Annotated in this window: 101 protein-coding genes, 2 tRNA genes, 1 pseudogene and 1 riboswitch (2 of these 105 running past the window's edge); of the genes and pseudogenes, 46 read left to right on the top strand and 58 right to left on the bottom strand. The window is 64.7% G+C overall.

From position 1 onward, the window contains the following. The 3 genes from serC to mtnA all read right to left on the bottom strand — a co-directional run. Positions 1 to 718 carry the 5' portion of a 3-phosphoserine/phosphohydroxythreonine transaminase gene (serC, locus tag PSEMO_RS15105; protein WP_075803986.1) on the bottom strand. 368 nt of this gene lie to the left of the window's left edge, so 718 of the gene's 1,086 nt are visible here — the first part of the coding sequence; it begins with the start codon at positions 716 to 718; the stop codon falls past the left edge of the window. 76 nt (positions 719 to 794) lie between these two features. Continuing rightward, positions 795 to 3,431 (bottom strand): DNA gyrase subunit A, encoded by a 2,637-nt coding sequence (gene gyrA / locus PSEMO_RS15100; protein ID WP_075803796.1) that lies wholly within the window; start codon positions 3,429 to 3,431, stop codon positions 795 to 797. Positions 3,432 to 3,759: 328 nt separating this feature from the next. Continuing rightward, a complete protein-coding gene (mtnA, locus tag PSEMO_RS15095) occupies positions 3,760 to 4,836 on the bottom strand; it encodes an S-methyl-5-thioribose-1-phosphate isomerase (RefSeq protein ID WP_075803795.1) in 1,077 nt (358 codons plus the stop codon). A gap of 109 nt (positions 4,837 to 4,945) precedes the next feature. Here mtnA and PSEMO_RS15090 point away from each other — a divergent pair, with 109 nt between their 5' ends. The 4 genes from PSEMO_RS15090 (at position 4,946) to PSEMO_RS15075 (ending at position 8,717) form a co-directional block, all read left to right on the top strand. Next, positions 4,946 to 6,277, top strand: a complete 1,332-nt coding sequence (locus tag PSEMO_RS15090; protein WP_075803794.1) for a TRZ/ATZ family hydrolase — start codon at positions 4,946 to 4,948, stop codon at positions 6,275 to 6,277. Positions 6,278 to 6,332: 55 nt separating this feature from the next. Continuing rightward, entirely contained in the window at positions 6,333 to 7,031 is a 699-nt protein-coding gene (ubiG, locus tag PSEMO_RS15085; protein ID WP_075803793.1) for a bifunctional 2-polyprenyl-6-hydroxyphenol methylase/3-demethylubiquinol 3-O-methyltransferase UbiG, read from the top strand. Positions 7,032 to 7,033: 2 nt separating this feature from the next. Continuing rightward, on the top strand, positions 7,034 to 7,705 hold the full coding sequence (gene mupP / locus PSEMO_RS15080) for an N-acetylmuramic acid 6-phosphate phosphatase MupP (protein WP_075803792.1): 672 nt from the start codon (positions 7,034 to 7,036) through the stop codon (positions 7,703 to 7,705). Positions 7,706 to 7,976: 271 nt separating this feature from the next. Beyond that, positions 7,977 to 8,717, top strand: coding sequence for a YciK family oxidoreductase (locus PSEMO_RS15075; RefSeq protein WP_075803791.1), 741 nt, complete (start codon positions 7,977 to 7,979; stop codon positions 8,715 to 8,717). A 3-nt stretch (positions 8,718 to 8,720) separates the two neighbouring features. Here the strand turns inward: PSEMO_RS15075 and PSEMO_RS15070 are convergent, their stop codons facing one another. The 7 genes from PSEMO_RS15070 to PSEMO_RS15040 form a co-directional block, all read right to left on the bottom strand. Further along, a complete protein-coding gene (locus PSEMO_RS15070; RefSeq protein WP_075803790.1) occupies positions 8,721 to 9,509 on the bottom strand; it encodes a TenA family transcriptional regulator in 789 nt (262 codons plus the stop codon). A gap of 36 nt (positions 9,510 to 9,545) precedes the next feature. Beyond that, a complete protein-coding gene (locus PSEMO_RS15065; protein ID WP_075803789.1) occupies positions 9,546 to 12,005 on the bottom strand; it encodes an EAL domain-containing protein in 2,460 nt (819 codons plus the stop codon). Between the two features lie 100 nt (positions 12,006 to 12,105). Next, positions 12,106 to 13,938 carry an ABC transporter ATP-binding protein gene (locus tag PSEMO_RS15060; RefSeq protein ID WP_075803788.1) on the bottom strand — a complete coding sequence of 611 codons (1,833 nt, stop codon included), beginning with the start codon at positions 13,936 to 13,938 and terminating at the stop codon, positions 12,106 to 12,108. Next, entirely contained in the window at positions 13,931 to 14,563 is a 633-nt protein-coding gene (locus tag PSEMO_RS15055; protein ID WP_075803787.1) for a DsbA family protein, read from the bottom strand. Before PSEMO_RS15055 ends, PSEMO_RS15060 begins: the two co-directional genes overlap by 8 nt. A gap of 3 nt (positions 14,564 to 14,566) precedes the next feature. Next, positions 14,567 to 15,502, bottom strand: a complete 936-nt coding sequence (gene trhO / locus PSEMO_RS15050; RefSeq protein ID WP_075803786.1) for an oxygen-dependent tRNA uridine(34) hydroxylase TrhO — start codon at positions 15,500 to 15,502, stop codon at positions 14,567 to 14,569. 124 nt (positions 15,503 to 15,626) lie between these two features. After that, complete coding sequence (locus PSEMO_RS15045) at positions 15,627 to 15,926, bottom strand: BolA family protein (RefSeq protein ID WP_075803785.1); 300 nt, start codon at positions 15,924 to 15,926, stop codon at positions 15,627 to 15,629. A 12-nt stretch (positions 15,927 to 15,938) separates the two neighbouring features. After that, complete coding sequence (locus tag PSEMO_RS15040) at positions 15,939 to 16,466, bottom strand: DUF2059 domain-containing protein (RefSeq protein WP_075803784.1); 528 nt, start codon at positions 16,464 to 16,466, stop codon at positions 15,939 to 15,941. Positions 16,467 to 16,626: 160 nt separating this feature from the next. Here PSEMO_RS15040 and PSEMO_RS15035 point away from each other — a divergent pair, with 160 nt between their 5' ends. Beyond that, complete coding sequence (locus tag PSEMO_RS15035) at positions 16,627 to 18,021, top strand: class II fumarate hydratase (protein ID WP_075803783.1); 1,395 nt, start codon at positions 16,627 to 16,629, stop codon at positions 18,019 to 18,021. 1 nt (position 18,022) lies between these two features. Here the strand turns inward: PSEMO_RS15035 and PSEMO_RS15030 are convergent, their stop codons facing one another. Continuing rightward, entirely contained in the window at positions 18,023 to 18,979 is a 957-nt protein-coding gene (locus tag PSEMO_RS15030) for a DMT family transporter (RefSeq protein WP_075803782.1), read from the bottom strand. Between the two features lie 199 nt (positions 18,980 to 19,178). Then, entirely contained in the window at positions 19,179 to 20,669 is a 1,491-nt protein-coding gene (gene pap, locus PSEMO_RS15025) for a polyphosphate:AMP phosphotransferase (protein ID WP_075803781.1), read from the bottom strand. Between the two features lie 115 nt (positions 20,670 to 20,784). Between pap and mnmC the strand changes: the two genes are divergently transcribed. The 5 genes from mnmC to PSEMO_RS15000 all read left to right on the top strand — a co-directional run bounded on the left by mnmC (position 20,785) and on the right by PSEMO_RS15000 (position 28,118). Then, complete coding sequence (mnmC, locus tag PSEMO_RS15020) at positions 20,785 to 22,773, top strand: bifunctional tRNA (5-methylaminomethyl-2-thiouridine)(34)-methyltransferase MnmD/FAD-dependent 5-carboxymethylaminomethyl-2-thiouridine(34) oxidoreductase MnmC (RefSeq protein WP_075803780.1); 1,989 nt, start codon at positions 20,785 to 20,787, stop codon at positions 22,771 to 22,773. Between the two features lie 235 nt (positions 22,774 to 23,008). Next, positions 23,009 to 24,796, top strand: a complete 1,788-nt coding sequence (locus tag PSEMO_RS15015) for an N-acetylglutaminylglutamine amidotransferase (protein WP_075803779.1) — start codon at positions 23,009 to 23,011, stop codon at positions 24,794 to 24,796. Between the two features lie 3 nt (positions 24,797 to 24,799). Beyond that, the gene (ngg, locus tag PSEMO_RS15010) at positions 24,800 to 26,545 is read left to right on the top strand and encodes an N-acetylglutaminylglutamine synthetase (RefSeq protein WP_075803778.1); all 1,746 of its coding nucleotides are present in this window, start codon (positions 24,800 to 24,802) and stop codon (positions 26,543 to 26,545) included. 13 nt (positions 26,546 to 26,558) lie between these two features. Then, on the top strand, positions 26,559 to 27,743 hold the full coding sequence (locus PSEMO_RS15005) for an osmoprotectant NAGGN system M42 family peptidase (RefSeq protein ID WP_075803777.1): 1,185 nt from the start codon (positions 26,559 to 26,561) through the stop codon (positions 27,741 to 27,743). A 147-nt stretch (positions 27,744 to 27,890) separates the two neighbouring features. Next, on the top strand, positions 27,891 to 28,118 hold the full coding sequence (locus PSEMO_RS15000; RefSeq protein ID WP_075803776.1) for a YheU family protein: 228 nt from the start codon (positions 27,891 to 27,893) through the stop codon (positions 28,116 to 28,118). On the opposite strand, the gene csrA is transcribed toward PSEMO_RS15000, so the two are convergent. The 3 genes from csrA to PSEMO_RS14985 all read right to left on the bottom strand — a co-directional run bounded on the left by csrA (position 28,119) and on the right by PSEMO_RS14985 (position 29,633). After that, positions 28,119 to 28,304, bottom strand: coding sequence for a carbon storage regulator CsrA (gene csrA / locus PSEMO_RS14995; protein ID WP_075803775.1), 186 nt, complete (start codon positions 28,302 to 28,304; stop codon positions 28,119 to 28,121). Positions 28,305 to 28,433: 129 nt separating this feature from the next. Next, the gene (locus PSEMO_RS14990; protein ID WP_075803774.1) at positions 28,434 to 28,769 is read right to left on the bottom strand and encodes a YnfA family protein; all 336 of its coding nucleotides are present in this window, start codon (positions 28,767 to 28,769) and stop codon (positions 28,434 to 28,436) included. Between the two features lie 48 nt (positions 28,770 to 28,817). Next, on the bottom strand, positions 28,818 to 29,633 hold the full coding sequence (locus tag PSEMO_RS14985; RefSeq protein ID WP_075803773.1) for an SDR family oxidoreductase: 816 nt from the start codon (positions 29,631 to 29,633) through the stop codon (positions 28,818 to 28,820). A 399-nt stretch (positions 29,634 to 30,032) separates the two neighbouring features. On the opposite strand from PSEMO_RS14985, the gene PSEMO_RS14980 reads away from it, so the two are divergent. After that, on the top strand, positions 30,033 to 30,185 hold the full coding sequence (locus PSEMO_RS14980; protein ID WP_009407510.1) for a DUF3309 family protein: 153 nt from the start codon (positions 30,033 to 30,035) through the stop codon (positions 30,183 to 30,185). Between the two features lie 71 nt (positions 30,186 to 30,256). On the opposite strand, the gene PSEMO_RS14975 is transcribed toward PSEMO_RS14980, so the two are convergent. The 3 genes from PSEMO_RS14975 to PSEMO_RS14965 form a co-directional block, all read right to left on the bottom strand. Then, a complete protein-coding gene (locus PSEMO_RS14975; RefSeq protein ID WP_075803772.1) occupies positions 30,257 to 31,915 on the bottom strand; it encodes a cation acetate symporter in 1,659 nt (552 codons plus the stop codon). Further along, complete coding sequence (locus tag PSEMO_RS14970) at positions 31,912 to 32,223, bottom strand: DUF485 domain-containing protein (protein WP_075803771.1); 312 nt, start codon at positions 32,221 to 32,223, stop codon at positions 31,912 to 31,914. The genes PSEMO_RS14975 and PSEMO_RS14970 overlap by 4 nt, the downstream gene beginning before the upstream one ends. A gap of 204 nt (positions 32,224 to 32,427) precedes the next feature. Continuing rightward, positions 32,428 to 33,276, bottom strand: a complete 849-nt coding sequence (locus PSEMO_RS14965; protein WP_075803770.1) for a glycine betaine ABC transporter substrate-binding protein — start codon at positions 33,274 to 33,276, stop codon at positions 32,428 to 32,430. 344 nt (positions 33,277 to 33,620) lie between these two features. Between PSEMO_RS14965 and PSEMO_RS14960 the strand changes: the two genes are divergently transcribed. Beyond that, positions 33,621 to 35,168: a glycoside hydrolase family 17 protein gene (locus tag PSEMO_RS14960; RefSeq protein ID WP_075803769.1), complete on the top strand. Its 1,548-nt coding sequence runs from the start codon at positions 33,621 to 33,623 to the stop codon at positions 35,166 to 35,168. Positions 35,169 to 35,266: 98 nt separating this feature from the next. Here PSEMO_RS14960 and PSEMO_RS14955 read toward each other — a convergent pair whose 3' ends face one another. Continuing rightward, positions 35,267 to 35,632 carry a hypothetical protein gene (locus tag PSEMO_RS14955; protein WP_075803768.1) on the bottom strand — a complete coding sequence of 122 codons (366 nt, stop codon included), beginning with the start codon at positions 35,630 to 35,632 and terminating at the stop codon, positions 35,267 to 35,269. 240 nt (positions 35,633 to 35,872) lie between these two features. Between PSEMO_RS14955 and PSEMO_RS14950 the strand changes: the two genes are divergently transcribed. Together PSEMO_RS14950 and PSEMO_RS14945 are read left to right on the top strand one after the other, a co-directional pair. Next, positions 35,873 to 37,171: a serine/threonine protein kinase gene (locus tag PSEMO_RS14950; RefSeq protein ID WP_075803767.1), complete on the top strand. Its 1,299-nt coding sequence runs from the start codon at positions 35,873 to 35,875 to the stop codon at positions 37,169 to 37,171. Further along, positions 37,164 to 37,949 carry an MlaA family lipoprotein gene (locus tag PSEMO_RS14945; RefSeq protein WP_075803766.1) on the top strand — a complete coding sequence of 262 codons (786 nt, stop codon included), beginning with the start codon at positions 37,164 to 37,166 and terminating at the stop codon, positions 37,947 to 37,949. The genes PSEMO_RS14950 and PSEMO_RS14945 overlap by 8 nt, the downstream gene beginning before the upstream one ends. Positions 37,950 to 38,002: 53 nt before the next feature. Here PSEMO_RS14945 and PSEMO_RS14940 read toward each other — a convergent pair whose 3' ends face one another. Continuing rightward, a complete protein-coding gene (locus tag PSEMO_RS14940; protein ID WP_075803765.1) occupies positions 38,003 to 39,205 on the bottom strand; it encodes a patatin-like phospholipase family protein in 1,203 nt (400 codons plus the stop codon). A 34-nt stretch (positions 39,206 to 39,239) separates the two neighbouring features. Next, positions 39,240 to 40,166 carry a lipid A biosynthesis lauroyl acyltransferase gene (locus PSEMO_RS14935; protein ID WP_075803764.1) on the bottom strand — a complete coding sequence of 309 codons (927 nt, stop codon included), beginning with the start codon at positions 40,164 to 40,166 and terminating at the stop codon, positions 39,240 to 39,242. 121 nt (positions 40,167 to 40,287) lie between these two features. On the opposite strand from PSEMO_RS14935, the gene minC reads away from it, so the two are divergent. From minC to PSEMO_RS14900, 7 genes are all read left to right on the top strand, one after another. Beyond that, positions 40,288 to 41,046, top strand: coding sequence for a septum site-determining protein MinC (minC, locus tag PSEMO_RS14930; RefSeq protein ID WP_075803763.1), 759 nt, complete (start codon positions 40,288 to 40,290; stop codon positions 41,044 to 41,046). Positions 41,047 to 41,148: 102 nt separating this feature from the next. Continuing rightward, the gene (minD, locus tag PSEMO_RS14925; RefSeq protein ID WP_075803762.1) at positions 41,149 to 41,961 is read left to right on the top strand and encodes a septum site-determining protein MinD; all 813 of its coding nucleotides are present in this window, start codon (positions 41,149 to 41,151) and stop codon (positions 41,959 to 41,961) included. 3 nt (positions 41,962 to 41,964) lie between these two features. Beyond that, positions 41,965 to 42,222, top strand: coding sequence for a cell division topological specificity factor MinE (gene minE, locus PSEMO_RS14920; RefSeq protein WP_075803761.1), 258 nt, complete (start codon positions 41,965 to 41,967; stop codon positions 42,220 to 42,222). Positions 42,223 to 42,315: 93 nt separating this feature from the next. Next, positions 42,316 to 42,951 (top strand): RluA family pseudouridine synthase, encoded by a 636-nt coding sequence (locus PSEMO_RS14915; RefSeq protein WP_075803760.1) that lies wholly within the window; start codon positions 42,316 to 42,318, stop codon positions 42,949 to 42,951. A gap of 105 nt (positions 42,952 to 43,056) precedes the next feature. After that, positions 43,057 to 44,346, top strand: a complete 1,290-nt coding sequence (locus PSEMO_RS14910; RefSeq protein ID WP_075803759.1) for a M18 family aminopeptidase — start codon at positions 43,057 to 43,059, stop codon at positions 44,344 to 44,346. 118 nt (positions 44,347 to 44,464) lie between these two features. Further along, on the top strand, positions 44,465 to 44,635 hold the full coding sequence (locus PSEMO_RS14905; RefSeq protein ID WP_178392000.1) for a hypothetical protein: 171 nt from the start codon (positions 44,465 to 44,467) through the stop codon (positions 44,633 to 44,635). A gap of 49 nt (positions 44,636 to 44,684) precedes the next feature. Beyond that, entirely contained in the window at positions 44,685 to 46,841 is a 2,157-nt protein-coding gene (locus tag PSEMO_RS14900) for a mechanosensitive ion channel family protein (protein WP_075803757.1), read from the top strand. On the opposite strand, the gene PSEMO_RS14895 is transcribed toward PSEMO_RS14900, so the two are convergent. After that, on the bottom strand, positions 46,838 to 47,551 hold the full coding sequence (locus PSEMO_RS14895; protein ID WP_075803756.1) for a UTRA domain-containing protein: 714 nt from the start codon (positions 47,549 to 47,551) through the stop codon (positions 46,838 to 46,840). The genes PSEMO_RS14900 and PSEMO_RS14895 overlap by 4 nt on opposite strands. Before the next feature lie 345 nt (positions 47,552 to 47,896). Between PSEMO_RS14895 and PSEMO_RS14890 the strand changes: the two genes are divergently transcribed. The 6 genes from PSEMO_RS14890 to PSEMO_RS14865 all read left to right on the top strand — a co-directional run bounded on the left by PSEMO_RS14890 (position 47,897) and on the right by PSEMO_RS14865 (position 53,178). Further along, a complete protein-coding gene (locus PSEMO_RS14890; protein WP_075803755.1) occupies positions 47,897 to 48,961 on the top strand; it encodes an ABC transporter substrate-binding protein in 1,065 nt (354 codons plus the stop codon). Positions 48,962 to 49,081: 120 nt separating this feature from the next. Continuing rightward, the gene (locus tag PSEMO_RS14885) at positions 49,082 to 49,888 is read left to right on the top strand and encodes an alkaline phosphatase family protein (protein ID WP_075803754.1); all 807 of its coding nucleotides are present in this window, start codon (positions 49,082 to 49,084) and stop codon (positions 49,886 to 49,888) included. After that, complete coding sequence (locus PSEMO_RS14880) at positions 49,885 to 50,727, top strand: ABC transporter permease (RefSeq protein ID WP_075803753.1); 843 nt, start codon at positions 49,885 to 49,887, stop codon at positions 50,725 to 50,727. The genes PSEMO_RS14885 and PSEMO_RS14880 overlap by 4 nt, the downstream gene beginning before the upstream one ends. Then, entirely contained in the window at positions 50,714 to 51,511 is a 798-nt protein-coding gene (locus PSEMO_RS14875; RefSeq protein WP_075803752.1) for an ABC transporter permease, read from the top strand. Before PSEMO_RS14880 ends, PSEMO_RS14875 begins: the two co-directional genes overlap by 14 nt. A 1-nt stretch (position 51,512) precedes the next feature. Continuing rightward, positions 51,513 to 52,502 carry an ABC transporter ATP-binding protein gene (locus PSEMO_RS14870; RefSeq protein WP_075803751.1) on the top strand — a complete coding sequence of 330 codons (990 nt, stop codon included), beginning with the start codon at positions 51,513 to 51,515 and terminating at the stop codon, positions 52,500 to 52,502. 22 nt (positions 52,503 to 52,524) lie between these two features. Continuing rightward, entirely contained in the window at positions 52,525 to 53,178 is a 654-nt protein-coding gene (locus PSEMO_RS14865) for an HAD family hydrolase (RefSeq protein WP_075803750.1), read from the top strand. Between the two features lie 106 nt (positions 53,179 to 53,284). On the opposite strand, the gene PSEMO_RS14860 is transcribed toward PSEMO_RS14865, so the two are convergent. After that, positions 53,285 to 54,247: an NAD(P)H-quinone oxidoreductase gene (locus PSEMO_RS14860; RefSeq protein ID WP_075803749.1), complete on the bottom strand. Its 963-nt coding sequence runs from the start codon at positions 54,245 to 54,247 to the stop codon at positions 53,285 to 53,287. 138 nt (positions 54,248 to 54,385) lie between these two features. On the opposite strand from PSEMO_RS14860, the gene PSEMO_RS14855 reads away from it, so the two are divergent. Together PSEMO_RS14855 and PSEMO_RS14850 are read left to right on the top strand one after the other, a co-directional pair. Then, a complete protein-coding gene (locus tag PSEMO_RS14855; RefSeq protein ID WP_372239121.1) occupies positions 54,386 to 56,488 on the top strand; it encodes a carboxy terminal-processing peptidase in 2,103 nt (700 codons plus the stop codon). 144 nt (positions 56,489 to 56,632) lie between these two features. After that, positions 56,633 to 58,390 carry a bifunctional diguanylate cyclase/phosphodiesterase gene (locus PSEMO_RS14850; RefSeq protein ID WP_075803747.1) on the top strand — a complete coding sequence of 586 codons (1,758 nt, stop codon included), beginning with the start codon at positions 56,633 to 56,635 and terminating at the stop codon, positions 58,388 to 58,390. A gap of 85 nt (positions 58,391 to 58,475) precedes the next feature. Here PSEMO_RS14850 and PSEMO_RS14845 read toward each other — a convergent pair whose 3' ends face one another. The 7 genes from PSEMO_RS14845 to nirB form a co-directional block, all read right to left on the bottom strand. Beyond that, complete coding sequence (locus PSEMO_RS14845) at positions 58,476 to 58,844, bottom strand: hypothetical protein (RefSeq protein WP_075803746.1); 369 nt, start codon at positions 58,842 to 58,844, stop codon at positions 58,476 to 58,478. Continuing rightward, positions 58,841 to 59,185: a helix-turn-helix domain-containing protein gene (locus PSEMO_RS14840; protein WP_075803745.1), complete on the bottom strand. Its 345-nt coding sequence runs from the start codon at positions 59,183 to 59,185 to the stop codon at positions 58,841 to 58,843. The genes PSEMO_RS14845 and PSEMO_RS14840 overlap by 4 nt, the downstream gene beginning before the upstream one ends. A gap of 100 nt (positions 59,186 to 59,285) precedes the next feature. Next, entirely contained in the window at positions 59,286 to 59,726 is a 441-nt protein-coding gene (locus PSEMO_RS14835) for a YkvA family protein (protein ID WP_075803744.1), read from the bottom strand. A 275-nt stretch (positions 59,727 to 60,001) separates the two neighbouring features. Continuing rightward, positions 60,002 to 60,760 carry an FKBP-type peptidyl-prolyl cis-trans isomerase gene (locus tag PSEMO_RS14830; protein WP_075803743.1) on the bottom strand — a complete coding sequence of 253 codons (759 nt, stop codon included), beginning with the start codon at positions 60,758 to 60,760 and terminating at the stop codon, positions 60,002 to 60,004. 177 nt (positions 60,761 to 60,937) lie between these two features. Further along, positions 60,938 to 61,870 carry a pca operon transcription factor PcaQ gene (gene pcaQ, locus PSEMO_RS14825; RefSeq protein WP_075803742.1) on the bottom strand — a complete coding sequence of 311 codons (933 nt, stop codon included), beginning with the start codon at positions 61,868 to 61,870 and terminating at the stop codon, positions 60,938 to 60,940. A gap of 144 nt (positions 61,871 to 62,014) precedes the next feature. Continuing rightward, complete coding sequence (nirD, locus tag PSEMO_RS14820; protein ID WP_075803741.1) at positions 62,015 to 62,374, bottom strand: nitrite reductase small subunit NirD; 360 nt, start codon at positions 62,372 to 62,374, stop codon at positions 62,015 to 62,017. Next, positions 62,374 to 64,932: a nitrite reductase large subunit NirB gene (gene nirB, locus PSEMO_RS14815; RefSeq protein ID WP_075803740.1), complete on the bottom strand. Its 2,559-nt coding sequence runs from the start codon at positions 64,930 to 64,932 to the stop codon at positions 62,374 to 62,376. Before nirB ends, nirD begins: the two co-directional genes overlap by 1 nt. 421 nt (positions 64,933 to 65,353) lie before the next feature. Between nirB and PSEMO_RS14810 the strand changes: the two genes are divergently transcribed. Beyond that, complete coding sequence (locus tag PSEMO_RS14810; protein WP_075803739.1) at positions 65,354 to 65,773, top strand: DUF6088 family protein; 420 nt, start codon at positions 65,354 to 65,356, stop codon at positions 65,771 to 65,773. Then, on the top strand, positions 65,742 to 66,794 hold the full coding sequence (locus tag PSEMO_RS14805; RefSeq protein ID WP_075803738.1) for a nucleotidyl transferase AbiEii/AbiGii toxin family protein: 1,053 nt from the start codon (positions 65,742 to 65,744) through the stop codon (positions 66,792 to 66,794). Before PSEMO_RS14810 ends, PSEMO_RS14805 begins: the two co-directional genes overlap by 32 nt. A gap of 77 nt (positions 66,795 to 66,871) precedes the next feature. On the opposite strand, the gene PSEMO_RS14800 is transcribed toward PSEMO_RS14805, so the two are convergent. Next, positions 66,872 to 70,861 carry a bifunctional nitrate reductase/sulfite reductase flavoprotein subunit alpha gene (locus PSEMO_RS14800; protein ID WP_075803737.1) on the bottom strand — a complete coding sequence of 1,330 codons (3,990 nt, stop codon included), beginning with the start codon at positions 70,859 to 70,861 and terminating at the stop codon, positions 66,872 to 66,874. A gap of 428 nt (positions 70,862 to 71,289) precedes the next feature. Between PSEMO_RS14800 and PSEMO_RS14795 the strand changes: the two genes are divergently transcribed. Continuing rightward, complete coding sequence (locus PSEMO_RS14795) at positions 71,290 to 71,985, top strand: DUF1266 domain-containing protein (RefSeq protein WP_075803736.1); 696 nt, start codon at positions 71,290 to 71,292, stop codon at positions 71,983 to 71,985. Continuing rightward, complete coding sequence (locus PSEMO_RS14790; RefSeq protein ID WP_075803735.1) at positions 71,982 to 74,693, top strand: DUF805 domain-containing protein; 2,712 nt, start codon at positions 71,982 to 71,984, stop codon at positions 74,691 to 74,693. The genes PSEMO_RS14795 and PSEMO_RS14790 overlap by 4 nt, the downstream gene beginning before the upstream one ends. Here the strand turns inward: PSEMO_RS14790 and PSEMO_RS14785 are convergent. The 3 genes from PSEMO_RS14785 to PSEMO_RS14775 form a co-directional block, all read right to left on the bottom strand. After that, positions 74,641 to 76,332, bottom strand: a complete 1,692-nt coding sequence (locus PSEMO_RS14785) for a molecular chaperone HscC (RefSeq protein WP_075803734.1) — start codon at positions 76,330 to 76,332, stop codon at positions 74,641 to 74,643. The genes PSEMO_RS14790 and PSEMO_RS14785 overlap by 53 nt on opposite strands. A gap of 243 nt (positions 76,333 to 76,575) precedes the next feature. Next, positions 76,576 to 76,652, bottom strand: a tRNA-Asp gene (locus tag PSEMO_RS14780). Positions 76,653 to 76,667: 15 nt separating this feature from the next. Then, a tRNA-Val gene (locus tag PSEMO_RS14775) sits at positions 76,668 to 76,743 on the bottom strand. 159 nt (positions 76,744 to 76,902) lie between these two features. Here PSEMO_RS14775 and rdgC point away from each other — a divergent pair. Together rdgC and sugE are read left to right on the top strand one after the other, a co-directional pair. Then, the gene (gene rdgC, locus PSEMO_RS14770; protein ID WP_075803733.1) at positions 76,903 to 77,823 is read left to right on the top strand and encodes a recombination-associated protein RdgC; all 921 of its coding nucleotides are present in this window, start codon (positions 76,903 to 76,905) and stop codon (positions 77,821 to 77,823) included. Positions 77,824 to 78,052: 229 nt separating this feature from the next. After that, complete coding sequence (sugE, locus tag PSEMO_RS14765; RefSeq protein WP_009407432.1) at positions 78,053 to 78,370, top strand: quaternary ammonium compound efflux SMR transporter SugE; 318 nt, start codon at positions 78,053 to 78,055, stop codon at positions 78,368 to 78,370. A gap of 2 nt (positions 78,371 to 78,372) precedes the next feature. Here the strand turns inward: sugE and PSEMO_RS14760 are convergent, their stop codons facing one another. After that, positions 78,373 to 80,247, bottom strand: a complete 1,875-nt coding sequence (locus tag PSEMO_RS14760) for an MFS transporter (protein ID WP_075803732.1) — start codon at positions 80,245 to 80,247, stop codon at positions 78,373 to 78,375. A 199-nt stretch (positions 80,248 to 80,446) separates the two neighbouring features. Beyond that, entirely contained in the window at positions 80,447 to 81,580 is a 1,134-nt protein-coding gene (locus PSEMO_RS14755) for a TDT family transporter (protein ID WP_075803731.1), read from the bottom strand. 248 nt (positions 81,581 to 81,828) lie between these two features. Here PSEMO_RS14755 and PSEMO_RS14750 point away from each other — a divergent pair, with 248 nt between their 5' ends. After that, entirely contained in the window at positions 81,829 to 85,305 is a 3,477-nt protein-coding gene (locus PSEMO_RS14750; protein WP_075803730.1) for a PAS domain-containing hybrid sensor histidine kinase/response regulator, read from the top strand. Here the strand turns inward: PSEMO_RS14750 and rmuC are convergent. Further along, positions 85,277 to 86,782, bottom strand: coding sequence for a DNA recombination protein RmuC (gene rmuC, locus PSEMO_RS14745; protein ID WP_075803985.1), 1,506 nt, complete (start codon positions 86,780 to 86,782; stop codon positions 85,277 to 85,279). The two genes, PSEMO_RS14750 and rmuC, sit on opposite strands and share 29 nt — an antisense overlap. A 67-nt stretch (positions 86,783 to 86,849) precedes the next feature. Continuing rightward, positions 86,850 to 87,173 (bottom strand): annotated as a pseudogene (locus tag PSEMO_RS14740) (sel1 repeat family protein); the annotation flags it as partial. 972 nt (positions 87,174 to 88,145) lie between these two features. On the opposite strand from PSEMO_RS14740, the gene PSEMO_RS14735 reads away from it, so the two are divergent. The 3 genes from PSEMO_RS14735 to PSEMO_RS14725 all read left to right on the top strand — a co-directional run bounded on the left by PSEMO_RS14735 (position 88,146) and on the right by PSEMO_RS14725 (position 90,543). After that, complete coding sequence (locus PSEMO_RS14735; RefSeq protein ID WP_075803984.1) at positions 88,146 to 88,370, top strand: hypothetical protein; 225 nt, start codon at positions 88,146 to 88,148, stop codon at positions 88,368 to 88,370. Between the two features lie 273 nt (positions 88,371 to 88,643). Beyond that, entirely contained in the window at positions 88,644 to 89,126 is a 483-nt protein-coding gene (locus tag PSEMO_RS14730; protein ID WP_178392001.1) for a hypothetical protein, read from the top strand. 148 nt (positions 89,127 to 89,274) lie between these two features. Continuing rightward, a complete protein-coding gene (locus PSEMO_RS14725; protein WP_075803727.1) occupies positions 89,275 to 90,543 on the top strand; it encodes an OmpP1/FadL family transporter in 1,269 nt (422 codons plus the stop codon). A 51-nt stretch (positions 90,544 to 90,594) separates the two neighbouring features. On the opposite strand, the gene PSEMO_RS14720 is transcribed toward PSEMO_RS14725, so the two are convergent. Continuing rightward, a complete protein-coding gene (locus PSEMO_RS14720) occupies positions 90,595 to 91,530 on the bottom strand; it encodes a LysR family transcriptional regulator (protein WP_075803983.1) in 936 nt (311 codons plus the stop codon). A 122-nt stretch (positions 91,531 to 91,652) separates the two neighbouring features. Between PSEMO_RS14720 and PSEMO_RS14715 the strand changes: the two genes are divergently transcribed. Further along, complete coding sequence (locus tag PSEMO_RS14715) at positions 91,653 to 91,919, top strand: DUF2798 domain-containing protein (protein ID WP_075803726.1); 267 nt, start codon at positions 91,653 to 91,655, stop codon at positions 91,917 to 91,919. Between the two features lie 4 nt (positions 91,920 to 91,923). On the opposite strand, the gene PSEMO_RS14710 is transcribed toward PSEMO_RS14715, so the two are convergent. The 14 genes from PSEMO_RS14710 to cobO form a co-directional block, all read right to left on the bottom strand. Next, on the bottom strand, positions 91,924 to 92,472 hold the full coding sequence (locus PSEMO_RS14710) for a glutathione peroxidase (RefSeq protein WP_075803725.1): 549 nt from the start codon (positions 92,470 to 92,472) through the stop codon (positions 91,924 to 91,926). 39 nt (positions 92,473 to 92,511) lie between these two features. Next, the gene (locus PSEMO_RS33820; protein ID WP_256721142.1) at positions 92,512 to 92,634 is read right to left on the bottom strand and encodes a hypothetical protein; all 123 of its coding nucleotides are present in this window, start codon (positions 92,632 to 92,634) and stop codon (positions 92,512 to 92,514) included. Next, positions 92,631 to 93,833, bottom strand: a complete 1,203-nt coding sequence (locus tag PSEMO_RS14705) for an MFS transporter (protein WP_075803724.1) — start codon at positions 93,831 to 93,833, stop codon at positions 92,631 to 92,633. Before PSEMO_RS14705 ends, PSEMO_RS33820 begins: the two co-directional genes overlap by 4 nt. Positions 93,834 to 93,870: 37 nt before the next feature. Then, positions 93,871 to 94,275: a MarR family winged helix-turn-helix transcriptional regulator gene (locus PSEMO_RS14700; protein WP_075803723.1), complete on the bottom strand. Its 405-nt coding sequence runs from the start codon at positions 94,273 to 94,275 to the stop codon at positions 93,871 to 93,873. 44 nt (positions 94,276 to 94,319) lie between these two features. Further along, the gene (locus tag PSEMO_RS14695) at positions 94,320 to 95,048 is read right to left on the bottom strand and encodes an adenosylcobinamide-GDP ribazoletransferase (protein WP_075803722.1); all 729 of its coding nucleotides are present in this window, start codon (positions 95,046 to 95,048) and stop codon (positions 94,320 to 94,322) included. 311 nt (positions 95,049 to 95,359) lie between these two features. Beyond that, complete coding sequence (gene cobC, locus PSEMO_RS14690) at positions 95,360 to 95,929, bottom strand: alpha-ribazole phosphatase family protein (RefSeq protein ID WP_075803721.1); 570 nt, start codon at positions 95,927 to 95,929, stop codon at positions 95,360 to 95,362. Beyond that, positions 95,926 to 96,981, bottom strand: a complete 1,056-nt coding sequence (gene cobT, locus PSEMO_RS14685) for a nicotinate-nucleotide--dimethylbenzimidazole phosphoribosyltransferase (RefSeq protein WP_075803720.1) — start codon at positions 96,979 to 96,981, stop codon at positions 95,926 to 95,928. Before cobT ends, cobC begins: the two co-directional genes overlap by 4 nt. Further along, positions 96,978 to 97,499: a bifunctional adenosylcobinamide kinase/adenosylcobinamide-phosphate guanylyltransferase gene (cobU, locus tag PSEMO_RS14680; RefSeq protein ID WP_075803719.1), complete on the bottom strand. Its 522-nt coding sequence runs from the start codon at positions 97,497 to 97,499 to the stop codon at positions 96,978 to 96,980. Before cobU ends, cobT begins: the two co-directional genes overlap by 4 nt. 1 nt (position 97,500) lies before the next feature. Next, positions 97,501 to 98,955, bottom strand: a complete 1,455-nt coding sequence (locus tag PSEMO_RS14675; protein ID WP_075803718.1) for a cobyric acid synthase — start codon at positions 98,953 to 98,955, stop codon at positions 97,501 to 97,503. Beyond that, the gene (gene cobD, locus PSEMO_RS14670; protein WP_075803717.1) at positions 98,952 to 99,944 is read right to left on the bottom strand and encodes a threonine-phosphate decarboxylase CobD; all 993 of its coding nucleotides are present in this window, start codon (positions 99,942 to 99,944) and stop codon (positions 98,952 to 98,954) included. The genes PSEMO_RS14675 and cobD overlap by 4 nt, the downstream gene beginning before the upstream one ends. Continuing rightward, positions 99,937 to 100,845 (bottom strand): adenosylcobinamide-phosphate synthase CbiB, encoded by a 909-nt coding sequence (gene cbiB / locus PSEMO_RS14665; protein WP_075803716.1) that lies wholly within the window; start codon positions 100,843 to 100,845, stop codon positions 99,937 to 99,939. The genes cobD and cbiB overlap by 8 nt, the downstream gene beginning before the upstream one ends. After that, positions 100,842 to 101,492 (bottom strand): 5,6-dimethylbenzimidazole synthase, encoded by a 651-nt coding sequence (gene bluB / locus PSEMO_RS14660; protein ID WP_075803715.1) that lies wholly within the window; start codon positions 101,490 to 101,492, stop codon positions 100,842 to 100,844. Before bluB ends, cbiB begins: the two co-directional genes overlap by 4 nt. Continuing rightward, a complete protein-coding gene (locus tag PSEMO_RS14655; RefSeq protein WP_075803714.1) occupies positions 101,489 to 102,784 on the bottom strand; it encodes a cobyrinate a,c-diamide synthase in 1,296 nt (431 codons plus the stop codon). The genes bluB and PSEMO_RS14655 overlap by 4 nt, the downstream gene beginning before the upstream one ends. Then, positions 102,781 to 103,392, bottom strand: a complete 612-nt coding sequence (gene cobO / locus PSEMO_RS14650) for a cob(I)yrinic acid a,c-diamide adenosyltransferase (protein ID WP_075803713.1) — start codon at positions 103,390 to 103,392, stop codon at positions 102,781 to 102,783. The genes PSEMO_RS14655 and cobO overlap by 4 nt, the downstream gene beginning before the upstream one ends. Before the next feature lie 116 nt (positions 103,393 to 103,508). Beyond that, a riboswitch (cobalamin riboswitch) is annotated at positions 103,509 to 103,719 on the bottom strand. 157 nt (positions 103,720 to 103,876) lie between these two features. Here cobO and PSEMO_RS14645 point away from each other — a divergent pair. Then, entirely contained in the window at positions 103,877 to 104,455 is a 579-nt protein-coding gene (locus tag PSEMO_RS14645; protein WP_075803712.1) for a hypothetical protein, read from the top strand. 147 nt (positions 104,456 to 104,602) lie between these two features. Next, on the top strand, positions 104,603 to 105,919 hold the full coding sequence (locus tag PSEMO_RS14640; protein WP_075803711.1) for a PQQ-dependent sugar dehydrogenase: 1,317 nt from the start codon (positions 104,603 to 104,605) through the stop codon (positions 105,917 to 105,919). Between the two features lie 133 nt (positions 105,920 to 106,052). Here the strand turns inward: PSEMO_RS14640 and PSEMO_RS14635 are convergent, their stop codons facing one another. From PSEMO_RS14635 to PSEMO_RS14615, 5 genes are all read right to left on the bottom strand, one after another. Further along, on the bottom strand, positions 106,053 to 106,592 hold the full coding sequence (locus PSEMO_RS14635; protein WP_081430262.1) for a C40 family peptidase: 540 nt from the start codon (positions 106,590 to 106,592) through the stop codon (positions 106,053 to 106,055). A 135-nt stretch (positions 106,593 to 106,727) separates the two neighbouring features. Then, a complete protein-coding gene (locus tag PSEMO_RS14630; protein WP_075803710.1) occupies positions 106,728 to 107,369 on the bottom strand; it encodes a C40 family peptidase in 642 nt (213 codons plus the stop codon). 115 nt (positions 107,370 to 107,484) lie between these two features. Continuing rightward, positions 107,485 to 108,189, bottom strand: a complete 705-nt coding sequence (gene hda / locus PSEMO_RS14625) for a DnaA regulatory inactivator Hda (RefSeq protein WP_075803709.1) — start codon at positions 108,187 to 108,189, stop codon at positions 107,485 to 107,487. A gap of 198 nt (positions 108,190 to 108,387) precedes the next feature. Further along, positions 108,388 to 109,461 carry an AI-2E family transporter gene (locus tag PSEMO_RS14620; RefSeq protein ID WP_075803708.1) on the bottom strand — a complete coding sequence of 358 codons (1,074 nt, stop codon included), beginning with the start codon at positions 109,459 to 109,461 and terminating at the stop codon, positions 108,388 to 108,390. Between the two features lie 9 nt (positions 109,462 to 109,470). Then, complete coding sequence (locus PSEMO_RS14615; protein WP_075803707.1) at positions 109,471 to 110,532, bottom strand: DUF2066 domain-containing protein; 1,062 nt, start codon at positions 110,530 to 110,532, stop codon at positions 109,471 to 109,473. 322 nt (positions 110,533 to 110,854) lie between these two features. Between PSEMO_RS14615 and purM the strand changes: the two genes are divergently transcribed. The 4 genes from purM to PSEMO_RS14595 form a co-directional block, all read left to right on the top strand. Beyond that, entirely contained in the window at positions 110,855 to 111,913 is a 1,059-nt protein-coding gene (gene purM / locus PSEMO_RS14610) for a phosphoribosylformylglycinamidine cyclo-ligase (RefSeq protein ID WP_075803706.1), read from the top strand. Next, positions 111,913 to 112,566: a phosphoribosylglycinamide formyltransferase gene (purN, locus tag PSEMO_RS14605; protein WP_075803705.1), complete on the top strand. Its 654-nt coding sequence runs from the start codon at positions 111,913 to 111,915 to the stop codon at positions 112,564 to 112,566. The genes purM and purN overlap by 1 nt, the downstream gene beginning before the upstream one ends. Before the next feature lie 8 nt (positions 112,567 to 112,574). Next, positions 112,575 to 113,285 (top strand): DUF3108 domain-containing protein, encoded by a 711-nt coding sequence (locus PSEMO_RS14600; RefSeq protein WP_075803704.1) that lies wholly within the window; start codon positions 112,575 to 112,577, stop codon positions 113,283 to 113,285. A 265-nt stretch (positions 113,286 to 113,550) separates the two neighbouring features. Next, positions 113,551 to 113,598: the 5' portion of a hypothetical protein gene (locus PSEMO_RS14595; protein ID WP_075803703.1), read on the top strand. It continues 135 nt past the right edge of the window; only the first 48 of its 183 coding nucleotides appear in the window; the start codon lies at positions 113,551 to 113,553; its stop codon lies beyond the right edge, outside the window.

Genomic DNA, 113,598 nt, shown 5'->3' with positions numbered 1-113,598 from the left:
GGGTGTTGTACATCGAGCCGTTGTCGGCGGCGATCTTGTAGTCGAGCATGGTCGGACAGGCGCTGCGGGCACGACCCAGCAGGTCTTCACGGACGATCACCACCACCAGGCCGCTCGGGCCGATGTTCTTCTGCGCACCGGCGTAGATCAGGCCGAACTGCGAGATATCGACCGAACGGGAGAGGATGTCCGAGGACATGTCGACCACCAGCGGAACATCACCGGCTTCCGGTACCCAGTCGAACTGCAGGCCACCGATGGTTTCGTTGGAGGCGTAGTGCAGGTAGGCGGCACCCGGGGTCAGCTTCCACTCGTTCTGACCGGGAATGGCCAGGAAGTCATAGGGCTTGGCCGAGGCGGCGACATTGACGTTGCCGAAGCGACGCGCTTCCTCGATGGCCTTCTTCGACCAGATGCCGGTCTCGATGTAGTCGGCAGTGCCGTTCTCGGGCAGCAGGTTCAGCGGAATCTCGGCGAACTGCTGGCTGGCGCCGCCCTGGAGGAACAGCACCTTGTAGTTCGAGGGGATGGACAGCAGGTCGCGCAGGTCCTGTTCGGCCTGCTCGGCGATGGCCACGTAGTCGTCGCTACGGTGACTCATCTCCATGACGGACAGGCCTTTGCCGTTCCAGTCCAGCATTTCGGCCTGGGCGCGCTGCAGAACAGCGTCCGGGAGCGCGGCAGGGCCTGCGCAGAAGTTAAAGGCTCGTTTGCTCACATCCACTCTCGCTCTGCTCAAGATAACGGCGGAAGCGGGGACCAGCCCCGCTTCCGTATTTCACGCGTTCTACAACTCAGTCCTGTACGGCTTCTTCCTCGCCGGCAGCATCCGCCTGCGGCGCCTCGAGGTTGTCGCCGTCTGCCTCGGCATCCAGCAGCTCGTCGTCTTCACCTTCGTCGGAAGGCTCCTGGACCCGCTCCAGGCCGACCAGGGTTTCATCGCTGGCCAGCTTGATCAGGGTCACGCCCTGGGTGTTGCGACCCAGACTGGAGACTTCGCCAACACGGGTACGCACCAGGGTGCCCTGGTCGGAAATCAGCATGATCTCCTCGCCTTCCTGCACCTGTACCGCACCGACCAGACGGCCGTTGCGCTCGTTGCTGACCATGGCGATCACGCCCTGGCCGCCACGCTTGTACTCGGGGAACTCGGCGATCGCGGTGCGCTTGCCGTAGCCACGCTCGGAGGCGGTGAGGATCTGGCTGCCCTCCTCCGGGATGATCATCGAGATCAGCTTCTGCCCTTCGGCCAGGCGCATGCCGCGGACACCGCGGGCGGTACGGCCCATGGCGCGGACATCGGATTCCTTGAAGCGGGTCACCTTGCCGGCGTCGGAGAACAGCATGACCTCACGCTCGCCATCGGTGATGGAGGCGGAAATCAGGATGTCACCTTCGTCCAGCTCCAGGGCGATCAGGCCGACGCTGCGCTGGCGGCTGAACTGCTCCAGCGGGGTCTTCTTCACGGTACCGTTGGCGGTGGCCATGAAGATGTAGTGACCCTCGGTGTATTCCTCGACCGGCAGCATGGTGGTGATGTGCTCGCCTTCGTCCAGCGGCAGCAGGTTCACCAGCGGACGGCCGCGGGCAGCACGGGATGCTTCGGGGATTTCGTAGGTCTTCAGCCAGTACACCTTGCCCTTGCTGGAGAACAGCAGCAGCGTGGTGTGACTGTTGGCGACCAGCAGGTGCGAGATGTAGTCCTCGTCCTTGACGCCGGTCGCCGACTTGCCTTTGCCGCCGCGACGCTGGGCCTGGTAGGCGGCCAGCGGCTGGGTCTTGGCATAACCGCCGTGGGAAATGGTCACCACGCGGTCTTCTTCCGGAATCATGTCGCCCAGGGTCAGATCCAGGCGCGCATCGATGATCTCGGTGCGGCGCACGTCGCCGTATTCGGCGCGAATCAGCTCCAGCTCTTCGCGGATCACTTCCATCAGGCGCTCGGCGCTGCTGAGGATGCGGATCAGTTCGCCGATCTGGTTGAGGATCTCCTGGTACTCGGCCAGCAGCTTCTCGTGCTCCAGGCCGGTCAGGCGGTGCAGGCGCAGGTCGAGGATCGCCTGGGCCTGTTCCGGCGACAGGTAATACTTGCCGTCGCGCAGGCCGTACTGCTCGTCGAGGTTCTCCGGACGGCAGGAGTCGGCACCGGCGCGTTCGACCATCACCTGCACGGCGCTGGATTCCCACGGCGTGCTGGTCAGCGCTTCTTTGGCCTCGGACGGGGTCGGCGAGGCCTTGATCAGGGCGATGACCGGATCGATGTTGGACAGCGCGACCGCCTGGCCTTCAAGGATGTGCCCGCGCTCACGCGCCTTGCGCAGTTCGAACACGGTCCGCCGGGTCACCACTTCGCGGCGGTGACGGACGAAGGCTTCGAGCAGGTCCTTGAGGTTGAGCAGGCGCGGACGACCGTCGATCAGGGCGACGATGTTGATGCCGAACACGCTTTGCAGTTGGGTCTGGGCGTAGAGGTTGTTGAGCACCACCTCCGGCACCTCGCCGCGGCGCAGCTCGATGACCACGCGCATGCCGTCCTTGTCGGACTCGTCGCGCAGCTCGGTGATGCCTTCGAGCTTCTTCTCCTTGACCAGCTCGGCGATCTTCTCGATCAGACGCGCCTTGTTCAACTGGTACGGCAGCTCGGTGATGACGATCTGCTGGCGGCCACCGGCCTTGTCGATGTCCTCGATGGTCGAACGGGCACGCATGTAGATGCGACCACGGCCGGTGCGATAGGCCTCGATGATGCCCTGGCGGCCGTTGATCAGGCCGGCGGTCGGGAAGTCCGGGCCCGGGATGAACTGCATCAGTTCGTCGACCGTGATCTCGGAGTTGTCGATCAGCGCCAGGCAACCGTCGATGACTTCACCGAGGTTGTGCGGCGGGATGTTGGTCGCCATGCCCACGGCAATACCGCTGGAGCCGTTGACCAGCAGGTTGGGGATTCGGGTCGGCATGACCGCCGGGATCTGCTCGGTGCCGTCGTAGTTGGGCACCCAGTCCACGGTTTCCTTGTGCAGGTCTGCCAGCAGCTCGTGGGCCAGCTTGGTCATGCGCACTTCGGTGTAACGCATCGCCGCGGCGTTGTCGCCGTCGACCGAACCGAAGTTGCCCTGGCCGTCGACCAGCAGGTAGCGCAGGGAGAAAGGCTGGGCCATACGCACGATGGTGTCGTAGACCGCAGTGTCGCCGTGGGGGTGGTACTTACCGATAACGTCACCGACCACACGGGCGGATTTCTTGTACGGTTTGTTCCAGTCGTTCCCCAGTTCACTCATCGCATACAGAACGCGGCGATGCACGGGCTTCAAGCCATCACGCGCATCGGGCAGTGCACGCCCGACAATGACGCTCATCGCGTAGTCGAGGTAGGACTGTCTCAGTTCGTCTTCGATATTGACCGGGAGGATTTCTTTGGCCAGTTCGCCCATGAGAAGCCTGATTCCTTTTTCGGGTGAAACTTCGTCACATCCATATGGGACGAACGAAGCTCGCCGCCGCGAAGGGCCTCCTGCGCGGCGACTTACGACAAATCAACGAGTTATGCCATGGATCTGCGTAGTGAAGAACGCCCCGCTGGGCGCTCTTGGAAACCGCCGGATGTTACCACAGTCGCCGGGGGCATGGGAGTATGGCAAAGCGCCGCTTGGCGTGAGGAAAAATGCTCCTTGCAGGACCTGATTCTGCGCCTGTTCCGGCCTCATCGCTGGCAAGCCAGCTCCCACAGGGTTCGCGGCGCACGTACAGACAACAAAGGAATCAGTGCAGGCGCTTGCGGCACATCAGCTGCGCCAGCTTGGCGGTATCCGGGCGCTCCACGATGCCTTTCTCGGTCACGATCACATCGATCAGGTCCGCCGGGGTCACGTCGAACACCGGATTGCAGGCCTCGACCTCGGGTGCGATACGGGTGCCGGCAATCTCCAGCAACTCATTGCCATCGCGCTCCTCCAGGACGATTTCGTCGCCGCTGGGCACGTCCAGGTCGATGGTCGAACTCGGTGCCACCACCATGAAGCGCACACCGTGGTGCATGGCGTTGACCGCTAGCTGGTAGGTACCGATCTTGTTGGCCACGTCGCCATTGGCGGCGATGCGGTCCGCCCCGACCACGACCCAGGTGATGCCCTTGGTCTTCATCAGGTGCGCGGCGGCCGAATCGGCGTTGACCATCACCGGAATGCCCTCGTTGGCCAGTTCCCAGGCGGTCAGCCGGGTGCCTTGCAGCCAGGGCCGGGTCTCGTCGACGTAGACGTGCTCGATCATGCCTTCCAGCCAGGCCGCGCGGATCACCCCGAGCGCCGTGCCGAAGCCACCGGTGGCCAGGGCCCCGGTGTTGCAGTGGGTCAGCACGGTCTGCTCGCTGCCCTGGTACTTGCGGATCAGCTCCATGCCGAGCTGGGCCATGGTCAGGTTGGCTTCACGATCGCTTTCATGAATTGCCAGGGCTTCGGCCTCCAGCAACTGCGACGGATCGTCGCCCTCCTTCACCCGCTGCAGGCGTTCGCGCATGCGGTTCAGGGCCCAGGACAGATTCACCCCGGTCGGCCGGGCCTCGCTCAGCACGGTGAAATCCGCCTCCAGCGCCTCGCGCCAGTCACCCCCGTCGGCAAGGCGCCGACGCAAGCCCAGCAACAGGCCAAAAGCAGCGCTGATGCCGATGGCAGGGGCCCCGCGCACCACCATCGAGCGAATCGCTTCAGCCACTGCGGCGGCATCCCTGTACGCCAGCCAGGTCTCCTCGAAAGGCAACGCGCGCTGATCGAGCAAGTAGAGGGTGCCATCACGCCAATCGATACCCCTTACTTTCTCTGCAGCCAGAAGTCGATCGCGCATGCCTCACCCCGTCATTCGGACATCAAAAACCGGCGATTATAACGAGCCCCAAGCGCGGACGCTCGGGTATACTTCGCCACCACCCCATGATCCAGGGAAATCCGCCCCGATGCCCAAGTCCAGCGCCCCTCTCGACCTGCTGCTCCTGCCGACCTGGCTGGTGCCCGTCGAACCGGCCGGGGTGGTCCTGGAAGAGCATGCCCTGGGCGTGCGCGACGGCCAGATCGTGTTTATCGGCCCGCGCAGCGAGACCGGGCGCTTCAGCCCCACCGAGGTCCGCGAACTGCCCGGCTGCCTGCTCGCCCCCGGCCTGATCAACGCCCACGGCCACGCGGCCATGACCCTGTTCCGCGGCATGGCCGACGACCTGCCGCTGATGACCTGGCTGCAGGAACATATCTGGCCGGCCGAAGGCCGCTGGGTCGACGAGGAGTTCGTCCGCGACGGCACCAACCTGGCCATCGCCGAGCAGCTCAAGGGCGGCATCACCTGCTTCAGCGACATGTATTTCTATCCGAAGATCGCCAGCCAGTGCGTGCACGACAGCGGTATGCGCGCGCAGATCTGCGTCCCACTGCTGGACTTTCCGATCCCCGGCGCGCGCAATTTCGACGAAGCCCTGCACCTGGGCGTCGAGCTGTTCGGCGACCTGCGCCATCATCCGCGTATCCGCATCGCACTCGGCCCCCACGCGCCGTACACGGTCAACGACGAGAACCTGGAAAAAGTCCGGGTGCTGGCCGACGAGCTGGACGCGCCGATCCAGATGCATATCCACGAGACCGCCAGCGAAGTCCACGATTCCGTGGAGCAGCGCGGCGAGCGCCCGTTGCAGCGCCTGGCGCGCATTGGCCTGCTCGGGCCGAACCTGCAGGCCGTGCATGTGACCCAGGTCAGCGATGAGGACCTGGCATTGCTGGTAGAAAGCAACACCAGTGTGGTGCACTGCCCCGAATCCAATCTCAAGCTGGCCAGCGGCTTCTGCCCGGTGGAGCGCCTGTGGCAGGCCGGGGTGAACGTCGCCGTCGGTACCGATGGCGCCGCCAGCAACAACGACCTCGACCTGCTGGGCGAGACCCGCACCGCCGCCCTGCTGGCGAAGGCCGTGGCTGGCTCGGCCAGCGCCCTGGATGCCCATCGCGCCCTGCGCATGGCCACCCTCAATGGCGCCCGCGCCCTGGGCATGGAAGACGTCACCGGCTCCCTGGAAATCGGCAAGGCTGCCGACCTGGTCGCCTTCGACCTCAGCGGCCTGGCCCAGCAACCGGTCTACGACCCGGTGTCGCAACTGATCTACGCCAGCGGCCGCGACTGCGTGAAGCATGTCTGGGTCGCCGGCAAGGCGCTGCTCGACGAGCGTCGCCTGACCCGCCTGGACGAACAGGCCTTGCATGCCAGCGCCGTGGCCTGGGGCAAGCGTATCGCCGGCCGTACCGAATGACCTGCCGGCAGCCGCGCTGCCGCACCGAATTTTCACCGTTTCAGAGGACTGTTCCATGAGCAACGTCGACCACGCCGAAATCGCCAAGTTCGAGGCCCTGGCCCATCGCTGGTGGGACCGCGAGAGCGAGTTCAAGCCGCTGCACGACATCAACCCGCTGCGGGTCAACTGGATCGACGAGCGGGTCAGGCTGGCCGGCAAGAAGGTCCTCGACGTCGGTTGCGGCGGCGGCATCCTCAGCGAGGCCATGGCCCTGCGTGGCGCCACCGTGACCGGTATCGACATGGGCGAGGCGCCGCTGGCGGTGGCCCAGTTGCACCAACTGGAATCCGGAGTGAACGTCGAATACCGGCAGATCACCGCCGAAGCCCTGGCCGAAGAGATGCCCGAGCAGTTCGACGTGGTCACCTGCCTGGAAATGCTCGAGCACGTCCCGGACCCGTCCTCGGTGATCCGCGCCTGCTTCAAGATGGTCAAGCCCGGCGGCCAGGTGTTCTTCTCCACCATCAACCGCAACCCCAAGGCCTACCTGTTCGCCATTATCGGCGCCGAATACATCATGAAGCTGCTGCCCCGCGGCACCCATGATTTCAAGAAATTCATCCGCCCTTCCGAACTCGGCGCCTGGAGCCGTGCGGCAGGCCTGAGCGTCAAGGACATCATCGGTCTGACCTACAACCCGCTGACCAAGCACTACAAGCTGGCCGCCGACGTTGACGTCAACTACATGATCCAGACCCTTCGCGAGGAATGAACATGCGTTTGCGAGCAGTACTTTTCGACATGGACGGCACCCTGCTCGACACGGCGCCGGATTTCATCGCCATCTGCCAGGCCATGCTCGCCGAGCGCGGCCTGCCACCGGTGGCCGACAAGCTGATCCGCGACGTGATCTCCGGCGGTGCCCGGGCGATGGTCGCGGCGACCTTCGGCATGGACCCGGAGGCCCCTGAATTCGAGCCCCTGCGCCTGGAATTCCTCGAGCGCTACCAGCGCGACTGCGCCGTGCACAGCAAGCTGTTCGACGGCATGGAAGAGCTGCTGCAGGACATCGAGCGCGGCAAGCTGCTGTGGGGCGTGGTGACCAACAAGCCGGTGCGCTTCGCCGAACCGATCATGCAGCGCCTGGGCCTGGCCGAGCGTTCGTCGCTGCTGATCTGCCCGGATCACGTGAAGAACAGCAAGCCCGACCCGGAGCCGATGATCCTCGCCTGCAAGACCCTCGGCCTGGACCCGGCCAGCGTCCTGTTCGTCGGCGACGACCTGCGCGACATCGAGTCCGGCCGCGACGCCGGCACCCGCACCGCCGCCGTGCGCTATGGCTATATTCATCCCGAGGACAACCCCAACAACTGGGGCGCGGACGTGGTGGTCGATCACCCCCTGGAACTGCGCAAGGTGCTCGACGGCGCCCTCTGCGGCTGCTGATCACCCGCCCATAGGCACAGGTGTACGCAACCAAGGTAGGAGCTGGCTTGCCTGCGATGGACCGCAAAGCGGTCCCAAAACCTGCCACCCCATACATCAGGGTCACCGAATCCAGATAAGCGCCGTGACAGACGCTCGTGCTGGATGGTTTTGGGACCGCTGGCGCGCTCCATCGCAGGCAAGCCAGCTCCTACAGTGACAGGCGGCACCTGTGCGCCATAGGCCACGCAGCGGCGTGGCCTGAAGCCATTTCCTTTTCGAGGCAATTCCCATGTTCGACTATTCCGCCCGTCCAGAACTGCTCAAAGGCCGGGTCATCATGGTCACCGGCGCCGGTCGCGGGATCGGTGCCGCGGCAGCCAAGGCCTTTGCCGCCCATGGCGCCACCGTGCTGTTGCTGGGCAAGACCGAAGCCAACCTGGCAGCGGTCTACGACGAGATCGAGGCCGACGGCCATCCGCAACCCGTGGTCATCCCGTTCAACCTGGAAACCGCCCTGCCCCACCAGTACGACGAGCTGGCGGTGATGGTGGAAAACGCCTTCGGCCGCCTCGACGGCCTGCTGCACAACGCCTCGATCATCGGCCCGCGCACGCCGATCGAGCAACTGAGCGGCGATAATTTCATGCGCGTCATGCACATCAACGTTAACGCCATGTTCATGCTGACCCAGACCCTGCTGCCACTGCTCAAGCTGTCGGAAGATGCCTCGGTGGTGTTCACCTCCAGCAGCGTCGGACGCAAGGGCCGGGCCTACTGGGGTGCCTACGGGGTATCGAAGTTCGCCACCGAGGGCCTGATGCAGACCCTGGCGGACGAACTGGAAGGCGTGGCGCCGGTGCGGGCCAACAGCGTCAACCCGGGTGCGACCCGCACCAGCATGCGGGCCCAGGCGTATCCGGCGGAAAATCCGCAGGACAACCCGCTGCCCGAGGCCATCATGCCGGTCTACCTCTACCTGATGGGCCCGGACAGCACCGGGGTCAACGGTCAGGCGTTCAACGCCCAGTAACGATCAGGCCAGGGCGCCCCGACGACGGACGTCCTGGCCTGCTTCACCGTGTTCCAGCTGCATGCAGCGTTCGAGGAACAGGAACATATAGTCGTAGCTCTTGCAGATCGCCCGCTTCAGCTCGTTCTGCAGGGCCTTGCCCGGGCTGTTGCCGGCCAGGGTGCAGATGATTTCCAGCGCTTCCCACGGGTGGGCATCGTCGTACTGGGCGTGCATCTTCAGCCACTTCATCGCGCGCTTGCGGCCTTCCTCGGGGAAGCCCTGGGCGTAGGTGTCGGTCGAACAGACCACTGCCGACCACTCGCCCACCGCCCCTTCGATCGCATAGTTGGTCGCCGCCATGGCCACCACCAGCGAATCCGCCGTGCAGGTATGCACGCACCAGTCGCTCAGGGCCTGGAGCTCTGCCGGCACGTCCTGCGCCTGCAGGTCCTCCAGGCTCACGCCATGGGCCTCGCACCAGTGCACCCAGTAGTCGGCATGGTTGAGTTCGACACGGATATTGCGCATCAGCCAGCGCCGCGCCATGTCCTCGCCGGGATGGCGGCCATAGACGGTCTTGGTCAGGTTGCGGGCCATGTACACCGAGAATTGCTCGACCACCGGCCAGCCACCCACCAGGTACTGGTGCATGGTCCGGCTGGAAACCTGGCCGTCGCGCAGGCGCTGGTAGAACTCATGTTCCACCACACGGCGCTTGCTGGGGGCGCATTCCTGGATCAGGCGTTGGGCCCAGAGGGGATAACTGCTGGCGTCCATCAATGGACCGGTCCGGGTAAAGGTATCAATCACTGTCAGCTCCTTGTCCTTGTGATTTGGATAGAAGCGTCAGCGCAATGTCCCCGGCGAGCCGAACAGCAAGGGCCTGGCCGCGTCGCGCTGACGCTGCAGGCTGGCGCAGGTAAAGACCTGGGGCCGCTCGATCAGGAAGCCCTGGGCGTAGTCGACACCGATCTCCCGCAAAGCCTGTTCGATCAGCGGCGTCTCGACAAACTCGGCGATGGTGCGCTTACCCATGACGTGGCCGATATGGTTTATCACCTGGACCATCGCCCGGTTAATCGGATCGTCGAGCATATCCTTGACGAAACTTCCGTCGATCTTGAGGAAGTCTACAGGCAAATGTTTCAGATACGCGAACGACGACATCCCGGCGCAAAAATCGTCAAGGGAAAATTTGCAACCCAATCCCTTCAATTCGTTGATAAAACGAATGGCACTGCCAAGATCGGCAATCGCGCTGGTCTCGGTTATTTCGAAACAGATCAATTCAGGCGGGATAGCGTGCTCGCAGAACTGCCGGCGCAGGTACTCAAGAAACTTGTCGTCGCCAATGCTGTTGCCCGAGAGGTTGATCGAACACATCGCCAGCGGCGCCTGCGCCCCCTCGTCCAGGCACTGGCGGATGGTGCCGAAGACGCTGTTCACCACCCAGCGATCAAGGGCGGTGATCAGGCCGAAGCGCTCGGCCGCCGGAATGAAACTGTCCGGCAGGATCATGCGGCCGCTTTCATCGTGCAGGCGCAGAAGGATCTCCAGATGCCCGCCATTGCCCTCCTCGGGATGCAGGGCGGCGATTTCCTGTGCGTACAGGCAGAAGCGGTTTTCTTCCAGGGCGATATGCAGGCGCTGGATCCAGGCCATCTCGCCGAAGCGCACCGATAGCTCGGTATCGTCGGCCTGGTACAACTGAACGCGGTTGCGGCCCTTTTCCTTGGCCATGTAGCAGGCCATGTCGGCGGCTCGCAGCGCCGCCTCCAGTGTTTCCGGTGCTTGCGCCAGATGGACCAGGCCAATGCTCACGGTATTCATGAACGGCCGGCCCTTCCACACGAAATGCAGGCTCTGCACCGACTGGCGCAGGTTCTCGGCGATGCGTTCGGCCTGCTCCGGCGGGCAATCGTGCAGCAGCACGCCGAACTCGTCGCCACCCAAGCGCGCCAGCACGTCGCCCTCGCGCAGGGCCGACTGCAAGACCGCGCAGATATGCCGCAGCAGTTCGTCACCGGCGGCATGCCCGCTGGTGTCGTTGACCAGCTTGAACTGGTCGAGATCGAGGAACATCAGCGAATGCCGGCCGCTGTGCCGGGCCAGTTCGTTCAGGGCCTGCTCCAGGCGGTATTCGAATTCGCGCCGGTTGGACAGCCCGGTCAGGGCATCGTGGGTCGCCTGCCAGGACAGGTTGGCGATGTACTGGCGCTCCCGGGTCATGTCGTGCAGCACCAGCACGGTGCCGCTGATGCGTCCCTCGCTGATGATCGGCGCACCGACCAGGGCCACGGCCACGGTACTGCCGTCCAGACGCTGGATCTGCCGGACATGCTCCGAACCGCCGCTCAGCGCACCGTTGAGGATATGTTCGGTGAGGGTCAGGCTGTCCTTCTCGGCGTTGTCGTCGAGCAGGCTGAACAGCGCCGCCAGCGGCAGGCCCTGGGCATGCAGGGCATCCCAATGGGTCAGTTGCTCGGCGGCGGGGTTCATATACAGGATGCAACCGTCGACATCGGTGGTGATCACCCCGTCACCGATGGACGCCAGGGTGATCTGCGCCCGCTCCTTCTCCACCTGCAGGGCGCTGGCGAAGGCCTGGCGCTGGGCCAGCAGCTTGCTCGAGCGTAGCCAGGCCAGGGCGATGAGGAACACTGCAGTAGCAAGGTTGATCAGCAACAGCAGGCGCAAGAGCATGCGCGAGCCTTCGCCCAGGGCATCGCTGAAGGCCCGGGCGGCCGGGGTGACGTTGTCGTTGATCGCGACGATGCGGCGCTTCCACTCCGCCAGGTACCAGGGCGTGGCCTGGTTGGCGCGAATGCCGGCGTGGACTTCCTGAGCCAGGGTGTCCAGCTCCTGGAGGAAACTGTCGCCCACCTGCCAGCGGTCGATGGCCTTCTCCAGGTAGCTGACATGGCGGAAATTCAAGTAGAACCAGATCACGCTGGCCACATCGTCCGGGTGGTTGCCGCCCGCCAGGATGCCCTGGCGCGCGCCTTCCAGGTCCGGCGGGTCCAGATCCAGCGCCAGGCGCAGGCGATGGCTGCCTTCGGGAATGGCAAAGGCCTGCTGGTATTTGCGAAAATTCTCCTCGTCGCGGGTGTCGACGTAGAGGCTCAGGTAATAGATGGCGTCCTTCTGGCCCTTGGACCAGAGGCTTTCCCCCGCCACATAGGCGCGCATCGCCGACAGCGCGTACAGGCTCATGCTGCCGAGCAGCGCCTGGAACAGCACCACAGCGATAAATGGCCAGATAAGCCCCAGGAGCCTGGGCGTTTCGAGCGTCCGTTTTCCCTTCATGAAGTCCCTTGCGACAGCACCGGTGAGTAGCCTCACTCTGTTCCGATACAGACTAGGCCATTTGCCTTCATGCGGATAAGTGATTTCGCACAATAAACACTCAGCTTTGCTGCAAGTGACCGTACAGCTTGGCGTACAGGCCGCCTTCGGCGATCAGTTGCTGGTGACCGCCATCCTCGGCGACATGCCCACCGTCGAAGACCAGCACGCGATCGGCCTGTTTCACCGCCGACAGGCGGTGGGCGATGATCAGCGTAGTACGGGCGCTGAGGAAGCGCGCCAGGGCATGGTGCAGGTTGTACTCGGTGGCGGCGTCGAGGGCCGAGGTGGCCTCGTCGAGGATCACCACCTTGGGCTTGGCCAGGACCATTCGGGCAATCGCCAGGCGCTGGCGCTGGCCGCCGGACAGACGCACGCCGGAGCGCCCGACCACGCTGTCCAGGCCTTGCGGCAAGGCAGCGATGGTTTCATCGAGCTGGGCGATGGCCAGGGCCTGCCAGCATTCCTCGTCACTGCAGTCACGGCCCATGGTCAGGTTGGCGCGTACCGTGTCGTTGAACAGCGACGGGTGCTGGAGCACCACCGCAACGTTCTCGCGCAGGGTATCCAGGCCGATTTCCTGCTGGGTCGCGCCACCAAAGCGAATGGTCCCCGCCTGCGCGGTGTACAGGCCGAGCAGCAGTTGCACCAGGGTGCTCTTGCCACCGCCACTGGCGCCGACGATGGCGACCTTCTCGCCCGGGGCGATGGACAGGTTCAACTGATCCAGCACCGGTTCCTCGCCGTAGCCGAAGCGCAGGCCGCGGACCTCGATGCCCACCGTGGTCTGGCCCTGGAACGGGTCGGTACCGCCAGCGAACTGCGGCTCGTCGGCACGGGCCAGCAGCTCGTTGATCCGGCTCAGGGCGCCACCGGCCGCGTAATAGGCGTATTGCAGGTTCAACAACTGCTCCACCGGGCCGATCATGAACCACAGGTAGCTGAACACCGCGAGCATCTGGCCGATGCTCAGGTCGGAAAACAGCACGGTGAGCATGGCCGCCGCACGGAAGATATCGATGCCGAACTGGAACAGCAGGCCGCTGGCACGCCCGCTGGCGTCGCTTTTCCATTGCGAGGCCACGGCGTAGTTGCGCACTTCCTGGGCGCGCAGGCCAAGGCGTCCGAGGAAGTAGCCCTGGCGGTTGCCGGCACGCACTTCCTGGATGGCGTCGAGGGTTTCGGTGAGGGCCTGGGTGAAGCGCGAGGTGCTGTCGTTCTCCAGCTTCTTCAGGTGCTTGACCCGCTTGCCCAGTTGCACCGTGGCGAAGATCACCAGCGGGTTGAACAGCAGGATCAGCAGCGCCAGTTGCCAGTGCATCCAGATCAGGATCGCCGCGGTGCCGGTCAGGGTCAGCATGGCCACGAGGAAACGGCTGAGGGTTTCGCCGACGAATTTGTCGAGGGTGTCGAGGTCGGTCACCAGGTGGGTGGTGACGGTACCGCTGCCGAGGCTTTCGTATTCGCTCAGGGAAATGCGCTTGAGCCGCTCGATCAGGCGGATGCGCAGGCGATAGACGATGTCTTTCGCCAGGCCGGCGAACAGCTTGGCCTGGACCACGTTGAAGATCAGCGCCGTGCTGCGCAGCAACAGGGTGACGAAGAGCATCAGGCCGATATAGCCGGCCGCCACCTGCCAGTTGCCCGGCAGGAACTGGTTCATCCACTTCAGCGCCGCGTCGCCATGGCCGAGCAGCACTTCGTCCACCAGCAACGGCAGGAGCAGCGGGATCGGCACGCTGCACAGCGCCGCCAGCACGGCAACGCCATTGGCGATCCACAGGGCTTTCTTGTGGTGCAGCGCCAGGCGGCGGATTTCCGCCCAGCTCAAGCGATCGGCAGACGCCGCCGCAGGCCCGGGTACCGGGTCGGGCGAGCCTGGCAGATCAAGCATAGGCAGCCCGCTCCAGCCAGCGGCCGAGCAGCGGTTCGAGGGACTCCAGCGCCTGGTAGCCATTGGTCAGCAAGGCCAGTTGGCCGTTGCGCTCGGCGAGCAGGGTCGGGAAGCCGGCGATGCCCAGGTCCTGGACCCAGGTGAAATCGGCGGCCGTGGCCGTGCGCTGTTCGCTGCTGGCGAAGGCCGCGGCGAAGCTGGCGCGGTCGAAACCGGCCTGCTCCGCCAGGTTGACCAGGGTCGGCGCCAGGGTGACGTCTTCGGCCCGCTGGTAGAACGCCTGCTGGATCAGCGCCAGCAGGTCCCAGACCTTGCCCTCGTCCAGGCTGCGCGCCGTCACCAGGGCGCGGCAGGCCGGCTCGGTGTCGTAGACAAAGCCGTCGGGCATGGCGCCCTCAAGCTGGAACGGCTGGCCGGTGGCTTCGTTGACCGCTTGCCAGTGCTCGAGGATGTAGCGCCGGGTCGAGGCGTCCAGGGCCGAACTGCCGGTGCGCAGGCCGCCGACCACCAGGCGGGTTTCAATCCCTGCCTGGCGCGCCTGGGCGATCAGGGCCGCAGCCACCGGCGCGAACCCCCAGCACCAGGAGCACATCGGGTCCATCACATAGAGCAGGCGAGCGGTCATGCATCACACCTCGGCTTTGCGGTAGTTGAACCCGATCGGGTGCGGCTGGTTGCGGGCCTTGGCCAGTTCGATCTGCTTCTGCCGGTCGATGGCGCTGCGGCGGGTCTTCTCGCTCAGGCTGTCCCAGCAATGCGGGCAGCTGATGCCTGGCAAGTAGTGCTCCGAGGCCCGGTCCTCGACACTGACCGGATGGCGGCACGCGTGGCACTGGTCGTACTCGCCTTCGCTGAGGTCGTGACGCACGGTGACCCGGTTGTCGAAGACGAAGCAGTCGCCCTGCCACTTGCTCTGGTCCTGAGGCACTTCTTCCAGATATTTCAGGATCCCGCCTTTCAGATGATAGACCTCTTCGAAGCCCTCACCGAGCATATAGCTCGACGCCTTCTCGCAACGGATGCCGCCGGTGCAGAACATGGCCACCTTCTTGTGCCGCGCCGGGTCGAAGTTGGCCTTGATGTACTCGGGGAACTCGCGGAAGGTGGTGGTCTTCGGGTCGATGGCGCCTTCGAAAGTGCCGATGGCCACTTCGTAGTCGTTGCGGGTGTCGATCAGCAGCACTTCCGGGTCGTTGATCAGGGCGTTCCAGTCCTGCGGCTCGACATAGGTGCCGACCGCCTTGTTCGGGTCGACGCCCGGTACGCCCAGGGTGACGATCTCTTTCTTCAGCTTGACCTTGGTCCGGTAGAACGGCTGCTCGTCGCAGTACGACTCCTTGTGGTCGACATCCACCAGGCGCGGGTCGTTGCGCAGCCAGGCGAGCAGGCCGTCGATGCCTTCGCGGGTGGCGGAAACCGTGCCGTTGATGCCTTCCTCGGCCAGCAGCAGGGTGCCTTTGACGCGGTTGGCTTCCATGGCAGCCAGCAGCGGCTCGCGCAGTTCGACGTAGTCTTCGAGGGTGACGAACTTGTACAGCGCCGCCACGACGATCGGTTGGGTCATGCTTGCAACTCTCCAGTGGTCACCCTCGCAAAGGGCGGACCGGGTTTGAAAATACAAAAAATACAAATAAAAACGCGCCGACAAGCGGCGCGGTTGCGGATTCTAGCAAAACCTGATCATGAAATCAGTGCTTGCTGCCTCCGGCACAGGTGGGGGAAGCCGGTGCAACACCGACCTTTTCCCATTCCTGCTGGGTGTAGGTATGCAACGCCAGGGCATGGAACTGGCCCATCAGGTCACCGAGGGTGGCGTAGACCTTCTGGTGCCGCTTGACGCTGTTCAGGCCCTCGAACTGCTCGCTGACCACGACCGCCTTGTAGTGGGTCTCGGTGCCACGGCTATGCATATAGCTCTCGTCCAGGACCTGCAGGTGCCGGGGCTCCAGCGCCGACAGGCTCTGTTCGATCTTCTGCTGCATCGACATCGGTGGCTCCGCTTATGGCTTCTTGGCCGGCGCGGCGGCCTTGCCGGCGTTCGGGTCGAGTTCGTTGGTCATGTCGGCGAGCAGCTTGTTGACCACAGGCACAGCGCTTTCCAGCTTCTGCTGGGTCAGCTGGGCGGACTGCTGGGTCACCACCGGCATTTTCTCCAGGACTTTCTTGCCCAGCGGCGACTGGTAGAAGGCCACCAGGTCTTTCAGTTCCTGCTCGGTGAAGGTGCTGGTGTAGAGCTTGACCATATCCGGCTTCAGCTTGTTCCAGCCGATGGCGTTGTCCAGGGCAGCGTTGGCCTTGGCCTGGTAGCTATCGAGCACGGCTTTCTTCGAGGCAGGCGCCTTGGTCTGCTCGAAGCGCTGGGCGAACATCTGCTGCACCTGCATGTACACCGGCGTACCGAGCTTGTCGGCGTGCGCCAGGGTCAGAAACTTCTCGGCCGCAGCGTCGTGGCTTGGGCCGGCAGCGAATACCTGGCCGCTTGCGCAAACCAGGGCGACGGCCGTGCAAAGGGCGCGGAGACGGGTCATCGGAATTCCTTAAAAGAGTAAGTGAGTGTTTCCAGCGTAGAGCATTCTGCGCCCACGGACGCAGCCGCTCAATAGGACGAGTGGGCTATGGAACCTGCCTGGCGAATCAAGACCTAAACTGTCTGGTCAAACTTGCATCTTGCAAAGGAGTGGGTAGCACATGAGCCGCATCGAAACTGACAGCCTCGGACCGGTCGAAGTTCCTGATCAGGTCTACTGGGGTGCGCAAACGCAGCGTTCGCTGATCAATTTCGCCATCGGCAAGGAACGCATGCCGCTGGCCGTGCTGCATGCCCTGGCCCTGGTGAAGAAGGCGGCGGCGCGGGTCAACGACCGTAATGGCGACTTGCCAGCGAATATAGCCCGGCTGATCGAGCAGGCAGCCGACGAAGTGCTCGACGGCGAGCATGACGACCAGTTCCCGCTGGTGGTCTGGCAGACCGGCAGCGGCACCCAGAGCAACATGAACGTCAACGAGGTGATCGCCGGGCGCGCCAACGAGCTGGCCGGCAAGGGCCGCGGCGGCAAGGACCCGGTCCACCCCAACGACCACGTCAACCGCTCGCAGAGCTCCAACGACTGTTTCCCCACTGCCATGCACATCGCTGCCGCCCAGGCGGTGCATGAAAAGCTGCTGCCGGCCATCGCCGAACTGTCCTCGGGGCTGGCCGAGCTGTCGGCGCGCCACACCCACCTGGTGAAAACCGGACGCACCCATATGATGGACGCCACGCCCATCACTTTCGGTCAGGAAGTGTCGGCCTGGGTCGCCCAGCTGGATTACGCCCAGCGCGCCATCCGCAGCGCCTTGCCGGCAGTCTGCGAACTGGCCCAGGGTGGTACGGCGGTGGGCACCGGGCTGAATGCGCCCCATGGTTTCGCCGAGGCCATCGCCGCCGAGCTGGCAGCGCTGTCCGGCCTGCCGTTCGTCACCGCGCCGAACAAGTTCGCCGCCCTCGCCGGCCATGAGCCCCTGACCACCCTGGCCGGCGGTCTGAAAACCCTGGCCGTGGCCGTGATGAAAATCGCCAACGACCTGCGCCTGCTCGGCTCCGGCCCCCGCGCCGGGATCGCCGAAGTACGCCTGCCGGCCAACGAGCCGGGCAGCTCGATCATGCCCGGCAAGGTCAACCCGACCCAGTGCGAGGCCCTGTCGATGCTGGCCTGCCAGGTGCTCGGCAACGACACCGCGATCGGTTTCGCGGCGAGCCAGGGGCATTTGCAGTTGAACGTGTTCAAGCCGGTGATCATCCACAACCTGCTGCAATCCATCGAACTGCTCGCCGACGGCTGCCAGAACTTCCAGCGCCATTGCGTGGCCGGGATCGAGCCGGACGCCCAGCAGATGGCCGCGCACCTGGAGCGCGGGCTGATGCTGGTGACCGCGCTGAACCCGCATATCGGCTACGACAAGGCGGCGGAAATCGCCAAGAAGGCCTACGCCGAAGGCACCACCCTGCGCGAGGCGGCGCTGGCCCTGGGTTATCTCACCGATGCCCAGTTCGACCAGTGGGTACGTCCCGAGCAGATGCTCGAAGCCGGCGGCAAGGGCTGAGTCAGGCGGCCGGGCGCACGCGCCTGGCCTTCCAGCCGGCGCTGATCGACGGCCCCAGGGCGGTCAGCGCCGACCCCGCCACCACCACCAGCGCGCCGAAATAGCCCAGGCCGTTGATCTGCTCGGCGCTGACGTACGCCGGCCACACCCATGCAGCCAGGGCCACGGTCACGAAAGTCACCAGCGGCGTAATCGCCAGGGTCGCGCTGACCCGCGACGCCTCCCAATGCGCCAGCGCTTCGGCGAAGGCGCCGTAGGCTACCAGGGTGTTGAGGCAGCAGGCCAGCAACATCCAGCCCTGCAGGGCGCTCAATTGCAGCACTTCCAGCGGTTTCGCCCAGGGTGTCAGCAGCAAGGCGCAGCACAGGTAGATCACCATCATCACCTGCTTGGAATTCCACACCGTGAGCAACTGTTTCTGGCCGAGGGCGTAGAACACCCAGACCGAGGACGCCGCGATGATCACCAGTACCCCAGTGGTGTAGGCACCCAGGGAGGTGAGCAGCTCATCCAGGCGCTGGTTGAAGAACAGGCCGAAACCGACCATCAGCAGCGCCAGGCCGATACCCTGGCCGACGGTGAAGGATTCCTTGAACACGAAGACGCTGCCGATCAGCAGCAGCACCGGGCCGATCTGCACCACCAGTTGCGCGGTACCGGCGCTGACCAGGTTCAGGCCGATCAGGTAGAGCACGTAGTTGCCGGTGAGCCCGAGCACGCACACCGCCACCAGCCACTTGCCACGGCGACCCAGGGCGGAGAACGAGGGAAGGTTGCGTTGCGCCCCGAGCCAGGCGAACAGCAGCCCGCCTGACACCAGCAGGCGGTACCAGGTGACGCTGACCGGGTCCATCACCTGCAGGACCTGCTTGAGCTTCACCGGCAGGATGCCCCACAGCACGGCGGTCAACAGCGCCAGGAACAGCCCGTAGGCCCAGCGTCCGGAAGAGATATGCATGACGGCCTCGATAGCCCGGGGTGGTGGATGGCGAGAGTCTAGTGCGTAGGAAAGGGATTACAAAAGATCGTGAAGCTCAAAAAGAACCCTGTGGGAGCTGGCTTGCCAGCGATAGGGCCAGAACTGACGACATGTTTGTCAGTGCCGGCCTCATCGCTGGCAAGCCAGCTCCCACAGGGTTTGGTGTCAGCTTCAAGAATTACTTCTTGTGCTTGCGGAACGCCGCCTCCAGCGCTTCGTTGATGGTGCGCAGCACCTTCACCCGCGCCCAGCGCTTGTCATTGGCTTCCACCAGGGTCCAGGCGGAAATCTCGGTGCTGGTACGGTCGACCATATCCCCCACCGCCCGCGCATACAGGTCCCATTTTTCGCGGTTGCGCCAGTCTTCCTCGGTGATCTTGAAACGCTTGAACGGAATGTTCTCGCGCTCCTGGAAGCGCTCCAGCTGGGTCTGCTGGTCGATGGCCAGCCAGAACTTGACCACCACCACCCCGGCATTGCTGATCTGCTCTTCGAAATCGTTGATCTCGCCATACGCGCGCATCCAGTCGGCCTGGCTGCAGAAGCCCTCGACCCGCTCCACCAGCACCCGGCCATACCAGGAACGGTCGAACACGGTGAACTTGCCGTAGGCCGGCAGGTGCCGCCAGAAGCGCCACAGGTACGGATGCGCGCGCTCCTCCTCAGTCGGCGCGGCGATCGGCACGATGCTGTACTGGCGCGGGTCCAGCGCCGCCGCCACCCGACGGATCGCCCCGCCCTTGCCCGCCGCGTCATTGCCTTCGAACACCGCCACCAGCGAGTGATGCTTCATGCGCTTGTCGCGCAGCAGCCCGGCGAGCCGCGCCTGCTCGAACACCAGTTGCTCCTGGTAGTCGTGCTTGTCGAGATGAACGCTCAGGTCGAGGCTGTCCAGCAGGCTGCGCTCGTCGATGCTTTCGCCCAGTGGCGCAATCGGCGTCGGGTCCTTGAGCGCCTTGGCTTTCAGGGCATTCTGCAGGCCTTCGAGCAGGAGCTTGCCCACGGCCAGGCTGCGATAGTGCGGATCGGCACCTTCGATAATGTGCCACGGCGCATACTCGCGGCTGGTCCGGCGGATCACCCGCTCGCCAAAACGCACGAAACGGTCGTAGGTTTCCGACTGCTGCCAGTCCAGCGGGCTGATGCGCCAGCGGTGCACCGGGTCGTCCTTGAGCGTCTTGAGGCGGGCCTTCATCTGCTTCTTGGACAGGTGGAACCAGAACTTGAAGATCAGCGCGCCTTCATCGCAGAGCATCTGCTCCAGGCGCTCGGAGGCGCTGATCGCCTGGTCCAGCACGGCGTCCTTGAAATGCCCGTGGACCCGGCCCTGGAGCATCTGGCTGTACCAGTTGCCGAAGAACACGCCCATCCGCCCCTTGGCCGGCAGCGCCCGCCAGTAGCGCCAGGCCGGTGGCCGGGCCAGTTCCTCGTCGGTCTGCTGGTCGAAGGTGCGCACTTCGATCAGGCGCGGGTCCATCCATTCGTTCAGCAGCTTGACCGTCTCGCCCTTGCCGGCGCCCTCGATGCCGTTGATCAGCACGATGACCGGGAAACGCGCCTGCTGCTTGAGCTCGAACTGGGCTTCGAGCAGGGCTTCGCGCAGGGCGGGGACTTCGGCGTCGTAGGTTTCTTTGTCGATCGAGTGACCGATTTCAGCGGATTCGAACATACCAGGCTCCCTTCATGGATAAGCAAGACTAGCGGATTGCCATTGGTTTTGTCCGGGATCAAACAGCGTTTCACCGATCGGCTAGAATGGCGCATCCGCTGAATCCGAGCCCCTCATGACCGACACCCCTCCTCCGCGCCACGCCCAGATCGACTGGGACGAACTGGGCCGCCCGCATTCGCGGCAGTACGACGACATCTACTTCTCCAAGGACCAGAGCCTGGCGGAAACCAGCCATGTGTTCATCGAACAGAACGACCTGCGCCAGCGCTTCGCCGCCCTGGGTGCCGGCGAATGCTTCGTGATCGGCGAGACCGGCTTCGGCACGGGCCTGAATTTCCTCTATGCCTGGCAACTGTTCGAACAACTGGCCCCGGCCGACGCGCGCCTGCATTTCATCAGCGCCGAAAAATTTCCCCTGACCCGCGACGACCTGCGCCGCGCCCTGGCCCTGTGGCCGGAGATGGCCCGCCAGGGCCAGGCCCTGCTGGCGCAATACGTGGCGGTGCACGAGGGTTACCAGACGTTCCTCTTCGACAACGGCCGGATCAGCCTGACCCTGATGATCGGCGATGCCCGCGAGCAGTTCGAAAAGCTCGACGGGCGCATCGACGCCTGGTTCCTCGACGGCTTCGCCCCGGCGAAGAACCCGGACATGTGGACCCCGGAGCTGTTCGCCCAACTGGGCCGGCTGTCGGTGCCCGGAACCACCCTCGGCACCTTCACCAGCACCGGCTGGGTACGCCGGGCGCTGATCGCGGTGGGCTTCGGCATGAAGCGTATCCCGGGGATCGGCAAGAAATGGGAAGTGCTGCGCGGGTTGTTCAAGGGCTGGCCCGAAGAACAGCCACTGCCGGCCCAGATCGCGCCCTGGTATCGCCGACCTGCGGCGCTTGAAGGTCCGCGTCACGCCTTGGTGATCGGCGCAGGCCTCGCAGGTTGCAGCAGCGCCGCCAGCCTGGCAGCACGGGGTTGGCAGGTCAGCCTGCTGGAACGCCATGACCAGCCGGCCCGCGAAGCCTCGGGCAATCCTCAGGGCGTGCTCTATCTCAAGCTCTCGGCCCACGGCACCGTGCTGTCGCAACTGATCGTCAGCGGATTCGGGCACACCCGGCGCCTGCTCGAACACTTGCAAAGGGGTGCCGACTGGGACGACTGCGGCGTACTGCAACTGGCCTTCGACGCCAAGGAAGACCAGCGCCAGGCGCAACTGGCCGGGGCGTTCAGCGATGAGCTGGTGCAACGGCTGGACCGCCAGCAGGCCGAGGCGGTCGCCGGGATCACCCTGCCCAGTGGTGGCCTGTTCTATCCGGAAGGTGGCTGGGTGCATCCGCCGGCGCTGTGTCGCTGGCAGGCACAGCAAGCGAATGTGCGTTTGCTCACTCACCACCATGTGCTGCAACTGCGCCGGGTCGACGGGTTGTGGCAGGCGCTGGAGGGCGAGCGGGTGCTGGCCGAGGCGCCGGTGGTGGTGCTGGCCGGGGCGGCGGAGATTCGCCAGTTCGAGGGTTGCGCCGGGCTGCCGCTCAAGCGCATTCGTGGACAGATCAGCAAATTGCCGGTGACCGCCGCCAGCCAGGCCCTGCAGACGGTGGTCTGCGCCGATGGTTATGTCGCACCACCCCGGCATGGCGAGCACACCCTGGGGGCCAGTTTCGATTTCCACAGCACCGATACCGTACCGACGGTCGAGGAACATCGCAGCAACCTGGAGCTGCTGCGGGAGATTTCGCCGGACCTGGCTGAACGGCTGGACATAGATCAACTGGATGCGCAGCGCCTGGAAGGACGGGCGGCGTTTCGCTGTACCAGTCCGGATTACCTGCCGCTGGTCGGGCCGCTGGCCGAAGCCGGGGCCTTTGCCGAGACCTATGCGGCGCTGACAAGGAATGCGCGGCAGGTGCCGGATGATCCGTGTCCATGGCTGGAGGGGTTGTTCGTCAACAGCGGGCATGGTTCGCGCGGGCTGATCACTGCGCCGTTGTGCGGCGAGCTGCTGGCCGCCTGGGTCAATGGCGATGCCCTGCCGATGCCGCGGGAGATGGCGGAGGCCTGTCACCCGAACCGGTTCATGTTGCGTGAGCTGAAACGCGGCAAGGCTTGAGGGCCTCATCGCTGGCAAGCCAGCTCCCACAGGTTCACCTGTGTTCTTGAGAGCACCGCTGTACCTGTGGGAGCTGGCTTGCCAGCGATGAGGCCCTCAAAAACACCATCATCCCTCAAGGCCCTACCCAAGGCCTTATTCCATATCGATCTAAAACTCCCACAACCCCATCCGGTCAGTTTCTGAGTGTCCCTTGTTCGGGCACCTTCCCCAACGGCAAAACCGGTAAGGACTTATGTGCGGATTAGCTGGAGAGTTTCGTTTCACCCCTGTAGCCACCCCTTCGCGCCCGGCGGACCTCGCCGCGGTCGAGCGGATTACCCACCATCTGGCCCCTCGCGGCCCGGATGCCTGGGGCTTCCATAGCCAGGGCCCGATCGCCCTCGGCCATCGTCGCCTGAAGATCATGGACCTGTCCGACGGCTCGGCCCAACCCATGGTCGACCCGAACCTGGGCCTGTCCCTGGCCTTCAACGGCGCCATCTACAACTTCCCGGAACTGCGCGCCGAGCTGGAGAGCCTTGGTTACGTGTTCTACTCCGGTGGCGACACCGAGGTCCTGCTCAAGGGCTACCACGCCTGGGGCGAGCAACTGCTGCCGCGCCTCAATGGCATGTTCGCCCTGGCCATCTGGGAACGCGACAAGCAGCAGCTGTTCCTCGCCCGCGACCGTCTGGGCGTCAAGCCGCTGTACCTATCACGGACCAACGAACGCCTGCGCTTCGCCTCGACCCTCCCGGCCCTGCTCAAGGGCGGTGATATCGATCCGGTGCTGGACCCGGTGGCCCTCAACCACTACCTGAACTTCCACGCCGTGGTCCCCGCGCCACGCACCCTGCTGGCCAATATCGAGAAACTGCCGCCGGCCACCTGGATGCGCATCGACGCCCAGGGTCGCAGCCAGCAGCAGCAATGGTGGAGCCTGCATTACGGGCCACGCACCGATGAACAGGACCTGACCCTGGAGGACTGGCGCGACCGCGTGCTCGACAGCACCCGCGAAGCCGTGGCCATCCGCCAGCGTGCCGCCGTGGATGTCGGCGTGCTGCTGTCCGGCGGTGTGGACTCCAGCATGCTGGTCGGCCTGCTCCGCGAAGTCGGCGTCGAGGACCTGTCGACCTTCTCCATCGGCTTCGAGGATGCCGGTGGCGAGCGCGGCGACGAGTTCCAGTACTCCGACCTGATCGCCAGGCACTACGGCACCCGCCACCACCAGTTGCGCATCGACGAACGCGAGATCATCACCCAGCTGCCGGCGGCCTTCCGCGCCATGAGCGAGCCGATGGTCAGCCATGACTGCATCGCCTTCTACCTGCTGTCGCGGGAAGTGGCCAAGCATTGCAAGGTAGTGCAGAGCGGCCAGGGCGCCGACGAGCTGTTCGCCGGCTATCACTGGTACCCGCAGGTGGACGGCGCCGCCGACCCGGTGGCGGCCTACCGCGCAGCCTTCTGCGACCGCAGCTTCGATGAGTACCGCGACACCGTGCAGCCGTCGTGGCTGGTGGACAGCGACGTGGCCGGCGACTTCGTCCGCCAGCACTTCGCCCAGTCCGGTGCCCGCGACGCCGTGGACAAGGCCCTGCGCCTGGACAGCACGGTGATGCTGGTGGACGACCCGGTCAAGCGCGTCGACAACATGACCATGGCCTGGGGCCTGGAAGCGCGCACGCCGTTCCTCGACTACCGCCTGGTGGAACTGTCGGCGCGCATCCCGGCGCGCTTCAAGCTGCCCGACGGCGGCAAGCAGGTGCTCAAGGAAGCCGCGCGCATGGTCATCCCCAGCGAGGTGATCGACCGCAAGAAGGGCTACTTCCCGGTGCCCGGCCTCAAGCACCTGCAAGGCGCGACCCTGGACTGGGTACGCGACCTGCTGCTGGACCCGAGCCAGGATCGCGGGCTGTTCAACCCGGCGATGCTCGACCGCCTGCTGAGCGACCCGCATGGCCAGCTCACCCCGCTGCGCGGCTCGAAACTCTGGCAACTGGCGGCCCTGAACCTGTGGCTCAGCGAACAAGGAATCTGACCGATGAAAGCCCACGCAACTGCCTACGGCCAACGCTTGCTGCGCGGCCAGGTGCCGTCCTATGAACGCCTGCAGGCGCGCCTGGCCGGCGAAGGCAGCGAACCGCAGGATGAACCGCGCTCGCTACATTGCGGCTGGGGTCGCCTGCTGATCGGTCATACCTACGCCGAGCCCGGCCAGTTGGCCGAGGCGCTGCTGGAGGAGCAGCCCGGTGAGCGGGATATCGCTCTCTACGTGGCGGCGCCGCAGCAGGTTCTGGCCCAGGCGCCGCACCAGCTGTTCCTCGACCCGTCCGACACCCTGCGCCTGTGGTTCAGCGACTACCGCCAGGCCAGCCGGGTGTTTCGCGGCTTCCGCATTCGCCGGGCACAAAGCGACGAGGACTGGCAGGCGATCAACACCCTGTACCAGACCCGCGGCATGCTCCCGGTGAAGACCGAGCTGCTGACCCCGCGCCATCTCGGCGGCCCGGTGTACTGGCTGGCCGAGGACGAAACCACCGGCGCGGTGATCGGCAGCGTCATGGGCCTCAATCACCTCAAGGCCTTCGAGGATCCCGAGGCCGGCAGCAGCCTCTGGTGCCTGGCCGTCGACCCCAACACCACCCGGCCCGGGGTCGGCGAGGTGCTGGTGCGGCATCTGGTGGAGCACTTCATGAGCCGCGGCCTCAACTACCTCGACCTCTCGGTGCTGCACGACAACCGCCAGGCCAAGCGCCTGTACGCCAAGCTCGGCTTCCGCAACCTGCCGACCTTCGCGGTCAAGCGCAAGAACGGCATCAACCAGCCGCTGTTCCTCGGCCCGGGTCCGCAGGACGGGCTCAACCCCTATGCGCGGATCATCGTCGAGGAAGCCTACAAGCGCGGCATCGATGTGCAGGTGGACGACGCCGATGGCGGCCTGTTCACCCTCAACCACGGCGGGCGCCGGGTGCGCTGCCGGGAATCCCTGAGCGACCTGACCACTGCCGTGAGCATGACCCTGTGCCAGGACAAGCGCCTGACCCACCGCGCCCTTGCCGGCGCCGGGCTGAATGTGCCGGCGCAGCAACTGGCGGGCAATGCCGACGACAACCTGGCCTTCCTCGAAGACCACGGTGCGGTGGTGGTCAAGCCGGTGGATGGCGAACAGGGCAATGGCGTGGCGGTCAACCTCACCACGCTGGACGAGGTCACCCACGCCATCGAACAGGCCCGGCGCTTCGACAGCCGGGTGCTGCTGGAAAGTTTCCATGAAGGCTATGACCTGCGCATCGTGGTGATCGGCTTCGAAGTGGTGGCCGCCGCCATCCGTCACCCGGCGCAAGTGATCGGTGATGGCCAGCACAGCATCGGCCGGCTGATCGAAGCCCATAGTCGCCGGCGCCAGGCCGCGACCGGTGGCGAAAGCCGGATCCCCAAGGATGACGAGACCCTGCGCACGATCCAGGCCGCCGGTTTCGACTACGACAGCATCCTCCCCGCCGGCCAGCGCCTGGCGGTGCGACGCACCGCCAACCTGCATACCGGCGGCTGCCTGGAAGATGTCACCGCGCGCCTGCACCCAACCCTGGCCGAAGCGGCGATCCAGGCCGCCCGCGCCCTGGATATCCCGGTGGTCGGCCTCGACCTGATGGTCCGCGCCGCCGACCAGCCGGATTACGTGTTCATCGAGGCCAACGAGCGCGTTGGCCTGGCCAACCATGAACCACAACCCACTGCCGAACGTTTCGTCGACCTGCTGTTCCCCCACAGCCGGGCGACACCCTGAATCAGGAGTGCCCATGACAGCCCCGCTACCCGAACCGGACCTGAAGTATCTGCAAAAAGTCCTTCTGGAAATGCTGGCGATCCCCAGTCCCACCGGCTTTACCGACACCATCGTGCGCTACGTCGCCGAGCGCCTGGAAGAACTGGGCATCCCCTTCGAGCTGACCCGGCGCGGAACCATCCGCGCCACCCTCAAGGGCCGCAAGAATTCCCCCGACCGCGCGGTTTCCGCACACCTCGACACCATCGGCGCCAGCGTCCGCGTGTTGCAGGACAACGGTCGCCTGGGCCTGGCGGCGGTGGGCTGCTGGTCGAGCCGCTTCGCCGAGGGCAGCCGGGTCAGCGTGTTCACCGACAGCGGCGTGCTGCGCGGCAGCGTGTTGCCGCTGATGGCCAGCGGGCACGCCTTCAATACCGCCATCGACCAGATGCCGGTGAGCTGGGAGCACATCGAACTGCGCCTGGACGCCTACTGCGCGACCCGGGCCGATTGCGAGTCGCTGGGGATCAATGTCGGTGACTTCGTCGCCTTCGATCCGCTGCCGGAATTCACCGAGAGCGGGCATATCAGTGCCCGTCACCTCGACGACAAGGCCGGTGTCGCCGCGCTGCTGGCGGCGCTCAAGGCGGTGGTGGAAAGCGGGCGCATGCCGGAGATCGACTGTCATCCGCTGTTCACCATCACCGAGGAAACCGGCTCCGGCGCGGCGGGCGCCCTGCCCTGGGATGTCAGCGAGTTCGTCGGCATCGATATCGCCCCGGTCGCACCGGGACAGCAGTCCAGCGAGCATGCGGTGAGCGTGGCGATGCAGGATTCGTCGGGGCCCTATGACTACCATCTGTCGCGGCATCTGCTGCATCTGGCCAATGAGCACAGCCTGCCGGTGCGGCGGGACCTGTTCCGTTATTACTTCAGCGATGCGCATTCGGCGATTACCGCAGGGCACGATATTCGGACGGCGTTGCTGGCGTTTGGTTGCGATGCGACCCATGGCTATGAGCGGACCCATATCGACAGCCTGGCGGCCTTGAGTCGCTTGCTCGGGGCTTATCTGCTGAGCCCGCCGGTGTTCGCGGCGGATTCGCATCCGGCGGGGAGTTCGCTGGAAAGGTTCAGTCACCAGCTGGAGCATGATGCGCAGATGGAGAGTGATACCCGGGTGCCGACGGTGGATGAGGTGCTCGGTCGGAGAGATTGATGTGATCTTGAGGGCCCTATCGCTGGCAAGCCAGCTCCCACAGGGTCCGAGTCGCTGCAGAACCTGTGGGAGCTGGCTTGCCAGCGATGAGGCCCTCAAGAGCAACAAAGCAGGTAGCATGTGCCATCAATTTAAAGGCAGGCCCCCATGCTCATCCCCTACGACCAACTCGAAGCCGAAACCCTGACCCGCCTGATCGAGGACTTCGTCACCCGCGACGGCACCGACAACGGCGACGATACCCCGCTGGAAACCCGCGTCCTGCGTGTGCGCCAGGCATTGGCCAAGGGGCAGGCGTTCATCCTCTTCGATATGGACAGCCAGCAATGCCAATTGCTGGCCAAGCACGATATCCCCAAGGAACTGTTCGACTGATCAGCCCGCCTTCTGCTTCTGCGCTTCCTCCGCCAGGCGCCGATAGATCTCGGCGCGGTGGATTTCCACGTTGCGCGGCGCACTGATACCGAAGCGCACCGTGCCGCCGTCCACGGAAATCACCTTGAGCTTGATGTCGTTACCGATGTTGATGACCTCGCCAATCTCGCGTCCTATGACCAGCATCGCCAAATCCTCCATATCCGGGTGAATCTGGAGACTGGCTGTCGGCGTAGTCCGCTTCAATGGTCTGGCCGGCAAATAGAGCTGTCCTACAACAGCTAAAGAAACGCCCTACTGAAAATTCCTACAAAATCAGCCTGCGCTCTGTAGCCGCGGGCCCAGCAGGATGACCGTCGCCCCCAGTACGCACAGCGCAGCGCCGAGCCAGTCGCTGGTCAAGGGACGGCCTTTCTCGACGAACGCCAGCCACAACAGCGAGGTGACGATGTAGATCCCGCCGTAGGCGGCATAGGCACGCCCGGCGTAGGCCGCTTCGACGCGGGTCAGGAGCAGGGCGAAGAGGGTCAGGCTGAGCAGCGCCGGGGCGATCCACCAGGCGCTCTTGCCCAGCCGCAGCCACATGTAGAAGGCGTAGCAACCGGCGATCTCGAACACGGCGGCGAAGAAGAACAGCAGGTAATTGACCACAGGTATCCCCGGTACTGGCAAAACGCCGAGGATACCTGATCAGACGCGTCAGGATTGGCTCGGCCGGCCCTTGGCACGCATCTTTTCGGCCATGCTGGCCATCTCGTCGTAGAGCGCCTGCGGGTCATGCTGCTTGAGGTGCCAGGCCATGCGCCCCTGCTCGTGGGGCAGGATCATGAACTGGCCGCGGGCGACCTCCTGGTAGATGTACCCGGCGATATCCGCCGCGCTGATCGGCGAGCTTTCCAGGAGCTTGCCGACCTGGGCCTTCATCGCCGGGGTCGGGCCGCGGAAGGAGTCCAGCAGGTTGGTCTGGAAGAAGGATGGGCAGACCACATGCACATCGACTTCCAGCTGGCGCAGTTCCACCAGCAGGCTTTCCGACAGCGCCACCACCCCGGCCTTGGCCACGTTGTAGTTGCTCATCGCCGGGCCCTGCATCAGCGCGGCCATGGAGGCGATATTGATGATCCGCCCCTTGCTGCGCTCCAGCAGCGGCAGGAAGGCCTTGCAGCCCTTGACCACGCCCATCAGGTTGATTGCGATCTGCCAGTCCCAGTCTTCCAGGGACAGTTCGGCGAAGAAGCCACCGGAGGCGACGCCGGCGTTGTTGACGATCACATCGATGCCGCCGAGGTGCTCCTCGCAGGCCTGGGCCAGGGCGATCAGCTGGCTGTAGTCGCGCACGTCGCAGCGCTGGGTAAAACCGTCGCCGCCGGCTTCGCGAACCAGGGCCAGGGTCTGTTTCAGGCCCTCCTCGTTGACGTCGCTCAATGCCAGTTGCCAGCCCTCGCGTGCCCAGCGCAGGGCGATCTCGCGCCCCAGTCCGGAACCCGCGCCGGTGATCATCATGCGGTTCTGCATAGCGCCTGCCTTGTGTCTTTCGTGATGGTGAGGGGCAGTGTAGCGAAGGGTTTGCGCGGGTCGGAGGGGTATCAACCGGCTGAATAGGCCGACCGCGATCCCTGTAGGAGCTGGCTTGCCTGCGATGGACCGCGCAGCGGGCCCGAAACCATCCAGCACGAATTCGCTTGTGTCAGTTTTTCTGGATTCCCAGCGCCTGCTCTATCGAATCCATCCAGATCCTCAGGAGTGGCAGGTTTTGGGACCGCTGCGCGGTCCATCGCAGGCAAGCCAGCTCCTACAGACGGCGCATGGCGGGCAAGAAAGTTGATTAAACTTTCCGCGCCCGGCGGGGATCACACTATTAAGCGGACCTGACCAGCAGGTCTGCCCATCCGACCGAAACCAGAGGAATCCGTCATGGGCACAATTCTCATCATCATCCTGATTCTCCTGCTGATCGGTGGTCTGCCGGTCTTCCCGCACTCCAGAAGCTGGGGCTACGGGCCATCCGGGGTCATCGGGACCGTGCTGATCGTGCTGCTGATCCTGCTATTGCTGGGCTACATATGACCCACGACTGAATCGCAGGCAAAAAAAACGGCCCTTCATCGAAGGGCCGTTTTTCATTCAGGGCTCAGTGATCAGTGGGAAACCGCACCACTGGCACCCAGGCCGGTCTGCGAACGGACGAACTGCGGGAAGAACAGCGCACGTTCTTCATCAGCCGCCTTGGACTTGTCGGTGATCGAGAAGAACCAGATACCGACGAAGGCAATGATCATCGAGAACAGCGCCGGGTACTCGTACGGGTAGATCGGCTTCTCGTGGTGCAGGATCTGCACCCAGATGGTCGGGCCGAGGATCATCAGCGCGACCGCACTGATCAGGCCCATCCAGCCGCCGATCATGGCGCCACGGGTGGTCAGCTTCTTCCAGTACATCGAGAGCAGCAGTACCGGGAAGTTGCAGCTCGCCGCGATGGAGAACGCCAGGCCGACCATGAAGGCGATGTTCTGGCTTTCGAAGAGAATGCCCAGGCCGATGGCCAGCACGGCCAGGGCGATGGTGGTGATCTTCGAAACGCGGATCTCGTCCTTCTCGTTGGCCTTGCCCTTGCGCCAGACGCTGGCGTACAGGTCGTGGGATACCGCCGAGGCACCGGCCAGCGTCAGGCCGGCAACCACCGCGAGGATGGTGGCGAAGGCCACGGCCGAGATGAAGCCGAGGAACACGCTGCCGCCAACCGCGTCAGCCAGGTGCACCGCTGCCATGTTGTTGCCGCCGATCAGGGCGCCAGCAGCGTCCTTGAAGGCCGGGTTGGTGCTGACCAGCAGGATCGCGCCGAAGCCGATGATGAAGGTCAGGATGTAGAAGTAACCGATGAAGCCGGTGGCGTAGAACACCGATTTACGCGCTTCCTTGGCGTCGCTCACCGTGAAGAAGCGCATCAGGATGTGCGGCAGGCCGGCGGTACCGAACATCAGCGCCAGACCCAGGGAGAAGGCCGAGATCGGGTCCTTCACCAGGCCGCCAGGGCTCATGATCGCCTCGCCTTTCGGGTGCACGGCAATGGCTTGCGAGAACAGCTGGCTGAAGTCGAAGTTGACGTGCTTCATCACCATCAGCGCCATGAAGCTGGCACCGGAGAGCAGCAGCACCGCCTTGATGATCTGCACCCAGGTGGTTGCCAGCATGCCGCCGAACAGCACGTACATGCACATCAGGATGCCGACCAGGATCACCGCGATGTGGTAGTCGAGACCGAACAGCAGCTGGATCAGCTTGCCGGCACCGACCATCTGGGCGATCAGGTAGAAGGCCACCACCACCAGCGAACCGGAAGCGGACAGGGTGCGGATTTCCTTCTGGCCGAGGCGATACGAGGCCACGTCGGCGAAGGTGTATTTACCCAGGTTGCGCAGGCGTTCGGCGATCAGGAAGAGGATGATCGGCCAGCCGACGAGGAAGCCGATCGAGTAGATCAGGCCATCGTAGCCGGAGGTGAACACCAGGGCGGAAATCCCCAGGAAGGACGCCGCGGACATGTAGTCGCCAGCGATCGCCAGGCCGTTCTGGAAGCCGGTGATCTTGCCGCCGGCGGCGTAGTAGTCGGACGCCGAGTTGTTTTTCTTCGAGGCCCAGTAGGTGATGCACAGGGTGGCACCGACGAAGGCGACGAACATCAGGATCGCCGCAATGTTCAGCGGTTGTTTCTGCACTTCGCCGGTGAGGGCGTCAGCGGCCCAGACGGCGGGTGCGAACGCGCCGATGGCCAGGGTTGCCAGTACGCGCGGGATCATTGCTGAGCCTCCTTGAGGATTGCGGCGTTCAGCTCATCGAACTCACCGTTGGCGCGACGCACGTAGATGCCGGTGAGAATGAAAGCCGACAGGATCAGGCCGACGCCGAGGGGAATGCCCCAGGTGATCGACGAGTCAGGGCTGATCTTGGCGCCCAGTACTTGCGGGCCGTAGGCAATCAGGAGAATGAAAGCAGAGTAGAGACCGAGCATGATCACCGAGAGAATCCAGGCGAATCGTTCCCGTTTTGACACCAGCTCCTTGAACCGCGGGCTGTTTTGTATCGATAGGTAAATGCTGTCGTTCATTGTTTTTGTCCTCGCAGCACAGATTAGGTAGAACCCGTCACCACTTTATGCTGCCCATGAACGCGCTCCAGACGACCTTAGTCTTAGATGTAAAAGTCTTTTGCGAACCAGGTAACAACCTGCGAAGCCCCCACAAACACAAAGGCCGCCCGCCGGAAAACCGGGGGGCGGCCCTGCAAGGCTCAGGCTAGAGGCATCAAGCCATTATTTGGCGGTCCACTCGGCGACGCGCTCAGGATGCTTGGCGACCCAGTCCTTGGCTGCGGCATCGGGCTTTGCGCCCTCTTGAATGGCCAACATGACCTCGCCGATTTCGTCTTTCGACTGCCAGGAGAACTTCTTCAGGAACTCGGCCACTTCCGGCGCCTTGGTCGCCAGTTCCTTGCTGCCGATGCTGTTGACGGTCTCGGCGGCGCCGTACACGCCTTTCGGGTCTTCGAGGAAGCGCAGTTTCCACTTGGCGAACATCCAGTGCGGCACCCAGCCGGTCACGGCGATGGATTGCTGCTTGGCATAGGCGCGGCCCAGTTCGGCGGTCATCGCCGCGCCGGAGCTGGCCTGCAGTTTGTAGCCGGTCAGGTCGTAGTCCTTGATCGCCTGGTCGGTCTTGAGCATCACCCCGGAGCCGGCGTCGATGCCGACGATCTTCTTCTTGAAGCTGTCATCGGTCTTGAGGTCGGCGACCGATTGCGCCTTGACGTACTCCGGCACGATCAGGCCGATCTTGGCATCCTTGAAGTTCGGGCCGTAGTCGACCACTTCGTCCTTGTTCTTGGCCCAGTATTCGCCGTGGGTGACCGGCAGCCAGGCCGAGAGCATGGCGTCAAGCTTGCCGGTGGCCACGCCCTGCCACATGATCCCGGTCGCCACGGGCATCAGCTTCACGTCGTAGCCCAGTTTCTGTTTGATGACCTCGGCTGCCACATGGGTGGTCGCCACACTGTCGGACCAGCCATCGACATAGCCGATGCTCACTTCCTTGGCCATCGCCTGTACGGCGCTCATTGCCAATACCAGGGCGGCACCCGCCCCCAGGAGTCGTCGCATTTTCATCAAAGCTTCCCCTTCACTTCACGGATAGTCACTTCACGGATAGTCAGGCGCCCGACACAGTTCGGGCCATGTCTTGTTCTGGTGCAAGGCGCCCCCTTCACGCCTGGATACCACCACAGGGACCGCATCAGCGGAGAACTGATGGCTGCCATCATCAACCCCGGCCCGCCACGATCCTGTTGTGTCAGCGACCTTGAAACACCGAGAAACGACATCAACAGGCCAGTAGCTGCCCGGCCTGCGGGGCCTGTAGGAAAACCCGCCCGAACTTTGCATGCCAAGGAAATATCCCCGGGGTTTTGCAGGTAGTATTGGCGGCTTTGTTTCCTCAGCCGGATCGCTCCATGTCCTCGACTGCCCGCTTTGCGCTGCCGCCCTACCTGTTCGCCTGCCTGCTCGGCCTGCTCGCTCTTGCCGGGCTCTGGTACGGGCTGGGTCGGCCGGTGCTGCTGCCGGATGCCGCCAGCGCCACGCACAAACTGCAGTGCGCTTCCTACACGCCGTTCGACAAGGACCAATCGCCCTTCGACCAGCCCTTCACCCTGCGCCCGGAGCGCATCGATGCCGACCTGGCGCTGTTGTCGAAGCGCTTCGAGTGCATCCGCACCTATTCCATGACCGGGCTCGAAGACATCCCGGCCATTGCCCGCAAGTACGGCTTGAAGGTGATGCTCGGGGCCTGGGTCAACGGCAACCCGGTGGATACCGACAAGGAAATCCGCGCCCTGATCGCCTCGGCCAATGCCAACCCGGACGTGGTCCGCGCGGTGATCGTCGGCAACGAAACCCTGCTGCGCAAGGAAATCACCGGCGACCGCCTGGCCGCGCTGATCGGCCAGGTGAAAAGCCAGGTGCAGGTGCCGGTCACCTACGCGGACGTCTGGGAATTCTGGCTGCAGCACCCGCAGATCGCCCCGGCGGTGGACTTCTTGACCATCCATTTGCTGCCGTACTGGGAGGATGACCCGCGCGGTATCGATGACGCCCTGGCCCACGTCGGCGAGATCCGCCAGGTGTTCGGCAACAGGTTCGCGCCCAAGGACATCCTGATCGGCGAGACCGGTTGGCCCAGCGAAGGCCGCCAGCGGGAAACCGCAGTGCCGAGCCGGGTCAACGAGGCGCGCTTCATTCGTGGTTTCGTGGCCATGGCCGAGGAACATGGCTGGCACTACAACCTGATCGAAGCCTTCGACCAGCCGTGGAAGCGCGCCAGCGAAGGGGCGGTCGGAGGTTACTGGGGGCTGTATGACGCGGATCGCCAGGACAAGGGCGTGCTGGAAGGCCCGGTGAGCAACCTGCCGTTCTGGCCGCAGTGGCTGGTCGCCAGTGGCGTGCTGTTCTTCACCACCCTGCTGCTGGCGGGGCCGGTACGCAATGCGCGCAATGCCCTGGCCTTGCCGCTGCTGGCAGCGCTCGGCGCGGCGAGTATCGGCCTGTGGGGCGAACTGGCGCGAACCAATGCACGGTTCATCGGCGAATGGACCTGGGTGGTATTGCTGTTGGGCTTGAACCTGATTGTCCTGGCCCATGGCGCACTGGCACTTTCGGCGCGGGATGGCTGGCGCGAGCGGGCGTTCGCCTGGCTGGAAGCGCGGGGGGCCTGGTGGGTGATCGCGGCGGGCTTCGCGGCGGCGGTGAGCATGCTGGCGCTGGTGTTCGATCCACGCTATCGGAGCTTCCCGAGTGCAGCGTTCGTGGTGCCGGCGCTGGTCTATGTGCTGCGGCCGGTTCGGGTGGCGCGGGCCGAGGTGGCGCTATTGACCTTGATCGTGGGCGCGGGGATTGCGCCGCAGTTGTATCGGGAAGGGTTGGTAAGTGAGCAGGCCTGGATCTGGGCGGGGGTCAGTGTGGTGATGACTGCTGCCTTGTGGCGCTGCCTCAGAACTCGATAGTCCTTGAGGGCCTCATCGCTGGCAAGCCAGCTCCCACAGTGACCGCGTGCACCGCCGAACCTGTGGGAGCTGGCTTGCCAGCGATGAGGCCCTGAAGTTCAACGCACAGACCGGCGAACCAACCGCAACCCCGCCAGCACCACCGTAAATACCGCAATACTCGCCGTATAGAGCACCAACGCCGGAATCCCCGCCACCAGCGCCAGCACCGCCAGCCACCATCCGGCCTTGCGCGGTACCACGGTCGCCAGCACCGCCAGCCCCAGGCCGATCCACGCCAGGATGCGGAAGTGAATGGTCAGCCCCAGCATCGAACGCACCGAACACTCCCACACCTGCACCTGCGCCGAGCACACCCCGACCCACTGCGGATCCTCCATGAACCCATAGCGCACGCCATAACTGGCGGCCAGCCACGCCGGAATGAACAGCAACAGTGCGATCAACGGCAAACGCTGGGACATCAGCAACTCCAAAGTCAGAAAAAACCGCCGGCCAGCATAATCCCTCGGACCGCAGGCGCAAGGCGAAAGCGCTATCCTGGGCTATTTTTACCCTCAAGATAAATGGAACCAATTGTTGCAACGGCCAAAGCGGGCGCGGCAACATTCTGGGCAACAAAGACAGTGGCACTTGGCAACTTCTTCGGTAACGCAAGTGTCCTAGGCTGCATCGTGCTATTTGTCTTTTTTCGGGGACCCGTCATGTTTCGACCACTGCGCCTCGCTGCCTTGCTGGGCGGCCTACTACTGTGTGCGGCCGCGTCGGCGGCGGATATCGATGCCGCCACCTATGGCTATCCACTGACCAACCCCTTCGAGGCGACCATCGCCACCACGCCGCCGGACCTGCGTCCCGAGCTGCCCACCGACGATGACATCAGCCAGAGCGACTACACCCTGAACATGCGCCCCGAGCGCGAGTTCAGCCTGCCGGACAACTTCTGGCCGGTGAAGAAACTCACCTACCGCCTGGCCCGCCAGGACCACGAGGCACCGCTGATCTTCCTGATCGCCGGTACCGGTGCGCCGTACAACGCGAGCATCAACGAATACCTCAAGCGCCTGTACTACAAGGCCGGCTATCACGTGGTGCAGTTGTCTTCGCCGACCAGCTACGACTTCATGAGCGCCGCCTCGCGCTTCGCCACGCCGGGCGTCAGCAGCGAGGACGCCGAGGACCTGTACCGGGTCATGCAGGGCGTGCGTGCCCAGCACCCGCGTCTGCCGATCAAGGAGTTCTACCTCAGCGGCTACAGCCTCGGCGCCCTCGACGCGGCCTTCGTTGCCCATCTCGACGAAACCCGGCGCAGCTTCAACTTCAAGCGCGTGCTGCTGCTCAACCCGCCGGTCAACCTGTACACCTCGATCACCAACCTCGACCGCCTGGTGCAAACCGAAGTCAAGGGCGTGACCAGCCACACCACCTTCTATGAACTGGTCCTCGCCAAGCTGACCCGCTACTTCCAGCAAAAGGGCTATATCGACCTCAACGACGCCCTGCTCTACGACTTCCAGCAATCGCGCCAGCACCTGACCAACGAGCAGATGGCCATGCTGATCGGCAGCTCGTTCCGCTTCTCCGCCGCCGATATCGCCTTCACCTCGGACCTGATCAACCGTCGCGGCCTGATCATCCCGCCGAAATTCCCGATCACCGAAAGCAGCAGCCTGACGCCCTTCTTCAAGCGCGCCCTGCAATGCGACTTCGACTGCTACCTGACCGAACAGGTGATCCCGATGTGGCGTGCCCGCACCGACGGCGGCAGCCTGCTGCAACTGATCGACCAGGTCAGCCTCTATGCCCTGCAGGACTACCTGAGCAAATCGCCGAAGATCGCCGTGATGCACAACGCCGACGACCTGATCCTCGGCCCGGGCGATATCGGGTTCCTGCGCAAGACCTTCGGCGACCGGCTGACCCTGTACCCCCATGGCGGCCATTGCGGCAACCTCAATTACCGCGTCAACAGCGACGCCATGCTGGAGTTCTTCCGTGGTTAAACGTCTGCTGATCACTGCCCTGCTGCTGTCCGCCGCCCCGGCCTTCGCCGATGAGCCCGCGCCTGCGGCCAGCGTCCTGGATACCGACGGCTTCACCGAGCCGTTGAAGGAACTGAAATTCAACCCGGGCCTGGACCAGCGCGAGTTCGAGCGCGCGACCCTCGATGCCCTGGAGGTCTACGACCCGATGGAATCGTGGAACCGCCGGGTCTACCACTTCAACTACCGCTTCGACCAATGGGTGTTCCTGCCGGTGGTCAATGGCTACCGCTACGTCACCCCGCAATTCGTGCGCAGCGGCGTAAGCAACTTCTTCAGCAACCTGGGCGATGTGCCGAACCTGCTCAACAGCCTGCTGCAGTTCAAGGGCAAGCGCTCCCTGGACATCACCGCGCGCCTGCTCGTCAACACCACCATCGGCGTGTTCGGCCTGTGGGACCCGGCGACCATGATGGGCGTACCGAAGCAGAACGAGGACTTCGGCCAGACCCTCGGCGTCTGGGGCGTACCGAGCGGGCCGTATGTGGTGCTGCCGATCCTCGGCCCGTCGAACCTGCGCGATACCGGCGGGCTGGTGGTGGACTATGGCGCGGAGAACCAGATCAACTTCCTCAATGTCGCCGAAGTCAGCAGCGATCACCCGGAAATCTGGGTGCTGCGGGCGATCGACAAGCGCTACACCACCAACTTCCGTTATGGGCAGATGAACTCGCCGTTCGAGTACGAGAAGGTGCGGTATGTGTATACGGAGTCGCGCAAGCTGCAGATAGCTGAGTAGCTTTCAAGATCGCAATCGCTGGCAAGCCAGCTCCCACAGGTTCACTACTGCCCTCAAGAGCGGTGGGGTACCTGTGGGAGCTGGCTTGCCAGCGATGAGGCCGGATCAGCCAACCCAAGAAAGCTGCAAAGCTGCGCGCGCTTGGCCAGCGCATCCCGCCGCCCCAGCTCGATCAGCTCACTGCAATACGCCGCCTCGAACAACAGGTAGCTGAGCACCCCCGCCCCGCTGGTCTTGGTCGCCCCTGGCCCACGCAGGAACAGGCGCAGCGCCGCCGGCAACTCGCGCCGATGCCGCGCCGCGATCTCGTCCAGCGGCTGGCTGGGTGCGACCACCAGCACCTCCACCGGCGCCAGCCCCAGGCGCTGCGGATGATCCTGCGGCGGCACCAGATGACTGAGATGGTTGAGACGCTGGAGCAACTCCAGGTCGTCTTCCAGGCTGTCAATGAAGGTGCTGTTGAGCAGGTGCCCGCCAATCTGCGCCAGGGTCGGCGGCTGCCCGCTGTAGACCCGCGCATGGGGCATGGTGTCCGCCGGACCGCGCGGGTTGCCACTGACCCCCACCACCAAAATCCGGTTGGCCCCGAGGTGCAACGCCGGACTGATCGGCGCCGACTGGCGCACTGCGCCATCACCGTAATACTCATGACCCAGCTTGACCGGGGCGAACAACAGCGGAATCGCCGAACTGGCCAGCAGGTGCTCGATACTCAGGCGCGTCGGCAGGCCGATGCGCCGATGACGCAACCAGGGATCGATGGCGCCACGCCCTTGATAGAAGGTCACCGCCTGGCCGGACTCGTACCCGAAGGCGGTCACCGCCACCGCGCGCAGATGACGCTGCTCGATGGCCTGGCCGATGCCGCTCAGGTCCAGGTGCTCGGTGAGCAGCCCGCGCAGCGGCGAGCTGTCGAGCAAGGCCACCGGCACCTGGCGCCCCAGGCCCAACAGGCTGTGGCCCAGGAAACGCCCGGCCTGGCGCACCACGCCCGGCCAGTCGCTGCGCAACACCTGATGGCTGCGAAAACCCTGCCAGAAACCGGTCAGGCGACGGATCGCCTCGGCGAAATGCAGGGCGCCGCTGGCCAGGGTCACGGCATTGATGGCCCCGGCCGAGGTGCCGACGATCACCGGAAAGGGATTGGCCGCGCCTTGCGGCAGCAGATCGGCGATGCCCGCCAGGACCCCGACCTGATAGGCGGCACGGGCGCCGCCGCCGGAGAGGATCAGGCCGGTGACCGGTTCTGCTGCCATGCATGTGCTCCCTGAGATGACGGATAACAGCTGATTACTTCTTGTACAGCTTTGGCTCTCCCGGCGGCCGCGACTTGAAGCGCCGGTGCGCCCACAGGTACTGCTCGGGGCATTCGCGCAGGGCCTGTTCGATCCACTGATTGATACGCAGGCAGTCGGCTTCCTCGGTCTCGCCGGGGAAGTCGTCGAGCGGTGGATGAATCACCAGGCGATAGCCACTGCCGTCGGCCAGGCGCTCCTGGGTGAACGGAATGACCCGGGCACGGCCCAGGCGGGCGAACTTGGTGGTGGCGGTGACCGTCGCCGCCTGGATGCCGAACAGCGGCACGAACAGGCTCTGCTTGGCGCCGTAGTCCTGGTCCGGCGCATACCAGATGGCGCGGCCGGCGCGCAGCAGCTTGAGCATGCCGCGCACGTCCTCGCGCTCCACCGCCAGGGAATCGAGGTTGTGACGCTCGCGACCACGACGCTGGACGAAGTCGAACAGGGCGTTCTTGTGCTCGCGGTACATGCCGTCGATGGTGTGCTCCTGGCCAAGCAGCGCCGCACCGATCTCCAGGGTGGTGAAGTGCAGGGCCATCAAGATGGCACCCTGGCCATCACGCTGCGCAGCCTGCAGATGCTCCAGCCCTTCGATGTGCGCCAGACGCGCCAAACGGGCCTTTGGCCACCACCAACTCATGGCCATTTCGAAGAAGGCGATGCCGGTGGAGGCGAAATTTTCCTTGAGCAGACGGGTTCGCTCGACGAGCGGCAATTCCGGGAAACACAGTTCCAGATTGCGTGCGGCAATCGCCCGGCGCGCGCCGGCCACGCGGTACATCACCGCCCCCAGGGCACGGCCGATCCCCAGCAAAACCGGGTACGGCAGCTGAACGATCAGCCAGAGCAGGCCGAGCCCCAGCCACAGCGGCCAGAAACGCGGGTGCAGGAAGTAAGGACGAAAACGCGGGCGATCCATTCAAGATTCCGGAAAGAAAAAGGCCGGGCATTCTACAACGGTTCGGCGCGGGTTGCGGCTAACCGGCGTTCTCGTTATAAGTCTGGGCACTTTTCGCAACAAAGCCGCCTCGACGCAGACCATGAGCCAAAGCCAGACGCCAGACCAAGCCACCGTGTTCCAGCTCAAGGGCAGCATGCTCGCCATCACCGTGCTGGAGCTTGCCCGCAATGACCTCGAAGGTCTCGATCGGCAGTTGGCGGCCAAGGTCGCCCAGGCGCCGAACTTCTTCAGCAACACGCCGCTGGTGCTGGCCCTGGACAAGCTGCCGGCCGGCGAAGGCAGCGTCGACCTGCCGGGCATGATGCGCATCTGTCGCCAGCACGGCCTGCGCACCCTGGCGATCCGCGCCAGCCGCATCGAGGACATCGCCGCCGCCATCGCCATCGACCTGCCGGTGCTGCCGCCCTCCGGCGCCCGCGAGCGGCCGGTGGACCCGGTGGAGATCGAGCCGGTGAAAAAGCCCGAGCCGGCCCCGGCGCCACCGCCGCCGCCCGCTGAGCCAACGGTGCGCCCGACCAAGATCATCACCGCGCCTGTACGCGGCGGCCAACAGATCTATGCTCAGGGAGGCGACCTGGTCGTCGTGTCGGCGGTAAGCCCGGGTGCGGAACTTCTCGCCGATGGCAATATCCATGTGTACGGGCCAATGCGTGGTCGCGCCCTTGCCGGTATCAAGGGCAACACCAGGGCACGGATTTTCTGCCAGCAGATGACCGCCGAACTGGTTTCGATCGCCGGGCAGTACAAGGTCTCCGAAGACCTGCGCCGCGATCCGCTGTGGGGGGCCGGCGTGCAGGTCAGCCTGTCCGGGGACGTGTTGAACATCACCCGCCTTTAACGGATACTGCCGCCATTTTCCGTGCAACTTTAGTCAGTTAGTTGCCGTTTTTGCATTTTGGGACCGCACGTCCTTTTTCATCATTTTTAGGGGTGATACACCTTGGCCAAGATTCTCGTGGTTACTTCCGGCAAGGGTGGTGTGGGCAAGACCACCACCAGTGCCGCCATCGGTACCGGCCTCGCGCTGCGCGGGCACAAGACTGTGATCGTCGACTTCGACGTCGGCCTGCGTAACCTCGACCTGATCATGGGCTGCGAACGTCGCGTGGTGTACGACTTCGTCAACGTGGTCAACAACGAGGCCAACCTGCAGCAGGCCCTGATCAAGGACAAGCGCCTGGAAAACCTGTACGTGCTGGCCGCCAGCCAGACCCGTGACAAGGACGCGCTGACCCAGGAAGGCGTCGAGAAGGTCCTGATGGAACTCAAGGAAACCTTCGACTACGTGGTCTGCGACTCCCCGGCCGGTATCGAGAAGGGCGCGCACCTGGCGATGTACTTCGCCGACGAAGCCATTGTCGTGACCAACCCTGAAGTGTCCTCGGTCCGTGACTCGGACCGCATGCTCGGCCTGCTGGCCAGCAAGTCGCGCCGTGCCGAGCGCAACGAAGACCCGATCAAGGAACACCTGCTGATCACCCGTTACCACCCCGAGCGCGTGAGCAAGGGCGAGATGCTGGGCGTCGAAGACGTCAAGGAAATCCTCTCCGTCGCGCTGCTGGGTGTCATCCCCGAATCCCAGGCCGTGCTCAAGGCCTCCAACCAGGGCGTCCCGGTCATCCTCGACGACCAGAGCGATGCCGGCCAGGCGTACAGCGACACTGTCGACCGCCTGCTGGGCAAAACCGTGGAACACCGGTTCCTCGATGTGCAGAAGAAGGGATTCTTCGAGCGCCTGTTTGGAGGCAATTGACCCATGAACCTTTTTGACTTCTTTCGTGCCAGCAAAAAACAGAGTTCCGCGTCGGTTGCGAAAGAGCGTCTACAGATCATCGTGGCGCACGAGCGCGGACAGCGCACTACCCCCGACTATCTCCCGGCCCTGCAGAAAGAGCTGGTGGAAGTGATCCGCAAGTACGTCAACATCGGCAACGACGACGTGCAGGTAGCGCTGGAGAACCAGGGTAGCTGCTCGATTCTCGAACTCAACATCACCCTGCCCGAACGCACGTAAGCGCTCGCGGGTAACCTGCCACGGCGACGGCCGGGCTCGGACTGCAGAGTCCGGGTTCCGGTCGTCGCCGTTGGCGTTTGCAGAGAACACGCAATGCCGTTGTCCAACGTCGAAGTCCTCTACCAGGATGACGCCATCCTGGTGATCAACAAGCCTACCCTGCTGCTCTCCGTGCCCGGCCGGGCCGAAGACAACAAGGACTGCCTGATCACCCGCCTGCAGGAAAACGGCTACCCCGATGCCCTGATCGTACACCGGCTGGACTGGGAAACCTCGGGGATCATCCTGCTGGCGCGGGATGCCGACAGTCACCGCGAGCTGTCCCGGCAGTTCCACGACCGCGAAACCGAGAAAGCCTACACCGCCCTGTGCTGGGGCCAGCCGGAGCGCGACAGCGGCAGCATCGACCTGCCTTTGCGCTACGACCCGCCGACCAAGCCGCGGCATGTGGTGGATCACGAACAGGGCAAGCATGCCCTGACCTTCTGGCGCATCGTCGAACGCTGCGGCGACCACTGCCGGCTCGAGCTGACCCCGATCACCGGGCGTTCGCACCAGTTGCGCGTGCATATGCTGTCGATCGGGCATCCGCTGCTGGGGGATCGGTTGTACGCCAATCCGGAGGCGCTGGCGGCCCATGAGCGGCTGTGCCTGCATGCCTCGATGCTGAGCTTTACCCACCCGGTGACGGGCGAGCGCCTCAGGTTCGAGTGCCCGGCGCCCTTTTGAGCTACAAGCCGCAAGCTACAAGCTATAAGAGAATGCGCGGTCACCGCCTCTTGCAGCTTGGAGCTTGCAGCTTCAAACTCCCGGCACTGCTGTCTGGAGTGACTTATGCGCGACGCCCTGAACCAAGGCCTGATTGATTTCCTCAAAGCCTCTCCCACCCCCTTCCACGCCACTGCCAGCCTGGCCAAGCGCCTCGAAGCGGCCGGCTACCAGCGCCTGGACGAGCGCGACAGCTGGGCCACGGTGCCCGGCGGTCGCTACTACCTGACCCGCAACGACTCCTCGATCATCGCCATCAAGCTCGGCCGCCATTCGCCGCTGCTCGACGGCATCCGCCTGGTCGGCGCCCACACCGACAGCCCGTGCCTGCGGGTCAAGCCGCAACCCGAGCTGCAGCGCCACGGTTTCTGGCAACTGGGCGTGGAAGTCTACGGCGGCGCCCTGCTCGCGCCGTGGTTCGACCGCGACCTGTCTCTGGCCGGCCGCGTCACCTTCCGCCGTGACGGCAAGGTGGAAAGCCAACTGATCGACTTCAAGCTGCCGATCGCGGTGATCCCCAACCTGGCGATCCACCTCAACCGCACCGCCAACGAAGGCTGGGCGATCAACCCGCAGACCGAGCTGCCACCGATCCTGGCCCAGGTCGCCGGCGACGAGCGCGTCGATTTCCGCGCCCTGCTCACCGAGCAACTGGCCCGCGAACACGGCCTCAACGCCGACGTGGTGCTGGATTACGAACTGGGTTTCTACGACACCCAGGACGCCGCCCTGATCGGCCTGCACGGCGAGTTCATCGCCGGTGCCCGCCTCGACAACCTGCTGTCGTGCTACGCCGGCCTGCGCGCCCTGCTGGATGCCGACAGCGACGAAACCTGCGTGCTGGTGTGCAATGACCACGAGGAAGTCGGCTCCTGCTCGGCCTGCGGCGCCGACGGCCCGATGCTCGAACAGACCCTGCGCCGCCTGCTGCCGGATGGCGACGAGTTCGTCCGCACCATCCAGCGCTCGCTGCTGGTCTCGGCCGACAACGCCCACGGCGTGCACCCCAACTACGCCGACAAGCACGACGGCAACCATGGGCCCAAGCTCAACGCCGGCCCGGTGATCAAGGTCAACAACAACCAGCGCTACGCCACCAACAGCGAAACCGCCGGCTTCTTCCGCCACCTGTGCATGGCCGAGGAAGTCCCGGTGCAAAGCTTCGTGGTGCGCAGCGACATGGGTTGCGGCTCGACCATCGGCCCGATCACCGCCAGCAACCTGGGCGTGCGCACCGTCGATATCGGCCTGCCGACCTTCGCCATGCACTCGATCCGCGAGCTGTGCGGCAGCCAGGACCTGGCCCATCTGGTCAAGGTGCTGACCGCGTTCTATCGCAGCCGCGAACTGCCGTGAATCCGGGGCGGGGCGCTCTGCCCCGCCGCTTCCTGCGCGGTTTGTGACACCAGTCAACCTCGCGCTGTCATTTAGCGCCTATGCTCAAGTCAGAATTTTCGCAGTCGGGAGAAGGATCTTGAGCCTGTCAACGTTCCAGTCGATGTTCCTGCCGGTCCTCGCGGGCCTGATTCTGTTGACCATCGGCTTCAACAAGCGGGAAAACAATTCCGGGGTGCTGATGATGTGGCTCGGCATGCTTTCCATACTCGGCATCATGGTCTGGAAGATCCTCGAGAAACTCCACTGACGGATGCTCTACACTGCGCCGATTACCTGTGTTCGAGGTTGATCGCCCAGTGTCCGCCCTTCTGCGTTGTTTCACCCTGCTGCTGTTGCTCTTCACTGCCCAGACCCAGGCCGCCGGCCTGCCGGGGCTGCTCGGTGGCAGCGCCCCGGCCCAACCCCAGGCCAGCGAGCCGCTGGGCAAGTCCCTCGATGAAGTCATCACCACCCTGGAAAACGACCAGCAGCGTACGCGCCTGCTCAACGACCTGAAGAAGCTGCGCGACAGCACCCGCCAGGCCCAGCCGGAACCGGAGCAGGGGGTGCTCGGCCTGATCGGCGGCACCCTCGCCGAGCTGGAAAAACAGTTCAGCGGCGACGCCAGCCCGTTCAAGCGCTGGGCCGACGAGATGGAACTGGCCGGCATCGAACTGGCCGCCCTGCAGGTGCCGGTGCAGCAGTTGCCCGGCCTGCTCTTCGGTTTCATCGCCATCCTCGCCCTGTGGAGCCTGCTGGCCTACGCCCTGAACTGGGTGGGCCACCGCCTGCGCCTGCGCTTCGGCCTGACCGAGGAACTGCCCCAGCATCCGCGCACCTGGGACCTGGTGCGCTTCGCCCTGCGCAAGCTCGGGCCCTGGCTGGTGGCGCTGATCATCACCGTCTACCTGAGCTTCGCCCTGCCCTCGTCCCTGGGCAAATCCATGGCCATGGTCATCGCCTACGCCCTGGTGGTGGGCACGCTGTTCTCGGCCATCTGCGTGATCGCCTTCTCCCTGCTCGACGGCCCGCACCGCCACCGCGCCCTGCATATCCTGCGACACCAGGCGTTCCGTCCGCTGTGGCTGATCGGCAGCTTCGCCGCCTTTGGCGAAGCGATGAACGACCCGCGCCTGTACCTCGCCCTCGGCACCCACCTGGCCCACGCCCTGGCGACCCTGGCCAATATCCTCGCGGCGCTGTCCACGGCGCTGTTCATCCTGCGTTTCCGCCGGCCCATCGCCCATCTGATCCGCAACCAGCCCCTGGCCCACCGCCTCAAGCGCCGGGCCCTGAGCGACACCATCGAGGTGCTCGGCAGCTTCTGGTTCCTGCCGGCGCTGGTGCTGGTGGGCATCTCGCTGTTCGCCACCTTCGTCTCCGCCGGCGATACCAGCACGGCGTTGCGCCAGTCGCTGATGTGCACTGTGCTGGTGATCCTGTGCATGGTGATCAACGGCCTGGTGCGCCGGCATGCGGTCAGGCAGCAGCAGCGCAACAACCGGCGCCAGGCGGTGTACGCCGAGCGCCTGCGCAGCTTCGCCTACACCCTGGTGCACTTGAGCGTGTGGCTGCTGTTCGTCGAGCTGGGCCTGCGGGTCTGGGGCCTGTCGCTGGTCAGCTTCGCCGAGGGCGACGGCCATGAGGTGGCGATCCGCCTGGGCGGCCTGGCCGGCACCCTGATCGCCGCCTGGCTGGTGTGGATCCTCGCCGACACCGCCGTGCATCACGCCCTGACCCGCTCGCGCAAGGGCCTGGCCAATGCCCGGGCGCAGACCATGATGCCGCTGATCCGCAACGTGCTGTTCGTGGCCATCGCCATCATCGCCCTGATCATCGCCCTGGCGAACATGGGCATGAACGTCACCCCGCTGCTCGCCGGTGCCGGTGTCATCGGCCTGGCCATCGGCTTCGGCGCGCAGTCGCTGGTGGCCGACCTGATCACCGGGCTGTTCATCATCATCGAGGACTCCCTGGCCATCGACGACTACGTCGATGTCGGCGGCCACCTCGGCACGGTCGAGGGCCTGACCATCCGCACCGTGCGCCTGCGGGACATCGAGGGCATCGTCCACACCATCCCGTTCAGCGAGATCAAGAGCATCAAGAACTACTCCCGGGAGTTCGGCTACGCGATCTTCCGCATCGCCATTCCGCACAACATGAACATCGACCAGGCCATCACCCTGGTCCGCGATGTCGGGCAGAAGATGCGCACCGACCCGTTGCAGCGCCGCAATATCTGGTCGCCGCTGGAGCTGCAGGGGGTGGAGAGTTTCGAGTCCGGCTCGGCGGTGCTGCGGGCGCGCTTCAAGACTGCGCCGATCAAGCAGTGGGAAGTGTCCCGGGCCTTCAACCTGGCGCTCAAGCGCCAGCTCGACGAAGCCGGGCTGGACCTGGCCACGCCGCGGCTCTCAGTGCAGGTGCTGACCACGGCGGGCGGTGCCGCGAGCGAAAGCAGCGGGAAAAGCTAGCCGACGTCGGCACGAATGCGGATCGCATCGTGCCGCCAGTATTCAAGGTCGCAGTCGATCAGGCGCCCGGACTGATCGCTGTTGACCCGGGTGATGTGCAGGCCGGCACTGCCCGGCGACACCTTGAGGGCCGACGCCGCCGCCACTGGCAAGGCGGTCGGCAGTATCTCGAAACACACCCTGCCGTACTGGATACCGTAGTGCTGGCCGTAGATCTCGGTCAGCGACTGGCCAAGATCGTGTTCAAGGATGCCGGGGAAATACTCGGGGTTCAGGTAGTGCTCGGCATACAGCACCGCGCGCCCGTCGATACGCCGCAGGCGGCAGATCTGGATCACGCTGGACAGCGGCGGCAGCTTCAGCCGCGCACAGATCGCCGCAGCCGCCGGTTGCAACCGCGCCGAGAGCAATTCGGTGGCCGGCGTGCGCCCCTGGTCCCGCACCATGGCATGGAAGTGGCTACGCTCGATCAGGTCGTAGGTCAGGCGTTCGGGCGCGACGAACCAGCCACGCCGTTCCTCGCGATAGATCAGGCCCTGGGCCTCCAGTTGCACCAGCGCTTCGCGCAGGGTAATGCGGGTGGTGTCGAAGACTTCGCTGAGCTTGCGTTCAGCCGGCAGTTTGCATCCCGGCGGGAGCAGGCCGTGTTCGATCTGCTCCTGCAGGGCATGGCAGATCGCGGTAACGGCGCGGGGCGGCAGTGCTTGCATCGAGGGCTTCCTGTCTGGACTAGTCCAGCCTCACATTGCGCCCCGCAAAGGTGCGCCCTGTTCCGCCGGAAAAACCCCATGAGCTTAGGCAATGCAGATGAACGCCAGATGACATGGCCGCCCAACGGTTGTCCGCCGTCGCCCTGTAAGCCCCGCCAAACGTGCCTTCAAGGCTGGTCTACGCTGTAAAGCCAAGGTCAGTTGGCGAGCCCAGGCGCCCGTGTGCGACATGAAACTGTCACGCAAGGCGCCTACCTTGGCTCAGGTATTGCTGACCTAGACCAACCGAAACGCAACACGCCCCAACCTCTCATGTTGTGCAAGGCACCCATTAAGGAGCTTCGGATGAAACAGCTTTTCCTGGCCTCTCTGTTAGGCGCGAGCATTGCCCTGTCGCATACCGCCGTGGCCGCAGACACCGACCTCAAGGCACTCGAAGACGCCGCCCGCAAGGAAGGCACCGTCAATAGCGTGGGCATGCCGGATGCCTGGGCGAACTGGAAAGGAACCTGGGAAGACCTGGCGAAGAAATACGGCCTCAAGCACATGGACACCGACATGAGCTCGGCCCAGGAAGTGGCCAAGTTCGACGCCGAGAAAGACAACGCCAGCGCCGATATCGGTGACGTCGGCGCCGCCTTCGGCCCCATCGCCGTGGCCAAGGGCGTGACCCAGCCGTACAAACCGAGCACCTGGGACCAGGTCCCGGCCTGGGCCAAGGACCAGGACGGTCACTGGGCACTGGCCTATACCGGCACCATCGCCTTCATCATCAACAAGCAACTGGTGAAGGAAGCGGACATGCCAAAAACCTGGCATGACCTGGAAAAGGGCAAGTACAAGGTCGCCATCGGTGACGTCAGTACTGCCGCCCAGGCCGCCAACGGCGTGCTGGCTGCGGCCATCGCCTACAAGGGCGACGAGAAGAACATCGAGCCGGGCCTGCAGCTGTTCACCAAGCTGGCCCAGCAGAAGCGCCTGTCGCTGGCCAACCCGACCATCCAGACCCTGGAGAAGGGCGAAGTGGAAGTCGGCGTGGTCTGGGACTTCAACGGCCTGAGCTACCGCGAGCAGATCGATCCCAAGCGCTTCGAAGTGCTGATCCCGTCCGATGGCTCGGTGATCTCCGGCTACACCACCATTATCAACAAATACGCCAAGCACCCGAACGCGGCCAAGCTGACCCGCGAATACATCTTCAGCGATGCCGGACAGACCAACCTGGCGATCGGTCACGCCCGTCCGATCCGTGCCGAGCACCTGAAGCTGCCGGCTGAAGTGCAGGCCAAGCTGCTGCCGAACGAGCAGTACCGTGCGGCCCAGCCGATCAAGGATGCGGCGGCGTGGGAAGCGACCTCCAAGGCACTGCCGCAGAAGTGGCAGGAGCAGGTCATCATCGAGATGGAGTGAGGCCCAATCGCTGGCAAGCCAGCTCCCACAGGGATCGCGTGCACCGCCGAACCTGTGGGAGCTGCGGTTCGGCGCCCCGACTTGCCAGCGATGCTGCACACACGGTCCCCGGAGCCTTACATGAACCACAAAGTCATCCTGGTCCTGCTCGACGGCCTCAACCACCAGGTCGCGCACCATGCCATGGGCCACCTGCACGCCTACGTCGAAGCCGACCGCGCCGCCCTCTACCGCCTGGAATGCGAACTGCCGGCGCTGTCGCGCCCGCTGTACGAATGCATCCTCACCGGCGTTGCACCAATCGACAGCGGCATCGTGCACTACCAGGTCTCGCGCCTGTCGACCCAGCGCAGCATCTTCCACTACGCCCGCGAAGCCGGCGTGCCCACCGCCGCCGCGGCCTATCACTGGGTCAGCGAGCTGTACAACCGCACGCCCTTCGACCCGGTCCGCGACCGCCATACCCACGCGCCGAAACTGCCGATCCAGCACGGCCTGTTCTACTACGCCGACCACTACCCGGACTCGCACCTGTTCGCCGATGCCGAGTACCTGCGGCGCAAGCATGACCCCGGTTTCCTCCTGATCCACCCGATGAACATCGACGACGCCGGCCACCGCCACGGCCTGGACAGCAGCCAGTACCGCAACAGCGCACGCTCGGCCGACATCCTCCTGGCCGACTACCTGGCCACCTGGCTCGCCGAGGGCTACCAGGTGCTGGTCACCGCCGACCATGGCATGAACAACGACCGCTCGCACAACGGCCTGCTCCCGGAAGAACGCGAAGTGCCGCTGTTCGTCTTCGGCGACGGCTTCAGCCTCGACCCCAATGCCAAGCCCCTGCAAACCGAGCTGTGCGGCAGCATCTGCCAACTGCTGGGCGTGGCCCACGACAAACCGTTCTGCCGGGAGCTGCTCTCGTGAATCCGTTTTCCCGCGGCAAGTGGCTGGCGCTGCTGTGCCTGCTGCCCTTCGCAGTGTTCTTCATCATCTTCCAGATCGCCCCGCTGGCCTGGGTGGCGATCCATAGCCTGCAAGGCGAAAGCGGCTGGGGCCTGGACAATTTCAGCAAGATCCTGGCCTCGAAGTTCTACCGCCAGGCGATCCAGCACAGCCTGGAGATCAGCTTCTGGTCGAGCCTGTTCGGCATCCTCATCGCGGTGCTCGGCAGCTATTCGCTGCAACGGGTCGACTCGCGCCTGCGCGACTTCGTCAACGCCTTCGCCAACATGACCAGCAACTTCTCCGGGGTGCCGCTGGCCTTCGCCTTCATCATCCTCCTGGGCTTCAACGGCGCCCTGACCCTGGCCCTGAAACAGGCCGGGCTGATCGAGGACTTCAACCTGTACTCCAAGACCGGGTTGATCATCCTCTACACCTACTTCCAGATTCCCCTTGGCGTGCTGCTGCTCTACCCGGCCTTCGACGCCCTGCGCGAGGACTGGCGCGAGTCGGCCGCGCTGCTCGGCGCCGGCCCCTGGCAGTACTGGCGGCATATCGGCCTGCCGGTGCTGACCCCGGCACTGCTGGGCACCTTCGTCATCCTCCTGGCCAACGCCCTCGGCGCCTACGCCACGGTGTATGCCCTGACCACCGGCAACTTCAACGTCCTGCCGATCCGCATCGCCGCCCTGGTGGCCGGCGATATTTCCCTCGATCCGAACCTGGCCAGCGCCCTGGCGATCATCCTGGTCGGGCTGATGACCCTGGTGACCCTGGTCCATCAATGGCTGTTGAAGAGGAGCTACCATGTCGCGCGCTGAACCCGGGCGCAGTGCCGCCTACCACCGCGTGGTGGTCTGGGTGCTGTTCCTTATCCTGCTGCTGCCTTTGGCCGGCACCCTGCTCTACTCCATTTCCACCAGCTGGTCGGCGAGCCTGCTGCCCAGCGGGCTGACCTTCAAATGGTACGTGGCGCTGTGGAGCGACCCGCGCTTCCTCGCCGCCTTCGCCCAGTCGCTGCTGGTCTGCGTCGGCGCCCTGGCGCTGTCGGTGCTGCTGATCCTGCCACTGCTGTTCGTGGTGCATTACCACTTCCCCAAGCTCGACGGGCTGATGAACATCCTGATTCTGCTGCCCTTCGCGGTGCCGCCGGTGGTGTCCTCGGTGGGGCTGCTGCAGCTCTACGGTTCGGGGCCGATGGCCATGGTCGGCACGCCGTGGATCCTGATCGGCTGCTACTTCACCGTGGCCCTGCCGTTCATGTACCGGGCGATCACCAACAACCTCCAGGCCATCAACCTGCGCGACCTGATGGACGCCGCCCAACTGCTCGGCGCCAGCACCTGGCAGGCGGCGTTCCTGGTGGTGCTGCCGAACCTGCGCAAGGGCCTGATGGTCGCCCTGCTGCTGTCGTTCTCCTTCCTCTTCGGCGAGTTCGTCTTCGCCAACCTGCTGGTGGGCACCCGCTACGAAACCCTGCAGGTGTACCTGAACAACATGCGCAACAGCAGCGGCCACTTCAACAGTGCCCTGGTGATTTCCTACTTCCTCTTCGTACTGGTGCTGACCTGGGCAGCCAACCGCCTGAACAAGGACAAGACCTGAAATGAGCTTCGTCAGCATCCAGAACCTGGAAAAGACCTACGCCGGCAGCCCGGTGTTCAAGGACATCAACTTCACTATCGCCCGCGGCGAGTTCATCACCCTGCTCGGCCCCTCCGGCTGCGGCAAGTCGACGCTGTTGCGCTGCATCGCCGGCCTGACCCCGGTGGACAGCGGCCAGATCCTCCTCGACGGCACCGACCTGGTGCCCATGAGCCCGCAGAAGCGCGGGATCGGCATGGTGTTCCAGAGCTACGCGCTGTTCCCCAACATGACCGTGGCGCAGAACGTCGCCTTCGGCCTGCGCATGCAGAAGGTCGGCGGCCAGGACAGCCAGGTGCGGGTCGACGAGGCCCTGCGCATGGTGGAACTGCAGGACTTCGCCGCGCGCTACCCGCACCAGCTCTCCGGCGGCCAGTGCCAGCGCGTGGCCCTGGCCCGCTCGCTGGTGACCCGCCCGCGCCTGCTGCTGCTCGACGAGCCTCTGTCGGCGCTTGATGCACGGATCCGCAAGCACCTGCGCGAGCAGATCCGCGGCATCCAGCGCGGGCTGGGGCTGACCACGGTGTTCGTCACTCATGACCAGGAAGAAGCGCTGACCATGTCCGACCGCATCTTCCTGATGAACCAGGGCAAGATCGTCCAGAGCGGTGATGCCGAGACCCTCTACACCGCGCCGGTGGACGCCTTCGCCGCCGGTTTCATCGGCAACTACAACCTGCTCGACGCCGACAGCGCCAGCCGCCTGCTGGAGCGTCCGGTCAGCTGTCGCCTGGCGATCCGCCCGGAAGCCATCGCCCTGAGCCTGGACGGCGTGCTCGACGGCCAGGTGCGCAGCCACAGCCTGCTGGGCAATATCATCCGCTACCGGGTCGAAGCCCGGGGCGTCGAGTTGCTGGTGGATGTGCTCAACCGCTCGTCCGCCGATCTCTATCCGGACGGACAACGGGTATCCTTGTCGATCGATCCAACTGCCCTGCGCGAAGTCGCGTAGGGATGCACGGGAGTTTTGCGTTATGGCTTTAGCGATCTTCGACCTCGACGAAACCCTGATCCACGGCGACTGTGCCTCACTGTGGAGCGAGCAGATGGCCCGCCTCGGCTGGGTCGACGGCCCGTCCTTCCTGCGCCGCGACCATGAGCTGATGGAGGCCTACGGCAAGGGTCACCTGGCGATGGAAGACTACATGGCCTTCAGCCTGGAGCCGATTGCCGGGCGCACGCCGGAAGAGGTGGAGCATCTGGTGGAACCGTGGGTCGAGGACTTCATCGAGCCGATCATCTTCAGCGATGCCTGCCGGGCAATCGCCGAGCACCGCCGCCTGGGCGACCGGATCCTGGTGATCTCGGCGTCGGGCAATCACCTGGTAGGGCCGATCGCGGCGCGCCTGGGGATCGACGAGTTCCTGGCGATCGATCTCGAGGTGGTCAACGGGGTGTACAGCGGGCGCACCCAGGGTGTGCTGACCTACCGCGAAGGCAAGATCACCCGGTTGCTGGAATGGCTGGATCAGGAGGAAGAAAACCTGGAAGGGGCGAGTTTCTATTCGGACTCGCGCAATGACCTGCCGCTGCTGTTGAAGGTGGACCACCCGCATGTGGTGAATCCGGATCCGGTGCTGCGCGAGCATGCGGAGAAGAATGGTTGGCCGGTTCTGGCCTGGAGCTGATTTGTCGTTCTTGAGGGCCTCATCGCTGGCAAGCCAGCTCCCACAGGTCCGGCGGTGCATGCGGTCACTGTGGGAGCTGGCTTGCCAGCGATAGGGCCCTCAGAATTCACACAAGGCTTGGATCAACCACCAGCACCAGCTTCCCGGACACCTGGTTCCCCGCCAGCTCCTCGAACGCCGCCTGGGCATCCGCCACCGGATAACTGCCCACCAGTTGCGGCTTCAAGCGCCCTTCGGCAAACAGCGGCCACACCTGCTGGTGCAGGTCGCTGAGCAGGTCGGCCTTGAACTGGTCATCCCGGTTACGCAGGGTCGAGCCGGCCACCTGGATACGCTTGCCCAGCAGCAACGCCATGTCCAGCTCGGCCTTGCGCCCGCCCATCAAACCGATGACCACCCAGCGCCCGTCACGCCCCAGCACCTTCAGGTTCAGCTCGGTGTAGCTGGCCCCGACCGGATCGAGCACCACATCGAACGGCGCGAAATCGTTCAGCGCCTGCAGGTCTTCGCCACGGATCACCCCGCCACTGGCCCCCAGGCTTTCGCAATAGGCCAGCCGCTCGGCCGAACCGACACTGACCCAGCACGGGCTGCCAAAGGCCTTGCACAACTGGATCGCCGCCGAGCCCACGCCACTGGCGCCCGCATGCAACAGGACCTTCTCACCCGGACGCAAGCCACCCAGCTGGAACAGGTTGAGCCAGGCCGTGGCATACACCTCCGGCACCGCCGCCGCTTCATGCAGGCTCAGGCCTTCCGGCACCGGCAGCACATGCCGGGCATCGACCACCACTTCCTCGGCCATGCCGCCACCGGCGAGCAGCGCGCAGACCCGGTCGCCCACCTGCCAGGACGAGCCGGCACCCACCTCGGTGATCACCCCGGAGCACTCAAGGCCGAGGTATTCGCTGGCCCCCGGTGGCGGCGGATAGAGCCCGGCACGCTGCAACAGGTCGGCACGGTTGAGGCCAGCGGCGGCAACCCGAATGCGCACTTGACCTACATCGCATGTTGGACTTGTCGCCTCAACCCACTCCACATGTCCTTCAACGCCTTGCAATGCCTTCACAGTGCCTCCATAGTTGATGTCAGACGGGGCCTGGAGCTGCTAGCTCCAGGCTTTTTGCATTCTGCGCCCGGCTCTTTGGAGCCGGCGAATCAAAGACGGCCCACTATGCGTTATCAATTGCCCCTGCGTCGAATCGGCATGAAGCACTTCTTCTCCAGCACCGCCCTCGCCCTGCTGATCGGCCTTGGCAACCTGCCCCTGGCAGACTCTGCACTGGCGGCGGCCAGCACCCCGGCGAACAACAGCTGGGACTCGCTTCACCCCGACCGCGAGCAGGCGATGGCCAGCGTCAATATCGTCGAGCTGCTCAAGCGCCGTCACTACAGCAAACCACCGCTGGACGACGCGCGCTCGGTGATCATCTACGACAGCTACCTCAAGCTGCTGGACCCGGCGCGCAGCTACTTCCTGGCCAGCGATATCGCCGAGTTCGACAAGTGGAAGACCCAGTTCGACGACTTCCTCAAGAGCGGCAACCTGGAGCCCGGCTTCGATATCTACAAGCGCTACCTGGACCGGGTGAAGTCGCGCCTTGACTTCACCCTGGCCGAGCTGGACAAGGGCGTCGACAAGATCGACTTCACCACCCACGAGACCCTGCTGGTCGACCGCAAGGACGCTCCCTGGATCAAGACCGGGGCCGAGCTCGACGACCTCTGGCGCAAACGCCTGAAGGACGAGGTCCTGCGCCTGAAACTGGCCGGCAAGGAACCCAAGGCAATCCAGGAGCTGCTGGTCAAGCGCTACAAGAACCAGCTGGCGCGCCTGGGGCAGACCCGCTCGGAAGATATCTTCCAGGCCTACATCAACACCTTCGCCCAGTCCTACGACCCGCACACCAACTACCTGTCGCCGGACAACGCGGAAAACTTCGACATCAACATGAGCCTGTCGCTGGAAGGCATCGGTGCGGTCCTGCAAAGCGACAACGACCAGGTCAAGATCGTCCGCCTGGTGCCGGCCGGCCCGGCCGCCAAGACCAAGCAGGTCGCCCCTGCCGACAAGATCATCGGCGTCGCCCAGGGCGACGGCGAAATGGTCGATGTGATCGGCTGGCGCCTGGATGAAGTGGTCAAGAAGATCCGCGGCCCGAAAGGCTCGGTGGTACGCCTCGAAGTGATTCCGGCGAACAACGCACCGAACGACCAGACCAGCAAGATCGTCACCATCACCCGCGAAGCGGTGAAGCTCGAAGAGCAGGCGGCGAAGAAATCCATCCTGCAACTCAAGCAGGACGGACACAGCTACAAGATCGGTATCATCGAACTGCCGGCCTTCTACCAGGACTTCAAGGCCATGAAGGCCGGTGATGCCGAGTACAAGAGCACCACCCGGGACGTGAAGAAGCTGCTGGGCGAACTGAAGCAGGAGAAAGTCGACGGCGTGGTCATCGACCTGCGCAACAACGGCGGCGGCTCACTGCAGGAAGCCCAGGAGCTGACCAGCCTGTTCATCGACAGCGGCCCCACCGTGCTGATCCGCAGCGGCGATGGCCGCCTGGCCGTGCTCGAGGACCAGAACCCGACCGGCGCCTACTACCGTGGTCCGCTGGCGGTGCTGGTGAACCGCCTGTCCGCCTCGGCTTCGGAGATCTTCGCCGGTGCCATGCAGGACTACCACCGCGCGCTGATCATCGGTGGCCAGACCTTCGGCAAGGGCACCGTGCAGAACCTCGAACCGCTCAACCACGGCGAGCTGAAGGTCACCATGGCCAAGTTCTACCGGGTTTCCGGGCAGAGCACCCAGCACCAGGGCGTACTGCCGGACATCGATTACCCGTCGATCATCGACACCAAGGAAATCGGTGAAAGCGCGCTGCCCGAGGCCATGCCATGGGACACCATCCGTGCCGCGATCAAGCCGGCCAGCGACCCGTTCAAGCCGTTCCTGGCCCAGCTCAAGGAACGTCATGACGTGCGCAGTGCCAAGGATGCCGAATTCGTCTACATCCGCGACCGCCTGGCCCTGACCCAGAAACTGATGAGCGAAAAAACCGTCAGCCTCAACGAGGAAGAACGCCGCGCCCAGCACGCCGATATCGAGAGCCAGCAACTGGCCCTGGAAAACACCCGGCGCAAGGCCAAGGGCGAAGAACCGCTCAAGGAACTGAAGAAGGAAGACGAGGACGCGATTCCTGCCGAGCCGGACGACAGCAAGCCGGAAGACGACGCCTACCTGAGTGAAACCGGGCGTATCCTGCTCGACTACCTGAGCCTGAATTCGTCGGTGGCCAAGCACTGACAGACGCGCTGAACCGATAATGGCGAAATACTATGACCGCGTAGCATTGCGTCATTAAACAGTCATCAAACTGTCGTGAAATAAGGGACCGGGCGTACCAACGCCCAGTCCCTTTTTTTCAGGCAGTTTTCAGGTAGTCACGATATGACCATGACCGAACAGCTCAGCGCATTGAGTTCCATCCTGACTCAAGGCGGCTTGCACAGCCTGTTCCAGCCTATCGTCTGCCTTTCCGAACGGCGCATTCTTGGTTATGAGGCCCTGAGTCGCGGCCCGTCCAACAGCCCCCTGCATTCGCCGATCAACCTGTTCGCCGTGGCCCGCCATGCCGGGCGCCTGACCGAGCTGGAGATCGCCTGCCGGGAGAGCGCCTGCCGGCGCTTCAGCCAGCAAAAGCTCGAAGGCAAGCTGTTCCTCAACGTCTCTCCGGAGTCCCTGCTCGAGCCGCAGTACCAGTCCGGGCTGACCCTCAAGCTGTTGCAGAATCTCGGCATCCCGGCGAGCCAGGTGGTCATCGAACTCACCGAGCAGACCCCGACCGACGATTTCCAGTTGCTCTACAACGCCCTGCACCACTACCGCGACATGGGCTTCTCGATTGCCCTCGACGACCTCGGCGCCGGCTATTCGAGCCTGCGCCTGTGGTCGGAACTGCGTCCGGACTACGTGAAGATCGACCGCCACTTCATCGACGGCATCCATCTGGATGCGGTGAAGCGCGAATTCGTCGGTTCCATCCTGCAGATCGCCAAGGCGTCGCGGGCCAAGGTGGTCGCCGAAGGGATCGAGCTGCCCGAGGAACTGGCGGTACTGACGGAAATGGGCGTGGATCTGGTCCAGGGCTACCTGGTCTGCCGGCCCCAGGAACATCCGCCCAAGGATGTTGCCCTGCTCCTGCCGAGCCCGATGCTGAGCAGCCTGCCGGTGCTGGCCGATGAAGTCTCGGACCTCGGCGCGCTGCTGATCGAACAGACCGCCGTCACCCGCGATACGGCGACGCCGCTGGTGCTGGAAGCCTTCCGCCGCCAGGCCAACCTCAATTCCCTGGCGGTGCTCGACGAACAGCAACGACCTGTTGGCATCGTGCACCGCTACTCGCTTTCCGATGCCCTGCTCAAGCCCTTCGCCACCGAGCTGTTCGCGCGCAAGCCGATCAGCCGGCTGATGAGCGAGGACTTCCTCGCGGTGGAACTGAACCAGTCGCTGCAAAGTGTCAGCCGCCTGCTCACCAGCCGGGCGCGGCAGCGCATCGAGGAAGACTTCATCATTACCGACCAGGGCCGCTATATCGGCCTGGGGCGAGTGATCGACGTGCTCAAGCTGATCACCGAACAAAAGATCCAGCAGGCCCGCTACGCCAACCCGCTGACCCTGTTGCCGGGCAACGTGCCGATCCAGCAATGCCTGGCGCGCCTGCTGCAGCAGAAGCGCCAGGCGGCGATCTGCTACGTGGATATCGACAGCTTCAAGCCGTTCAACGATATCTACGGCTATGCCCGCGGCGACGAGGTGCTGCTGTGCCTGGCGCAGTGCCTGAACGAGCGGGTCGATCCGAGCCGGGACTTCGTCGGGCATATCGGTGGCGACGATTTCATGCTGGTGTTGAGTTCACAGGACTGGCAGCAGCGCCTGGATGTATTGCTGGCGGACTTCGAGAAACAGTGCCGGCGCTTCTATCGCAGCGAGCACCTGGAGGCGGGGTGTTTCATTGCCCATAACCGGCTCGGGCAGCGGCAGGAGTTTCCGCTGTTGTCGTTGTCGATCGGGGTGGTGCAACTGCGCCCGGAAACCTGCGCCGAGCTGGATGCGGACCAACTGGCGGATCTGGCCTCGCAGGCCAAGCACCATGCCAAGGAGGTTCAGGGGGCCAGTGTGTATCTGATCGATACTGCGGCAGCCTGAAGGGCCTCATCGCTGGCAAGCCAGCTCCCACAGGGATCGCATAACCTGTGGGAGCTGGCTTGCCAGCGATGAGGCCCTTGAAGTCTCAAGCTTCTTCGGGATAGGCATACTCGAACACCCGCACCACCTCCGACGCATGCCACGACGCCGCCGCCATGCCATCCGACGGCCCGGAAAACCGCCCAAGGCGCTCCACGCACTCGAAGAATCCGGTCCGCGGCAAACGGCTCGCGCCCTGGCTGATCACCAGCGAGCTGCGCAGCGGCTGCTCGGCACGGGCATCGAGCACCGCCAGGTATTCCAGCGCCGCAGTCAGGGTCTGCATCGCCGGGCTCGGCAACTGCAGGCGCTCCAGCAGCGCACGGTAGGTCAGCAGATGACGCTGCCGGCGCGCGACATCCAGCTCGCCGAGCAACCCTTCCCAGTGTTGCCGGCTGATCCGTACCGCGCTCATGACGGATCGCTCCAGCCGGATAATCCCAGTTCCCAGGCCAGGCTGCGGCGAATCGCCGAGTCCGGCACCCGCTCGCCACTTTCGATCATCGCCAGGTACACCGGGCTGATCCCGACCTTGCGCGCCAGTTGGTCGGCAGCAATGCCCTTGGCCTGACGCAATGCGGCCAGCTCGCCAAACGCTGGCAGGCTGGCCGCAGTCAAAGGTGCTTCAGTGCTGGCTGGCTCGTCGGGGGACAGCGCCTCCGGTTGCCCCGCCGCCTTGAGTAACGCCTGATATTGATCCCAGGGAACAACCGCGTACTCGGGTTGACCATCTCGGCTAATAACCTGAATAGCCATCACAACCCCCTTGTCGGACTTCTCGCATGTAATCTGTAGGCATAATCGTTATGCCAATAATATTACCAGCCCTCGGGGGAATTGCAGCACGTCGCGCTTGTCAGCTGTGGTTTCGCTCCAGGCGCAAGGCTTCAGGGGTGTCCGGCAAGCGCTCGACCACCCGCAGTTTTTCCGGCGACTGGCGCTGGCGCCAGGCGCGGAAGGCGTCCAGTTCATCGCTCACGGTTTTCAACACCCAGCCAAGCACGGCGATGTCATCGAGAAAGCCGACGCCCAGCAGCCAGTCGGGAATCGCATCCAGCGGGCTGACGAAGTACAGCAGGCCGGCGACGATGGTGACCAGCGCCTTGGGGCTGACCGCCCGGTACTCACCCCGCCACCAGGCCGCGCAGAGGGCCTGCAGCAGACGCACGTCCTCCTTCAGTTGCCCCAGTCGCGGGCCCTTGCGGGCCACCGCGAACAGCAGCGTCGGCAGGCGCCCACGGCTGAGCAGACGCTCGGCGAGCGGCAGGAAGCGGGCGAAATTCCACGGTGCTTTCATGAGACCTCCATCAGCGGTGGCGGGAAGGTTATCCACATTAATTGTGGATAACCTTGTGAACAGAGCTTCATTTCCGGCCCAGGGCTCCCGGCGGGCAAGGGCCGGGGTCGGATCGGGCGTTTTTTACACACTTGTTTCATTGCGCAATCGTTTTGCGGAAGCTTTTGTGAACCTTGTCACAGCTGGCCTGGCGACGCTACTCCCACCCTCCTGCAAAAACGACAACGCCCCAGGGCGGTGAGGCCATGGGGCGTTGGACAACAGCAGCAGCCGAATTACTTGGCGGGTGCAGCGTCGGCAGCAGGGGCGTCAGGAGCGTCGGCCTCCGGAGCTTCCAGCTTGGACATGTCCTTGATCGCCAGCAGTTCCAGGTCGAAGACCAGGACCGAGTTGGCCGGGATCTGCGGGCTCGGGCTCTGGGCGCCGTAGGCCAGGTCAGCCGGGATGAACAGCTTGACCTTCTCGCCCACGTGCATCAGTTGCAGGCCTTCGACCCAGCCCGGGATCACGCCGCTGACCGGCAGGTCGATCGGCGCACCACGCTCGACGGAGCTGTCGAAGACCTTGCCGTCGATCAGCTTGCCTTCGTAGTGAACGGTGACCACATCGGTCGGCTTCGGCTGGGCGCCGTCGGCCTTCTTCACGACTTCGTACTGCAGGCCGGAAGCGGTGGTGACCACACCAGGCTTCTTGCCGTTTTCCTCGAGGAATTTCTTGCCGGCTGCGGCGGATTCTTCGCCCAGCTTGGTCAGGCGCTCTTCAGCGCGCTTCTGCAGGGCGGCGAAGGCTTCGATCAGCTCGTCGTCCTTCAGGCGCTGTTCCTTCTTGCCGATGGCATCTTCGATGCCCTGGGCAACGGCCTTGGAATCGAGGTCGTCCATGCCTTCCTGGGCCAGGCTCTTGCCCATGTTCAGGCCGATACCGTAGGAGGCTTTCTGTGCCGGGGTTTTCAGCTCGACGCTGGTCTGCGAATCGCAACCCGCCAGGACCAGGCTAACCAGGGCAACCGCAGCCGCCAACCGATGCTGTTTCATGCTATTTCCTTGTTCATGCGCCAAAGGGGCAATCGGGGTAAAGCCGCGAGAATATCAGGCGGCCCCGACCAATGGCTACCGGCAATAAGAGCAAGAAAAGCCCCGGAAGTTCAGGACCATGAACAGTTCTTCATGCAGGCAGCCGGCACCGGGCCAGCAGGGGCGACCCGACAGGCGTCAAGGGTAGTCGCCATCCCGGTATTGCGTTGCAACTTCACGCAACACTTCGCATAGCCATTGCGCCGGAAGGGCCGACGGCAAGGCCGCATTGCTGCAGATACCGACCGAGCCGCCGGGCTCGCTGACGCCCAGGTCCAGCTCGCGCAGTTCGCCGCGATCGAGGTCGACCCGCACCGCATCCCGGGGCGCGACCCAGACGGCATTGCTCTCCTGCACATAACGCCGGCTCAAGGCCGGGGACAGGGTTTCCAGGCGCTGCAGCGGCTGCTCGATGGCGCACTGCACGAACAGGCTGTCGGCATGCTTGCGGATGGTCGTGCCGGCCAGCGGCAGCACCAGCGGATAGTCGGCGAGGCGCGCGCGCTCCAGCGGGTCGCTGGCCAGCAGCGGATGGCCAGGACGCACCACCAGCGACATGGATTCGCTGTACAGGTGTTCGAACAGCAGGCCCTGGATCTGCGGGCTGTCGGTCATGCGGCCGATCACCAGGTCCAGTTCGCCAACGTGCAACTGGGCAAGCAAGTGGGCGCTGGGGCCGGTGGCAACGCTGACCACCAGGGCCGCGTGGCGCTGGTGCAGACGGCGGATGACTTCCGGCATCAGCAGGCTTTCCACGGTGGACAGCACCCCGACCTTGACCTGCGGCGGCGCGTGTTCCTCGCCGCGCAGGCTGCTCACCCCTTCGCGCAGGGCCTGCACGCAGGGGCCGGCGTAGCGCATGAAGCGCACACCGGCGGGCGTCAGCTCGACGCCCTGGCGGCCGCGTTCGAACAGGCGGGTCTGGAGCAGGTCCTCAAGTTCCTTGAGGGTCTTGGAAATCGCCGGCTGGGTGATGGCCACGGCGTCTGCGGCCTTGGCGAAACTGCCCTGGCGGGCTATTTCGAGAAAGCACAGGAGATGGCGGAATTTGATACGGGAGTCGAGGTTCATGGGGTGGGAGTGTATCTGTGTCCTGACATTTTTGTGCCGGGTTTGAGGGCCCTATCGCTGGCAAGCCAGCTCCCACAGTGTTCGCGGCGCACGCAAAACCTATGGGAGCTGGCTTGCCAGCGATAGGAGCAACCCGATTACCTGTCAGGCCCCAATTTCCACCCGCCCCTCATTCACCCGCACCGGCCACACCCGCAACGCCTGCTCGTCATCCTCCAGACAGCGCCCATCGCGCAAGCAGAAATGCTGCTTGTACAACGGCGAAGCCACCACCAGTTCGCCCTTCAGGCTGCCGATCAAGCCACGCCCGATCACATTGGCCCCGGACACCGGGTCATGGTTATCCAGCGCATGCACCTCGGTCTCCGCCCCCGGCACGTAGAACAGCGCCACCTGCGCCCCCTCATGCCAGACCACCACCCCGGAACGGGCCACCAGGTCGGATTCGGCACAGACCGGCGTCCAGGCCACCGGCGTTTTCATCACAGCATTCGACAGGCTCATCAGAGCACCTCCTCGGTGACAGGGATCAGGTGAAGTTCGGCCGCGGCAATCGGCCGGCGCTGGCCGCGTTCGCGGACGAAGTGCACGCCCGGGTCGGCGCGGTGATCGTTGACGAAGGTACGGAAGCGCTTGAGCTTTTCCGGGTCCTTCAGGGCGTTGGCCCACTCGCATTCGTAGCGGTCGACCACATGCTGCATCTGCGCTTCCAGTTCGGCGGCAAGCCCGAGACTGTCGTCGAGGATCACCTGCTTGAGGTAGTCCAGGCCGCCTTCCAGGTTCTCGCGCCACACCGAGGTGCGCTGCAGCTTGTCGGCGGTGCGGATGTAGAACATCAGCACGCGGTCGATCAGGCGCACCAGGGTCTCGTCGTCGAGGTCGGTGGCGAACAGCTCGGCGTGGCGCGGACGCATGCCGCCGTTGCCGCAGACATACAGGTTCCAGCCCTTCTCGGTGGCGATCACACCGATGTCCTTGCTCTGCGCCTCGGCACACTCACGGGTGCAGCCGGACACCGCGAACTTGAGCTTGTGCGGCGAACGCAGGCCCTTGTAGCGGTCTTCCAGGAGCAAGGCCATCTTCACGCTGTCCTGTACGCCATAACGGCACCAGGTGCTGCCGACGCAGGACTTCACCGTGCGCGTCGACTTGCCGTAGGCATGCCCGGTCTCGAAGCCGGCGGCGATCAGTTCTTCCCAGATCAGCGGCAGCTCATGCAGTTGCGCACCGAACAGGTCGATGCGCTGGCCGCCGGTGATCTTGGTGTAGAGGTCGTATTTCTTCGCCACCTCGCCGATCACGATCAACTTGTCCGGGGTGATCTCGCCGCCGGGAATCCGCGGTACCACCGAGTAGGTGCCGTTCTTCTGCATGTTGGCCATGAAGGTGTCGTTGGTGTCCTGCAGCGGCACCAGCGCCGGGTCCATGATCGGCTGGTTCCAGCACGAGGCGAGGATCGAGCCGACCGTGGGCTTGCAGATATCGCAGCCCAGATGGCCCTTGCCATGGCGGGTCAGCAGTTCGTCGAAATCACGGATGCCTTCGACCCGCACCAGCGCATACAGCTCCTGGCGGGTGTAGGCGAAGTGTTCGCAGAGGCTCTTGTCCACGGCCACGCCGCGGGCCGTCAGTTCATGCTCGAAGACCTGCTTGAGCAAGGCCGCGCAACCGCCGCAGCCGGTGGCCGCCTTGGTGCAGCCCTTGACCGCCGCGAGGTCGCCGCAGCCGCTGTCGATGGCGGCGCAGATCGCGCCCTTGCTGACGTTGTGGCAGGAACAGATGGTCGCGCTGTCCGGCAGGGCATCGGCGCCCAGGGCCGGGGCGCCGGAGGATTGCGGGAGGATCAGCGCCGACGGATCGGCGGGCACGGCGATGCCGTTCTGCGCGTATTGCAGCAGGGTGTCGTAGTAGCTGTTGTCGCCCACCAGTACCGCGCCGATCACCCGCTTGCCGCTGGCATCCAGCACCAGCCGGCGATAGCTGCTGCCGCCCTCGTCGATAAAGCGGTAGCTGCGCGAACCCGGGGTGGCGCCGTGGGCGTCGCCGATGGAACCGACATCGACGCCGAGCAGCTTGAGCTTGGTCGACATATCCGCGCCGGTGAAGGCGCTGGACGGTTGCCCGGCCAGGGCTGCCGCCAGGTTGCGCGCCATGCTGTAGCCCGGCGCGACCAGCCCGAACACGCTGCCATTCCACGATGCGCATTCGCCGATGGCATAGATGTGCGGGTCGCTGCTGCGGCACGCGTCATCGATCACCACGCCGCCGCGCTGCGCCACCTCAAGGCCGCAGGCACGGGCCAGGGCATCCTGCGGGCGGATCCCGGCGGAGAACACGATCAGGTCGGTCTCGAGGAATTCGCCGCCGTCGAAGTTCATCCGGTAGCGGTACTCCTCGCCGGCGACGATGGCCTGGGTGGCGCGGGACAGGTGCACGCCAACCCCCAGCGCCTCGATCCGCGCCCGCAGCGCCGCGCCGCCCTCGCCGTCCAGTTGCACCGGCATCAGGCGCGGGGCGAACTCCACCACATGGGCTTCCAGGCCGAGGGACTTGAGCGCGTTGGCCGCCTCCAGGCCGAGCAGGCCACCGCCGACCACCACGCCGCGTCGGGCGCTGGCAGCGGCGGCGCGGATGCCGTCGAGATCGTCGAGGGTGCGATAGACCAGGCGCGCCGCCCCTTCGGAGCCCTGGATCGGCGGCACGAAGGGATAGGAGCCGGTGGCGAGGATCAGGCGGTCGTAGGCGTAACGGCCGGCGCTGGTCACCACCTCGCGGCGTTCGCGGTCCACTTCCAGCACTGCCTCGCCCAGGTGCAGGGCCACGCCGTGTTCGGCGTACAGGCCGGCTTCACCGAGCGCCAGGGCTTCGGCGTCGCTGCCGCCGAAGTACTCGGACAGGTGCACCCGGTCATAGGCGCGCTGCCGTTCCTCGCCGAATACCCGCACCTCGAAGCGGGCCAGGGCGCCGCGTTCGATCAGTTGCTCGACGCAGTGATGGCCGACCATGCCGTTGCCGACGATTACCAGCTTTTCTCGTTGTTGGATGGACGCGAAGGCGTTCATGCGCGGTTCCTCACGGTGTGGGGCGTGCCCCAAAAAAAACACAAAAAAAGGCGCCTGGAGCCGAAGCTCCAGGCGCCTTTGCCTGGTCTTGATCGTTATGGTCCCGAGAGGTGATCGACGTTGACCACCGAGGACGTTGTGGAAATGTAAAAGCAGGGACTGTGCCAAGTGCTGGCGGGGCGTGATTTCAGGGGATTTCGGGGTTAAGGGGGTGGTTTTCTGAACCATGGTGGTGCGGGAATCACCGTTTTGGAGCATGTTTCCTGATGGTGTGCCTGCTAAGGCGAAAGATCCAGCATGAATACAATATCTATGCATTTATGCGCAGTCTTTGCAGGATAAACCCCCTTTGAATAGTGGATGAAATTGAAATCGAGGAGTAGAGTGACCTTGTTATTTTTAGCTGTAGTGGGGGCACCTTATGAAACTCGAAGACCGGATGGTTCGCTCCATCACGCAGCGTGCGGGCTTGGTGGTCTTGCGCTCGGACTTCGCGAGCATGGCCAGTGACTCTCAAATCGGGCGAGTGCTGGCGCGTTTTGTCGCAGAAGGCAGGCTCGTACGCGTGAGCAAAGGCGCATTTGCCAAAACCCGCATCAATAAATTCACAGGCCTGCCAACACCGGCCGGGACTCTGGAGATGATCGCTGCCGAACTGTTCAGCAAGCTCAATATTTGTGTGGAGCCCAGTTCGCTGGTCGCGGAGTACAACAGCGGCAAGTCGACCCAGATTCCAATGGGCGCGACGATCAACACCGGGCGTCGGCGCATCTCGCGGAAGGTCAAGGTAGGGAACAGCACTTTAGCGTATGAAAAAAATTCCAGACGCGCTTCGATCTGATATCGAAGATGCTGCTACTGCGGGGATGTTGGGTGATCTCCCACCAGCAGTGGCTGAGAAGGACCAGCACATCACTGACGCACTTCGCGCTCTAGCTCAAATCGAGATGGTAGATACCGCACGTCAGCGGGATCGTCGTAAAGGGGACCCTGCCCCAGCCTCTATTGATGTAGCTACGCGCCTGGTTTTCGCAGGTGGCACCTGCCTTTCGAAAGCACACGGCCTGATTGAGCGAATGTCCGAAGACATCGATATCAAGGTTGTGCTGGAAGAAGTACCGGAAGGTTATAGCCTGGGAGACAAGGGAAACCGCGGGCGGTTGAAGGATTTGCAGGAAGAAATCGAGCGCCGCTTGGCCGAGATGGGCTTTCAATGTGTCGTTCATGACAACGAAGAAAACCCGATCATGCGGGATAGCCGACGCTATCACTGCCTGCTGGTTTCATACGGTGCGCATTTCCAGGACACCTCCGGTGCACTCCGCCCCCAGCTCAAGCTTGAGCTGATTCACCGTCCTCCGGTGCTGGCTGGCGAGGCACGTGAAATGGGTTACATGCTTGACGACTTCATCCCTCGCGAAGCACCCGAACGCTTCTCGATGACCTGCATCAGCGTAGCGGAGACGCTAGGCGAGAAGGTGTTATCACTGCTGCATCGCTGCGCCTGGAACTGGGATGGGCATCAACGCGGGACATTCGATACCGCGCTGGTGCGTCACGTTTACGATGTTTGGCGTATCGCCGAAAGCCAGCCCGATGCCATCGAGCCTGCGTGCCAGGTATTCGCTGCGCTGGTCGCCAAGGATGTGGAAGAGTTTCAACGGCAGCATCCTGAATTTGACCAGGATCCCTATGCAGTACTTCGACGTGCCCTGGCCAATGCTGCCACCCACGAAGGACTCAGGGAGAACTTCGAATATCGTCTGAAGCCATTGCTTTACTCAACGGACAAACCGGATTTCCAGACGTGCTACGCCTCGTTCGCTGCGGTGGCAGAACGACTACTCAACCATCCAGCTTGAGGCCGGCCTCAAGCCTCAAGCGGCGAGAAAAAGCGTTCCGCGCCACCGCTTGCGGCTTGAAGCCTGTGACTTGACTCTCAGTACACATCCCGCAGATACCGCTTGTCCTTCCCCATTTGCGCCACATACGCCGCCGCCTCATCGGCACTCATCCCGCCATGCTCCGCCACCACCGCCTTCAGCGCCGCATCCACATCCTTGGCCATCCGCGCAGCATCCCCGCACACATAGAAAAACGCCCCCTCCTGCAACCAGCGCCACAACTCCGCGCCTTGCTCCTGCATGCGCTGCTGCACATAGATCTTCTCCTCCTGGTCCCGCGAGAACGCCGTGTCCAGCCGGGTCAGCAAGCCACTCTCGCGCCATGCCATCAGTTCGTCACGGTAGTAGAAATCACAGGCCTCACGCTGCTCGCCAAAGAACAGCCAGTTGCGCCCCTTGGCCCCGCGCCCTTCCCGCTCCTGGAGAAACCCGCGGAACGGCGCGATCCCGGTGCCCGGACCGATCATGATCACCGGCAGCTCATCGTTCTGCGGCAAACGAAAGCTCGCCGAAGGCTGCGGGAAGATCGCGACCTTCAGGTCCTGCGCGCGATCGGCGAGGAAGCTGGAACACACACCCTTGCGCTGACCATAACGCACGGTGGACAGGGTCAGGTGCACCTGCGTCGGGTGCCGCTTCGGGCTGGAGCTGATGGAGTACAGGCGCGGCTGCAACGGTTTGAGCAGTGTCAGCCATTCGGCCTGGGACAACTTCAACGGAAACTCGGCCAGCAGGTCCACCAGTTGCCGGCCCCACAGCCAGTCGTTCAGCGCGGCCTTGTCCGTGGGCAGACCGTCGATTTTCTGCAAGATCTGCGGAGTGATGCGGGTGACATCCAGGTGCTCGGTCAACGCGGTCGCCAGGGGCATCGGTCCTTTACAATCGACCTCGGCACTGCCATCCAGACCGGAGCAACGCAGGAACTCGGCCACCAGCTCCGGACAGTTGCGCGGCCACACCCCAAGGGCATCGCCCGCCTGATAGCTCATGCCGCTGTCGCCCAGATCGAAGACGATTTGCCGGGTTTCCTTGCTCGCCCCCGGTCCATTGAGCAGGCGGTTTTCCAGCAGTCGCGCGGGGAGCGGAGTCTGTTTGCCGAACGCCGGTTTCTCCACCGCGGTCAATGCGACCGGCGCCTGCGCCAGCTTGGCCGTCAGCGCCTGCAACCACCCGGCGAAGGGCTCGTCGAAGTCCGGCTCGCAGTCCACCCGCTCCAGCAAGCGCTGGCCGCCCAGCTCGGCCATGCGCTGGTCCAGCCTGCGTCCGAATCCACAGAACTGGTCGTAGCTGGAATCGCCCAAAGCCAGCACCGCGTAAGGCCGTTTCGCCCAGTCCGCGGCCTCGCCCTGCAGCGACTGCCAGAACGCCGCGGCGCTGTCCGGTGCTTCGCCATCGCCAAAGGTACTGGTGATCAGCAGCAGGCTCGCCGCCGTGCCGACCTGCGCCGGCTGGGCAGCTTCCATGCACTCCAGTTGCACCGTCAGGCCGGCCTCGCGCAGATGACTGGCGCAGCGTTCGGCCAGGGCCTGGCTGTTGCCGGTCTGCGAGGCCCAGAGCACCAGATGCCGGGGCGTTTCCACCAGCGCCGGCAAGCTGGCCGGCTCGGCGCGCGAATAGACGCCCGCCAGCAACCCATCGATAAACAGCCGCCGCTCCAGCGCCAGCGGCGCACTCGCCGGCAACACCGGTACGCCGTGCGGCTGGGCGGCGCCGAGTCCTTGCAGGAAACCGTGGAGATACTGCTGCTCGCTCTCGGCCAGGGCCATGGCGGGCGGCGCGCCCAGGCCGAGGGCCTTGCGCAGGGTGTCGGTGGGCATCGGCCGGGTCTCCTCGGGGAGGGCAGGGTTCAGTTCAAGGGCATCGATTCGTTCACCGCCAACCCGGGTCAGGGCCACGGCGCAGTGCTTGAAAGCCGGTTGCAGCGAGATCGGGTCCACCGCATCGCTGGTCACGGCGTTGATCGCCAGTTGCTCGCCATACAGGTCGTTCCAGTGGAACGGGGCAAAGCAGTTGCCCGGCATCACCCGGGTATTGATCCGCGCCGGCAACACCGCCTGACCGCGACGCGAGCGGACCTGCACCTGGTCCTTCTCGGCAATGCCGAGGGCGGCGGCATCGTCCGGATGGATCTCCAGGAACGGACCCGGCTCCAGCTTGTTCAGGCTGGCGACCTTGCCGGTCTTGGTCAGGGTGTGCCACTGGTGCTGGACCCGTCCGGTATTGAGCACCAGGGGGTAGGATTCGTCCGGCAGCTCGGCCGGCGGCAGCCACGGACGGGCGAAGAAGCGCGCCTTGCCGGATGCGGTGGCGAAGGTGATCGCCGGGCGCTCGCCGTCGGCGTTTTCCCGCAGGTTCTGGCTCAGGCCGTTGTTGATGTAGCGCAGCGGACTGCGCGCCTCGCTGCGGCCCGGCTCGAAGGGCCACTGCTGTGGACCGGCGCGTAGTTTTGCGTAGTCCAGGCCTCGCAGGTCGTAGCCGGTGGCGGGGTTCCAGGCCTCGCGGATTTCGTCGAAGACTTCGTCGGCACTGGCGTAGCTGAAACCCTCCGCATAGCCCATGGCGCAGGCCACCCGGGCAATGATCTGCCAATCCGCGAGGCTTTCGCCCGGTGCGTCCACAGCCTTGGCGGTCAGGGTCAGGTTGCGCTCGGAATTGATCATCACCCCTTCGGATTCGGCCCACAGCGCGGCCGGCAAGAGGATGTCGGCGTAGCGGTTGGTTTCCGTGTCGAGGAAGGCGTCCTGGCTGATCACCAGCTCTGCCTTGCGCAGCCCGTCGATCACGTTCTGCCGGTTGGAAACGCTGGCCACCGGGTTGCTGCAGATGATCCAGCACGCCTTCACCTGCCCCGCCGCCATCTGCTCGAACAGGCCGATGGTGCCCTCGCCCGCCTCGGCGCGCAGGCTGCCGACGGGGAGTCTCCAAAGCTTTTCGATGAACTGGCGATCAGCCTCGACCAGCGCCGAACGCTGTCCGGGCAGTCCCGGCCCCATGTAGCCCATTTCCCGTCCGCCCATGGCATTGGGCTGGCCGGTCAGGGAGAAAGGACCGCTGCCCGGGCGGCAGATGGCGCCGGTGGCCAGGTGCAGGTTGCACAGTGCATTGCTGTGCCAGGTACCGTGGATGCTCTGGTTCAGGCCCATGGTCCAGCAGCTCATCCAGTCCTTCGCACCACCGATCAGGGCGGCGGCCTGGCGGATGGCGGCCTCGCTCAAGCCGGTGATGTCTGCGACCCGTGCCGGGGTGTAGTCGGCGAGGAAGGCTGGCAGCTCGTCCCAGCCCTCGGTGTAGCGTTCGATGAAGGCGTTGTCGGTGTGGCCGTTCTCCAGCAGCAAGTGCAGCAGGCCGTTGAGCAGCGCCATGTCGGTGCCGGGACGGACCTGCAGGAACAGGTCGGCCTTGTCCGCCGTGGCGCTGCGCCGTGGGTCGACCACGATCAGTTTGGCGCCGGCCTTGAGCCGGTCGAGCAGGCGCAGGAAAAGGATCGGGTGACAGTCGGCCATGTTCGCGCCGATCACGAAGAACACCTCGGCGCGGTCGAAATCCTGGTAGCTGCCCGGCGGCCCGTCGGCGCCCAGGGACAGCTTGTAGCCGCTGCCGGCACTGGCCATGCACAGGCGCGAGTTGGATTCGATATGACGGCTGCGGATATAGCCCTTCACCAGTTTGTTGGCGAGGTACTGGGCCTCCAGCGACATCTGCCCGGAGACGTACAGGGCAAAGGCATCCGCGCCGTGGGTGTCGATAATGTCCCGCAGGCGCCGGGCGGTCTGTTCGATGGCCTTGTCCATCCCCAGGCGTACCGGATCGCGCTGGCGCTGGTCGCGCAGCCAGGCCCACTCCATGCGCCCGGAGTCGCGCAGCGGCTGATGGCAACTCAGGCCCTTGGTGCACAGGCGGCCGAAATTGCTCGGGTGCTGCTTGTCACCGCTGACCTTGGTCACCCTGTTGTCGGTCACGCTCATGACGATGCCGCAACCGACACCGCAATACGGACAGACACTGCGCACCGTCGTGCTGGTCATGGCCCTGACTCCCCTGCCTTACTGCGCAAAAACAAAAAGGCGCCCTGCCGCTCCGGCCTGAAGGATCAGGGGGAGCAGCACGGCGCCTTTGTCGTGAACGGGGCAATCGACGTTGATTGCCTGATACGCAGGTAAAGCAAGGGGCGCGCCAGATTGTTCGCAAGCCGGCACTCAGAGCAACGCGGACCACTGTGGGAGCTGGCTTGCCAGCGATGAGGCCAGCCCGGGCAACGATGTTTTCAGGTCTGGCCCTATCGCTGGCAAGCCAGCTCCTACAGGGTCCGTGGCGAGCACAAACGTCATGACTAGCCCCAAGGACCCGCGTAAAGCTGCACCGTCGTGGTGAGGCCCGCACCAAAGCGCGGCAGACGTGGTCGTAGCCTCTAACGTCTGGTTACAATTCGTCCGTCCCGCCTCCGGAGTGCTTCATGGAAGAGATCGAACAGCGCTGGCTCTATGCCTTGTCAGCGCCAATGGCCGCGCTCAACGGCGCGAGCTACACCTCGCCGTACTATTACGACGAAGAACGCAAGATCAACCTGGGCGAGTCGTGGAACGTCGATTCCCGCGAGCAGTTGCTCGATATCGTCAGGCGCATGGCCGACAACGGTCACGCCACCGACCTCAACACCGCTTACTGGCGCTATCAGCGCGCACTGCCCGGCGAGTGGCAGACGCTGCTGGAACAGTTGAGCCTGCGCGAACGAATCCTCCACGACTACGCCGCGCGTACCTTCCTCGACTGCGGCTTCGGCGGCACCCGTTCCTGGGATCTGGGACGGATGGGCTTCCTGCTGCGTTGCGGGCTGCGCAACGAGTGGATCAGCTTCGAGGAAAGCCTCTGGCTGCAAGGCCGCCTGGCGGCACGGGCCCGGCATTACTACGGCAGCTGGTCGTCCTATGTGGCGGGCTATGTGATCGGCCGCGGCCTGTGGGGCTGCTCCGACCTGCCCGATGAGCAGTTCAGCCGGCAACTGGAACGCCAGGGCTCCGAGCACTGGAACCAGCACATCATCGCCAGCCTGAGCAACGACCCCGACTCGCCGCTGATCGACCTGCCCTGGCACCTGGAACTGAACCTGCCGGAACAACCCGACTCCCTCGCCGAAGGTAACTGGTCATGAGTTGCTGGATCCGCCTTGGCATCGAACCGACCAAGGATCAGAACACCATTCGCGGCGCCTACCGCGCGCGCCTGCCGGAACATCACCCGGAAACCGACCCGGAAGGTTTCCAGGCCCTGCGCGAAGCCTATGAAAGTGCCCTGCGCCACGCGCGCGAGGAGCCATCAAGGGAAGAGCCGCCACGGGAAGAGCCAGAGTCCGCAGCCCCACCGGGCATCCTCGACGAATTCCGCGCCCTGCTCGAAGACAGCACCCGGCGCTACGACCCGCCGGCCTGGCAGGCCTTCGTCCGCCAATTGGACCAATTGCCGCTGGAAACCCTCGAGGACGTCAGTTGGTCGTTGCTGCAAGGCGTGCGCAGTTGCGGGATGATTTCCCGCGAGTGCGTAGGCCTGCTCGCCAAACGCCTGGCCTGGTCCCAGCAACTGCTGCGCCTGGACTTCGACGCGGCGCGGGAGATCGAGGGCTTTCTCGAGCACCTCGAACAACCCGACCCCTTCCCCACCGGGCTGATGGGCCAGTGGTCGGCGATCGCCCAGCAGGAAACCCTGTGGTACCTGAACTCCCTGGAGTACCTGTTCCACCAGCGCCCGCTGTTCGAGTACGCCAGCTTCGCCAACCTGCATACCTGCCTGCCCCTGCCGGCGGACGACAGCCTGGTGCAGCGCCTGATGGTGCAGTTCGCCAAGGCGGAAGTGCCCAGCCAGAGCCTGTACGAGCGCTGCGCCGAACAGCAGGCCGCTGATCCGGAGAATATCGACCTGCTGTTCCTCCTGGCCCAGCACGCGACGATCCTGGATCAGGTCCCGGAAGCGCTGGTCAGCTGGACGCGGCTGCATTGGGAGTTCCAGCATCCGCAGGCGCCGCGCCGGCTGATCGAGCTGTGCCACGGCCAGCAACCGCAGTTCGTGCCACTGCTGGTCCAGGCCTTCGACCGCCAGCAGGACATCGATGCCTGGCCGCCAGGCCTGGAGGAACAGGGCCAGCTCTTCGGCAGCTTCGCTCAATCCCCGGAGACCTTGTCGCGCTGGTACATCGCCAGGCGCACGGAGCTGGATGGCCTGGCTGCCGCCTACGTCGACTGGCGTCTCGATGACAGCACCGAGGTCAATCTGCTGGCCCTGCTGCTGGACGACCATCCGCAGCCACACCTGCAACGCCTTTACCGCTACGCCTGGGGCCTGGCCCGTGGCAACGACGCGCTGCTGCGGGAAATCAGCGAAGCGCCCGACGCTACGGAGCTGTTCGAGGAACTGGTGCTCAAGGCTTTCCGCCGCCAGGCCGCACAGCGCCTGCGCTGGCTGACAGAGGCGCCGGTGCCGCTAGCCCTCAGTGGCTATCTGCACAGCGAAGCAAAATACCCGGACTTCCCACGCCCACTGGGCAAGGAATTCGGCCCCCTCGCCTGCCGCAACTGGCTGCGGCACATGCGCGCCTACGACCTGCGCGCCCTGCAGCGACTGTTCGAGCATTTCGCCCCCGGCCAGATGCAACCCGCTCCGTTTGCCCTGGACCACCTGGGACGCCTGGCCAACCGCGACCTCGAACTGAGCGCGCCGGACCCTGCCGAGGATCCGTGGACCTGGCACGCCCGTGGGCTGTTCATCCTTGCCCTGCTGGAGCAACCCGAGCGCTGGCTGGCCCTGATCACCCCGTCGATGCTGCGCAACCTCGACTACCCGGCCGGGCATCCGTTCGCCCAGACCCGCGACCTGCTCGGCCAATGGCTGGAATCCGGGGCGCCAGTCGAGACGCTGCTGGCTGGCCTGGACCGCGACAACCCGGTACAGGAACTGCTCGCCGACGAGCTCTGCACCCTCGACAGCGTCCTTGCAGACGCCCGGCTGCCGCGCCACAACCTCCTGCTCAGAACCTTCGGCAGTGACCCCGAGGCCTTCGGCGGCGATCGCTACAGCATGACCCTGTTCCTCGGCGCGCTGTTCTTCCACCCGCGCTTCAGCGACGAGGATCGCGGCCAGGTGCTTGACCGGATGCAGGCCGTGGCCGGCGACGACCCGTGGTGCGAGCAATTCCGCCAGCACCTGCCCAAGCGCGAGATCCAGCGCCCGGCGCGCAAGGCGCTGGAAGGCAAGGATAGCGATACCTTCTACCTGGCCCTGGACGCGCTGGAGAAAATGGCAGCGGTCAACACCGCCTGGCCCGCCTCCCGAGCCCTGGCGACCCTGCAGATGGCCAAGGACGACCCGGCCAACGGCACAGGCCTGCGCCTGGCAGTGACCGCAGTGCTGGGGCTGGCCGAAGCCATGATGGAAGTGAATACCCCGGAAGACTCGGTCGGGGCCTGGCAGTTCTGGAGAATCGACCGGCGCCTGGGCCGGCGCGACTACGGGCTGATGCTGGCGCTCTGGGCCGGGTTCGGCGCCAGCATCCCGCTCATGCCGAACGAGCTGCATGTGCTGGCCGCGATCTTCTGCATCGTCGGCACACTGGGAACCGGAATCCGCCGCCTGCGCGACCGCGAGCAGCCGATCTGGCTATGGATCGCCCTGGTGATCGTGCCGGTGCTGATCCCGCTGTACCTGCTGGCACTCCTGGTGCTGCCCGGCGACATCCTGCCCAGTCGCTTCGGCAAGCCGGCCAACGGGCAGAACCCGAAAGCCGGTGGTCTGCAGGCGCTGCTGCGCCAGCTCAAACCTAAACGCCGAGCTCGTCCAGCAAGCGTGTTAGAGCCTGGCGACGGCTGGTGATCTCTTCGGCGCGCTGGTTGGCGAGTACCGCATTGAACTCGTCCAGCCAGGCGCCGATACGCTCGCGCTCCTCGCCCAGGCTGTGCATCCAGGCCCGCTCCAGACGGGCCGTGAGGGCTCGGTTGGGCAAGGTGTCGCGGGGGTGGATCTTCAACGCGGCCAGGCGCGCACGGCTGTTGGCCCGGGCTTCCTCGTCGAGGCCAGTGGGGCTGCGGTCAATGCTGTGACTGTGGCGCTCGCCGCTTTCCAGCAGGGTCACGTCCACTTCCAGCAGGCCGTTGATGTCGTAGCTGAAACGCACATCCAGTTCCTGCTGGCGCCCGACCTGGGGCAACTGCACCTCGAAGGCATCGATGAAGATGTTGTCGCGCACCCACGGGCGCTCGCCCTGGTACACCTCGATGCGGATCACCTTCTGCTCGGGGTGGGTGCTGTAGAAGCGCTGCACCTTCGAGGTCGGGATCACCGTATTGCGCTCGATGATCGGCGAGAAGGCGCCGCGCACCTCCTCGCCCCGGGTGGTCGAGATGCCCAGAGTGTAGGGGCAGACGTCGGTCAGGATCAGCTCTTCGATCGCCGCGTCCCGCGCCTTGCAGGCCGCCTGGCTGGCGGCGCCGAGGGCGACGATGGTGTCCGGATCGAGGTGCCGGTACGGCAGGCGCCCGAACAGGGTGGCGACCATCTGCTGCACCGCCGGCATGCGCGTGGCACCGCCTACCAGCACCAGGCTGTCGAGGTCACGCGGGCTCAGGCGGGCATCGCGCAGGGCCTGCTCGATCGGTGCGCGCAGGCGCGCCAGCAGCGGCTCCCAGATCGACTGGGCACGGGCTTCGTCCAGTTGCCATTCACGCACCTCACCCGCACCTTTCCAGCTCAGCGACTGCGGGCCCTGGGCCAGGCGGCATTTGAGCTGTTCAAGGGCATCGCACAGGGTGGCCAGGGCCTGAGGCTCGATCTTCGCGATATCGAGCTGCCAGTCCTTCAGGCAGGCTTGCAGCAACGCGGCAGTGAAATCCTCGCCGCCGAGGAAGTTGTCGCCGGTGGAGGCATGCACCTCGATCAGCGGCAGCGAATATTCCAGCACGGTGACGTCGAAGGTGCCGCCACCGAGGTCGAAGATCAGGGTGCGTTCGAACTTCTGCTCGTGCAGGCCGTAGGCCATGGCGGCGGCAGTCGGTTCGTTGATCAGGCGCTGCACCTTGAGGCCGGCCAGTTCGGCGGCGAAGACCGTGCGTTTGCGCTGTTCGTCGCTGAAATAGGCCGGGACCGAAATCACCGCCTCGTTGACCGGGACGCCGAGAAAGGCTTCGGCATCCTGTTTCAGCGCACCCAGCACCAGGGCCGAGAGCTCTTCCGGGCTGAACGACTGGCCGCCCAGCTCGAAGCGCTTGTCGCTGCCCATGAAGCGCTTGAACGCCGCGGCGCTGCGCTCGGGGTGGGTGGTCAGGCGCGAACGGGCGGCGCGGCCGACCAGGATGCTGCCGTCTTCGTCGACACTGACCACCGAAGGGGTCAGCACATCGCCGAGGGCGTTGGGGATGAGTTGGGCACGGCCTTCCTGCCAGACGGCGATCAGGCTGTTGGTGGTACCGAGGTCAATGCCCAGCAACGGGGCGGAGGGAATACTGGCGTCCTGCATGGTCGATCTCTTGCTCAGAAAAGGTGCTGGCAAGTGACACCAGCGCGCTGGTTTGATTCTGGACGAACGACATAATGGAACAGCTTCAAGCCTTAAGCCGCAAGCCCTAAGAAAAAGTCGCCAGCACCGCGCCTGCTTTGACTTGCAGCTTGCGGCTTACAGCTTTCAGCTCAAAAAAAAAGCGACCCTAAGGTCGCTTTCTTTGTAACTTCCGGGTGTTCAGTGGGCCCTGGAAGTTGAATATGGCGCAGCGGACGGGACTCGAACCCGCGACCCCCGGCGTGACAGGCCGGTATTCTAACCGACTGAACTACCGCTGCGCTAACACTGAGAAGTGGTGGGTGATGACGGGATCGAACCGCCGACCCTCTGCTTGTAAGGCAGATGCTCTCCCGGCTGAGCTAATCACCCATCGTCTCGGTGTGGCGCGCATTCTACGGAGCACCCCAAGCTCTGTAAAGCACTTTTTGAAAAAATTTTTTCAGGCGATCCAACGACTTAGCGGGCTTGGCCTGGAAGCGTCAGCCGGAGAATAATGCTCCCCTTATATAGAGAGGAGAGATCCGCCCCATGTGGTTCAAAAACCTGCTGAGCTACCGCCTGACCCAGGACATTCCGTTCGATGCCGAAGCACTGGAAGCCGCACTGGCCAGCAAGCCCGCCCGCCCGTGCGCCAGCCAGGAGTTGACCACCTACGGTTTCGTCGCCCCGTTCGGCAAAGGCGAAGACGCGCCCCTGGTGCATGTCAGCGGTGACTTCCTGCTGATTTCCGCGCGCAAGGAAGAACGCATCCTGCCGGGCAGCGTCGTGCGCGACGCGGTCAAGGAGAAGGTCGAGGAGATCGAGGCCGAGCAGATGCGCAAGGTCTACAAGAAGGAGCGCGACCAGATCAAGGACGAGATCGTCCAGGCCTTCCTGCCTCGTGCGTTCATTCGCCGGGCGATGATCTTCGCCGCCATCGCGCCGAAGCTCGGCCTGATCCTGGTCAACTCGGCCAGCGCCAAGCGTGCCGAAGACCTGCTCTCGACCCTGCGTGAAGTGATGGGCTCGCTGCCGGTACGTCCGGTGACCGTGAAGATCGCCCCGAGCGCCACCATGACCGACTGGGTGAAGAACCAGCAGGCCGCGCCGGACTTCCACGTTCTGGACGAGTGCGAGCTGCGTGATACCCACGAAGATGGCGGCATCGTCCGTTGCAAGCGCCAGGACCTGACCAGCGAAGAGATCCAGATGCACCTGGGCACCGGCAAGCAGGTGACCCAGCTGGCCCTGGCCTGGCAGGACAAGTTGTCCTTCGTGCTCGATGACAAGACGGTGATCAAGCGCCTGAAGTTCGAAGAACTGCTGCAGGACCAGGCCGAGGAAGATGGCGGCGAGGAAGCGCTGGGCCAACTGGATGCCAGCTTCACCCTGATGATGCTGACCTTCACCGAATTCCTGCCGGCGCTGTTCGAGGCGTTGGGTGGGGAAGAGATTCCGCAGGGGATCTAAAGTCCCGAGGACGCTGAATAAACCTGTGGGAGCTGGCTTGCCAGCGATAGCGGCAGTGAATTCACCATCGCAATCGCTGGCAAGCCAGCTCCCACAGGGTTCGATGTGAGCCTTGAAGTTTGCTCCAGGCACCAGAACGGTGCACCATATCGCCCACTGCGAGGACGACCTCGCGACGCAGTGCGTGAACGTTCGGGGACGGCCCCATCACCCTGATGGAGTACCAAGCATGTCCTGGATCATCCTGTTCTGCGCCGGCCTTTTCGAAGTCGGCTGGGCCGTCGGCCTGAAATACACCGACGGCTTCACCCGTCCCCTCCCCACCGTCCTGACCATCGCCGCCATGGCCATCAGCCTGGGCCTGCTCGGCCTGGCCATGAAGGAGTTGCCGCTGGGTACCGCCTATGCCATCTGGACCGGCGTCGGCGCCGTCGGCACGGTAATCGCCGGGGTCATCCTGTTCGGCGAGTCCATGGCCCTGGTACGCCTGGCCAGCGTGGCGCTGATCATTGCCGGTCTGATCGGCCTGAAGGTCAGCGCCAGCTGAATCTAGCGAATCTCGCCGCGTAACGCCCCGACCCGTTCGCGCAACAGCGCCGGCTGCGCTTCCTCGCCAGGAATCGCATCGCCGGCCACCAGGGTCACCCGCGACCAGAAGCGGCGGAAAAAGCCCTTGGCCGGATCGCGACTGAAGAAACTCCCCCACAAGCCCTGCAGCGCCAGCGGAATCACCGGCACCGGGGTGCGCTCGAGGATCAGCCTGACCCCGCCCTTGAACTCGTCGATCTCGCCATCCCCGGTCAGCTTGCCTTCGGGGAAGATGCACACCAGCTCGCCCTCCTCCAGGTACGCGGCAATGCGCTCGAAGGCCTGGTCGAAGGTGGCGCGATCCTCGTTGCGCCCGGCAATCGGAATGGCCCCGGCGGTGCGGAAGATGAAGTTGAGCACCGGCAGGTTGTAGATCTTGTAGTACATGACGAACCGCATCGGCCGGCGCACCGCCCCGGCGATCAGCAGCGCATCGACGAAGGACACGTGGTTGCACACCAGCAACGCCGCGCCCTCGTCGGGGATCCGCTCCAGGTCGCGGTGCTTGACCCGGTACATGGAATGGCTCAGCAGCCAGATCATGAAGCGCATGCTGAATTCCGGGACGATCTTGAAGATGTAGGCATTGACCGCGATGTTCAGCAGCGACACCACAAGGAACAGCTGGGGAATCTCCAGCCCGGCCACGCCCAGCAGCAGCATGGTGAAGATCGCCGAGACCACCATGAACAGGGCATTGAGGATGTTGTTCGCAGCGATCACCCGGGCCCGCTGGTCTTCTGCGGTACGGGCCTGGATCAGGGCATACAGCGGCACGATATAGAAGCCGCCGAACACACCCAGGCCAACGATCGACAGGAGGATCCACCACGCCTTGGTCATTTCCAGCAGCGCCAGCCAGTCATAAGGCGCGGCGGCGGCCGGGATATCCCCGGAGTGCCACCACCAGAGCAGGCCGAACAGGGTCAGGCCGAAGGAACCGAAGGGCACCAGGCCGATTTCCACCTTGCGCCCGCTGAGGCGTTCGCAGAGCAGCGAGCCCAGGGCGATGCCCACGGAGAACAGGGTGAGGATCAGGGTCACCACGGTTTCGTCGCCATGCATCCATAGCTTGGCGTACTCGGGAATCTGGGTCAGGTAGATGGCGCCGACGAACCAGAACCACGAGTTGCCGACGATCGAACGCGACACGGCCGGGGTCTGGCCGAGGCCCAGGCGCAGGGTCGCGGCGGTCTGCGAGAAGATGTTCCATTGCAGCTTGAGTTCCGGCGACGCCGCGGCGGCGCGGGGAATGAAGCGGCTGGCGAGGTAGCCCAGGGCGGCGGTGAGGACGATGCCGCAGGCCACCACCGGGGCGTAACCCGTGGAGGACATCATCACCCCGGCCGCGATGGTCCCGGCGAGGATCGCCAGGAAGGTGCCCATTTCCACCAGGCCGTTGCCGCCAACCAGTTCTTCTTCACGCAAGGCCTGGGGCAGGATCGAATACTTGACCGGGCCGAACAGCGCCGAGTGGGTGCCCATGGCGAACAGCGCCAGGAGCAGCAGCCACAGCTGGTTGAAGACAAAGCCCACGGCACCGACGGCCATGATCACCACTTCGGCCAGCTTGATGGTGCGGATCAGCGCGTCCTTGGCGTATTTCTCGCCGAACTGCCCGGCCAGGGCCGAGAACAGGAAGAACGGCAGGATGAACAGCAGGGCGCAGAGGTTGACCAGCATCGAGCCGTCACCACCGAGGCTCAGCTTGTAGAGGATCGCCAGGATCAGCGACTGCTTGTACAGGTTGTCGTTGAAGGCACCCAGGGACTGGGTAATGAAGAAGGGCAGGAAGCGACGCTTCTTCAGCAAGGCGAACTGCGAGGTGTGGCTCATCGTCCATGTACCTGTTCGGGGCGTTGGTTATTTGAGGCGCCGAAAGCGGGAAAAGCCACACTTTGCCGGATAAGCATTGCTTCTGGCCAATGGGACCGCTTTGCGGTCCTTCGCGGGCAAGCCACGCTCCTACAGATGACCGCATTCCAAGGTAGGAGCGTGGCTTGCCCGCGAAGGGCCGCAAAGCGGCCCCAAAATCTCAAGCCTGTTTGATGCAGGGAGAAACAAATAGCTCCCCACGCCAGGCCCCGCACAAGGTCCGCCAGCCCACCAGCGACCACAACCCCACCAGCGCCAGCACCAGCACCGCGCCCATCCCCTTGAAGAACCCCAGTTCCAGCCACACCCCGAGCTTCAGGGTCGCCAGCGCATACACCCCCAGCGGAAAGGTAAAGCCCCACCAGCCGAGGTTGAACGGCATGCCCTGGTGCACATGCTTGAGGGTGATCAGCAGCGCCGTCAGCAACCACCAGAACCCGCAGCCCCAGAGCACGATCCCGGCAATCAGCCCCAGCCCCCGGGCCGTCTCGCCAAAGCCGTGCAGACCATTGGCGGCAAAGATCGCCGGCGCATCCCCGCCCAGCAGCAACATCCCCAGCGCCCCGGTCCCGATCGGCCCCAGGGCCAGCCAGCTCGACGCCGCCATATGCGCCGGCGGCAACTTATGCAGGGCCATGCGCAGGATCAGGATGGTCAGGATGCTGAACGCCACCGGCAACGACACCGCCCACAGCACATAGCTGGTGACCAGCATCTGCAACTGCCGCGCACTGTCCGCCAAATGCGGCGCCAGCAGGCCACCGCTGGCCGCCGCCACTTCCGCAGCCACCACCGGCAACAGCCACACCGCCGTCATCTGGTCGATGCTGTGCTCCTGGCGGGTGAACATCAGGAAGGGAATCGCCACGCCACACAGCAGGGCCAGCCCCACATCGATCCACCACAGCGCTTCGATCCACGGCAGAAGGCCGTCGCCAAAGCGCGCCAGGCCGAATACCAGCGCACCGTTGAGCAGCGTCGCCAGCCCCATGGGAATGGTGCCGAAGAACATCGAGACCGTGGAGTGGGCGAAGATCCGCCGCGCTTCATGGAAGAACATCAGCCAGCGCGCGCCATACAGGACGCTGAACAGCACGAACAATCCGCTCGCCAGCCACCACAGTGCTTCCGCCACGCCATGCAGCCCCGCAAAAGCCTGGGGCAAGGCCAGCGCCAGCACGCCGGTGCCCATGACCACAGCGAACCAGTTGGGGGTGAATTGGCGAATCACCTCCCGCGGGTGGGCCAGCTGATTGAACGGGCGCAAAGCGTGAACGGCGGTCTGGCAAGGCATGATGATCTGTCTCCTGTCCTCTCATGAGGTGATCACCACGCTACAACCAAAAGGAATATCCATATAACGGTTATTTTCTCTATCTGTTATCGGTTTTACCTATAAACAACCCGGCAAATCCGCCGTGAGGCGTCTGCAATGCCCTTTCCCTGCGACGTCCTGCCACCGCGACTTTGGTCGGCGCTGACGAAGCCCGGGCGGCATGCCAGACTGATTGATCGAGGTGGTTTTTTTCGTTCGGAGTCTTCATGTCGTTGTCCAGCGGGCTGATCGCCGGGGTCGCCCTGGTCTATATGGCCATCATGTTCGCCATTGCCTTCTACGGCGATCGCCGCGGCACGCCCCTGCCACCTCGCTTGCGCGCCTGGGTCTACAGCCTGTCGCTGGCGGTGTACTGCACCAGCTGGACCTTCTTCGGCGCGGTCGGCCAGGCCGCCGAACAGCTCTGGGCCTTCCTGCCGATCTACCTCGGGCCAGTGCTGCTGCTGATCTTCGCGCCCTGGGTGCTGCAGAAGATGGTGCTGATCAGCAAGCAGGAAAACATCACCTCCATCGCCGACTTCATTGCCGCGCGCTACGGCAAGTCCCAAACCCTGGCGGTGGTGGTCGCGCTGATCTGCCTGGTCGGCGTGCTGCCCTACATCGCCCTGCAACTGAAAGGCATCGTCCTCGGCGTCAACCTGCTGATCGGCGCCAACGCCGACGCCACCGGCAGCCGGGTGCAGGACACGGCGCTGGTGATCTCGCTGGTCCTGGCGCTGTTCTCCATCGTTTTCGGCACCCGCAGCCTGGACGTGACCGAGCACCACCGCGGCATGGTCCTGGCCATCGCCTTCGAGGCCATCGTCAAGCTGCTGGCCTTCCTCGCCGTCGGCGCCTTCGTGGTGTTCAACCTGTACGACGGCTTCGACGACCTGTTCAGCCAGGCCCGGGTCGCCCCGGCGCTGGACAGCTACTGGCAGGAAACCATCAACTGGCCGTCGATGATCGTCCAGACCGGCGTGGCGATGATGGCGATCATCTGCCTGCCGCGGCAGTTTCAGGTCACCGTGGTGGAGAACATCGAGCCGCAGGACATGCGCCTGGCGCGCTGGGTGTTCCCGATGTACCTGGTGCTGGCCGCGCTGTTCGTGGTGCCCATCGCCCTGGCCGGGCAGATGCTCCTGCCCGGCTCGGTGATCTCCGACTCCTTCGTGATCAGCCTGCCCCTGGCCGAGGCCCACCCGAGCCTGGCCCTGCTGGCCTTTATCGGCGGCGCCTCGGCGGCCACCGGCATGGTCATCGTCGAGGCGGTGGCGCTGTCGACCATGGTCTCCAACGACATGCTGCTGCCCTGGCTGCTGCGCCGCAACAACGCCGAGCGACCGTTCGAGGCGTTCCGCAGCTGGATGCTGACAGTGCGCCGGGTGACCATCGTGGTCATCCTCCTGCTCGCCTATGTCAGCTACCGCCTGCTCGGCTCCACCGCGAGCCTGGCCACCATCGGCCAGATCGCCTTCGCCGCCGTGACCCAGCTCACACCGGCCATGCTCGGCGCGCTGTACTGGAAGCAGGCCAACCGCCGCGGCGTGTTCGCTGGCCTGGCCACCGGCACCTTCCTGTGGTTCTACACCCTGGTCCTGCCGATCGCCGCCCATAGCCTGGGCTGGCCGCTGACCCTGTTCCCCGGCCTGACCTGGCTGGACGGCAATCCGCTGGGCCTGCCAATCACCCCGCTGACCCAGGGCGTGGTGCTGTCCCTGGCCGGCAACTTCACGGTCTTCGCCTGGGTCTCGATCCTGTCCCGCACCCGGGTCACCGAACACTGGCAGGCCGGGCGCTTCATCGGCCAGCAGAGCAGCTCGCGGCCGAGCAACCGTTCGCTGCTGGCGGTGCAGATCGACGACCTGCTGCACCTCGCCGCACGCTTCGTCGGCGAGGAACGTGCACGGCAGAGCTTCATCCGCTTCGCCTACCGCCAGGGCAAGGGCTTCAACCCCAACCAGAACGCCGACGGCGAATGGATCGAGCACACCGAGCGCCTGCTCGCCGGCGTGCTCGGCACCTCGTCGACCCGGGCGGTGGTCAAGGCGGCCATCGAAGGCCGCGACATGCAGCTCGAAGACGTGGTGCGCATCGCCGACGAAGCCTCGGAGGTGCTGCAGTTCAACCGCGCCCTGCTGCAAGGCGCGATCGAGAACATCAGCCAGGGCATCAGCGTGGTCGACCAGTCGCTGCGCCTGGTGGCCTGGAACCGCCGTTACCTGGAGCTGTTCAACTATCCGGACGGGCTGATCAGCGTCGGCCGGCCGATCGCCGATATCATCCGCTACAACGCCGAGCGCGGCCTGTGCGGGCCCGGCGAGGCCCAGGTCCATGTGGCCCGGCGCCTGCACTGGATGCGCCAGGGCCGCGCGCATACTTCCGAGCGCCTGTTCCCCAATGGCCGGGTCATCGAGCTGATCGGCAACCCGATGCCCGGCGGCGGCTTCGTCATGAGCTTCACCGACATCACCCCGTTCCGCGAAGCCGAGCAACTGCTCAAGGACTCCAACGAAAGCCTCGAACAGCGCGTGGCCGAGCGCACCCGTGAACTGTCGCAACTGAACCTGGCGCTGACCGAGGCGAAGAGCCATGCGGAAGCGGCGAACAAGTCCAAGACGCGCTTCCTCGCCGCGGTCAGCCATGACCTGATGCAGCCGCTGAACGCCGCCCGGCTGTTCTCCGCCGCCCTCTCGCACCAGGCCGAAGGCCTGTCCGACGAGGCCCAGCAACTGGTCCGGCACATGGACAGCTCGCTGCGCTCGGCGGAAGAGCTGATCAGCGACCTGCTGGATATATCGCGCCTGGAAAACGGCAAGATCACCCCGGACGCCAAGCCCTTCGCCCTCAGCGAGCTGTTCGACACCCTCGGCGCCGAGTTCAAGGTCCTGGCCCGCGAACAGGGCCTGGACTTCCGCGTGCGCGGCAGCCAGTTGCGGGTGCACAGCGACATGAAGCTGCTGCGACGGATCCTGCAGAACTTCCTGACCAACGCCTTCCGCTACGGCAAGAGCCCGATCCTGCTGGGCGTGCGCCGCAGCCAGGGCCATCTGTGGCTGGAAGTCTGGGACCGCGGCCCGGGCATCGCCGACGACAAGCTGCAAGTGATCTTCGAAGAATTCAAGCGCCTCGACAGCCACCAGACCCGCGCCGAGAAAGGCCTGGGCCTCGGTCTGGCGATCGCCGACGGCCTGTGCAAGGTGCTCGGCCATCCGCTGGAAGTACGCTCATGGAGCGGCAAGGGCAGCGTGTTCCGCGTCAGCGTGCCGCTGGCCACGGCCCGCACACCGGAGCCGGTGAAGACCCCGGAACAGGCCGGCCAGCCGCTGGCCGGCCTGCAGGTGCTGTGCGTGGACAACGAGGACAGCATCCTGATCGGCATGAACAGCCTGCTCAGCCGCTGGGGCTGCCAGGTGTCCACCGCACGCAACCGCGAGGAATGCGCAGCGCTGCTCGACCAGGGCCTGCGCCCGCACCTGGCGCTGGTGGACTATCACCTCGACGAGGGCGAGATCGGTACCGAACTGATGGCCTGGCTACGCACGCGCCTGGGCGAGCCGGTGCCAGGGGTGGTGATCAGCGCCGACGGGCATGGCGAGACCATGGCCAAGGTGCATGCCGCCGGCCTCGATTTCCTCAGCAAACCAGTCAAGCCGGCGGCCCTGCGCGCTCTGCTCAATCGCCATCTGAGCCTGGTGCAATAAGCCCGTCGTTGGCCGGGTTGCCCTCCCCGGCCATGGCCCGCTCCAGCAGGTCCCCCGGCAGGCTCTTGCTGGCCCGGGCACCGAGCAGCTTGAGCTGTTCGCTGCGGCTGATCAGGTTGCCACGCCCTTCGCAGAGCTTGTTGCGCGCCGCCGCATAGGCCTTGTCAACCTGCTGCAGGCGGTTGCCCAGCTCGTCCAGGTCCTGGATGAACAGCACGAACTTGTCGTACAGCCACCCCGCCCGCTCGGCGATTTCCCGGGCGTTCTGGCTCTGCCGCTCCTGCTTCCACAGGCTGTCGATGACCCGCAGGGTGGCCAGCAGGGTGGTCGGGCTGACGATCACGATCTGCCGGTCGAAGGCTTCCTGGAACAGACCCGGCTCGGCTTGCAGGGCAGCCGAGAACGCCGCTTCGATAGGTACGAAGAGCAGGACGAAATCCAGGCTGGTGAGGCCGTCGAGGCGGTTGTAGTCCTTGCTCGACAGGCCTTTGACGTGGCTACGCAGGGAGTGCACGTGCTGCTTGAGGGCGGCCTGGGCGACATCGTCCTCGCTGGCCCCAATGAACTGCTGGTAGGCGGTCAGGCTGACCTTGGAGTCCACCACCACCTGCTTGTCGCCGGGCAGCATGATCAGCACGTCGGGCTGGTAACGCTCGCCATCGGCGCTCTTCAGGCTGACCTGGGTCTGGTATTCGCGGCCTTTTTCCAGGCCGGCGTGTTCGAGGACCTTTTCCAGGATCAACTCGCCCCAGTTGCCCTGGGTCTTCTGGCCCTTGAGGGCCTGGGTCAGATTGGTGGCCTCGTCGCTCAGGCGCAGGTTGAGCTGCTGCAGGCGCTCCAGCTCCTTGCCCAGGGAGAAACGCTCGCGGGCTTCCTGCTGGTAGCTTTCTTCCACGCGCTTTTCGAAGGCCTGGATGCGCTCCTTGAGCGGGTCGAGCAACTGCCCGAGGTGCTGCTGGCTGGTCTGGGCGAAGCGCTGCTCGCGTTCATCGAAGATCTTCGTGGCCATCTCGGCGAACTGGGCGCGCAGTTCGTCCCGCGAGCCTTGAAGGTCGGCGAGGCGCTGCTGGTGGCTGTCCTGCTGCTCGCGCAGTTCGGCCTCGAGGGCGGCGCAGCGGGCGTCGAGGCGGCGCAGTTCGGCTTCACGGGCGCTGCGTTCGAGGTTCCAGGCGTGGGCGGCATCACGGGCGTTGTCGCGGTCGATCTGCAGCAGGTCCAGTTCCCGGGCCTGGGCCGCGAGGCTGGCCTGCTTGGCGCTGTTGGCCTGGCTGAGATCGCTGATTTCGTCGCGGCTGGCGTCCAGTTGCGCCTGCAGGCCTTCCTGGGCGAGCAAGGCACCGCTCAGGCGCTCTTCCTGCAAGGCCAGTTGCGCCTGGCGTTCGCTGTGCTGGCGCTGCCAGCGCACCAGCACCACGGTCGCCGGCACCGCCGCCAGCAACATACCCAGCACCAGGCTGGTCAGATCCATTGCAACCATCGACAGCATGCTCAACCCTCGGAAAAAATCCCGCAGAGCTTATCAGTCGGGCTGCTCAGTCGCGCAGCAATTCCTCCAGCTCTAGCTGGGCACTGGAGTCGCCGGCGCGGGCCGCCTGGCGCAGCAGCTCGTGACCGATGCGACGGTCGCGGGCATTGCCGCACTCGCGGCAGAGCATCTGCCCCAAACGGCTTTGCGCGACCACCACGCCTTCGCGCGCCGGTTGCTTGAGCAGGCGCCCGGCAAAATGCTTGACCTTGGGCTTGTCGCCCAGGCGCGGGCTGTCGAGCAGCCACAGGGCGACCTTCAGCGAAAAGCGCTTGGCTTCGGCGGGGGATTTTGTGGAAGGAGCAGCAGGCGTTGACTCGGTGGATCGACCGCGAAACTTCATAAAAACAGGCAGGATATTTCTTGGGGCGCGCACTCTACCCGATTTTTCCGACGATCGCCCGTGCCATTTCTGAAGTTTTTTCAGAAATTTCTGATCTTTTTTCTTGACCTTTCCGAGGTGATTTTTTAGCCAGTACCACCGCTTCGGAAAATTGTCCGACAGCCTTCGACCTGCTGGCACGCCCGTCCTAGAGCAAGCGCCCGGGACAATCCACAGAAGCTGTGGATAACTCAGTGGACAACCGCCTCCGGCACCCCGCAAACCCCCATGGAATGGGGCCTGCGCTCAAACTGACGATTTTTTCACCAGCTAAAAAAAGTGTTTTTTTTCATTGACTTGTCAGATCGGAGCGGTCAATGGGGGAGCCATGCAGGGCCATGACCGGGTTGTGACAGCAGTCGCCCCAAGTGTGTACAAACGCCCCAAAGCGAGGCGATCAGACGCACCATCGCGGCCATTGGCAATGAGCCATGGGGCTTCCCAGAGACCGGTAAAATGGAGATAATGCTCGGCTCGCCGGATGGAAGATGAAAGTACTTGCCAGCGAGAGCGGAAGCGAGTATCTTCGCCGCCGTTAGTACCAAGCTGAAAGTCAATTCTGGCCAAAGCGGTCCTTGCAGCATTGCCCTACACTCACGGGCTTTCCTGCTGAAACCAGGACCCGCCAACCGAAAAAGCTCACCAGGCACATCCATACCGCCCTGCCGAGCCCTCCAGCAGACTGAACAGGATCCTCACCCAGAGGCGCAGAACCTATTGCCCTGGCGTGTTGCCCGTCTTCCGAAGTACCTACCAGTCAGCCCAAGGCGCCACCATCTATATTGCGCTCATTCACTGGCTGCCCTGTTCCAGGGGTTCTGCCGCACGTCCAAGGGTTTTGCACGAGCAAGCCTTAATACTCGCGTCACTGGAACGTTTGAAATATATACGGCTCAAACTTGCCGTATCTAATGCAGGAACGTCCAAACAATGATGACTCACAACAGCCACACCCAAGCGGCCATCCGCACCCTCTCCCAGGCCTTCGCGCCGCTGAACTGCATCATCCTTGCCTCGCGCAAGAACAGCTTCAGCTTCACCCTGGTCGACGAACACGGCATCGCCCAGCACAGCGAACGCCTGTACCCCGAGCAGTACACCGGTGCCGAGCCGCTGCAGGCGGTGATCGACCGGACCCGTCAGGCGCTCGTCGCCTGATGGAACACTCACTTCAAAGCCCCTCATTCGAGGGGCTTTCGCTATCCGCCCCACCCTCGCGCATCGCCTGAAACGCCCCGCCTTTTTAAGTCCGGTTCGGTATATGGCTTATGCCCTCATGCCGGAAACGATTTAAAAACAGCCCTTTACAGCCGGAATATGACACTACACTTCAACTCAAGCGGACCTGTCCGCTTCCGGCGGGCCTGACCCCGATCCACCCTGCTGCCAAGCACCAGCGACCTGCCGGCCATTTTCCTGTTCGAGGGCATCATGGGTATCGCCGCGAGCGAGTTGAGCCAATACGTGATCCGGCCGACGCTGATCTACCTGGACCGCCATAGCCCCTGCGCCGAAGCCTTGTTGCTCGGGGTAGCGGCCAGCCAGTCGGCCCTTGGCGCGGCCCTTCACGATCGCCGTGGAAACGGCTTGTATCGAATTGGCGCATTGCGTCATCAAGCGGTCTGGGACGACTTTCTTGCCCGCGATCCGGAACTGGCGAGTCTGGTCCGCGGTCTGGCTAGTCAGCATGCTTTTCTCAACGGCCCGCACCTGGAACTGACGGTGAACCTGCGCTACGCCACCGCCATCGCATGGATGCTGATCGAAGAGCAGGCGCCCCGTTTGCCGGAAGCCGACGATCTGCTCGGGCTGGCAAAAATCTGGCGTCAGATTTTCCAGCCGCAAGGCCGGTTGCGCGACTTCACCCGGGCCTGGCAGGCCTGCGTCGCGCCCGTGGAACATCAGGCATGTTAGGAAAACACCTGCAACATCAAACGGATTAAATTGCCAATTCTGGTCGGATTGTCCTACAAAACCGCTCTATCTCCTGCGATACAGGCTATAGCGCGGTCCAGAAAATGTTGGTAATTTGCGCCACGGTGATCCCCTGGAGTTTCTAATAATGAAAAAAGTCACACTCATCAAAAGCACCCTCGCCATTGCCGTTACCCTGGCCTCTTCCAACCTGCTTGCCAGCGGTTTCGCACTCAACGAACAAAGCGTCAGCGGCATGGGCACCGGTTTTGCCGGCCGTTCTTCCTCCGCCGATGATGCCAGCACCGTGTACGGCAACCCTGCCGGCATGTCGCGCCTGAAAAGCGAACAGATTACCGTCGGCGGCGCTGCCGTGATCGCCAAGACCGACATCAAGAATGGCCGTGGCACCTTCGGTGGCAGCAACGACGGTGACATGGTGCCCGTGGTCGGCGTCCCGATGGGCTACTACGTCAAGCCGATCGATGAGCACTGGAGCGTCGGCTTCGGCATGTACGTGCCCTTCGGCCTGGTCACCGATTATGAAACCGGCTTCGCCGGCCGCTACTTCGGCAGCAAGTCGGAAGTCCAGGTGGTCACCTTCCAGCCGACCGTCAGCTATGCCTTCAACGACGTGGTGTCCATCGGTTTCGGCCCGACCATCAACCGCATCGACGGCAGCCTGCAGTCCAACGCCCTGAACGCCGGCTCGCCGGGCCGCAACGATGGCCAGGTGAAGATCTCCGGCGATGACACTGCCGTTGGCTACAACATCGGTATCCTGGTCCAGCCGTCCGAGCACACCCGCATCGGCCTGACCTACCACTCGATGGTCGACTACAAGCTCGAGGGCGATACCAAGATCCAGGGCACCGGCTTCGGTCCGTTCAACGGCGGCAAGTTCGATGCCTCGCTGAACATCAAGACCCCGGAATCCGTGGACCTGTCCGTCACCCACGAACTGGATGACCAGTGGACCCTCTACGCTGGCAGCACCTGGACCCGCTGGAGCCGCCTGGAAGCCATCACCGTCAAGAACGACGGCGTGCCGGCTCCTCTGCGTCCTAACCTGGGTACCATCAGCGAAGAGCAGAACTGGCACGACACCTGGGCCCACGCCATCGGCGCGTCCTACAAGGTCAACAAGGAGTGGGTACTGCGCACCGGCTTCACCGTCGACCAGTCGCCGACCAACAACACCAACCGCTCGCCACGCATCCCGACCGGCGACCGCAAGATCTTCAGCGTGGGTGCTGGCTGGACTCCGACCGAAGCGATGACCATCGACGTGGCTTACTCCTACCTGTGGGAAGAAGACACCAAGGTCAACCTGCGTGACCCGAGCAAAGGCGCCTACAGTGCCAAGTACGAGAACAGTGCACATGGCCTGGGCGCATCCCTGACCTACCGCTTCTGATTTCGCCTCTGGCTGCACGAAAAAACCGCCCTCGCTGGCGGTTTTTTCATTTCAGGTGCGAGCCTTGACCTTCCATTCGTCACCCAGGCTGGCCTTGAGGAACGCCATGAAGGCACAAACCTTGGGGGTCATGGCAAAGCGGTCGGTAACGCAAAGATAGATGTCCATGGGCTCGGTCTGGGCGTAGGCACGGGCACCACCGGCCTCCTCGAACAAGGGCACCAGCTCGCCACGCTCCAGCCAGGGCCGGGCGACAAACTCGGCCAGCCGGGTAATGCCGCCGTCATGCACCGCCATCTGCGCCAGCACGTCGATGTCGTCGCTGATCAATACATCGCCGAACTCGGCATCGAAACGCAGGCCATCACGCACGAAACCCCAGCGCAGGAAGCGCCCGTCCACCGGATAGCGGAACACCAGGCAGCGACGCTGCTTCAACTCTTCGGGACTTTGCGGCCAGCCCTCGCGCGCCAGGTAACCAGGCGAGGCACAGCAGATAAAGGGCACCTGGGCGATATGCCGGGCCAGCAGGCCATCCTCCAGTTGCGGGGTGATACGCAGGCTGACATCCACCCCTTGCCGGGCGTGATCGACCTTTTCGTCACTCGTAAGCAATTCGATTGAAAGACGCGGATAGAGCGCACTGAACTCCGGGATCAGTCGCGCCAGTACATGGCGCCCGAAGGCCGAGGTAGTGGCGATGCACAGGCGCCCTCGCGGCTCGCTGTCGGCTGTGGTGATCGCCAGTTGCGCCTCTTCCAGGTCCCGCTCGATATGCCGGACCTTGTCGTAATACAGGCTGCCGCTGGGCGTCAGCACCATGCTGCGAGTGGTACGCGAGAGCAGGCGCACCTGCAGGTGCGCCTCCAGCCGGGCGATGTTCTGGCTCACCGCCGCCGCACTCAGGCCGAGACTGCGCGCGCCGCCGGCAATGCTGCCGGCCTCGACCACCTTGATGAAGCTCTTGATCAGGCCCAGCAGGTTCACGCGGGAGGTCTCCACAGGATTCGTAAGTTTTCCTTTATAAAGACCTAAGCCCTGCCCGTCTACTTGCCCCGCGGCCCCGTTGCTAACCTGCGCCGACTCACCCAAGCCCCGCAGGAGGCCGCATGGAATCACAGGTCACTACCCGTCCCCGTTCCCGCAAACTTGGCGTACGCGCCACCCCCTACGTATTCGCCTTCTACATGTCGTCGATCATGGCCATGCTGATGTGCTTCGTCATCACCGCAGCCAACAGCGGTATCGGCGAGCAGTACCTGAGCCATGTGCTCAAGGCCTATCAACTGGCCATGCCGGTGGCTTTCGCCTGCGTGCTGGTGGTGCGCCCGATCGTGATCAAGCTGGTAGCGCTGACCGTACACCCCGGCAAATAGGCGTTCAGGGCTTGGAGGCGATGGCCTTCTCGATGGCTGCACGGAATTCGGGGTCATCCGGCTTGGTCAGGCTGGAGAAACTGGCGACTACCTTGCCCTGGCGATCGACCACGTACTTATAGAAATTCCACTTCGGCGCGGCGCTCTGGCTGGCCAATTCGCGGAACAGCGGAATGGCGCCATCGCCGCGCACTTTTTGCGCCTCGGTCATGGTGAAGGTCACGCCGTAGTTGGCGTAGCAGACCTTGGCGGTCTTCTCGCTGTCGGCGTCTTCCTGCTTGAAGTCGTTGGACGGCACGCCGAGCATTTCCAGGCCCTTGCCGTGGTACTCCTTGTAGACCGACTCCAGCCCCTCGAACTGTGGGGCAAAACCGCAATAGCTGGCGGTGTTCACCACCACCAGCGGCTTGCCGCCGAACTGCTGGCACAGGTCGATGCTTTCCTTGGCCCGCAACTTGGGCAGATCGCCCTGGAGCAGGGCCGGGCAGCCGTCGGCCAGGGCCAGACCACTGAAGCCGAGGGCCACGGCGGCGATCAACAGGCGTGCTTGCATGACGATTCTCCATTCGTTGTACGAAGAATCAGAGTACGCCTAACACACGCCCATGCCCAACTGCATCAGCGCCAGCCCGCCGCGCTGCCAGCCCCACCAGGCCAGCTCCAGCAAGAGGACGGCCAGGCCCAGACCGATCAGCCAGAAGCGCGCATGGCTCATGCCGCAGCCGCCTGCAGGCGCGCCACCGGACGTTCGCGCACCGGCCAGGTCAAGGCGCCGGCCAGCAGGCTGAGGGCGATGGAGATATGCCAGACCAGATCGTAGTTGCCGGTCTGGTCATACACTACCCCGCCCAACCAGCCACCGAGGAAGGCGCCCAACTGGTGGAGAAGGAAGACGATCCCGCCGAGCATCGACAGGTTGCGCACGCCGAACAGGGTGGCCACGGTGCCATTGGTCAGCGGCACGGTGGACAGCCACAGCAGGCCCATGGCGATACCGAACAGGTAGGCACTGAACTGGGTCACCGGCGCCCACAGGAACAGCACGATCACCACCGCGCGCAGCAGGTACAGGGCGGTCAGCAGGCGCGGCTTGGACATCCGTCCGCCGAGCCAGCCGGCGGTATAGGTACCGACGATATTGAACAGCCCGACCAGGGCCAGCACCGTGGTCCCGGTGGTCGCCGGCAGGTGCTGGTCGACCAGGTAGGCCGGCAGGTGCACGCCGATGAACACCACCTGGAAACCGCAGACGAAGAAGCCCAGGGCCAGCAGCCAGAACCCTCTGTGGGAACAGGCTTCACGCAGGGCTTCGCCGAGGGTCTGCTCATGACCTTGGGCCGGCAGCGGACGGTCCTTGAGCATGCCCACCAGCGGCACGATAAAGGCCACCATCAGCCCCAGCACCAGCAGGGCCAGGGACCAGCCCAGCCAGTTGATCAGGCCGAGGGTGCCGGGGAGCATGGCGAACTGGCCGAAGGAGCCGGCGGCACTGGCGATGCCCATGGCCAGGCTGCGCTTCTCCGGGGCAACCGCACGCCCGACCACGCCAAGGATCACCGAGAACGAAGTGCCGGACAGGCCGATACCGATCAGCAGGCCGGCGCTCAGGGACAGGGTTATCGGCGAATCCGACATGCCCATGAGGACCAGGCCAGCGGCGTAGAGAACGCCACCGATGATCACCACTTTCGCGGCACCAAGCCGGTCCGCCAGGGCCCCGGCAAACGGCTGGGCCAGGCCCCAGACCAGGTTCTGCAGAGCGATGGCGAAGGCGAACACGCCGCGGCCCCAGCCGAATTCGGCGCTCATTGGCGCAAGGAACAGGCCGAAGCCGTGGCGCACGCCCAGCGACAACGCGAGAATCAGGGCCGCGCCCAGCAGCACCCAGCCACTGGTACGCCATACGGATGTCATTGTTTTTCTCTCCTGTTGCGCAAGGTCGTGAAAAAGCTCAGGCCAACTGTTCCAGCAGACGGATCAACTGATCGCGCTGATCCGCACCCAACGTGTCTACCAGGCCCGCCTGGGCCTTTTCCCAGGCCGGTTCGGCAAGGCGCACCCGCTCGGCGCCTTCGGCGGTCAGCAGCACCACGCGATTGCGCAGGTCGCTGCCCTCGGCCAGGGCCACCAGGCCGTCGGCCTCCAGCACCTTGAGGTTGCGCCCCAGGGTGCTGCGCTCCAGGCCCATGGCTTCGGCCAGGGTCGAGATGCTCGGTTTATCCAGGCGTTGCAGATGCCGTAGCAGGGAAAACTGGGCGACATTGATCCCGAAGCCTTCGAGGGCCTCGTCGTAATGCCGGCTCACCCCACGGGCAGCGCGACGCAGATGGGTGCAGATGCAGGTACTGGTCAACATGAATGCGTGTATATACCCGCATCCGGAAGTGACGCAAGAGAAAGTTACGAAATATTGCAAGCCAGGGTCAGGACGACGGCCAGTTCGAGCAGTTCCAGCAGGGCGCCGGCGGTGTCGCCGGTGGTGCCGCCGAGGCGGCGCAGCATGGAGCGGCGCAGGGCGAAGAAGGCCAGGCCAGCAACCAGCAGCGGCAGCCAGCCGCCCAGTAGCAGGCAGCCGAGGGCACTGACGATCAGGACCCACAGTGCGGTTTGCCGAGGTAGATGATCCTTCAGTGCTTGCCCCAGTCCGCCGGGGCGCACGTAGGGGGTATCGAGGAACAGCGCCAGCATCGCCGCCCGGCCGATCACCGGCGCCAGGATCAGCAAGGCGCCTTGCCCGGCTTCGACCAGCGCCAGCAGGGCGCAGAATTTCAGGAGCAGGACCAGTACCAGGGTGACCACGGCGATGGGTCCGCTGCGCGGGTCCTTCATGATGGTCAGGGTGCGTTCGCGGTCGCCGAAACCGCCGAGCCAGGCATCGGCGCTGTCGGCCAGGCCGTCCAGGTGCAGGCCACCGCCAAGGATGACCCAGGCGCTGAGCAGAAGAGCGGCGTGGAGCAGCGGCTGGGTGCCTTGCAGCAGGGAATTCAGGGCACAGAGCAGGACGCCGAAAAGCAGGCCGACCAGCGGGTAGAACAGCAGGGAGCGGCCGTTCTGCTCAGGGGTCGGCATGCCCGGCAGGGTGACGGGCAGGCTGCTGAGAAATTGCAGGGCGATCCAGAATGGCAGCATGGCCGGTCTCTCCAAGACATACATCGATGGTTTGGCTTGCCGCCAACCCTGTGGGAGCTGGCTTGCCAGCGATTAGGCCCGATCTGACAACATCACTGCTCCTGCCAGCGATGAGGCCCGACCTGACAACATCACTGCTCCTGCCGGCCTCATCGCTGGCAAGCCAGCTCCCACAAAGTCAGCGCTGGCCACAGACTCTCCAGCAGACACAAATCCTGTGGGAGCTGGCTTGCCAGCGATTGGGCCCGACCTGACAACATCACTGCTCCTGCCGGCCTCATCGCTGGCAAGCCAGCTCCCACAGGGGTTCTTCATAGGGATTCGGATAATTCGTCGCCAGCACCAACGCACAACCGATGCAAAGCCCCATGCCCCACCTGCACCTGCAACAACTGCTCCCTCGGCAACCCCCGGGCCCGGGCCAGCAACAGGCGCATCACACCACCATGGGTCACCAGCAACACCCGCTCCCCTGCATAGGCCGTGTGCAAACGCGCCAGGCTGGCCAGAACGCGCCCGGAGAAGTCGATAACCGGCTCGCCACCCGGCGGCGTGAAGCCATAAGGATCCGCCCAGAACCGCCCCAGCGCTTCCTCATGACCGTCCATCAACTCCAGCGCACTGCGCCCTTCCCACTCGCCGAAATGCAATTCCTGCATCCCCGGCTCCAGCGTCAGCGGCAACTTCAGCTCCGCCGCCAGACGCTCGGCAAATCGCGCACAGCGCTGCAACGGTGAACTGACCAGGCGATCCCACGGCCCGCCGCCTTCCACCGCCGCCTGCATCTGCGCCCAACCCAACCCGGTCAACGCATCATCGAGACTGCCGCGAAAACCGCCACCGAGCTCGGTTTCACCATGGCGCAGCAGGTCGAGGATCATGCCGGCCGATCCGCCACTGCCGCTTCGGCGAAGGTCGCCATCTGCCCGTGCAGGTCACAGGCCAGGCGCAGCAGCGGCACCGCCAGCGCCGCACCGCTGCCTTCGCCAAGCCGCAGGCCCAGCTCCAGCAGCGGCTCGCCGTCCAGCTCGGCCAGCACCCGGCGATGACCCGGCTCGGCACCACGATGACCAAAGAACAGCCAGGCCCGGCACGACGGATTCAAGCGCACCGCCACCAGCGCCGCGACCGTGCAGATAAAACCATCCACCAGTACCGCGACACCTTCCTGGGCACAGGCCAGGTAGGCCCCCGTCAGCGCGGCGATCTCCAGCCCGCCGACATGCAGCAATGCCTGCCACGGATCACCCGCAATCCCGGCATGGCGCTGCAAGGCCGCCTCGATCACTTCGGCCTTGTGCCGCACCCCCGCCGCATCCAGCCCGGTGCCCGGCCCACTCAGCTCGACCGCCGCGCACCCGAGCAAGGCACAGGCCAGCGCACTGGCCGCCGTGGTATTGCCGATACCCATCTCGCCACCGATAAACAACCGCGCCCCGGCCTGCACCGCTCGCAAGGCACTGTCACGCCCGCCCTGCAAGGCACGCTCACCCTGCTCCGCCGTCATGGCCGGCCCTTGGGCAAAGTTGGCGGTACCCGGTGCGATGCGCAAGTGACGCACGCCTGGCAGATCAAGGTCGAGATTGATCGTCCCAAGGTCCACCACTTCAAGACGCGCATCCAGTTGACGAGCGATCACGCTGATCGCCGCACCGCCACTGACGAAGTTGAGCAGCATCTGCCCGGTCACTTCCTGCGGATAGGCAGAGATGCCCTCGGCCACCACGCCATGGTCACCGGCGAAAATGCTGATCCATACCTGGTCCAGCGTCGGCTTGAGCTGCCCCTGCAACGCCGCCAGCTCCACCGCTACCTGCTCCAGGCGACCCAGCGAGCCGGCCGGCTTGGTCAGTTGCTGCTGGCGCGCCAGGGCCTCGGCGCGTACCTGTTCGTCCGGCACGCGGCACGGGTTGAGCCACCAGGCTTGGGTCATGATGGGTTTCCTTTGAGGTAGAGCGGCAGGCCGGCGACGGTGAGAATCACCCGCTGGCAACGTTCGGCGACGGCCTGGTGCAGCCAGCCGGCTTCGTCGACATAGCGCCGGGTCAGTTCGCCCATGGGCACGACACCGAGGCCGGTTTCATTGCTGACCAGGATGATCTCCCCCGGCAACCCGGCCAGGCAGTCGAGCAGCGCATCGCGCTCGGCAACGAGGCGGGCCGGGTCTTCGAGCATCAGCAGGTTGGTCAGCCACAGGGTCAGGCAATCCACCAGCAGGCAGCGGTCGGCGGCAGCATTCGCGCGCAGCACCGCGGCCAGGGCCAGCGGTTCCTCGATCAGCGCCCATTCGGCCGGGCGCCGCTCGCGGTGCAGTTGCACCCGGGCATTCATTTCGCCGTCCAGCGGCTCGCTGGTGGCGATATAGGTCACTGCCAGGCCACTGGCCGTGGCCCGTTGTTCGGCGAGGCGGCTCTTGCCCGAGCGGGCGCCGCCGAGAATCAGGTTGAGCATGTCAGTCGAGCCCGCAGAGTTGACGAAGCAGCGCCTGGTCCAGGTGCTTGTCCACCAGGTCGGCCAGGCGCTCGATATCCCGCTCGCGCAGGGCGTGGTAGTCGATGCGCTCGACCTGTTTCAGCCCGGCCCAGCGCAACAGTGCGGCGCAGGAGTCTGGGGATTCGAACAGGCCGTGCAGGTAGGTGGCGAGGATCTGGCCGTCAGCGCTGATGGCGCCGTCGTCGCGACCGTCGGCCAGTGTCACCGCCGGACGCTCCAGGGCAGGACCGCTGGTGACCCCGGCGTGGATCTCGTAGCCGCTGATCCCGGCCTGCTCCAGGGTCAGGCTGCCGCTGACGTTGCGCAGCTGCTTTTGCGCTTCCAGCACCGTCGAGTAGTCCAGCAGCCCGAGGCCCGCGCTGCTCCCCGCGGGCCCTTCCAGGCCCAGCGGGTCATGCACTTCGCGGCCGAGCATCTGCAAACCGCCGCAGATACCCACCACCTTGCCGCCATAGCGCAGGTGCCGGGCGATCGCCTCTTCCCAGCCGCGCTCGCGCAGCTGCGCCAGATCGCCACGCACGCTTTTCGAGCCGGGCAGGATGATCAGGTCGGCCGGCGGGATCGCCTCGCCGGGGCCGATGAATTGCAGGTCCACCTGCGGGTGCAGGCGCAGTGGATCGAAGTCGGTGTGGTTGCTGATGCGCGGCAGCACCGGGACGATCACCTTGAGCACCTGCGCGGCCTTGGCGCCCTGGCGGCGGTCGAGGCCATCCTCGGCTTCGAGGTGCAGGTCCATCACATAGGGCAGCACGCCCAGCACCGGCTTGCCGGTGCGTTCTTCCAGCCAGTCGAGACCAGGCTGGAGCAAGGCGATATCGCCACGGAAGCGGTTGATGACGAAGCCCTTGACCCGCGCCTGCTCGCTCGGCGAAAGGAGCTCGAGCGTACCGACCAGGTGGGCGAACACCCCGCCGCGATTGATATCGGCCACCAGGATCACCGGGCAGTCCACCGCCTCGGCAAAGCCCATGTTGGCGATATCGCCGGCGCGCAGGTTGATCTCGGCCGGCGAGCCGGCACCTTCCACCATCACTACCGGATACGCGGCGCTCAGGCGCTGGTGCGAAGCGAGCACCGCCTGCATGGCGATGGCCTTGTAGTCGTGATAGGCCACCGCATTCATGCTGGTGACCGCACGGCCATGGACGATGACCTGGGCGCCGGTATCGCTGTTGGGCTTGAGCAGCACCGGGTTCATGTCGGTGTGGGGTTGGAGGTTGCAGGCCTGGGCCTGCACCGCCTGGGCCCGGCCGATCTCGCCGCCGTCGGCGGTGACCGCGCTGTTCAGCGCCATGTTCTGCGGCTTGAAGGGGACGACGCCGACGCCCTGGCGTTTCAGCCAGCGACACAGCGCGGTGACCAGCGTGCTTTTGCCGGCATCGGAGGTGGTGCCCTGCACCATCAGGGTGGTCATGGCTGTTCCTTGCGGTAGGCGGCCAGCGCGGCGGCCAGGCGTTGCCAGTCGGCTTCGTCGGCGGGCAGGCCGAAGCGCAGGCTGGGCGGTTGATCGAACAGGCGCAGGAGAATGCCGCGCCGGGCCATGAAATCGTGGAAGGCCGCCGCCTGGTCATGGCGCAGGTACTGGAACAGGTCGCAGCCACCGGCAGGCTTCAGGCCGGCGGATTCCAGCAAGGCGGCGAGACGGGCGCTGGCAGTGGCGCAACGTTCGGTCTGCAGGCGCTGGCTTTCGCTGTCGGCAAAACTTGCCTGTCCAAGCACGCGGGTCGGTCCGCTGATCGACCAGGGCCCCAGCTCTTCCCCCAGCGCCCGCAATAGCGGTGCTTCGGCCAGCACGAAGCCGAGGCGCACCCCGGCCAGACCGAAGAACTTGCCGAACGAACGCAGCACGATCAGCCCTTCGCGCTGGCTGAATGCAGCGATGCTCTGGGCCGGAGTGTTGTCCATGAAGGCTTCGTCCACCAGCAGCCAGCCACCGTGCCGGGCCAGGCGTTCATGCCAGCCGAGCAGGGTTTCCGGGCTGAGCAGCCGTCCGGTTGGATTGTTCGGGTTGACCAGCACCAGCACGTCGAGGCTGTCCAGTTGCGCCTCGACCTGTGCTTCATTGAGTTCCAGAAGACGATGCCCGACACGGCGCCATGCCTCGGCATGCTCGGCATAGCACGGCGACAACACACCGACCTTGCCCAGCGGACGCAGGCGCGGCAGCGCCTGGATCGCCGCCTGGGAACCGGCCACCGGCAGCAACTCTTTTACGCCGTAGTACGCGGCGGCGGCCTGTTCCAGACCGTCGTCGGTCTCCGGCAGGCGCGCCCAGGCACGCAATGGAATCTCGGGAATCGGGAAGGCCCAGGGCGCGATGCCGCTGGACAGGTCCAGCCAGTCCTCGCGGGCGATGCCGTAGCGCGCGATCGCCCGCAGCAGGCGGCCACCGTGTTCAAGCATGGAATTCAGCTCCCAGGCACAGCAGCAGCAACCACAGCCACACGCCCTTGCACACCAGTTGCCAGCCGCGCTCGATGGCGCCGGCATCCGCTGGCGGGCCTTCGCCCAGTTGCGGGCGCTCGTGCAGCTCGCCGTGATAGACCGCCGAGCCGCCCAGTTCGACACCCAGGGCACCCGCGCCGGATGCCATCACGGGACCTGCATTCGGGCTGTCCCATTTCGGGCCCTGCTGACGCCAGCACTTCAGCGCCAGGCGGGTCTTGCCCAACAGCGCGTAGGTCAGCGCCACCAGGCGCGCCGGGAGGTAGTTGAGCACGTCGTCGATCCGCGCCGCGGCCCAGCCGAAGCGCTCGAAGCGTTCGTTGCGATAACCCCACATGGCATCCAGGGTATTGCTCAGGCGATAGAGCACGACGCCCGGCGCCCCCGCGATGACAAACCAGAACAGCGCGGCGAAGACCGCATCGCTACCATTCTCCAGTACCGATTCGGTGGCGGCCCGGGCCACGGCCGTCTCATCCAGTTCGGCGGTTTCCCGGCTGACCAGATAGCCGACCCGCTTGCGCGCCTCGTCCAGGTCGCCGCCGCGCAAGGCGTCGGCCACCGGCTGCACATGTTCGCCAAGGCTGCGCAGGCCCAGGGCGCAGTACAGCGCGAGAATCTCCACCAGCCAGCCGATGTAAGGCAGCCAGGACAACGCCGTCGCCAGCAGGGTCAACGGAATCACCGCCAGGAACCAGGCCGTGACGCCATGGCTGCGCCAGCCGCGCCCACCGGAATTGAAGCGCTGTTCCAGGCGCCCGGCAAAACGGCCGAAGGCCACCAGCGGATGCCAGCGCCGCGGCTCGCCCAGCAGCGCATCCAGCGCCACCCCGGCCACGGTCAGCAAGGCCACACTCATTCGGCTTCTCCCCATTGGTTTTCGTAGAGCATGTCGGCCAGCGGCCGTGGCGTGGTCCAGCCTTCCAGCGCGAGCATCGGCGCCGGGTAGAACGCGTGGACCGGGCCGAGACAGAGAATCGCCAGCGGCTTGGCCCCGGCGGGCATGTGCAGCAGATCGGCCAGGGCCTGCGGATCGAACAGCGACACCCAGCCCAGGCCCAGCCCTTCGGCACGGGCCGCCAGCCAGAGATTCTGGATCGCGCAGGACAACGAGGCCAGGTCCATTTCCGGCAGGGTGCGACGGCCGAAGATATGCACCTCGCGCTTGTCCATCAGCGCCGCCACCAGCACTTCGGCGCAGTCGTTGATGCCTTCGACCTTGAGTTGCATGAATTCGTCGGAACGCTGGCCGAGGGCTTCGGCGGTGCGCTGGCGTTCGTCCTCGACCAGGGCCTGGATACGCTGGCGCAGCTCGCGCCGGGTAATGCGGATAAAGCGCCAGGGCTGCATCAGGCCGACGCTGGGTGCCTGGTGCGCCGCTTCCAGCAGCCGCGCCAGCAGCTCGGGCGCCACCTCGCCGCCGCTGAAGTGGCGCATGTCACGGCGTTCGCCGATGGCGCGGTAGATCGCCGCGCGCTCGGCTTCGCTGTAGGCGTGTTCGCTCATGGCGCCAGCAGCGCCGCCATCGCGTCGGGGTTGGACGGGAAATAGAAATGCACGTAGGAGGCGGTCAGGCGGCCGATGCGGTACACCGCTTCCGCGCCACGTCCGCCGTTGGGGCTCACGCCACGGGCGATGGGCTCCAGTTCGGTGCTGGTCAGGGAATGGTGGTAGGTGTGGCCGCGCAGGGTACCCTCCGGCAGTTCGACCGATTGCAGGGCGAGTGCCGCCAGGCGCTTCTGCATGGTCGCTTCGCCCGGCAGCAGGCCGGCCAGTTCGGCGCGTTCCCCGGCGACATCGGTCAGGGCATCGAGCAGGTAGAGCATGCCGCCGCACTCGGCCAGCAACGGTTTGCCGGCCTGGTGATGGGCGCGAATCGCTTCCAGCATCGGCGCATTGGCCGCCAATGCATGGTGATGCAGTTCCGGATAGCCGCCGGGCAGGTACAGGCTGTCGGCGTCTGGCAGTTCCTGGTCGTGGATCGGCGAGAAGAAGCTCAGTTCGGCGCCCATCTCGCGCAACAGGTCGAGGCTGGCGCCGTAGGTGAAGGCGCAGGCCTCGTCACGGGCCACGGCGATGTGCACGCCTTCCAGCTTGCGCTCGATATGGCGGGGTGCAGGCGGCTCGAAGGCTACTGGCGGCGGCAAGGAGGACTGGCAGCTATCGCCCAGGGCCTTGGCCGCAGCGTCGAGACGCAGGTCGAGGTCGGTCAGTTCGCTGGCCTGGACCAGGCCGAGATGGCGGCTTGGCAGTTCGATCCCGGTCTCGCGGGAGAGCCCGCCATACCAGCGCAGGCCCTCGGTCAGGCTGCCTTCCAGCAGTTGTGCGTGGCGCAACGAGCCAACCCGGTTGGCCAGTACGCCGGCAAACGGCAGGTCCGCCTGGTAGCGCGCCAGCCCCAGGGCCAGGGCGCCGAAGGTCTGGGCCATGGCGGTGCCGTCGATCACCGCCAGCACCGGCACGCCGAAGTGACGGGCCAGGTCGGCGCTGGACGGGGTGCCGTCGAACAGGCCCATCACGCCCTCGATCAGGATCAGGTCGGCCTCGCCGGCCGCTTCCCAGAGCAGGCGCCGGCTTTCCTCGGCGCCGACCATCCACAGGTCGAGCTGGTACACCGGCGCGCCGCTGGCGCGTTCGAGGATCATCGGGTCGAGAAAGTCCGGGCCGCACTTGAACACACGGACCTTGCGTCCCTGGTTGCGGTGCAGGCGGGCCAGGGCGGCGGTCACGGTGGTCTTGCCCTGGCCGGAGGCCGGCGCGGCGATCAGCACCGCCGGGCAATGCCGGGTGTCGCTCATAGTTCGACGCCCTTCTGGGCACGGATGCCGGCCTGGAAAGCGTGCTTGATCATGCCCATCTCGGTGACGGTGTCGGCCAGTTCGATCATCTCGTCCTTGGCGCCGCGACCGGTGACGATGACATGTTGCATTGGCGGACGGGCCTGGAGGTCGGCGAGGACGGTATCGAGGTCGAGGTAGCCGTGCTTGAGGGCGATGTTCAGCTCGTCGAGGACGACGAAGCCGATGCCCGGGTCGCGCAGCAACTCACGGGAAACCTCCCAGGCGGCTTCGGCAGCAGCGATATCACGCTGGCGGTCTTGGGTTTCCCAGGTGAAGCCCTCGCCCATCACGTGGTAGCGCACTTCCTCGGGGAAGCGGCGGAAGAACAGTTCTTCGCCGGTGGCATTGCGGCCCTTGATGAACTGCACCACGCCGCAGTGCATGCCATGGCCGAGGGCCCGGGCGAGCATGCCGAAGGCCGAGCTGCTCTTGCCCTTGCCGTTGCCGCTGAGCACCAGCAGCAGGCCGCATTCGTTGGGGGCATTGGCGATACGCTCGTCGATCACCGCCTTCTTGCGCTGCATGCGCGCCAGGTGGCGTTCGTCACGTTCGGGGGATTCGCTCATCGGGGGTCTCCGCGGGCCACTGTCGCAGGGCGGCGACAGCTGAGGGGATGGGGGCACGGAGGGAAGCGCAGGCACCGGACGCCAGGGCCCGGAGAACCGCGCACCACCCGCCGTGGTGCCGTTGACTGTTTGCAGCCGGTCTCCGGGCTCACGAGCGGATCGCCAGGCGATCCTGACCGGGCGCCTTCCCGGGTTTCGACACCCAGTGGCCGTGCACAGTCTTGACTCGATTTACCGTTGCGGGGGCAGCGCCGGAGTCGCACCGGCTTCCCTGTTTCACCCGGTCGACCTTGCAGTCACGGGGCACCTGAAACAAGTCGCGAAGGTTAGAGGGTTGGGCCCGGAGCGTCAATTGGAGACCGCCGTCACATTGCGACCAACGGCGCAACTTTCACGTTGTGCCACACTCCAAACGAGTGATATCACATTGACATGATTCAACGCTGTCGCTGTAGCTCGTACAACAATTACGAAGGAGAGCAGCATGCAAGGTCTGATCATCAACAACCCCCGTCTTGAGTTTCTACGTCCGGCACTGGAGCGCTGGGGCGAATGCATCGAGCGCTTCAACGAGACCCTAGGTGACAACGAGGGTCCGCACTGGCAAGGGGTGCAGGGCAACATTGGAATGCTGTCGGCAGCGCTGTGGCAGGCCGAACTGGTGACCCTGCAGGGTTACCAGAGCAAGAAGCAGCGGGACGAAGGCGAACGGGGCGCGCGCTGCGATCTGTTGATCGCCAGCAAGGATGAATCAGCTTACCTGCATGCCGGGCAGCGCTGGCCGAAGGTCGGACGGCTTGATCTGAGCGGGGCCTTGCAGGAGACGGTGCAGGCGGCCAAGGCTATCGCCTACCCGAGCCAGTTGAAGGTCGCGGCGCTGTTCGCCAGCCCGTGCAAGCTGGGCCAGCATGCCAGCCCGGAAGAGCTGCAGGACCTGGTGGATGATCTGCAGAAGCATACGGCCTGTGCCATTGCCTGGTGTTTTCCGTATGGGTATCGGAAGTTGCATGATGAGGTGGGGCAGTATTATCCCGGGGTTGCGCTGTTGCTGAAGCAGGCGTGAGTTCAGCCGCAAGCTGCAAGTCATAAGCTGCAAGCAAGAGCAGCGGCGCCTTTTCTTGCAGCTTAAGGCTTATAGCTTGAAGCTGACTGAACCTCCCTCGCCCCCGTCACCTCTGACTCTTTAGGACCTATCCCAAGGAGTCAGACCATGCCCACCCTGCGCCTTGCCATCTTGCTGGCCATCACCACCGGCCTGACTGCCTGCGGCGAATCCGCCCGGCTCCAGGTCACCGACGGCAGCGGCCCGTCGCCGCAACTGCCGGAACCGAACAAGACCCTGATCCCCACGGTGAACATCGCCCCGGCCGTCGGCTGGCCCGATGGCGGCAAGCCCAAGGCGGCCCAGGGCACCCAGGTGGTCGCCTTCGCCGGTGGCCTGGATCACCCGCGCTGGCTCTATGTGCTGCCCAATGGCGACGTACTGGTCGCGGAAACCAACGCACCGGAGAAACCCGACGACGGCAAGGGCATCCGTGGCTGGGTGATGAAGAAGGTCATGGCCAAGGCCGGCGCTGGCGTACCTAGCCCCAACCGCATCACCCTGCTGCGCGATGCCGACAAGGATGGCGTGGCGGAAACCCGCACGGTGTTCCTCAAGGACCTCAACTCGCCGTTCGGCATGACCCTGGTCGGCAATGACCTGTATGTGGCCGACACCGATCGCCTGCTGCGCTTCAAGTACCAGGAAGGCGCCACCTCGCTGAACGGCCCGGGCGAGCCGGTCAGCGAGCTGCCGGGCGGGCCGCTGAACCACCACTGGACCAAGAACGTCATCGCCAGCCCTGACGGCAGGAAGCTGTATGTGACCGTCGGCTCCAACAGCAATGTCGCCGAGAACGGCATGGACAAGGAAAAGGAACGGGCAGCGATCTGGGAAGTGGACCCGGCGACCGGGCAGCACCGGATCTTCGCCTCGGGCCTGCGCAACCCCAACGGCCTCGCCTGGGAACCTCACAGCGGGAAGCTGTGGACGGCGGTGAACGAGCGCGACGAGATCGGCAGCGACCTGGTGCCGGACTACATCACCTCGGTGCAGGACGGCGGGTTCTATGGCTGGCCCTACAGTTATTACGGCCAGCATGTGGATGTGCGGGTGGAGCACCAGGACCCGAACCTGGTGGCCCGGGCCATCGCCCCCGATTACGCGGTGGGCCCGCATACCGCCTCGCTGGGCCTGGCCTTCGCCGAAGCCGGGGCGCTGCCGCCGCCGTTCGACCAGGGCGCGTTCATCGGCCAGCACGGCTCGTGGAACCGCAAGCCGCACAGTGGCTACAAGGTGCTGTTCGTACCGTTCAGCACCGAGGGCAAGCCGGCCGGGAAACCGGTGGACCTGTTGAGCGGGTTCCTGAATGACGAGGGCAAGGCCATGGGGCGGCCGGTGGGGGTGGTCACGGACCGCAGAGGCGGGGTGCTGGTGGCGGATGATGTGGGGAATGTGGTTTGGCGGGTGAGCAAGCTTCAGTAATCGAGGTTGTCTGTACTGGCCTCATCGCTGGCAAGCCAGCTCCCACAGGTCCAGCGGTGCACGCGGTCACTGTGGGAGCTGCGGTTCGGCGCTCCGACTTGCCAGCGATGAGGCCATCAGCCCCACCCAAAAGCTAGGGGTTGTGCGCCAGATGAGCTGGCGCCACCAGAACCCGCTTGGCATTCAGATAAGACTTCTGCCAATAGTTGTTCGACAGATAATCCAGCCGCACCGTCCCACCGGTCGACGGCGCATGCACGAAGCGCCCTTCCCCGACATAGATGCCAGCATGATTCACCTGGCTCGCACCGTTCGTCGCAAAGAACACCACATCCCCCGACTGCAGCGCATCGCGCTGCACATCCGGGGCACGCATGACGATCATCTCGCGGGTCGAACGGGGCAGGGAAATCCCCGCCGCGTCCCGATAGACGTACCCGATCAGCCCGCTGCAATCGAACCCGGAGTCCGGCGTGTTGCCACCCCAGCGATACGGCGTACCCACAAGCCCGAGCGCGCGGAAAAGCACGTCCTCAGCGGCTGGCGAGTAGGTGATCTGGGCAGGAACATAGGCCGGCTGGACCACCGGAGGCGGGGTCGGAGCATGGCTGGAGCAGGCACCGAGCAGTGCTGCCAGGGACAATACCGCTAAACGCGCCATCATCGTCTTCATCAGAACATCCTGTCTGAAGCTGCCGGCGCGAGGCCGGAAAAGTGGTGAGAAATTAGATTAGACGTTTTCTGTAAACACGCACGGCGACTAGCTTTTCAGCATAGTCGCCGTGTGTCTGACACCGAGGGAATTCGCTTAGTTGCGCGAAAGTGTCTCGGCCGGTGCCGCTGGAGCCAGCGCGAGGGCGCGCTTGGCTTCCATGAAGGTCTTGCTCCAGTAGCGATCGCCCAGGCTGTCGATCCGCACCCCGCCACTGCGGCGGCTGCTGGAGTGGATGAACTGGTTGTCGCCAAGGTAGATACCGGCGTGGCTGACGCGACCGCGGCCGTTGGTGCTGAAGAACAGCAGGTCACCCGGCTTGAGGTTGTTGCGCGAGACCAGCGGCGCATCCACGTTGATCATCTCGCGGGTCGAACGCGGCAGGGTCATGCCGGCTTCCTCACGGAACAGATAACCGATGAAACCGCTGCAATCGAAGCCCGACTGCTCGGAGGTGCCACCGAAGCGGTAACGGGTACCGATCAGCGACATGCCGCGCTCGAGGATGCTGTCGGCCAGGGCTGGCAGTTGGTAGGACTTGTTGCCGGAGAATTCTTCCAGATCCTGCTCGGTCGCCAGCTCTTCGTCGAACACCGAAGCGTCAACGGGGGACTGGGTGGCGGACTTGGCAGAAACAGCGAAGTGATCCTGCTGTTGCGGTGCCGGGCTATGAGCTGCGCAGCCGAAAAGCAGTGTCACGAGTGCGAGGGGCACGAGGGGTGCGAAGCGATTCAGCATGGGCACGACCGTGTCTTGAATTTGATGAAGCCGCGACTATGCCTTCTATGGATTCGATTTGCAAATTCAATCGAAAAAAATGTGACTTTTATGTGCGGTAGGTCAAGGACGGGGTTTACCAGCCCAATGTTTCCTTCAGGAAGGGGATGGTGAGCTTGCGTTTTTCCTGCAGCGAAGCCTGGTCCAGACGCTCCAGCAGGTCGAACAATGCGCTCATGCTGCGGGTTCCGCGGGTGAGGATGAAGTGCCCGACTTCGTCGGTCATATGCAGGCCGCGGCGCGAGGCACGCAGTTGCAGGGCGCGCAGCTTGTCTTCGTCGGACAGGGCGCGCATCTGGAAGATCAGCGCCATGGTCAGGCGGGACTTGAGGTCCGGCAGCTTGATCGGCAGTTCGCGGGGCGAGGCGGAGGCGGCCAGGAGCAGGCGCCGGCCGCTGTCACGCAGGCGGTTGAACAGGTGGAACATCGCCTCTTCCCACTCCGGCTTGCCGGCGATGACGTGCAGATCGTCCAGGCACACCAGTTCGTACTGCTCCAGGTAATCCAGCAGTTCGACACCACGATCGAGGAGTTGCGCCAGCGGCAGGTAGACGGCGGGTTCGCCCAGTTGCTCGAAACGCAGGCAGGCCGCCTGCAACAGATGGGTACGCCCTACCCCCTGCTTGCCCCACAGATAGATCAGGCTTTCGGTCCAGCCGGCGTCGGCTTCGCAGAGTCGCTCGACGTAGCCCAATGCTGCGGCGTTGGCACCCGGATAGTAGTTGATGAAGGTGGCGTCATCGCGCAGACGCACACCCAGGGGCAACTGGATCGGTTTCATGCTGGCTGGGCGGTCGTGAGGAACCGCAAAGGGCCCTTGGTAAAAGTTTGCAAAGTCTATACCCGCGCCGTCGGTCGCACAATGAGCGAAGGAAATCAAAGGGTTGGGACAGCTTCAAGCCACAAGCTGCAAGCGACAAGAAAAAGCAGCGGCGACGCGCACTGCTCTTTCTTGCCGCTTGCAGCTTAGGGCTTGCGGCTAAAGATCCGGATCGATCTTCTCGCCATACACGTCCGACCTTTTATAGAAGTCATGCATGTGCCGCAGCAGCACCATGATCACCGCCGCTGCCGGCAAGGCCAGGAGCACGCCGGTAAAGCCGAACAGTTCGCCGCCGGCGAGGATGGCGAAGATCACCGCCACCGGGTGCAGGCCGATCCTGTCGCCCACCAGCAGCGGCGTCAGGACCATGCCCTCCAGCGCCTGACCGACCATGAACACGGCAAGGATACCCAGCAGCGGGTAGAGGTCGCCGCCAAACTGGAACAGCCCGGCCACCAGCGCCGCGCCGATACCGATGATGAAGCCCATGTACGGCACGATGGCCGCCAGCCCCGCCAGCAGGCCGATCAGCAGGCCCAGCTCGAGGCCCACCAGCATCAGCCCGGAGGCGTAGATCACGCCCAACGCCAGCATCACCAGCAACTGCCCGCGAACGAAGGCACCCAGCACCTCGTGGCACTCCCCCGCCAGTTCCACCACCTGCGGTTCGCGCTGGCGTGGCAGCAGGCTGCGCAGCTTGGCCATCATCAGGTCCCAGTCGCGCAGCAAGTAGAAGCCCACCACCGGAATCAGCACCAGGTTGGCCAGCCAGCCGACCAGGGCCAGCCCGGACGCGGTCACCTGGGACAGGACCATGCCGACGATATCGGTGGTCTGGCCCATATGGGCGCTGATGGCCGCCTTGACCTTGTCGAACTTCCAGAAGCCGTCGGCCAGCCCCAGCTTGACCTGGACCCAGGGCAACGCCACGTGCTGCAGCCAGTCGAGCATCTGCGGCGCGACCTCATAGAGGCGCACCAGTTGCTTGGCCAGCATCGGGATCAGCACCAGCAGCATGGCCAGCAGGATCAGGCTGAAAAGGGCGAAGACCACCGCCACCCCGGCGGTGCGCGACAGCCCCATGCGTTCCAGGCGATCCACCAGCGGATCGCCCAGGTAGGCCAGGAGGATGCCGACCAGGAACGGCGAAAGAATCCCGTGCAGCAAATAAAGAAGGAGGCCCAGCGATAGCAGGGCGATCGGCCACATCCAGCGGCGCACGTCGATCATCATGGCTCCTTACCAGCGAAAACGCAGGCCGGTGAACGGCGCCGGCGCAGGCGCCGGTGCTGCAGCTCCAGCTTCGGCCGGCGTTGCAGGTGCCGGTGCCACTGGCGTCGCCGGTGCAGGCTCTGGCGGCAGTTCCTGCAGTTTCGCCAGGCCCAGCTGGGCGCGCAGTTGATCATTGCTGCCGGTAGCCTTCCAGGTCATCACGTCACCCTGAACCAGGGTGACCCGACCGCCGAAGGGTTCCAGCACCCGACCCAGTTCGGCATAGCGCTCCAGGTTCATGCCCTGGACCTGGAACAGCTGCTCGCTGCTGGAGCCCGGCTTGACCACGAAACGCGGCGCCAGGCGCTGGCTGACCGCAAGCATCACGGCATCGGCCAGGGCCGCCTGATCGGCACCTTCCACCTTGCCCTGCTCGCGCTGCTCGCCCAGCCACAGGCGCCAGGTGCCGTTCCACTTGCCATCGACTTCGCTGGCATGCACCGCCAGCAGGGCATCGGCGCCGTAACGCCCGGACGCAGCCTGCAACGGCGCAGGGTCGGTGCCTTCGAGGTTCTTCGGCGTCGCCACCAGTTGCTCTTCAAGATCCGCCAGCGGCAGGCGCAGCGGCAGGCCACGATGCTGGGCGGCGCGGCGCAGCACCTCGGCATTGCCCTGGCCGTCGCCAACCAGGTTCGAGCCCTCGGTGCTGTCGTTCAACCACCAGCCGAGAATCGCCGGGCGGTTGCTGCCCCACAGCGCCAGGCCGGCCTTGCGCAGGGCGCGCTCGGTGCTGCCCGGGTCGAAGTCCACCAGCAGGGTCTCCGGCGGGCCGGCCTCGGTGCCGAACTGGCTGATGATCTGTTGCGGGTCCTTGCGCAATTCGGCAAGCCCGGGGTTCTGCGGCGCCTTGGGGTCGCCGGTCAGGCGCAGGACCAGGGTGTCCAGCGCCGCCTGGGTGGCCTGGGCGCGGGCGTCGGCGCCCTGCCCGACCGGCTCGCGCACCTGGTACAGCCCGGAGACGCTTTCGGCCTGGGCCGCCACGGCGAACAAGGCCACGCAGCAACCGAACAGATATGAACGCAAAGGCATGAAGAATTCCTGTCCAGATATAGAAAGAAGCGAAGTCCAGCGCCCTCGCCGCAGCGCAAAATACACGCAAGGGGCACTGTTTCACCTCCTATACCTTATACAGGCCGTGACAAGGCAACCAGCCGCCCGCGGCGATTCATGTTTTTTCCTGATATTCCGGCCCTGCCCGTCGGCCTGAGGATGGCCGCTGCCGGGCAACCCTGATAAAATCGCGCGCCTTCGCAGACCACTGACGGTCGGGCAGGCGGATCCAGTTTTCCCCGCAGCCTGGCAGGTCAGGGTCGATTTTCCCGAATCCCTCCCTCCTAAAGGCCTGGATCACATGAGCAAGCAACCCTCCCTTAGCTACAAGGACGCCGGTGTAGACATCGACGCCGGCGAAGCCTTGGTCGAACGCATCAAAGGCGTGGCCAAGCGCACCGCGCGCCCGGAAGTCATGGGCGGCCTGGGCGGCTTTGGCGCCCTCTGTGAAATCCCGGCCGGCTACAAGCAACCGGTCCTGGTCTCCGGCACCGACGGCGTTGGCACCAAGCTGCGCCTGGCGCTGAACCTGAACAAGCACGACTCGATCGGCCAGGACCTGGTCGCCATGTGCGTCAACGACCTGGTGGTCTGCGGCGCCGAGCCGCTGTTCTTCCTCGACTACTACGCCACCGGCAAGCTGAATGTCGACGTGGCCGCCACCGTGGTTACCGGCATCGGCGCCGGCTGCGAACTGGCCGGCTGTTCGCTGGTCGGTGGTGAAACCGCAGAAATGCCAGGCATGTACGAAGGCGAAGACTACGACCTGGCCGGTTTCTGCGTGGGTGTGGTCGAGAAGGCCGAGATCATCGACGGCTCGAAAGTCGCCACCGGTGACGCCCTGATCGCCCTGCCATCCTCCGGCCCGCACTCCAACGGCTACTCGCTGATCCGCAAGATCATCGAAGTCTCCGGCGCCGACATCGAGCAGGTGCAACTGGACGGCCAGCCGCTGACCGAACTGCTGATGGCCCCGACCCGCATCTACGTCAAGCCGCTGCTCAAGCTGATCAAGGCCACCGGCGCGGTCAAGGCCATGGCCCACATCACCGGCGGCGGCCTGCTGGACAACATCCCGCGCGTCCTGCCAAAAGGCGCCCAGGCGATCGTCGACGTGGCGAGCTGGGAGCGTCCTGCGGTGTTCAACTGGCTGCAGGAGCAAGGCAACGTCGACGAGCACGAAATGCACCGCGTCCTGAACTGCGGCGTCGGCATGGTCATCTGCGTTGCCCAGGACCAGGTCGAAGTGGCCCTGAACACCCTGCGTGAAGCCGGTGAGCAGCCATGGGTCATCGGCCAGATCGGCGTCGCCGCCGAAGGCGCCGCCCAGGTCGAGCTGAAGAACGTCAAGGCGCACTGATGCCCGCAGCGAAGTGTGATGTGGTGGTGTTGCTGTCGGGTTCCGGCAGCAACCTGCAAGCCCTGATCGACAGCGCCCGTGCCGGGGATTCCCCGGTACGGATCCGCGCCGTGATTTCCAACCGCGCCGATGCCTATGGCCTCGAGCGCGCGCGCAATGCCGGCATCGATACCGCCGTGCTCGACCACAAGGGGTTCGATGGCCGCGAAGCCTTCGACCGCGCCCTGATCGAGCAGATCGATGCCTTCTCGCCGCACCTGGTGGTGCTCGCCGGCTTCATGCGTATCCTCAGCGGCGATTTCGTCCGCCACTACGCCGGGCGCCTGCTGAATATCCACCCGTCCCTGCTGCCCAAGTACAAAGGCCTGCACACCCACCAACGGGCGCTGGAGGCCGGCGATGCCGAGCATGGCTGCAGCGTGCACTTTGTCACCGAGGAACTCGATGGCGGGCCGCTGGTCGTACAGGCAATCATTCCGGTGGCTACGGATGACACGCCAGAGACCCTGGCGCAGAGGGTTCACAGCCAGGAACACCAGATCTACCCGCTGGCCGTGAGCTGGTTTGCCGCAGGCCGTTTGCGCCTCGGTGCAAGCGGTGCTCTACTGGATGGCCAGCCACTGGCGGCCAGCGGCCACTTGATTCGACCCTAGGAGATTTTATGCGTCGCGCCCTGCTTCTCGCCCTCGCCGTGCTCGCGCTGCCGCTTCAGGCAGCCGACCTGAAACCGTTCTCGGCCAGCTACACCGCCGACTGGAAGCAACTGCCCATGAGCGGCACTGCCGAACGCAGCCTGGAAAAGAACACCAACGGCACCTGGAGCCTCAACTTCAAGGCATCGATGATGATCGCCAGCCTGACCGAGCAGAGCACCCTGTCGCTGGACAAGGACACCCTGCTGCCGCAGAGCTACCACTTCGAACGGGGTGGCCTGGGCAAGGCGAAGAAAGTCGACCTGGACTTCGACTGGTCGCAGAAGGTCATCACCGGTACCGACCGTGGCGACGCGGTGAAGCTGCCGCTCAACCGTGGCGTGCTGGACAAGTCGACCTACCAGCTGGCGCTGCAGCATGACGTGGCGGCGGGCAAGAAGAGCGTGAGCTACCAGGTGGTGGATGGCGACGAGATCGACACCTACGACTTCCGCGTGCTGGGTACCGAGAAGGTCAGCACCCGTACCGGCCAGGTCGATGCGGTCAAGGTCGAGCGCGTGCGTGATCCAAGCCAGAGCAAGCGCATCACCGAGCTGTGGTTCGCCAAGGACTGGGACTACCTGCTGGTGCAACTGCGCCAGGTCGAGACCGATGGCAAGGAATACGTGATCGTGCTGCAGGACGGCACGGTGGATGGCAAGGCGGTCAAGGGTAACTGACTGGCTGGTTGTTCGTTGTATCCGGAAACCCCGCCTTGTGCGGGGTTTTCTTTTGTCTGTGAGGGCCTCATCGCTGGCAAGCCAGCTCCCACAGGTTCCGCGGTGCATGCAATTCCCTGTGGGAGCTGGCTTGCCAGCGATGAGGCCGGTGCAGACAACCATGAAAGATCTTTCATGGCGCTTTTAATTTACTTAGCCAGCTAACAAATTCTATAAAAGAGTCCTGCGACAGAGTGCCGCAGTTAACCGGATTTGGAGTTTGCACATGACTGTCAAAGTAACTGAGCGCGACGAATCGAAACTGTCCCATGAA

It is taken from the genome of Pseudomonas putida (assembly GCF_001941965.1).
GTDB classification, from domain to species: Bacteria; Pseudomonadota; Gammaproteobacteria; order Pseudomonadales; family Pseudomonadaceae; genus Aquipseudomonas; species Aquipseudomonas putida_L.
Note: the sequence above shows the minus strand (reverse complement) of the source record. Positions and strands in the feature narration are given on the sequence as shown.

Bases quoted from the DNA above. Each gene is read 5' to 3' on its own strand.
- PSEMO_RS15060 (WP_075803788.1), bottom strand. From the start codon at position 13,938: ATGCTTGATCTGCCAGGCTCGCCCGACCCGGTACCCGGGCCTGCGGCG.
- PSEMO_RS14940 (WP_075803765.1), bottom strand. From the start codon at position 39,205: ATGGCAGCAGAACCGGTCACCGGCCTGATCCTCTCCGGCGGCGGCGCC.
- minC (WP_075803763.1), top strand. From the start codon at position 40,288: ATGAGCCAAAGCCAGACGCCAGACCAAGCCACCGTGTTCCAGCTCAAG.
- PSEMO_RS15015 (WP_075803779.1), top strand. From the start codon at position 23,009: ATGTGCGGATTAGCTGGAGAGTTTCGTTTCACCCCTGTAGCCACCCCT.
- cobU (WP_075803719.1), bottom strand. From the start codon at position 97,499: ATGCTCAACCTGATTCTCGGCGGCGCCCGCTCGGGCAAGAGCCGCCTC.
- PSEMO_RS14955 (WP_075803768.1), bottom strand. From the start codon at position 35,632: ATGTCCCAGCGTTTGCCGTTGATCGCACTGTTGCTGTTCATTCCGGCG.
- bluB (WP_075803715.1), bottom strand. From the start codon at position 101,492: ATGAGCGAACACGCCTACAGCGAAGCCGAGCGCGCGGCGATCTACCGC.
- mupP (WP_075803792.1), top strand. From the start codon at position 7,034: ATGCGTTTGCGAGCAGTACTTTTCGACATGGACGGCACCCTGCTCGAC.
- PSEMO_RS14700 (WP_075803723.1), bottom strand. From the start codon at position 94,275: ATGTTGACCAGTACCTGCATCTGCACCCATCTGCGTCGCGCTGCCCGT.
- PSEMO_RS15035 (WP_075803783.1), top strand. From the start codon at position 16,627: ATGAGCCGCATCGAAACTGACAGCCTCGGACCGGTCGAAGTTCCTGAT.
- cbiB (WP_075803716.1), bottom strand. From the start codon at position 100,845: ATGAGTGTGGCCTTGCTGACCGTGGCCGGGGTGGCGCTGGATGCGCTG.
- PSEMO_RS14630 (WP_075803710.1), bottom strand. From the start codon at position 107,369: ATGCTGAATCGCTTCGCACCCCTCGTGCCCCTCGCACTCGTGACACTG.
- PSEMO_RS14675 (WP_075803718.1), bottom strand. From the start codon at position 98,955: ATGACCACCCTGATGGTGCAGGGCACCACCTCCGATGCCGGCAAAAGC.
- PSEMO_RS14875 (WP_075803752.1), top strand. From the start codon at position 50,714: ATGTCGCGCGCTGAACCCGGGCGCAGTGCCGCCTACCACCGCGTGGTG.
- PSEMO_RS14795 (WP_075803736.1), top strand. From the start codon at position 71,290: ATGGAAGAGATCGAACAGCGCTGGCTCTATGCCTTGTCAGCGCCAATG.
- PSEMO_RS14970 (WP_075803771.1), bottom strand. From the start codon at position 32,223: ATGAACGACAGCATTTACCTATCGATACAAAACAGCCCGCGGTTCAAG.
- PSEMO_RS14975 (WP_075803772.1), bottom strand. From the start codon at position 31,915: ATGATCCCGCGCGTACTGGCAACCCTGGCCATCGGCGCGTTCGCACCC.
- PSEMO_RS14725 (WP_075803727.1), top strand. From the start codon at position 89,275: ATGAAAAAAGTCACACTCATCAAAAGCACCCTCGCCATTGCCGTTACC.
- PSEMO_RS14705 (WP_075803724.1), bottom strand. From the start codon at position 93,833: ATGACATCCGTATGGCGTACCAGTGGCTGGGTGCTGCTGGGCGCGGCC.
- nirB (WP_075803740.1), bottom strand. From the start codon at position 64,932: ATGAACGCCTTCGCGTCCATCCAACAACGAGAAAAGCTGGTAATCGTC.
- PSEMO_RS14870 (WP_075803751.1), top strand. From the start codon at position 51,513: ATGAGCTTCGTCAGCATCCAGAACCTGGAAAAGACCTACGCCGGCAGC.
- PSEMO_RS15090 (WP_075803794.1), top strand. From the start codon at position 4,946: ATGCCCAAGTCCAGCGCCCCTCTCGACCTGCTGCTCCTGCCGACCTGG.
- PSEMO_RS15000 (WP_075803776.1), top strand. From the start codon at position 27,891: ATGCTCATCCCCTACGACCAACTCGAAGCCGAAACCCTGACCCGCCTG.
- PSEMO_RS14935 (WP_075803764.1), bottom strand. From the start codon at position 40,166: ATGGATCGCCCGCGTTTTCGTCCTTACTTCCTGCACCCGCGTTTCTGG.
- PSEMO_RS14710 (WP_075803725.1), bottom strand. From the start codon at position 92,472: ATGCAAGCACGCCTGTTGATCGCCGCCGTGGCCCTCGGCTTCAGTGGT.
- mnmC (WP_075803780.1), top strand. From the start codon at position 20,785: ATGACCGACACCCCTCCTCCGCGCCACGCCCAGATCGACTGGGACGAA.
- PSEMO_RS14800 (WP_075803737.1), bottom strand. From the start codon at position 70,861: ATGACCAGCACGACGGTGCGCAGTGTCTGTCCGTATTGCGGTGTCGGT.
- PSEMO_RS14950 (WP_075803767.1), top strand. From the start codon at position 35,873: ATGTTTCGACCACTGCGCCTCGCTGCCTTGCTGGGCGGCCTACTACTG.
- PSEMO_RS14600 (WP_075803704.1), top strand. From the start codon at position 112,575: ATGCGTCGCGCCCTGCTTCTCGCCCTCGCCGTGCTCGCGCTGCCGCTT.
- PSEMO_RS14960 (WP_075803769.1), top strand. From the start codon at position 33,621: ATGTCCTCGACTGCCCGCTTTGCGCTGCCGCCCTACCTGTTCGCCTGC.
- PSEMO_RS14865 (WP_075803750.1), top strand. From the start codon at position 52,525: ATGGCTTTAGCGATCTTCGACCTCGACGAAACCCTGATCCACGGCGAC.
- PSEMO_RS15075 (WP_075803791.1), top strand. From the start codon at position 7,977: ATGTTCGACTATTCCGCCCGTCCAGAACTGCTCAAAGGCCGGGTCATC.
- PSEMO_RS14915 (WP_075803760.1), top strand. From the start codon at position 42,316: ATGCCGTTGTCCAACGTCGAAGTCCTCTACCAGGATGACGCCATCCTG.
- mtnA (WP_075803795.1), bottom strand. From the start codon at position 4,836: ATGCGCGATCGACTTCTGGCTGCAGAGAAAGTAAGGGGTATCGATTGG.
- PSEMO_RS14715 (WP_075803726.1), top strand. From the start codon at position 91,653: ATGGAATCACAGGTCACTACCCGTCCCCGTTCCCGCAAACTTGGCGTA.
- PSEMO_RS15005 (WP_075803777.1), top strand. From the start codon at position 26,559: ATGACAGCCCCGCTACCCGAACCGGACCTGAAGTATCTGCAAAAAGTC.
- PSEMO_RS14890 (WP_075803755.1), top strand. From the start codon at position 47,897: ATGAAACAGCTTTTCCTGGCCTCTCTGTTAGGCGCGAGCATTGCCCTG.
- csrA (WP_075803775.1), bottom strand. From the start codon at position 28,304: ATGCTGGTCATAGGACGCGAGATTGGCGAGGTCATCAACATCGGTAAC.
- trhO (WP_075803786.1), bottom strand. From the start codon at position 15,502: ATGACCCAACCGATCGTCGTGGCGGCGCTGTACAAGTTCGTCACCCTC.
- sugE (WP_009407432.1), top strand. From the start codon at position 78,053: ATGTCCTGGATCATCCTGTTCTGCGCCGGCCTTTTCGAAGTCGGCTGG.
- purN (WP_075803705.1), top strand. From the start codon at position 111,913: ATGCCCGCAGCGAAGTGTGATGTGGTGGTGTTGCTGTCGGGTTCCGGC.
- PSEMO_RS14620 (WP_075803708.1), bottom strand. From the start codon at position 109,461: ATGATCGACGTGCGCCGCTGGATGTGGCCGATCGCCCTGCTATCGCTG.
- PSEMO_RS14695 (WP_075803722.1), bottom strand. From the start codon at position 95,048: ATGCTGCCATTCTGGATCGCCCTGCAATTTCTCAGCAGCCTGCCCGTC.
- cobT (WP_075803720.1), bottom strand. From the start codon at position 96,981: ATGACCCAAGCCTGGTGGCTCAACCCGTGCCGCGTGCCGGACGAACAG.
- PSEMO_RS14850 (WP_075803747.1), top strand. From the start codon at position 56,633: ATGACCATGACCGAACAGCTCAGCGCATTGAGTTCCATCCTGACTCAA.
- hda (WP_075803709.1), bottom strand. From the start codon at position 108,189: ATGAAACCGATCCAGTTGCCCCTGGGTGTGCGTCTGCGCGATGACGCC.
- PSEMO_RS14895 (WP_075803756.1), bottom strand. From the start codon at position 47,551: ATGCAAGCACTGCCGCCCCGCGCCGTTACCGCGATCTGCCATGCCCTG.
- PSEMO_RS14885 (WP_075803754.1), top strand. From the start codon at position 49,082: ATGAACCACAAAGTCATCCTGGTCCTGCTCGACGGCCTCAACCACCAG.
- PSEMO_RS14985 (WP_075803773.1), bottom strand. From the start codon at position 29,633: ATGCAGAACCGCATGATGATCACCGGCGCGGGTTCCGGACTGGGGCGC.
- PSEMO_RS14615 (WP_075803707.1), bottom strand. From the start codon at position 110,532: ATGCCTTTGCGTTCATATCTGTTCGGTTGCTGCGTGGCCTTGTTCGCC.
- purM (WP_075803706.1), top strand. From the start codon at position 110,855: ATGAGCAAGCAACCCTCCCTTAGCTACAAGGACGCCGGTGTAGACATC.
- pap (WP_075803781.1), bottom strand. From the start codon at position 20,669: ATGTTCGAATCCGCTGAAATCGGTCACTCGATCGACAAAGAAACCTAC.
- PSEMO_RS15065 (WP_075803789.1), bottom strand. From the start codon at position 12,005: ATGAAGGGAAAACGGACGCTCGAAACGCCCAGGCTCCTGGGGCTTATC.
- PSEMO_RS14805 (WP_075803738.1), top strand. From the start codon at position 65,742: ATGAAAAAAATTCCAGACGCGCTTCGATCTGATATCGAAGATGCTGCT.
- PSEMO_RS14635 (WP_081430262.1), bottom strand. From the start codon at position 106,592: ATGAAGACGATGATGGCGCGTTTAGCGGTATTGTCCCTGGCAGCACTG.
- PSEMO_RS14640 (WP_075803711.1), top strand. From the start codon at position 104,603: ATGCCCACCCTGCGCCTTGCCATCTTGCTGGCCATCACCACCGGCCTG.
- rdgC (WP_075803733.1), top strand. From the start codon at position 76,903: ATGTGGTTCAAAAACCTGCTGAGCTACCGCCTGACCCAGGACATTCCG.
- nirD (WP_075803741.1), bottom strand. From the start codon at position 62,374: ATGAGCCTGTCGAATGCTGTGATGAAAACGCCGGTGGCCTGGACGCCG.
- PSEMO_RS15055 (WP_075803787.1), bottom strand. From the start codon at position 14,563: ATGACCGCTCGCCTGCTCTATGTGATGGACCCGATGTGCTCCTGGTGC.
- PSEMO_RS14655 (WP_075803714.1), bottom strand. From the start codon at position 102,784: ATGAGCGACACCCGGCATTGCCCGGCGGTGCTGATCGCCGCGCCGGCC.
- ngg (WP_075803778.1), top strand. From the start codon at position 24,800: ATGAAAGCCCACGCAACTGCCTACGGCCAACGCTTGCTGCGCGGCCAG.
- PSEMO_RS14830 (WP_075803743.1), bottom strand. From the start codon at position 60,760: ATGAAACAGCATCGGTTGGCGGCTGCGGTTGCCCTGGTTAGCCTGGTC.
- minE (WP_075803761.1), top strand. From the start codon at position 41,965: ATGAACCTTTTTGACTTCTTTCGTGCCAGCAAAAAACAGAGTTCCGCG.
- PSEMO_RS15040 (WP_075803784.1), bottom strand. From the start codon at position 16,466: ATGACCCGTCTCCGCGCCCTTTGCACGGCCGTCGCCCTGGTTTGCGCA.
- gyrA (WP_075803796.1), bottom strand. From the start codon at position 3,431: ATGGGCGAACTGGCCAAAGAAATCCTCCCGGTCAATATCGAAGACGAA.
- cobD (WP_075803717.1), bottom strand. From the start codon at position 99,944: ATGCTTGAACACGGTGGCCGCCTGCTGCGGGCGATCGCGCGCTACGGC.
- PSEMO_RS33820 (WP_256721142.1), bottom strand. From the start codon at position 92,634: ATGAGCCATGCGCGCTTCTGGCTGATCGGTCTGGGCCTGGCCGTCCTC.
- ubiG (WP_075803793.1), top strand. From the start codon at position 6,333: ATGAGCAACGTCGACCACGCCGAAATCGCCAAGTTCGAGGCCCTGGCC.
- PSEMO_RS14790 (WP_075803735.1), top strand. From the start codon at position 71,982: ATGAGTTGCTGGATCCGCCTTGGCATCGAACCGACCAAGGATCAGAAC.
- rmuC (WP_075803985.1), bottom strand. From the start codon at position 86,782: ATGGTTGCAATGGATCTGACCAGCCTGGTGCTGGGTATGTTGCTGGCG.
- PSEMO_RS15045 (WP_075803785.1), bottom strand. From the start codon at position 15,926: ATGTCGATGCAGCAGAAGATCGAACAGAGCCTGTCGGCGCTGGAGCCC.
- pcaQ (WP_075803742.1), bottom strand. From the start codon at position 61,870: ATGAACCTCGACTCCCGTATCAAATTCCGCCATCTCCTGTGCTTTCTC.
- PSEMO_RS15030 (WP_075803782.1), bottom strand. From the start codon at position 18,979: ATGCATATCTCTTCCGGACGCTGGGCCTACGGGCTGTTCCTGGCGCTG.
- PSEMO_RS14810 (WP_075803739.1), top strand. From the start codon at position 65,354: ATGAAACTCGAAGACCGGATGGTTCGCTCCATCACGCAGCGTGCGGGC.
- PSEMO_RS14835 (WP_075803744.1), bottom strand. From the start codon at position 59,726: ATGAAAGCACCGTGGAATTTCGCCCGCTTCCTGCCGCTCGCCGAGCGT.
- PSEMO_RS14845 (WP_075803746.1), bottom strand. From the start codon at position 58,844: ATGAGCGCGGTACGGATCAGCCGGCAACACTGGGAAGGGTTGCTCGGC.
- PSEMO_RS14645 (WP_075803712.1), top strand. From the start codon at position 103,877: ATGCAAGGTCTGATCATCAACAACCCCCGTCTTGAGTTTCTACGTCCG.
- PSEMO_RS14965 (WP_075803770.1), bottom strand. From the start codon at position 33,276: ATGAAAATGCGACGACTCCTGGGGGCGGGTGCCGCCCTGGTATTGGCA.
- cobC (WP_075803721.1), bottom strand. From the start codon at position 95,929: ATGATCCTCGACCTGCTGCGCCATGGTGAAACCGAGCTCGGTGGCGGT.
- cobO (WP_075803713.1), bottom strand. From the start codon at position 103,392: ATGAGCGAATCCCCCGAACGTGACGAACGCCACCTGGCGCGCATGCAG.
- PSEMO_RS14910 (WP_075803759.1), top strand. From the start codon at position 43,057: ATGCGCGACGCCCTGAACCAAGGCCTGATTGATTTCCTCAAAGCCTCT.
- PSEMO_RS14785 (WP_075803734.1), bottom strand. From the start codon at position 76,332: ATGCAGGACGCCAGTATTCCCTCCGCCCCGTTGCTGGGCATTGACCTC.
- PSEMO_RS14840 (WP_075803745.1), bottom strand. From the start codon at position 59,185: ATGGCTATTCAGGTTATTAGCCGAGATGGTCAACCCGAGTACGCGGTT.
- PSEMO_RS14730 (WP_178392001.1), top strand. From the start codon at position 88,644: ATGGGTATCGCCGCGAGCGAGTTGAGCCAATACGTGATCCGGCCGACG.
- PSEMO_RS14750 (WP_075803730.1), top strand. From the start codon at position 81,829: ATGTCGTTGTCCAGCGGGCTGATCGCCGGGGTCGCCCTGGTCTATATG.
- PSEMO_RS14980 (WP_009407510.1), top strand. From the start codon at position 30,033: ATGGGCACAATTCTCATCATCATCCTGATTCTCCTGCTGATCGGTGGT.
- PSEMO_RS14855 (WP_372239121.1), top strand. From the start codon at position 54,386: ATGAAGCACTTCTTCTCCAGCACCGCCCTCGCCCTGCTGATCGGCCTT.
- PSEMO_RS14760 (WP_075803732.1), bottom strand. From the start codon at position 80,247: ATGAGCCACACCTCGCAGTTCGCCTTGCTGAAGAAGCGTCGCTTCCTG.
- PSEMO_RS14755 (WP_075803731.1), bottom strand. From the start codon at position 81,580: ATGCCTTGCCAGACCGCCGTTCACGCTTTGCGCCCGTTCAATCAGCTG.
- PSEMO_RS14735 (WP_075803984.1), top strand. From the start codon at position 88,146: ATGACTCACAACAGCCACACCCAAGCGGCCATCCGCACCCTCTCCCAG.